The 115343-nt window shown below is 44.2% G+C and carries 109 protein-coding genes and 1 tRNA gene (2 of these 110 running past the window's edge); 66 read left to right on the top strand and 44 right to left on the bottom strand.

Annotated features, from left to right (window positions below):
• The 4 genes from LDX50_RS28300 to LDX50_RS28315 all read left to right on the top strand — a co-directional run.
• A protein-coding gene (locus LDX50_RS28300) for a DUF819 family protein (RefSeq protein WP_225699669.1) crosses the window boundary here: on the top strand, window positions 1–829 show its 3' portion. It extends 422 nt beyond the left edge of the window; the window shows 829 of its 1251 coding nt (coding positions 423–1251); the start codon falls outside the window, past its left edge; it ends in the stop codon at window positions 827–829.
• A 186-nt stretch (window positions 830–1015) separates the two neighbouring features.
• Window positions 1016–1225, top strand: coding sequence for a hypothetical protein (locus LDX50_RS28305; protein WP_225699670.1), 210 nt, complete (start codon window positions 1016–1018; stop codon window positions 1223–1225).
• 113 nt (window positions 1226–1338) lie between these two features.
• Window positions 1339–1412 (top strand) — tRNA-Asp (locus tag LDX50_RS28310).
• Window positions 1413–1586: 174 nt separating this feature from the next.
• A complete protein-coding gene (locus tag LDX50_RS28315) occupies window positions 1587–1838 on the top strand; it encodes a hypothetical protein (RefSeq protein ID WP_225699671.1) in 252 nt (83 codons plus the stop codon).
• A 484-nt stretch (window positions 1839–2322) separates the two neighbouring features.
• On the opposite strand, the gene LDX50_RS28320 is transcribed toward LDX50_RS28315, so the two are convergent.
• Window positions 2323–2775, bottom strand: a complete 453-nt coding sequence (locus LDX50_RS28320) for a hypothetical protein (protein ID WP_225699672.1) — start codon at window positions 2773–2775, stop codon at window positions 2323–2325.
• Between the two features lie 171 nt (window positions 2776–2946).
• Between LDX50_RS28320 and LDX50_RS28325 the strand changes: the two genes are divergently transcribed.
• Window positions 2947–4206: a right-handed parallel beta-helix repeat-containing protein gene (locus tag LDX50_RS28325; protein ID WP_225699673.1), complete on the top strand. Its 1260-nt coding sequence runs from the start codon at window positions 2947–2949 to the stop codon at window positions 4204–4206.
• 245 nt (window positions 4207–4451) lie between these two features.
• Here the strand turns inward: LDX50_RS28325 and LDX50_RS28330 are convergent, their stop codons facing one another.
• Complete coding sequence (locus LDX50_RS28330; protein WP_225699674.1) at window positions 4452–5615, bottom strand: phage major capsid protein; 1164 nt, start codon at window positions 5613–5615, stop codon at window positions 4452–4454.
• Window positions 5616–5821: 206 nt separating this feature from the next.
• On the opposite strand from LDX50_RS28330, the gene LDX50_RS28335 reads away from it, so the two are divergent.
• Complete coding sequence (locus LDX50_RS28335) at window positions 5822–6517, top strand: phage minor head protein (RefSeq protein WP_225699675.1); 696 nt, start codon at window positions 5822–5824, stop codon at window positions 6515–6517.
• Between the two features lie 328 nt (window positions 6518–6845).
• Here the strand turns inward: LDX50_RS28335 and LDX50_RS28340 are convergent, their stop codons facing one another.
• From LDX50_RS28340 to LDX50_RS28360, 5 genes are all read right to left on the bottom strand, one after another.
• Window positions 6846–7730: an Abi family protein gene (locus LDX50_RS28340; RefSeq protein WP_225699676.1), complete on the bottom strand. Its 885-nt coding sequence runs from the start codon at window positions 7728–7730 to the stop codon at window positions 6846–6848.
• Window positions 7731–8364: 634 nt separating this feature from the next.
• Window positions 8365–9228 (bottom strand): hypothetical protein, encoded by an 864-nt coding sequence (locus LDX50_RS28345; RefSeq protein ID WP_225699677.1) that lies wholly within the window; start codon window positions 9226–9228, stop codon window positions 8365–8367.
• Between the two features lie 127 nt (window positions 9229–9355).
• Window positions 9356–9517: a helix-turn-helix transcriptional regulator gene (locus LDX50_RS31125; RefSeq protein WP_225699678.1), complete on the bottom strand. Its 162-nt coding sequence runs from the start codon at window positions 9515–9517 to the stop codon at window positions 9356–9358.
• Between the two features lie 87 nt (window positions 9518–9604).
• Entirely contained in the window at window positions 9605–10180 is a 576-nt protein-coding gene (locus LDX50_RS28355; RefSeq protein WP_225699679.1) for a hypothetical protein, read from the bottom strand.
• Window positions 10177–11445: a tyrosine-type recombinase/integrase gene (locus LDX50_RS28360; protein WP_225699680.1), complete on the bottom strand. Its 1269-nt coding sequence runs from the start codon at window positions 11443–11445 to the stop codon at window positions 10177–10179. Before LDX50_RS28360 ends, LDX50_RS28355 begins: the two co-directional genes overlap by 4 nt.
• A 451-nt stretch (window positions 11446–11896) precedes the next feature.
• On the opposite strand from LDX50_RS28360, the gene LDX50_RS28365 reads away from it, so the two are divergent.
• Complete coding sequence (locus LDX50_RS28365) at window positions 11897–12601, top strand: energy transducer TonB (RefSeq protein WP_225699681.1); 705 nt, start codon at window positions 11897–11899, stop codon at window positions 12599–12601.
• A gap of 243 nt (window positions 12602–12844) precedes the next feature.
• Here the strand turns inward: LDX50_RS28365 and LDX50_RS28370 are convergent, their stop codons facing one another.
• A complete protein-coding gene (locus tag LDX50_RS28370; protein WP_225699682.1) occupies window positions 12845–13201 on the bottom strand; it encodes a hypothetical protein in 357 nt (118 codons plus the stop codon).
• A gap of 303 nt (window positions 13202–13504) precedes the next feature.
• On the opposite strand from LDX50_RS28370, the gene LDX50_RS28375 reads away from it, so the two are divergent.
• A complete protein-coding gene (locus LDX50_RS28375) occupies window positions 13505–14419 on the top strand; it encodes a DnaJ C-terminal domain-containing protein (protein WP_225699683.1) in 915 nt (304 codons plus the stop codon).
• Window positions 14416–14712 (top strand): chaperone modulator CbpM, encoded by a 297-nt coding sequence (locus LDX50_RS28380; protein WP_225699684.1) that lies wholly within the window; start codon window positions 14416–14418, stop codon window positions 14710–14712. The genes LDX50_RS28375 and LDX50_RS28380 overlap by 4 nt, the downstream gene beginning before the upstream one ends.
• 38 nt (window positions 14713–14750) lie before the next feature.
• On the opposite strand, the gene LDX50_RS28385 is transcribed toward LDX50_RS28380, so the two are convergent.
• Both LDX50_RS28385 and LDX50_RS28390 read right to left on the bottom strand, forming a co-directional pair.
• Window positions 14751–15620: a DUF808 domain-containing protein gene (locus tag LDX50_RS28385; protein WP_225699685.1), complete on the bottom strand. Its 870-nt coding sequence runs from the start codon at window positions 15618–15620 to the stop codon at window positions 14751–14753.
• Window positions 15621–15749: 129 nt separating this feature from the next.
• Window positions 15750–16175, bottom strand: coding sequence for an ester cyclase (locus LDX50_RS28390; RefSeq protein ID WP_225699686.1), 426 nt, complete (start codon window positions 16173–16175; stop codon window positions 15750–15752).
• Between the two features lie 57 nt (window positions 16176–16232).
• On the opposite strand from LDX50_RS28390, the gene LDX50_RS28395 reads away from it, so the two are divergent.
• Window positions 16233–16391: a hypothetical protein gene (locus LDX50_RS28395; protein ID WP_225699687.1), complete on the top strand. Its 159-nt coding sequence runs from the start codon at window positions 16233–16235 to the stop codon at window positions 16389–16391.
• Between the two features lie 120 nt (window positions 16392–16511).
• The gene (locus LDX50_RS28400) at window positions 16512–17057 is read left to right on the top strand and encodes a 3-keto-disaccharide hydrolase (RefSeq protein ID WP_225699688.1); all 546 of its coding nucleotides are present in this window, start codon (window positions 16512–16514) and stop codon (window positions 17055–17057) included.
• A gap of 23 nt (window positions 17058–17080) precedes the next feature.
• Here the strand turns inward: LDX50_RS28400 and LDX50_RS28405 are convergent, their stop codons facing one another.
• Window positions 17081–17596 carry a GNAT family N-acetyltransferase gene (locus LDX50_RS28405; RefSeq protein WP_225699689.1) on the bottom strand — a complete coding sequence of 172 codons (516 nt, stop codon included), beginning with the start codon at window positions 17594–17596 and terminating at the stop codon, window positions 17081–17083.
• A gap of 45 nt (window positions 17597–17641) precedes the next feature.
• Between LDX50_RS28405 and LDX50_RS28410 the strand changes: the two genes are divergently transcribed.
• The gene (locus tag LDX50_RS28410) at window positions 17642–18064 is read left to right on the top strand and encodes a hypothetical protein (RefSeq protein WP_225699690.1); all 423 of its coding nucleotides are present in this window, start codon (window positions 17642–17644) and stop codon (window positions 18062–18064) included.
• A 92-nt stretch (window positions 18065–18156) separates the two neighbouring features.
• Window positions 18157–18519, top strand: a complete 363-nt coding sequence (trxA, locus tag LDX50_RS28415; protein WP_225699691.1) for a thioredoxin — start codon at window positions 18157–18159, stop codon at window positions 18517–18519.
• Between the two features lie 155 nt (window positions 18520–18674).
• Here the strand turns inward: trxA and LDX50_RS28420 are convergent, their stop codons facing one another.
• Window positions 18675–19031, bottom strand: a complete 357-nt coding sequence (locus tag LDX50_RS28420; protein ID WP_225699692.1) for a hypothetical protein — start codon at window positions 19029–19031, stop codon at window positions 18675–18677.
• A gap of 222 nt (window positions 19032–19253) precedes the next feature.
• On the opposite strand from LDX50_RS28420, the gene LDX50_RS28425 reads away from it, so the two are divergent.
• Together LDX50_RS28425 and LDX50_RS28430 are read left to right on the top strand one after the other, a co-directional pair.
• A complete protein-coding gene (locus LDX50_RS28425; RefSeq protein ID WP_225699693.1) occupies window positions 19254–20345 on the top strand; it encodes an aldose epimerase family protein in 1092 nt (363 codons plus the stop codon).
• Between the two features lie 26 nt (window positions 20346–20371).
• Complete coding sequence (locus LDX50_RS28430; protein WP_225699694.1) at window positions 20372–21208, top strand: sugar phosphate isomerase/epimerase family protein; 837 nt, start codon at window positions 20372–20374, stop codon at window positions 21206–21208.
• On the opposite strand, the gene LDX50_RS28435 is transcribed toward LDX50_RS28430, so the two are convergent.
• The 5 genes from LDX50_RS28435 to LDX50_RS28455 form a co-directional block, all read right to left on the bottom strand.
• The gene (locus LDX50_RS28435; protein WP_225699695.1) at window positions 21205–22065 is read right to left on the bottom strand and encodes a sugar phosphate isomerase/epimerase family protein; all 861 of its coding nucleotides are present in this window, start codon (window positions 22063–22065) and stop codon (window positions 21205–21207) included. The genes LDX50_RS28430 and LDX50_RS28435 overlap by 4 nt on opposite strands.
• Entirely contained in the window at window positions 22062–23771 is a 1710-nt protein-coding gene (locus LDX50_RS28440) for a GMC oxidoreductase (protein ID WP_225699696.1), read from the bottom strand. The genes LDX50_RS28435 and LDX50_RS28440 overlap by 4 nt, the downstream gene beginning before the upstream one ends.
• The gene (locus tag LDX50_RS28445; protein WP_225699697.1) at window positions 23752–24291 is read right to left on the bottom strand and encodes a gluconate 2-dehydrogenase subunit 3 family protein; all 540 of its coding nucleotides are present in this window, start codon (window positions 24289–24291) and stop codon (window positions 23752–23754) included. The genes LDX50_RS28440 and LDX50_RS28445 overlap by 20 nt, the downstream gene beginning before the upstream one ends.
• Entirely contained in the window at window positions 24292–25230 is a 939-nt protein-coding gene (locus tag LDX50_RS28450; RefSeq protein WP_225699698.1) for a sugar phosphate isomerase/epimerase family protein, read from the bottom strand.
• An 81-nt stretch (window positions 25231–25311) separates the two neighbouring features.
• Window positions 25312–26268 (bottom strand): polysaccharide deacetylase family protein, encoded by a 957-nt coding sequence (locus LDX50_RS28455; RefSeq protein WP_225699699.1) that lies wholly within the window; start codon window positions 26266–26268, stop codon window positions 25312–25314.
• A 55-nt stretch (window positions 26269–26323) separates the two neighbouring features.
• Between LDX50_RS28455 and LDX50_RS28460 the strand changes: the two genes are divergently transcribed.
• Entirely contained in the window at window positions 26324–26776 is a 453-nt protein-coding gene (locus LDX50_RS28460; RefSeq protein ID WP_225699700.1) for a YybH family protein, read from the top strand.
• A gap of 5 nt (window positions 26777–26781) precedes the next feature.
• On the opposite strand, the gene LDX50_RS28465 is transcribed toward LDX50_RS28460, so the two are convergent.
• From LDX50_RS28465 to LDX50_RS28480, 4 genes are all read right to left on the bottom strand, one after another.
• Complete coding sequence (locus LDX50_RS28465) at window positions 26782–27888, bottom strand: TolB family protein (protein ID WP_225699701.1); 1107 nt, start codon at window positions 27886–27888, stop codon at window positions 26782–26784.
• A gap of 89 nt (window positions 27889–27977) precedes the next feature.
• Window positions 27978–28634, bottom strand: coding sequence for a porin family protein (locus LDX50_RS28470; protein WP_225699702.1), 657 nt, complete (start codon window positions 28632–28634; stop codon window positions 27978–27980).
• 155 nt (window positions 28635–28789) lie between these two features.
• A complete protein-coding gene (locus LDX50_RS28475; protein ID WP_225699703.1) occupies window positions 28790–29368 on the bottom strand; it encodes a hypothetical protein in 579 nt (192 codons plus the stop codon).
• Between the two features lie 5 nt (window positions 29369–29373).
• Window positions 29374–30096, bottom strand: coding sequence for an MIP/aquaporin family protein (locus tag LDX50_RS28480; RefSeq protein ID WP_225699704.1), 723 nt, complete (start codon window positions 30094–30096; stop codon window positions 29374–29376).
• Between the two features lie 132 nt (window positions 30097–30228).
• Here LDX50_RS28480 and LDX50_RS28485 point away from each other — a divergent pair, with 132 nt between their 5' ends.
• From LDX50_RS28485 to LDX50_RS28525, 9 genes are all read left to right on the top strand, one after another.
• The gene (locus LDX50_RS28485; RefSeq protein WP_225699705.1) at window positions 30229–30672 is read left to right on the top strand and encodes an ABA4-like family protein; all 444 of its coding nucleotides are present in this window, start codon (window positions 30229–30231) and stop codon (window positions 30670–30672) included.
• Between the two features lie 69 nt (window positions 30673–30741).
• Window positions 30742–31131, top strand: a complete 390-nt coding sequence (locus LDX50_RS28490; RefSeq protein ID WP_225699706.1) for a hypothetical protein — start codon at window positions 30742–30744, stop codon at window positions 31129–31131.
• A gap of 143 nt (window positions 31132–31274) precedes the next feature.
• On the top strand, window positions 31275–33254 hold the full coding sequence (gene pulA, locus LDX50_RS28495; protein ID WP_225699707.1) for a type I pullulanase: 1980 nt from the start codon (window positions 31275–31277) through the stop codon (window positions 33252–33254).
• 79 nt (window positions 33255–33333) lie between these two features.
• Window positions 33334–34281: an acetyl-CoA carboxylase carboxyltransferase subunit alpha gene (locus LDX50_RS28500; protein WP_225699708.1), complete on the top strand. Its 948-nt coding sequence runs from the start codon at window positions 33334–33336 to the stop codon at window positions 34279–34281.
• A 74-nt stretch (window positions 34282–34355) separates the two neighbouring features.
• On the top strand, window positions 34356–35192 hold the full coding sequence (locus LDX50_RS28505) for an MBL fold metallo-hydrolase (RefSeq protein ID WP_225699709.1): 837 nt from the start codon (window positions 34356–34358) through the stop codon (window positions 35190–35192).
• The gene (locus LDX50_RS28510; protein ID WP_225699710.1) at window positions 35189–35947 is read left to right on the top strand and encodes a patatin-like phospholipase family protein; all 759 of its coding nucleotides are present in this window, start codon (window positions 35189–35191) and stop codon (window positions 35945–35947) included. Before LDX50_RS28505 ends, LDX50_RS28510 begins: the two co-directional genes overlap by 4 nt.
• Window positions 35948–36052: 105 nt before the next feature.
• Window positions 36053–36631, top strand: coding sequence for a porin family protein (locus LDX50_RS28515; protein WP_225699711.1), 579 nt, complete (start codon window positions 36053–36055; stop codon window positions 36629–36631).
• Between the two features lie 151 nt (window positions 36632–36782).
• Complete coding sequence (locus LDX50_RS28520) at window positions 36783–37391, top strand: porin family protein (protein ID WP_225699712.1); 609 nt, start codon at window positions 36783–36785, stop codon at window positions 37389–37391.
• Window positions 37392–37425: 34 nt separating this feature from the next.
• Window positions 37426–37905, top strand: coding sequence for a porin family protein (locus LDX50_RS28525; RefSeq protein ID WP_225699713.1), 480 nt, complete (start codon window positions 37426–37428; stop codon window positions 37903–37905).
• Window positions 37906–38050: 145 nt separating this feature from the next.
• Here LDX50_RS28525 and LDX50_RS28530 read toward each other — a convergent pair whose 3' ends face one another.
• Window positions 38051–38614: a hypothetical protein gene (locus LDX50_RS28530; RefSeq protein ID WP_225699714.1), complete on the bottom strand. Its 564-nt coding sequence runs from the start codon at window positions 38612–38614 to the stop codon at window positions 38051–38053.
• 222 nt (window positions 38615–38836) lie between these two features.
• Here LDX50_RS28530 and LDX50_RS28535 point away from each other — a divergent pair, with 222 nt between their 5' ends.
• Window positions 38837–39388 (top strand): porin family protein, encoded by a 552-nt coding sequence (locus LDX50_RS28535; RefSeq protein ID WP_225699715.1) that lies wholly within the window; start codon window positions 38837–38839, stop codon window positions 39386–39388.
• Between the two features lie 147 nt (window positions 39389–39535).
• Window positions 39536–40120: a porin family protein gene (locus LDX50_RS28540; protein WP_225699716.1), complete on the top strand. Its 585-nt coding sequence runs from the start codon at window positions 39536–39538 to the stop codon at window positions 40118–40120.
• On the opposite strand, the gene tyrS is transcribed toward LDX50_RS28540, so the two are convergent.
• The gene (gene tyrS, locus LDX50_RS28545; protein WP_225699717.1) at window positions 40117–41400 is read right to left on the bottom strand and encodes a tyrosine--tRNA ligase; all 1284 of its coding nucleotides are present in this window, start codon (window positions 41398–41400) and stop codon (window positions 40117–40119) included. The genes LDX50_RS28540 and tyrS overlap by 4 nt on opposite strands.
• 172 nt (window positions 41401–41572) lie before the next feature.
• Between tyrS and LDX50_RS28550 the strand changes: the two genes are divergently transcribed.
• Window positions 41573–42040, top strand: coding sequence for a nucleoside triphosphate pyrophosphohydrolase family protein (locus LDX50_RS28550; RefSeq protein WP_225699823.1), 468 nt, complete (start codon window positions 41573–41575; stop codon window positions 42038–42040).
• A gap of 105 nt (window positions 42041–42145) precedes the next feature.
• Here LDX50_RS28550 and LDX50_RS28555 read toward each other — a convergent pair whose 3' ends face one another.
• Both LDX50_RS28555 and LDX50_RS28560 read right to left on the bottom strand, forming a co-directional pair.
• Window positions 42146–42388 carry a hypothetical protein gene (locus LDX50_RS28555; protein ID WP_225699718.1) on the bottom strand — a complete coding sequence of 81 codons (243 nt, stop codon included), beginning with the start codon at window positions 42386–42388 and terminating at the stop codon, window positions 42146–42148.
• Between the two features lie 4 nt (window positions 42389–42392).
• Window positions 42393–42632: a hypothetical protein gene (locus tag LDX50_RS28560; RefSeq protein ID WP_225699719.1), complete on the bottom strand. Its 240-nt coding sequence runs from the start codon at window positions 42630–42632 to the stop codon at window positions 42393–42395.
• Between the two features lie 245 nt (window positions 42633–42877).
• Between LDX50_RS28560 and LDX50_RS28565 the strand changes: the two genes are divergently transcribed.
• The 3 genes from LDX50_RS28565 to LDX50_RS28575 all read left to right on the top strand — a co-directional run bounded on the left by LDX50_RS28565 (window position 42878) and on the right by LDX50_RS28575 (window position 46537).
• Window positions 42878–43762: a hypothetical protein gene (locus tag LDX50_RS28565; protein WP_225699720.1), complete on the top strand. Its 885-nt coding sequence runs from the start codon at window positions 42878–42880 to the stop codon at window positions 43760–43762.
• Window positions 43763–43879: 117 nt separating this feature from the next.
• On the top strand, window positions 43880–45919 hold the full coding sequence (locus tag LDX50_RS28570) for a carboxy terminal-processing peptidase (protein ID WP_225699721.1): 2040 nt from the start codon (window positions 43880–43882) through the stop codon (window positions 45917–45919).
• Window positions 45920–46126: 207 nt separating this feature from the next.
• Window positions 46127–46537: an OmpA family protein gene (locus LDX50_RS28575; protein WP_225699722.1), complete on the top strand. Its 411-nt coding sequence runs from the start codon at window positions 46127–46129 to the stop codon at window positions 46535–46537.
• Here the strand turns inward: LDX50_RS28575 and LDX50_RS28580 are convergent.
• The 6 genes from LDX50_RS28580 to LDX50_RS28605 all read right to left on the bottom strand — a co-directional run bounded on the left by LDX50_RS28580 (window position 46534) and on the right by LDX50_RS28605 (window position 51343).
• The gene (locus LDX50_RS28580; RefSeq protein WP_225699723.1) at window positions 46534–47046 is read right to left on the bottom strand and encodes a glutathione peroxidase; all 513 of its coding nucleotides are present in this window, start codon (window positions 47044–47046) and stop codon (window positions 46534–46536) included. The two genes, LDX50_RS28575 and LDX50_RS28580, sit on opposite strands and share 4 nt — an antisense overlap.
• A gap of 59 nt (window positions 47047–47105) precedes the next feature.
• Window positions 47106–47822, bottom strand: coding sequence for an SDR family oxidoreductase (locus LDX50_RS28585; RefSeq protein WP_225699724.1), 717 nt, complete (start codon window positions 47820–47822; stop codon window positions 47106–47108).
• A gap of 31 nt (window positions 47823–47853) precedes the next feature.
• Window positions 47854–48285 (bottom strand): LIC_13387 family protein, encoded by a 432-nt coding sequence (locus tag LDX50_RS28590; RefSeq protein WP_225699725.1) that lies wholly within the window; start codon window positions 48283–48285, stop codon window positions 47854–47856.
• A 92-nt stretch (window positions 48286–48377) separates the two neighbouring features.
• Entirely contained in the window at window positions 48378–49583 is a 1206-nt protein-coding gene (locus LDX50_RS28595) for a DUF763 domain-containing protein (RefSeq protein WP_225699726.1), read from the bottom strand.
• A gap of 42 nt (window positions 49584–49625) precedes the next feature.
• Window positions 49626–50537, bottom strand: a complete 912-nt coding sequence (gene miaA / locus LDX50_RS28600; protein WP_225699727.1) for a tRNA (adenosine(37)-N6)-dimethylallyltransferase MiaA — start codon at window positions 50535–50537, stop codon at window positions 49626–49628.
• On the bottom strand, window positions 50534–51343 hold the full coding sequence (locus LDX50_RS28605) for a hypothetical protein (RefSeq protein ID WP_225699728.1): 810 nt from the start codon (window positions 51341–51343) through the stop codon (window positions 50534–50536). The genes miaA and LDX50_RS28605 overlap by 4 nt, the downstream gene beginning before the upstream one ends.
• 32 nt (window positions 51344–51375) lie before the next feature.
• Here LDX50_RS28605 and LDX50_RS28610 point away from each other — a divergent pair, with 32 nt between their 5' ends.
• From LDX50_RS28610 to LDX50_RS28620, 3 genes are all read left to right on the top strand, one after another.
• A complete protein-coding gene (locus tag LDX50_RS28610; RefSeq protein ID WP_225699729.1) occupies window positions 51376–51966 on the top strand; it encodes a sigma-70 family RNA polymerase sigma factor in 591 nt (196 codons plus the stop codon).
• Between the two features lie 80 nt (window positions 51967–52046).
• Entirely contained in the window at window positions 52047–52820 is a 774-nt protein-coding gene (locus LDX50_RS28615; RefSeq protein ID WP_225699730.1) for an acyl-CoA desaturase, read from the top strand.
• 44 nt (window positions 52821–52864) lie between these two features.
• Entirely contained in the window at window positions 52865–54520 is a 1656-nt protein-coding gene (locus tag LDX50_RS28620; RefSeq protein WP_225699731.1) for an alpha-amylase family glycosyl hydrolase, read from the top strand.
• A 1-nt stretch (window position 54521) separates the two neighbouring features.
• Here LDX50_RS28620 and LDX50_RS28625 read toward each other — a convergent pair whose 3' ends face one another.
• Window positions 54522–54839, bottom strand: coding sequence for a rhodanese-like domain-containing protein (locus LDX50_RS28625; protein ID WP_225699732.1), 318 nt, complete (start codon window positions 54837–54839; stop codon window positions 54522–54524).
• A 45-nt stretch (window positions 54840–54884) separates the two neighbouring features.
• Window positions 54885–56120, bottom strand: coding sequence for an L-2-hydroxyglutarate oxidase (gene lhgO, locus LDX50_RS28630; protein ID WP_225699824.1), 1236 nt, complete (start codon window positions 56118–56120; stop codon window positions 54885–54887).
• 31 nt (window positions 56121–56151) lie between these two features.
• Between lhgO and LDX50_RS28635 the strand changes: the two genes are divergently transcribed.
• On the top strand, window positions 56152–56994 hold the full coding sequence (locus LDX50_RS28635) for a glucosaminidase domain-containing protein (RefSeq protein WP_225699733.1): 843 nt from the start codon (window positions 56152–56154) through the stop codon (window positions 56992–56994).
• On the opposite strand, the gene msrB is transcribed toward LDX50_RS28635, so the two are convergent.
• On the bottom strand, window positions 56991–57479 hold the full coding sequence (msrB, locus tag LDX50_RS28640; protein WP_225699734.1) for a peptide-methionine (R)-S-oxide reductase MsrB: 489 nt from the start codon (window positions 57477–57479) through the stop codon (window positions 56991–56993). The genes LDX50_RS28635 and msrB overlap by 4 nt on opposite strands.
• A 172-nt stretch (window positions 57480–57651) precedes the next feature.
• Here msrB and LDX50_RS28645 point away from each other — a divergent pair, with 172 nt between their 5' ends.
• From LDX50_RS28645 to LDX50_RS28655, 3 genes are all read left to right on the top strand, one after another.
• A complete protein-coding gene (locus tag LDX50_RS28645) occupies window positions 57652–58191 on the top strand; it encodes a YfiR family protein (RefSeq protein WP_225699735.1) in 540 nt (179 codons plus the stop codon).
• Between the two features lie 16 nt (window positions 58192–58207).
• Complete coding sequence (locus LDX50_RS28650; protein WP_225699736.1) at window positions 58208–60163, top strand: GAF domain-containing protein; 1956 nt, start codon at window positions 58208–58210, stop codon at window positions 60161–60163.
• A 103-nt stretch (window positions 60164–60266) separates the two neighbouring features.
• Window positions 60267–61493: a DEAD/DEAH box helicase gene (locus LDX50_RS28655; protein WP_225699737.1), complete on the top strand. Its 1227-nt coding sequence runs from the start codon at window positions 60267–60269 to the stop codon at window positions 61491–61493.
• Window positions 61494–61523: 30 nt separating this feature from the next.
• Here LDX50_RS28655 and LDX50_RS28660 read toward each other — a convergent pair whose 3' ends face one another.
• From LDX50_RS28660 to LDX50_RS28675, 4 genes are all read right to left on the bottom strand, one after another.
• Window positions 61524–62093, bottom strand: a complete 570-nt coding sequence (locus LDX50_RS28660) for a DsrE family protein (RefSeq protein WP_225699738.1) — start codon at window positions 62091–62093, stop codon at window positions 61524–61526.
• Between the two features lie 105 nt (window positions 62094–62198).
• On the bottom strand, window positions 62199–63350 hold the full coding sequence (locus LDX50_RS28665) for a hypothetical protein (protein ID WP_225699739.1): 1152 nt from the start codon (window positions 63348–63350) through the stop codon (window positions 62199–62201).
• Between the two features lie 157 nt (window positions 63351–63507).
• Window positions 63508–65904 (bottom strand): glycoside hydrolase family 31 protein, encoded by a 2397-nt coding sequence (locus LDX50_RS28670; RefSeq protein WP_225699740.1) that lies wholly within the window; start codon window positions 65902–65904, stop codon window positions 63508–63510.
• A 102-nt stretch (window positions 65905–66006) separates the two neighbouring features.
• Entirely contained in the window at window positions 66007–66564 is a 558-nt protein-coding gene (locus LDX50_RS28675; RefSeq protein WP_225699741.1) for a hypothetical protein, read from the bottom strand.
• A gap of 46 nt (window positions 66565–66610) precedes the next feature.
• Here LDX50_RS28675 and LDX50_RS28680 point away from each other — a divergent pair, with 46 nt between their 5' ends.
• The 6 genes from LDX50_RS28680 to LDX50_RS28705 all read left to right on the top strand — a co-directional run bounded on the left by LDX50_RS28680 (window position 66611) and on the right by LDX50_RS28705 (window position 72987).
• On the top strand, window positions 66611–67513 hold the full coding sequence (locus tag LDX50_RS28680; protein ID WP_225699742.1) for a histone deacetylase family protein: 903 nt from the start codon (window positions 66611–66613) through the stop codon (window positions 67511–67513).
• 47 nt (window positions 67514–67560) lie between these two features.
• The gene (gene ligD / locus LDX50_RS28685; RefSeq protein ID WP_225699743.1) at window positions 67561–69840 is read left to right on the top strand and encodes a non-homologous end-joining DNA ligase; all 2280 of its coding nucleotides are present in this window, start codon (window positions 67561–67563) and stop codon (window positions 69838–69840) included.
• A gap of 91 nt (window positions 69841–69931) precedes the next feature.
• A complete protein-coding gene (gene ku, locus LDX50_RS28690) occupies window positions 69932–70774 on the top strand; it encodes a non-homologous end joining protein Ku (RefSeq protein WP_225699744.1) in 843 nt (280 codons plus the stop codon).
• A 3-nt stretch (window positions 70775–70777) separates the two neighbouring features.
• Entirely contained in the window at window positions 70778–71404 is a 627-nt protein-coding gene (locus LDX50_RS28695; RefSeq protein WP_225699745.1) for a tetratricopeptide repeat protein, read from the top strand.
• A complete protein-coding gene (locus tag LDX50_RS28700) occupies window positions 71397–71672 on the top strand; it encodes a hypothetical protein (protein WP_225699746.1) in 276 nt (91 codons plus the stop codon). Before LDX50_RS28695 ends, LDX50_RS28700 begins: the two co-directional genes overlap by 8 nt.
• A gap of 298 nt (window positions 71673–71970) precedes the next feature.
• On the top strand, window positions 71971–72987 hold the full coding sequence (locus tag LDX50_RS28705) for a DUF697 domain-containing protein (RefSeq protein ID WP_225699747.1): 1017 nt from the start codon (window positions 71971–71973) through the stop codon (window positions 72985–72987).
• Here the strand turns inward: LDX50_RS28705 and LDX50_RS28710 are convergent, their stop codons facing one another.
• From LDX50_RS28710 to LDX50_RS28725, 4 genes are all read right to left on the bottom strand, one after another.
• Entirely contained in the window at window positions 72988–73929 is a 942-nt protein-coding gene (locus LDX50_RS28710; protein ID WP_225699748.1) for a PorP/SprF family type IX secretion system membrane protein, read from the bottom strand.
• A gap of 12 nt (window positions 73930–73941) precedes the next feature.
• Window positions 73942–80076 (bottom strand): T9SS type B sorting domain-containing protein, encoded by a 6135-nt coding sequence (locus LDX50_RS28715; protein ID WP_225699749.1) that lies wholly within the window; start codon window positions 80074–80076, stop codon window positions 73942–73944.
• Window positions 80077–80164: 88 nt separating this feature from the next.
• Window positions 80165–83332 carry an FG-GAP-like repeat-containing protein gene (locus tag LDX50_RS28720; protein ID WP_275951761.1) on the bottom strand — a complete coding sequence of 1056 codons (3168 nt, stop codon included), beginning with the start codon at window positions 83330–83332 and terminating at the stop codon, window positions 80165–80167.
• A gap of 16 nt (window positions 83333–83348) precedes the next feature.
• On the bottom strand, window positions 83349–84662 hold the full coding sequence (locus LDX50_RS28725; protein ID WP_225699750.1) for a PorP/SprF family type IX secretion system membrane protein: 1314 nt from the start codon (window positions 84660–84662) through the stop codon (window positions 83349–83351).
• A 157-nt stretch (window positions 84663–84819) separates the two neighbouring features.
• Here LDX50_RS28725 and LDX50_RS28730 point away from each other — a divergent pair, with 157 nt between their 5' ends.
• Window positions 84820–85632 (top strand): porin family protein, encoded by an 813-nt coding sequence (locus LDX50_RS28730; protein WP_225699751.1) that lies wholly within the window; start codon window positions 84820–84822, stop codon window positions 85630–85632.
• Here the strand turns inward: LDX50_RS28730 and trpF are convergent, their stop codons facing one another.
• Window positions 85633–86226, bottom strand: coding sequence for a phosphoribosylanthranilate isomerase (trpF, locus tag LDX50_RS28735; protein ID WP_225699752.1), 594 nt, complete (start codon window positions 86224–86226; stop codon window positions 85633–85635).
• 143 nt (window positions 86227–86369) lie between these two features.
• On the opposite strand from trpF, the gene LDX50_RS28740 reads away from it, so the two are divergent.
• From LDX50_RS28740 to LDX50_RS28805, 14 genes are all read left to right on the top strand, one after another.
• Entirely contained in the window at window positions 86370–87065 is a 696-nt protein-coding gene (locus LDX50_RS28740; protein WP_225699753.1) for a hypothetical protein, read from the top strand.
• The gene (locus tag LDX50_RS28745) at window positions 87049–88626 is read left to right on the top strand and encodes a S8 family peptidase (protein WP_225699754.1); all 1578 of its coding nucleotides are present in this window, start codon (window positions 87049–87051) and stop codon (window positions 88624–88626) included. The genes LDX50_RS28740 and LDX50_RS28745 overlap by 17 nt, the downstream gene beginning before the upstream one ends.
• 18 nt (window positions 88627–88644) lie before the next feature.
• Window positions 88645–89298, top strand: coding sequence for a ribulose-phosphate 3-epimerase (rpe, locus tag LDX50_RS28750; protein WP_225699755.1), 654 nt, complete (start codon window positions 88645–88647; stop codon window positions 89296–89298).
• Window positions 89299–89307: 9 nt separating this feature from the next.
• Complete coding sequence (locus LDX50_RS28755; RefSeq protein ID WP_225699756.1) at window positions 89308–91674, top strand: TonB-dependent receptor; 2367 nt, start codon at window positions 89308–89310, stop codon at window positions 91672–91674.
• A 97-nt stretch (window positions 91675–91771) separates the two neighbouring features.
• On the top strand, window positions 91772–92242 hold the full coding sequence (locus LDX50_RS28760) for a hypothetical protein (RefSeq protein WP_225699757.1): 471 nt from the start codon (window positions 91772–91774) through the stop codon (window positions 92240–92242).
• A 140-nt stretch (window positions 92243–92382) separates the two neighbouring features.
• On the top strand, window positions 92383–92994 hold the full coding sequence (locus LDX50_RS28765; protein ID WP_225699758.1) for a hypothetical protein: 612 nt from the start codon (window positions 92383–92385) through the stop codon (window positions 92992–92994).
• A 60-nt stretch (window positions 92995–93054) separates the two neighbouring features.
• A complete protein-coding gene (locus tag LDX50_RS28770; protein ID WP_225699759.1) occupies window positions 93055–94119 on the top strand; it encodes a hypothetical protein in 1065 nt (354 codons plus the stop codon).
• A gap of 124 nt (window positions 94120–94243) precedes the next feature.
• Entirely contained in the window at window positions 94244–96829 is a 2586-nt protein-coding gene (gene gyrA / locus LDX50_RS28775) for a DNA gyrase subunit A (RefSeq protein ID WP_225699760.1), read from the top strand.
• 33 nt (window positions 96830–96862) lie between these two features.
• The gene (locus tag LDX50_RS28780; protein WP_225699761.1) at window positions 96863–98044 is read left to right on the top strand and encodes a tetratricopeptide repeat protein; all 1182 of its coding nucleotides are present in this window, start codon (window positions 96863–96865) and stop codon (window positions 98042–98044) included.
• 276 nt (window positions 98045–98320) lie between these two features.
• Window positions 98321–100342 (top strand): sensor histidine kinase, encoded by a 2022-nt coding sequence (locus LDX50_RS28785; RefSeq protein WP_225699762.1) that lies wholly within the window; start codon window positions 98321–98323, stop codon window positions 100340–100342.
• 122 nt (window positions 100343–100464) lie between these two features.
• Window positions 100465–101631 carry a lactonase family protein gene (locus LDX50_RS28790; protein ID WP_225699763.1) on the top strand — a complete coding sequence of 389 codons (1167 nt, stop codon included), beginning with the start codon at window positions 100465–100467 and terminating at the stop codon, window positions 101629–101631.
• Window positions 101632–101704: 73 nt separating this feature from the next.
• Window positions 101705–102592 carry a carbon-nitrogen hydrolase gene (locus LDX50_RS28795; RefSeq protein WP_225699764.1) on the top strand — a complete coding sequence of 296 codons (888 nt, stop codon included), beginning with the start codon at window positions 101705–101707 and terminating at the stop codon, window positions 102590–102592.
• A gap of 1 nt (window position 102593) precedes the next feature.
• Window positions 102594–103631: an agmatine deiminase family protein gene (locus LDX50_RS28800; RefSeq protein ID WP_225699765.1), complete on the top strand. Its 1038-nt coding sequence runs from the start codon at window positions 102594–102596 to the stop codon at window positions 103629–103631.
• Window positions 103632–103760: 129 nt separating this feature from the next.
• Entirely contained in the window at window positions 103761–105374 is a 1614-nt protein-coding gene (locus LDX50_RS28805) for a DUF7133 domain-containing protein (protein ID WP_225699766.1), read from the top strand.
• A 22-nt stretch (window positions 105375–105396) separates the two neighbouring features.
• Here the strand turns inward: LDX50_RS28805 and LDX50_RS28810 are convergent, their stop codons facing one another.
• Window positions 105397–107133 (bottom strand): glycoside hydrolase family 13 protein, encoded by a 1737-nt coding sequence (locus LDX50_RS28810; protein WP_225699767.1) that lies wholly within the window; start codon window positions 107131–107133, stop codon window positions 105397–105399.
• 196 nt (window positions 107134–107329) lie between these two features.
• On the opposite strand from LDX50_RS28810, the gene LDX50_RS28815 reads away from it, so the two are divergent.
• The 7 genes from LDX50_RS28815 to LDX50_RS28845 all read left to right on the top strand — a co-directional run.
• Window positions 107330–109036 (top strand): GMC oxidoreductase, encoded by a 1707-nt coding sequence (locus tag LDX50_RS28815; protein WP_225699768.1) that lies wholly within the window; start codon window positions 107330–107332, stop codon window positions 109034–109036.
• Between the two features lie 3 nt (window positions 109037–109039).
• Window positions 109040–109633, top strand: coding sequence for a gluconate 2-dehydrogenase subunit 3 family protein (locus LDX50_RS28820; RefSeq protein ID WP_225699769.1), 594 nt, complete (start codon window positions 109040–109042; stop codon window positions 109631–109633).
• A 9-nt stretch (window positions 109634–109642) separates the two neighbouring features.
• Window positions 109643–112054: a beta-N-acetylhexosaminidase gene (locus LDX50_RS28825; protein ID WP_225699770.1), complete on the top strand. Its 2412-nt coding sequence runs from the start codon at window positions 109643–109645 to the stop codon at window positions 112052–112054.
• Window positions 112055–112066: 12 nt separating this feature from the next.
• Window positions 112067–113143: an adenylate/guanylate cyclase domain-containing protein gene (locus LDX50_RS28830; RefSeq protein WP_225699771.1), complete on the top strand. Its 1077-nt coding sequence runs from the start codon at window positions 112067–112069 to the stop codon at window positions 113141–113143.
• The gene (locus tag LDX50_RS28835; RefSeq protein WP_225699772.1) at window positions 113133–113693 is read left to right on the top strand and encodes a pyridoxamine 5'-phosphate oxidase family protein; all 561 of its coding nucleotides are present in this window, start codon (window positions 113133–113135) and stop codon (window positions 113691–113693) included. Before LDX50_RS28830 ends, LDX50_RS28835 begins: the two co-directional genes overlap by 11 nt.
• Window positions 113694–113727: 34 nt before the next feature.
• A complete protein-coding gene (locus tag LDX50_RS28840; protein ID WP_225699773.1) occupies window positions 113728–114123 on the top strand; it encodes a DoxX family protein in 396 nt (131 codons plus the stop codon).
• 66 nt (window positions 114124–114189) lie between these two features.
• A protein-coding gene (locus tag LDX50_RS28845) for an FG-GAP repeat domain-containing protein (protein WP_225699774.1) crosses the window boundary here: on the top strand, window positions 114190–115343 show its 5' portion. 352 nt of this gene lie beyond the right edge of the window; 1154 of the gene's 1506 nt are visible here — the first part of the coding sequence; its start codon is at window positions 114190–114192; its stop codon lies off the right edge, out of view.

Below are 115343 nucleotides of genomic sequence, written 5' to 3' on the forward strand. Positions count from 1 at the left end.
CACCATTGCCGGAAGCTGGATAGGCGGGGGCGCCAACCAGGCAGCGATGCTGCGGGTTTTTGAGCCCGACATGAACCTGTTCGGACAAATGATTGCCGTGGACATCATTGTTGCCAATATCTGGATGGGGTTTTTGCTTTACTGGTCACGTAAGCCCGAAGTGATCGACCGGCTGCTGAAGGCAGATTCCAGCAGTATCAAAGGGGTTCAGGAGCGGATTGAGGCTTATCAACTCAGTATTGCACGCATTCCCTCGTTAACTGACTTTATGAAAATATTGGGTGTAGGCTTTGGAGTCACAGCGGTGGCACATTTCATGGCCGACAGGATTGCTCCGTGGCTTTCCGAGAATTATCCTGCACTGGAGGAGTACTCGCTTACGAGCGGATTTTTCTGGATTGTGGTGATTGCTACCACCATTGGGATTATACTATCCTTTACAAAGGCACGTAACCTGGAAGGGGCGGGGGCATCGAAATTCGGCAGCGCGTTCCTGTACGTGCTCATTGCAACGATTGGTATGAACATGGATATCACTCAGGTTCTTGATAATCCGGGTTTCTTTGTGATTGGGATTGTCTGGATCCTGTTTCACATCATTCTGATGTTACTGGTGGCATGGATCATAAAGGCACCATTCTTTTTTGTGGCTGTGGGAAGTCAGGCGAATATTGGCGGTGCTGCCTCGGCGCCGGTGGTTGCATCGGCTTTTCATCCTTCCCTGGCCACAGTGGGGGTATTGCTGGCTGTGCTGGGCTATGCGCTGGGAACCTACGGGGCTTATGCCTGCGGTTTGCTGATGCAATGGGTAACCGAATCATTTCTGTAAATACCAAAAAGTAGTGATGCATAGAGGCTATCTGCGTGCTACTTTGAAAATGGTAATCGACAACCAAGTCTGTTGGCTTTATACCACCCCATTCCGGGGTGGTTTTTTGTTGTAAGGATTTTGAGAGATTTGAATTTTTAATTCAGGTATAAATAAATATATTGCTGACAATCAACAGGTAAAATTATGTATCCAGAATACTTTTCAGCATTAAGTTCTATTACCCACAGTCCGGCTGAGTGGGAATACCAGGAATATGTCGCCCATCAGCTTTCACCTTCGGTTCACGTCGAGGAACGACGTGATGCATCTGTAAATACGCCGGAGCGTAAGGGGATGCAACGTGCAGGCAGGCAGGACGATAGCGCTGAAGGCCGCACGTACAGAGCCTCATAGATTGTACAGGGCTCAATTTTCTTTGAATAATTTTCGAGTAAGGTGTTGTTTTTAAAAATGAAGCCCTATACATTTGCACCACCTTACAAAACAGTTCGCTGTTTTATATAGTAGGTCCGGTAGTTCAGTTGGTTAGAATGCCTGCCTGTCACGCAGGAGGTCGCGGGTTCGAGTCCCGTCCGGACCGCTCTCATGAATCTAAAACCCTTAATTGTCAAACAGTTAGGGGTTTTTTTATTGCTAAGGATAAGTAGGAGGATAAGTAGATATTCACGCCAAATCCCCTTTTCAGCCTGATTTCACGAAACATCCTATTCCACATAATTTGCCTAACTTTATTTAGGATCAATAAAATAAGCAGATGAGTAATGTGAAGGACACCTATAAAATAGGGCAGGGGTATAGTCTCCAGGAACTACAAACAACGTTGGAACTAAGCGAAAAAAGTAGTCAGCACGCATTTGACACACTTTACAAGATGATAATGGAAAATAGCCAGGATATTGGTGAAATGGAGTTCCTGGAACAAGTGTTATCAGAAAGCGTCTTATCGGTAGCCGTTCTGAAGATGCTCTTAGTAGAAAAGGAACGGGATTTTGTTAAAAACAATTAAGATGAAGGAAGAGGCGACAATAGATAAATTCATACGGCTTTACAAAGCACCGATAATGATGTTACCGGATGTGATTAAAATGAGCTTGGAAACCCCTGATTTTCATTCAGCTATGAATCGGATCGAGAAACTGAGAAAAACCAAAGGTGTTAATCTTACTTTCGTGGAAATAGTCAAACTTCAAGCGGGTAATTTTTCGGTGAATGTTGAATATGAGTATTGATAGGAGTAATTTTATTTGATACGAAAACTTATCGTCTTGGGAGTAGTAAGGATCATTGATACTAATAAGGTTGTTCATTTCATTGATATAGAAAATATCACAGGTCTGAACACAGTTGATGATTTTCATGAGATTTACATAAAGGGATTCGGCACAATACAGATAAGTAAAACTGAGAACAGAGATGCTTTCATTGAAATTAATGATTGGTTGATTGGAAGGGATTACTTGTCGAGAAATTGAGCCTAACTCAAACGTTACTTAAAGAGTTTCCCACTCTTCAGCTGTAATTCTTTCAATTACTACGATTGCTCCGCCTGACTCTGAACAACCACTTGTGCCTGTATCACGACAAAACGCGTAAGTTAGCTTGATTGTATTTACATCAATAAACTCCACTGTGAAATATTGAATTAAATTATCAGGGCTACAAGCTGATGGGTTTATTTCACACCCCACATATCTAAACTCAGTTTCACTAAACCAGTTTAATCTGTGGTACGTGTATGACCTCAACCCGTAGTTATTGACACTATATCCATCTGATGGGAATCGAAATATGAAACCTACTATGGGAAAATTTCCAGTATCATATTCCACTCTTACAACCTTCCAAAAGCCATAAGTATCTTCTTGTTCTGGCTCTGGGAGAGGCTCTTTGTCGGATCCACAGGCAATTAAAAAGAATAGTAAGAAGATATAGAAGGGCTTCATATTCACATGAAATTACAAATTTATTATCTGAATCGTGAGTGTCCGTGAGGTGAAATAACTTGATTATTCAGATAATCCAAGGGGTCAGCTCAGAAATGGGCTGGCTTTTTTTATTCTACATTTCAATCTGACAATTATCATTTTTCTCCAACAACATAATAGTTATCTTATATGGATAAAAAACAAAACTATGCTGTCATGAAAACCATCTCCTTTAAACTTAGCATTTTAGCTATTCTGCTAATAGTGTTTGCAAATAGTTGTCAAGATGAAATCGAAACAGATTTGCAAATCGCCAATGAGCGAGAAAACATCATATTGGACGCTTTAATTCCAGATATCAAGTATATCAATACCGAAAAAATCTTGACAGAACAATTTCCCGAACTACATAAAGCTGCCAAAGCTGATTTTCAGAAGCAATTAAATAGCGCTCAAGGAAGGATGTATAATTATACTGTTTACCCTGTGGGCAGCTTCCCTGAAGACTGGGTTAATTTGCAGACGTTAGCTAACGAAATAGGTGAACTTGGTTTGGATGCAAGGATAAAATTAATGGCGACAGATATAAACGGAGACCCGAAGCCATTTGTAGTTAGAGATGACATTTTAACTGATTTTGGACTTTACTTTGATGGAACTAATGGCAATAATGGTTCGATAACACTGGTTGGTGAAACAAACAACACTGCTTCAGCAACAATATTCGGAGGCAATGTTTATTTCTCAAGTAGACCTGATAATAATTTTGAAGCCCGGAAGGTGAGATTAGAAAATTCAATTTTAGTAGTTGGGCGTGCCAAAAGTTTCAAGGCAAGTCAAATCATCACAGAAAAAAGCTCTATATATTTTTTCTTAATTAGTGACAATGTAAGTATAACGAATTGTGTACTCACTGGCACTGAAGATGGATCGACTGTTTTACAAGGAGCAAGAAGTGCGGCAAGAGCAATAATCCGAAATAACTATATCAGCGGGCCTGTTGGTCTAATAAATAGTAGTAATGTTTTAATCGAAAATAATGAAATATTGGCATCTGGTCCTACACCTGGTCCATTTTACGTTACTGGAATTAACCCTGTGGGCTTATTCGAGACATCAGTCAATAATTGTATAATAAACAATGAAATCAAAGGTGAAAGCCGCTATTTAATTTCAGTTTATACTGGTTCTACCGAGCCATGGGAATTGAATTTCTTCAATAATGATATTTCAGAGTGGACATCTGTCTGCAAGGGTGGAGATATATATGATTGCGCATCTCCTTTAAATATTTTTTGGATTGAAGATTTAACATTTAACTACTGTGGAGATGAATTAATTGGAAGGGACAATGATTATAATCCCATAGTAACACCAGTTGATTATGATTATGGAAATAATACGATAAATATTGACTATAGCAAAAGCTGTGGAAGTTGTAAGAATTAAACAGTCAGTTTTATAAAAAAACCCCGCCAACACGTGACAGGGTCGTTTTTAGAAAATATTAAAATTAATCACACTTTGGAGTGAGAAAACAACAAGTGTCTAAAGTAAACCCGCCAGATTTTACCCCGAGCGGGTCAGGATTGCTTCGGTAGAACGGGGGTTCATTCCTTCACTTATCCTTTAATAAAGATAGGAAAAAAGGGGGAGAAACACGGTTTCCCGCCCCTTGATCACTACTATGGCTCTTATGCCTGCAAGGAAGTTACAAAAGCTGCCAGACCTTCGATTTTACGAAGTTTTCCGGCCTCAGGTGTAACAATTGCAGCCCGTTCTTCCACACGGATTGTTACCTTGTTTTCAACAAAATTATCACCATCTGAATTGCTAAATTCTACCCGGATACCATCTCTTACAAAAAAGCGGGTTCCTGAAGGATCGAATATTAAAACATCGTCCGCATCTACTGCCGTTGTTGAATAAATCCGGCTTCCCAGGATTTGAGGCATTCCATCAAAGATTGATTCGGTTAAGAATCTAGCCTGATCATCCCGTAATGTTGCCAGCTTGAATATATCAGTAGGATGCATCAAAATAATTGGCATTTCTTCATAATCCGCTGATTTCAGTTCTGTAATACCCAGTGCCAGAGCATCCCAAATGGTTGCATCAACATTGGCGACTGTATCAGTTACGGCTGTAGCCTTGCTGAATAATCCGTCCATTTCATCCGGTGTAGCTGCGACACCACCACCGTAAAGAATCTGTCGATCTTCCAGTTTGAGCAAATTCACTACCATCTGACTGGAAATGAAATCAGCCAGGGCAGGTGTATCCATCAAATATTCATCCGACATAACCGCATGAGTGGCAATCTTACGATAAGGCACAACTACTTGCGTAGCTGCCATACTTGATTTAGGCTTCAGCCCACCTTCAGCCACCACAGCCGTATTATCCTCGGTTGCAATGTCCATCGTAAAGTAACTTGCTGAATCTCCGGTGCCGGATTGTGATGGCAACAGGCTTCGGATATGGGTGGAACGGGATCCGCTTTCAGGGGCAATAATGCCCGTGCGCATGTCAAAGGTTCCCCCGCTTACACCACTTACTAAGTGATCAACCGCTGCTTTAACTTCAAAACCTGCCTTACCTGTATTTCCAGCCTGGAAAGATTGAAAACGTTCTGTGTCAAATATTTGAGCCTTCAGGACTTTATTCCCGTCAACCTTTGACTTACCAACGATATTAAAATTACCTTCATTAAGGCGTGCTTTAACTTCGCTTAGTTCCTGCTTAAATTTCTGCTTATCGGCGTGCCATTCGTCCTCTTTTTCTTCAATCTGCGATACCTTATCGCCAAAGTATTTGTTCAGCGCTTCAAGTTTTTGCGCTAACTCTATTTCATTCATTTTCCTTGAAACTAAAATTGATACCCCTGAGTGGCGGGTGCCGGCTCAGTTCGCGATTTGCGCGGGTTATCTCAGTTTCAAAGTGGTCGCTTCCTTCTACAAGGGATGTAGATCATCCGGCTTTGAGTACCGTATAACTGCTTAAGGCGAATATACTAAAAATTTAGCGAAAAGGCTGTTTCCGTGCTTTATGGCTATCTTGTAGCATGGAAATAGTAAAGGAAATAGACATGTTCAGCCAGCAAGAAGCAACTTATTACAGGCAGTATGCACCCAAGATTCAGGCAGCTCTTCTACGGGATGCACAAGCCATTGTAAGCCACTTTAAACGGACAGGAAGGGCTGAACTATACCAGACTTATACAAAGCCTGTATTGCGGAATTTATACATGGATATTATGGGAAATGCCTCCCTGAATGACTTCAAAAGAAAGGATACTATTCCCGAAGGTTTGTCTGAAGATGAAATACTCCTCTGGTTGATGGAAAACAAAGAGGGGCAGTTTCAGGATAGTATTGATACGTTTGTTTCCAGGCTCGCCAAATATCTCCTTTCCGCATCAGCTGGACTTACCATAGCTGAGCTGCTCGGAAATTATCGGGGAGTCATAAACAACTATACCCAATACCTGGCTGAAAATGCCATTGTGGAAGCGATGAACAGCGGGAATTTCCTGTTAGCCCAAAAGATTGCCGACAATTCCAATATTATAGTATCTCTTCAGTGGATCAGTGTCATTGACAAAGCTACACGCGCAAACCACAGGCGGTTAAACGGTATGTTTACCAGTCCGGGAGAGCCTTTCCTAAACGGGCTCAGGTACCCTCACGATCCCCAGGGGGAGGCATCCGAAGTAGTGAATTGCAGGTGCCGATTGGAAGTCACGATTGAAAGAATCTGAAATGATAAATATATGGAGTGTTTTTAGCCCAAAATTCTGAGTCTTACCGCCGCAGACAAAAATACATGTTGCAACTTCTAAAAGGTCAGGGGGTGGGGTTCGGAAGACAAAAAACAGAGTGACGGAAAGTTGTAATTATCTGATATTCAATTGGATTCCTCTATTTAACATAATCCTAGTTCCGTAACAACGTGAAAATATCATTGTACTTTATCAAGAATAAATTGTTTGGGATCATTCTCCTGGAGAGGTAAAAATAGGTTAAAAAATCTGGTGTATTTTGAGGAGAAAATTGAGGGTTTTGGTGAGCTTGCTTTGAGAAATTAGATTAACTCCAAATTGTTTCGTCTTGCCAATTTTCAGGAAATCCCATCCAATCTTGGGGGACAAAGCTATTTTTATCTAGAAGGTCTTTTAATCTATGTGAGAATTTTGTTGATGGATTAATCTTTACTATTAAAAATTGAATAGTACATAGTACATGATATAAACGATGTTCTCCTTCTTTATTAATATTATTCAAGAACTTGTAAATTCTATTCTTTGGAATGACTGGAGTATAAAATATTTTTCTATTCCACAATCTGCCATGATGGGCACAAATATTTCTGACGAATCTATAGCTACTGAACCATGAGACTAAGTTCTTATGATTCATGCCATAAACCTTTGAGATTTTTATCCTAAGACCTGTATCTAATTTTTCATAAAGGCTAGCTAATTGACCTATTGTAAGTATTTCAAAAACCATCCAAGAAGGTGGAAGGTCATCATTATATTTTAGATAGAAAGCTTCTAAAAATTGTTCAGAGGATCTTTTACACGTAGTTTCCAATATTTCGATAAATTCGGCATGCCATTTTTTATCTTTAAAATACTTGTCCTTTCTATACCAAAATACATCCTTAGTTTCGAGTGTGATTTCATTGTTTATAACTGATCGCAACGAAACCTCAATTCTTTCAAATATATCTAACAAAAGATACCTTAAGTTCTTGTCGAAGATGTAGTATTCGATTATTCGATTGAAGTCTAATTTTTCTTTGAAATTATGATCATTATCTTGAAATGGATACATGTATCCAGTCAAACGATAATAGCCTATATGGGTTAAATAGTGTAAGGAGCTATCCTTGTTTGTAAATGTCAACCCACGCTGTTCTAACTTCTCGATTAAATCGTAATTAGATAATGCTGGTTTGTCAAAATTCAAAGTGAGAACTCAAAGGGGAAAAAAAAACCCGACATCTTGAGCATTGTTAAGAGGCCTGCCGGGTATTATTATCTTTAAATCAAGTATTTAACTTGAATAACATTCTTTATTATATAACAAAGGAACTGAATTTCAAATTCAAAAACAAATGAAAATAAATAATCATTGAAAATCTCCGGATATTTAAAATAAATAATCATTGAAAATCTCCAAATATTTATAATCAGCAATTATTTTAATCTCCTTAATAATAAACTACTGCATAAAAGATTTTAGCCACCCGGCGTTGAGGGTTCAGTGAACGAAGTGAACGTTGCCAGCGAAAATATTATTGAAACGCTTCGTTAGGGATTCAATGCAGTAGGAATATGAACTAATTCACTTTCCGTTAAAGCCAATAGCAAGCGATAGCGCAGCGCATATGTCTGTATGTGTAAAAAAAGAAAGTCGGGTGAAAGCCTCAAGCGATAACCCGACGTTAAGTTTTAATTCTAAAAAATACTTCTAATTTTTCTCTATTTTTTTCTTTCTATTTCAAGTCTTTCTCTAGTCTTTCTCTAATCTTTCTCTGGTATATCTCTAGTATATCTCTTATTGTGATCAAAGTTTACCATTATAGTAATATAAATTAGGTTTAAATGACTTGTTGACTCTTCCAGTTCCAGGCTAATTTCATGGGCTGGGCTTTGTAACCTTCGGTCGAATAGGTTTGCTTCTTTTTATCCGCTTTATCAAAATAGGTTTGATCTTTGGTTAAGCATCCTTTGTGAATAAGTTTATCCTTCTGACAATATAGAAGGTCATTCTTTTCAGTTACGTTCAAGTAGGGGATACCGTCATGAATTTCATACGTAATGTAGCTTAAATCCATTAACGCTTGCGATACACGCATAGAGGGCGCACTACTACCTAACATCGTGCTAAGCCTCACTAAATGGCCTGTATTGTATCCTTCACGTATGGCATGCCTAAGCATCATCAAAAATTGAAAATATCCGAAAACACAATTAAAGATTAGTTCAGGATCATCCAGCTTTGTAAAAAGATCATTTTCAGACCTTACCTCATAAAAGGTTAAGCACGTTTTCGCCTTATTCCGTTTAGCATTTGTGTAAAATGTTTCATTCGCTTCATATCCATTTATGAATTTCTCATTTTCACATTTTGCCTTTGGGTTGGTATATTTTTTCTCCAAAATAATAACAGGTATTGATCCCGAAGCTATTCTACGATTTATACTTTCCCGATTAGTGGTTAACCCGAAATGGGTTAATGTATTGGCAATTGTTTCCTGGCTAAAAGGTTTATCCAAAACAGCCATATCAAAAGCACAGGCATCAATAATATCATTAAAACGGTATTGATAAATCTTAAAGAATTTCCGGTTGATATGTGCTTGAGGTTTAATTAATTCGCTCAATTGTTGTATATTCATGTTATAATAATTTTCTCCCAAAAACATCAAGCCCTGCACCCACAGGGCTTTTTTAATTCGCACAAATGAATGCGCTTCTAATTATATAGTCATTACTTAATATCTCGCTTACCATACGATAGGGGTTTACCCTGGATTGCTGAATTTCTTTATCTTTTATCATTGGATTTAGAGGTTTAATGTTTAGAAATTACTTCAGGTATTCAATTATGTCCTCAAGTAGGTAATAAGTTCTCTTTCCTAATTTTTTTGGTTTAAGAACTCCCTGCTTCTGAAGATTAATTATATGTTGTCTTGAGCATGTTAGGTACTCTGCAAGTTCCTGCTGTGAAAGAATTGATTTTGTCTCCATTGTATATTGCGTTAGATACAATACAAATAGAGTAATAAGCTGTAAAAATTATAGGGATAGGTTTATGGCTAAATGAAGGATAGCATTCTACCTGCGGATACCTCCAGCGCCAGAAATTGTAGGAAGTAAAAATGATAAATCATCGAAGAGTTTGGTATAGGTTTTAGAGGTTACTCTTTTTTTAATTGTTTCTTGGTCATACTCTTCAATAATTTCACCTATTAAACGATAGCATTGATTCTTAGAATCACATTGATCTATAAATAGGTTAAAAAGCGTCCTAACAAATAGAGTTTTTTCTATCTCGTCTTGTCTTAAGCCATTATTCTGGATGGTGTTGAATTTTTTGGCCAGAGCAATTATTCCTGGGCCAAAGCGTGTTTCCATATAGGCATTCAATGCCCTCTTTAATGCTGATTTATCAGTAAGGACAATCCTCGAGTTGTTAGACGTTTTAACAGCTAAATCAATAGGGGATGAGTGAAGTAATTTTTGGCATTCTATAATGTCATTCAGTAAAAAACGGATTGGTGCAATTGATATGGTTCTTGCTCTTTCAAGATTATGATATAATAATTCATATGGAAGATTTGGTACATCATCTCCCTGCAAATTAGTTATCCGCTTGGCAATAGCCTGCAATTCCTCATCAGAATAATTCATATTGTTAATTTTTTGAAGGCAGAATCAAATGCATTCATCTCTCTTTGCAAGGTCTTATCTGAAGTACCAAGGTAATTCTCAAGAATAACTTTTACCGTTTTGCCCGTGATTGTTGCAATAACCTTGGGGGTCATACCAAGTTCAGCAGCGAGGGTTATGAAGGTTCTGACATTACTATGACTTGAGGCCAATTCGTAAAAGGGAGCAGGAACTGTTTCCGAATCAGGTAGCGCAAAATAACCTTGTTCCTTCTGCCAATTCAGAACTCTCTTTTTTCTTGTTTCATTTAGTTTCTCGAATTGGTGTCTTGGCATATCCACCTTTCTATCAATTCCTACCTTCATTAAAAGCGATTTCATGTATTCGTTAAATTTCTGGTCGGATATTTTTGGTGCTTGATTATTATACTTTTCAAGTATTTCTTTCGCCTTAGAAGTTAATGGGACCTGAATAATCTCATTAGTCTTTTTAGTCTTCATTCTAATTGTGTCACCACTTCGAGTAATGGTCTTTAAATCGCTAATTCTCAATCCAGTATTAGATTGAAGGATTAATAAATCTTTGGCTTTCTTCAAGTAGTTGGATTTAGGCTGATAGTCAATTACTTTTTGTAGTTCGTCTAACTCTAGGTAGTGTATATTCTGAGGCTTTTGCTTTTTCGTTTTCCAAAGAGTTAGGTTTATTGTTCCTAATGTTTCAGCGTCTAAATATCCTCTCTCATTTGCCCAATTCAAACAAGCTTTAATGTCCTTAATAGTCTTGCCAACGGTAGCAGGTGCAAATTCCTTAAGTAGAAATGATCGCAGCTTGTCATATATGGCAGGTGTCAATTCTTTTACTTTGTACTGTTTACTTTTGCTAAAATCCTTCCAATGCAAAAGAGCGGAATTTTTTGCCGTGTAAGTGCTTTCCTTCTTACCTGGAAGATTATTTAAGTATTCGGAATATAGTTCTTCAAAGAGCATTTCTGTAGCCTCTTTTGAATTATCAGAGCCATCAACCTTTTCCCTTAATTCTGAGCAGGAAGCACCGATGTTTTTGGAAAGGATATCATCGATCTGGGAGTACTTATCCTTAATTGTTTTATTCCTTGACTGAGAACCTGCAAAAGCGGACTTAATCCATTGGCCGTGTTTTTTCTGAAAATACATGTTTGGAACGGAAACGCCTGTGTAGAACTGTGTACCCTTTGAGCCATCCCAATAGTAAATAAAAGCTTGGGTGATTTTACCCTTTTTTCTTCCGACAACTGAGAGTGTAGCCATTGCTAATTTTGTTAATAGGATAAGTAGGAGGATAAGTAAATTGTAGTAAATCCTATATAAAGGTAATAAAAAACCCTCTTAAAAACCGCTATAGAGGATAATTAAAGTAAATAATTGTAAATATTAAGAAGTCCCGTCCGGACCGCTTCCGCCCACCATAGCTCGAAGAGCGTCGGTGGGCTTTTTTTATATATACCCTCTTTAGTTCTATTAAATTTGATTTTCGGCTACGGCGGACTGAAACCGTGTTAACCTATAATAATCAAACAATTAGGGGTTTTTTTATTGCCAAGGATAAGTAGGAGGATAAGTAAATATTCGCCCCAAATCCCTTTTTCTGCCTGATTTCACGAAACAGCCTATTCTCAATACTGGGTCAGTTTCTGAAATGAAGCTGGCCTTTTTTTATTAAATTACTTTTTCAATAGTCACCATTTAAATTTCAATTCTTATGAAGCTGGTAGTTATAATTTTAATCCTAATTACTGCAAAAGGATACAGTCAATCTATAGAACAGCTTGAAGAAATTAAAAAGGGTCTGAAGCAAAAAATCTATGTTTATCAGGATTCTATCAAGAAAATAGAAGATAGGATTGATCGAATGCTAAAAGAGCAACTATCACAAGGGTTTGAATTAAACATTGATATTTATGTATCCGAGGCATGGATATATGAAGGACCTGATAATTCGTCAGAACTATTGGTAACTGTTAAAGAAGATACAGTTCATGTTGTTAGGCTCTATAATAAGTTTTTTTCAGAAGTGATCTATAAGGATATGCGGGGGTATGGAATTAATTTCTGGCTTAGAAAAGGAAGTCCATTGATTGGAGCTGCCATAGAAGAATATGAAAAGAAAGATTTGGAAGAAATTCAAGGCACCGGTCATGCATTAAATATAGTTGGCTGGATATGGGATGAAGTTCCAAGAAAAAAAGACTCGTTAAATGAGAATGGGACTGTCACCTTCGAGTTTACAATAGATGAAGATGGATATGTAATTGCCGTCCGAACACTGCAGCGCAGTGTAAGTCCTTCAGTCGCCAAATTTTATGAGGAACAGCTGCAGAGAACAACATTTAGCAGAACGGGAAGCAGCGCTGCCAAACCAGGCAATACAAAAGGTACAGTTACATTCAATGTGGTAAAAAGATGAAATCCCGCCAACTCGTGACAGAGGATGAAAAAGAAGGAAATATTAAAGGATGTAAGGAGAATATTTTTAGCTATACTATACTAGCCTTCCTGCTCAATTATTTTACTTAATACTTGTGCAACCTACTTTCCGTTGATTAACATTATCGGATAATTATCTTCTATTACTTCCTGCTGGACTGCAACGTAAGTGGGACTATCTATTTTAAATAAAGGTACTGAAATAGCATTATGCCCAAGGCCTTTACTCAACACGTTTAAGCCTGATGGGATTACCCGATCCATCGTAATTTGAAAGCACCATAGAGTCTTTTGATAGTATACTCACCTTTAGCGGACTCAGATTTACAGTATCCACACCATTTGGTAAATTCCTGGTTCGCTCATTTCTAACTACATACTTTGGGTAAAATATAGAGTCATTCATCCAGACCAAAATGTATTCATTTTTACTGGTATCGTTCAGTACGGTTGATTTTGAAAGATCATCACTGAAGATATATGTTTTATTATATTCAGTTATCCAGGTACCGGAGATTGTGTTGTCTGACTTGCTGCAACCAAAAAAACACAAACAAATAATAAGTATGGATCTTCTCATAACAGTCTGATTATAGGTTTGAATTCAGTAAATGATTGTTTTAACGCATAAATCACACAAAATTAAATAAATGAATGTAAAAATCATGAAGTTTCGTACTGACTCAAATTATGTCAAAAGAGATGGCCGCTCTTGAAAATGACGGACTGTTTGTGTCCCTGGTGTCCATGAAAACTGTATCATCCCTTATAACCCAATATAGCGTGATAATCACGTATTTAACTGCTTCAAATCATATTGATTTTATACGGCTTAGTCCGCGGATATCGTTAAATTTAACAGAGTAACGAACCTTCCAGGGCAATGTCATACATCGATTATTATAAGGTTCTTGGAATTAAAAAGGACGCCTCACAGGATGAGATAAAGAAGGCTTACAGAAAGCTGGCCAGGAAGTATCATCCCGATGTGAATCCCAACGATAAGGAAGCTGAGGCAAAATTCAAGGAAGTAAATGAGGCCAATGAAGTATTGAGTAATCCTGAAAACCGTAAGAAATATGACAACTACGGGAAAGACTGGAAACATGCCGAGGAATTTGAAAAAGCAAAGCGGCAGCAGCGACAATATCAAAGCGCACCGGGTGGTGGATTTGAAGGGTTTGGAGGCGGCTATACCGAGGGTGATTTTTCTGACTTTTTTGAATCCATGTTCGGAGGCCGTGCCTCTTCAAGGACTGGTGCACGCGGGGGAAGCGTAAAATTCAGGGGACAGGATTTCAACGCGGAACTCCACCTGAATCTTAAGGATGTTTACAAAACCCACAAGCAGACACTTACCGTCAATGGTAAAAATATCCGGATCACCATACCTGCCGGGGTTGAGAATGGCCAGGTGATAAAGATCAAAGGCTATGGCGGAGAAGGCATCAATGGCGGTCCGAATGGTGACCTCTTTATCACCTTCATCATCAAAAACAACACACCATTTAAACGGGACCAGAATAATCTCTATACCACAGTTGATTTGCCGTTGTATACCGCTGTGTTGGGCGGAGAACTGATTATCGATACGTTTGACGGACAGGCGAAACTGAAGGTGAAGCCGGATACGGCGAATGGCACAAAGGTGAAACTGAAAGGAAAAGGTTTCCCTGTGTATAAGAAGGACAAGGAGTACGGTGATCTGTATGTCACTTATCAGATTAAAATACCCACGAACCTTTCATCGAAAGAAAAGGAACTGTTTCAGGAATTATCTAAACTCAGATCGGCATGAAAAAGGAAAATTATATCCCGCTCCAGCAATTATGCATCAGTCATGAAGTTGAGATCTCCTTTTTTGATGGACTGGAACGCATGGGCTTGATTCATCTGGTGGTGATTGAACAAACGAGTTATATTCATCATGATGAACTTCCGGATATTGAAAAGATGATCAGGCTGCATCATGAGCTGGAAATAAACATGGAAGGTATTGATGTGGTCATTAATCTGCTCCGTAAAATTGAACACTTGCAGGATAAGCTTAATGAAACACGGAACCGGTTGCGCTTATATGAAAATGGATGAGTTTTCAGGGAGCTTCATTCCATTGACATGAGTGAGGCTTACTTTTTGATAATCTTTTTAACGACCGATACGACAGCCAGAGCAATACCACCAACGATCAGTCCGACTACAAATTCATTCAGTAGTATGGGAAGGTTTGGCATGTATTCTTCCAGAAAATGAAGATTATGCACGAAAATCCCACCGGAAACCAGCACCAATGCCAGGGTTCCAATCACAGAAAGTGCCTTGATCACCCAGGGCAGCGCACGAACAAGTAAGGCGCCCACCTTATCGGAAAAGCTGTCGTCCTGTTCATTCAGATCTATTAGTTTGATTCCGAAGTCATCCATCCGGACAATCAGGGCGACGATGCCGTAAACCCCAATGGTCGCGATCATGGCAATGATGGTCACGACAAGGATCTGCGTGCTTAATTCTTCTTCAACAACGGTACCCAGCGCGATGATAACAATCTCTATGGAAAGGATGAAGTCAGTGACAATCGCGGATCGAATTTTTTGTTTCTCCACATTCAGAATTTCTGCCTTCGTCATGTTTCCCTTGTCTTTCACTCGCTGCGTTTCATGTTTATGCGGGAAGAAGAATTCATAGATTTTTTCCGCCCCCTCATAGGCCAGGTAAATTCCACCGAAAAGTAATATCACAGTTATCGCTACAGGGACGAACGCGCTTAGCAAAAAAGCAACCGGAAGGATCATCAGCTTATTGAGCAGGGAGCCCTTGGTAATGGCCCATAGCACTGGCAATTCGCGGGATGAAACAAAACCCATCGACTTTTCCGCATTAACAGCCAGGTCGTCACCCAGTATGCCGGCGGTTTTCTTGGCAGCGACTTTGCTCATCGTTGCTACATCATCCATAAGTGTTGCTATGTCATCGAGCAGTGCAAAAAAACCTGAAGCCATTGGTGCGGTTAAATTTTATTTATATGAAGGATCCGTTTTAGGAATTTAAAAATACAAATGATTGCGGGAATGCAAATAAAAAAGTCTCCCCATTACAGGGAGACTTGAAAATTGAGTTTAACGCAACCTTCAGGCATGTTCCTTTTGAACGAATTCCATTCCCATATCCATCATGAGTCCGAATTCATCAAAAACCTCTGTTTCTGCGATGATCTTATTGTCCTTGAAGGTGATGAACGACATGAACTCGATCGTAATGTTGGCATGCGTAGCCGGAATTTCTCCGTACGGCCCGGAGTGTTTTCCTGTTAACCGTCCGTGGCATCCGATCCTGTCGCCCTCTTCCACCATTTCCAGCATGGTGAATTTTGAATCGGTTACGACCGACATATAGCTTTTGATGACTTCAAGGTAATTGGATTTACCCTCAATGGTCATACGCGGACCGTAATATGCCATCGCATCGTGATAAAACGGAGCGGCTGAATCGATATCACGTTTATTCCAGATATAGTCGAAAGCCGTGAGCAGCATTTGTTTTTTAGGTGATTCCATAATGTGGTAGGGTTTGGTGGGTTCTTTTTTTGTGGAGAATAAGTTCGATAAAATCCGGTGGATTTACAAGCTAAATTTGTCCTGTACCTTCGTCATACCCGCCTGCCGGCCGTAACTTTCTTCGATACCCAAAGCCTTGTCGAAGGGTATAGCGAAGGCGGGGATGAAGATGGGGGAAGGCAGGCCGATGTAATCACTCTTGGTGTGATGCAATAAAATCGGGAATCCTGAGACGACCCGTGCCGTGCCAACGGCATCCCTTCGGGGTAGGTACGGCGCATGTCTATGGCCATGATCAAAAAAAGTGTATCTTGAAATCAATCATTCTCGCTACCCATGAAGTACATTCTCGTTTGCCTTGTATTGCTATCCTGCAAATCTTACCAGCCGCTTTTTAATGAGACAGCAAATAACTGGAGGGAATACGGCGATGCCGAATGGACTTTCTCAAACGGTGAGATTATCGGGATCAGCAACAATACCGATGGCTTTCTGATGACGTCTGATACGTATGAAGATTTTATTCTTGAAATGGAATTTTACCCCGATGACTCCATTAACTCCGGGATTTTCATCCGTTGTAAAGAAAGTGTCCTCAGCTATACGGATTGCTATGAGATCAATATCTGGGACCTTCATCCTAACCAGGAATATCGTACCGGATCAATCGTGGCACGATTCACTCCATTAGCGACAGTTCATACGAACAATCAATGGAACAGCTATAAAATTGAAGTGCGCAAGGATCATATCAGGGTATGGGTCAATAAAAGACTCACGGCCGATCTTGTCGATGACGCGTTGTCGGAAGGTTTTATAGCTCTTCAATCGCATGGGAAAGGAAAGATTCGATTCAGAAACGTCAGATTAAAATCGCTTTAGATGTTTAGCGTTCATACTCGCGGCTATTCACGCCGTTCAATTTCATATAGAATCGTATCGGGATCGAAGCCTTCGGGCTGAATATTGCCAACTCTATGCAATCCCAGTTTGAGCAGCAGGTGTTGTGATCTTGCATTCTTTTCGCTCGTGATGGCATAGATTATTTTTAATCCCAACGACTCCCATCCATATTTTATCATCACCTGATTTGCCTCTGAAATATATCCCTGGTTTTCGTATTCAGGCAGGATCGCATACCCGATATCCGGCGAATCCAGAAAATCACGCTTTACAAATCCGCAAACCCCGATGGCTTCCAGGGTATCCTTCAGCGATACTTTGAATAGTCCGTACCCGTTCCCTTCATAGGAAGCAATAAGACGGTTCTGAATATATTCCTTCGCCTCTTTCTCTGAATGGATCCCGCGATCACCAATAAATTCGATCCAATTTGGACTATTCATCAGGCGGTGGAAGAATTCGGCATCTGCCAGTGTTGCGTGTTCGATCAGGAGCCGGGATGATTCTGTAATCTTCATGAGGCTCCAATATAGATAATAGCTCAGAGTTACTATATTTACTTCATGAGGATTTTATTTATTCTGCTTACGGTAGCATTTCTAACGGGCTGTGCTGAAGATCCGGAATTAGGCAAGGAGAACCTTTACGGCTATTGGCATGTCATGGGATATCAGGAAAATGGGTTCGACAGGGAAGAGGATACTGATATCGCCTATTATTTCAAAAGTCCGGATTTCGGCCAACGTGCCTACCTGGGAACGCGGGACGATTACACGCTCATCTGGCTGGATGATACACATTTTGAATTCGTAAAGTGTATACCGGCCGTCTGCCTGCCCATTGGCCTGAATAATTTTGAGGTTCAGGCCCAGACGAAATCCAGGCTTCAGCTTAGAAATTGGATTTATGATGAAGATGGAAATAAACTTTCAGATCAGATTTACCTGATGGAACGCATCAGCGAGAGTGATTATGATGATTATTGAAAGTCTGAGGCTGATCACATCTGCTTTGGTAACTTATGTAACACAATTCCGCGGACTGTACATGTACATTTGCATGATAAAAAACTATCGTTATGCCTACTGTTAAGCTCACAACACAGAAATTCAAAGACGAAATTTTCGATTATACAACCGGAAAGGAATGGAAATACAAGGACACCAAGCCTGCCATTATTGATTTTTATGCCGACTGGTGCGGTCCGTGCAAAATGGTTGCCCCCATCCTGGAGGAATTGAGCAACGAGAATCCTGAGATTATCATATATAAGGTGGATACCGAAGTAGAACAGGAACTGGCTGCCGTATTTCAGATCCGAAGCATTCCGAGTATCCTGTTTATTCCACTTGATAAACAACCCATGATGCAAGCCGGGGCTTTGCCCAAACATATCCTCGAAGAGATCATCCAAAAGGAATTATTGAGTTCCGCCTCTTAAAGGATTATCATCCGGAATGGTTGGGCGCATTCAAAAATTAATTTAGATATAAAACAATTGCTATGATTTTGCGTTTATCATAGCATAAAGCCAACTATAGACACGAGCCAGTACTCCCAGGGAGTCTGGCTTTTGTGTTTAAGGACCGTTTGTGCTCAGCGTTTTTCTGAAGGCTTGAGAAAGGCACCGGCTACACCAGCGATTTCCGGATACTCATGGAAAAGTCTCCTCAGCACCTGAACATTGGACATGGTAGTCTCGTACCTATCTCCTGAACTGTCGTACCAGGTGATGGTAATACGAACCTTGGTAATATTTAACGGCCGGTGCAGGCGACCGATCATCTGAAACCCGTCGAGGTACATCACTCCATATGAATCGACTTGCTGCGGCAGCTCATTGTCAATCTGGTAATATTTTTTTCCGTCTTTGATAAATACCTTCAGCAAATGCATTAAGGGAAATGGTTTCCTCCTGTCACTTATCTTGTATAGTCCGCACTCAAGTTTCATATCACAAATATTGCTAAAAATATTAGCAAAACTGGAGGTCGGCATAATTAAATTTTCACCTGACTTACTCAGGAAGAGAAGTTATTGAACATTAAGATTTATTACTATCTTGACATTGCCGGGTCGACCTCCGGCGTGAAACCGGGAAGATTGATTTTGGCATTTTGCGATAAATCTTGCTGACTTCCTGTATAATTTCCCCTGGATTAAATTGATAATAGTGTGCATGGTCAGATAGAAGAGAACGGTATAATGGTGACTGAAAAGTTATTCGGGACATTGCCAACAGGCGAGGATATACTGCTTTATACGTTGCGTAACCGAAACGGACTGGAAGTTGAAATTATGAATTATGGCGGTATCATTGTTTCGATTCGTACTCCCGACCGCCACGGAAAATTTGATGACATTGTCCTTGGCTTTGATGATCTTCAGGGATACCTTGGGTACCATCCATTTTATGGCGCCATTGTCGGGCGGTTTGCCAATCGTATTCGTAACGCTACGTTTCACCTCGACGGAAATCAATATACCTTAGCGGCCAACATTCCGCCACATCATTTACATGGTGGAAATAAGGGATTTGATAAAGTTGTATGGAAATGCAGAACAGAACAGGAAACGGACAAGGCCCGGGTTATCCTTACCTATTTCAGTCCGGACATGGAGGAAGGTTATCCCGGTAATCTGGATGTTGAGGTCATTTATTCCCTCACAGACAGCAATGAACTGGAGCTTTCCTATTCAGCTTCAACGGATAAGCCGACGATTATAAACCTTACGAATCATTCTTATTTCAACCTGAAGGGAGCGGGTGAAGGAACCGCATTGGATCATATTCTTCAGATCAATGCCGACGAGATTACCAATACCGACGAAAGTCTTATCCCAACTGGTGAACTGATCAAAGTCGAAGGAACACCCTTTGATTTCAGGAAGCCTTGCAGGATAGGTGCGCGGATTGATGCCGATAACATATTATTGAAAAACGGGGGTGGATATGATCAGAATTTCGTGATCCGGCAATCAGCCGATTCGCTTACTCTGGCCGCGCGGGTTGAAGAGCCACATTCGGGGCGGGTAATGGAAGTATTTACCACAGAGCCGGGCATGCAATTATTCACGGCCAATTTTGGAGACGGTATTACTGTGGGGAAGGGCGGGCGAAAATATCATGCTCGCGATGCCTTTTGCCTTGAAACGCAGCATTTTCCGGATGCGCCTAACCATCCGGAATTTCAGTCGACCGTGCTCAGGCCGGGTGAGCAATTCAGTTCCAAAACGGTTTTCTCCTTTTCAACCTTTGATAAATAATTTGAATAATTAAACGTAATTCCATCATGCTTACCAGAAGAGATTTTATCCACCGAGCAGCAGCTTTCACTGCTTCTTCAATGCTCCCTTACAGTCTGTTGAAAACCACACGGATTAATAACATCGGCGTTCAATTGTATTCATTCCGCGATGCGATGGCGAAGAATCCGGTAGGGACCCTGAAGATGATCGCTGATATCGGCTTTAAGGAAATCGAATCTGCACGAAGCAGGGATGGGCATTATTACGGACTTTCCCCCGCCGAAATGAAAAAAGCATGTCAGGACCTTGGAATGACGCTTCGCAGCGGTCATGTTCATCTGGACAAGCAGTGGGAGAAGACCATGGATGAAGCGGCTGAATCGGGCCAGGAATACCTGATCTGTTCGACCATGCCGAGCAACGGCCAGACAGTCGACAATTACAAACGGGTTGCAGAGGCTTTTAACAAAGCCGGGGAAGAATGTAAATCCCGCGGACTCAAATTTGGATATCACAATCATGAATATGAATTTGAATCGGAGGGAGGCCAGGTATTGTATGATGTCCTGATGGATCATACCGAGCCGGACCTTGTGCATATGGAACTTGATCTGGGTTGGGTAGTAGTGGCTGGTAAAGATCCCCTGGATTATTTCGACAGGTATACCGGCAGGTTTCCGTTATGGCACCTGAAAGACATGAACATGCAGAAGAAGGAAAGTACGGAGTTTGGAAAAGGAGGCCTGGATATAAAGACGATGCTTCAAAGCCAGAAAGCCTCCGGTGTTAAATATATTTTCGTTGAACAGGAAGAATATGCCGTATCGCCTGAACAGAGTATGAGGGATAATCTTGCATACCTGGATCGACTCAAATACTAGTACGTAAGCCCCCTCAGGTAGGCAATGCTTTTCGGAATCTGTTCCATGATCCGGTCACTTTCATCTTCAATGAAATAATATTCGATGCCAATTTCACGGGCCGCTTTCATTACACCTTCCACATCCACCTGGCCTGTTCCCAGTGTCACATCAAATGTCGGATCTGTAAGCCCGGTGTAGTTCTTCTCGATCCCTGTTTTCATGTCTTTCACATGAAGCATTTTCCATCGGTTCGGGTATTTCCGTAGCAAAGCCACCGGATCGCCTCCGCCGAAGTGTACCCAGAAAATGTCCATTTCAAATGACACATATTCAGGATTCGTATTTTCCATGATGTAGTCGAGAAGCGTACCGTCCCCGTACGGACTTAATTCATATCCATGGACGTGATAGGCGAGGGTGAGCCCGTTTTCTGCCAATTTCTTACCAATGGCGTTAAAATCGACCACGGCTTTCTTTGCATCATCAATGGAGAAACTTCCGACTTTATGTGGTATCCAGGCACACATCACATACTTGGATCCGTATATTTTGGCTCGTTCAATGACTGGCATGGGATCATCCCGCAGTTGCTCATATCCGGCGCCGCTTGAAGGGATCGACAATCCGCGTTCATCGCAAAGCTTTTTATATTCACGTGCGTCCATATCTCCACCGCCACCTTCAATTTGCGTGAAGCCCATGTTCTTTATGATATCCAGGGTAGGGGCTACACCGTGCGGAAAAACTTTTCTAAACGTATAGGGTGCGATACCGATTTCCCCGGTAAAGACGGGTGTTCCGGCCTGTTGCGCATGGTTCTCCTCAGGCAGCAGGGTGATTACTAAAATCGTAAGGATGATCAGTAAGTTTTTCATAGATTCTGTTTGTTTAATTCTTCAACTGCATAATTGGCGGCGCGTGCGGTAATGGCCATAAACGTAAGCGTTGGATTCTGAGTTCCGGTAGATGTCATACATGCTCCATCTGTAACGAATACATTTTTACATGTATGTAACTGGTTCCATTTATTAACAAGAGACGTGGCAGGATCGTTTCCCATACGTACACCGCCCATTTCATGGATATCGGAACCGGGAGGAGAATGGGTATCCACTGCCCTGATATTGGTGAATCCTGCAAGTCTGAACATTTCTTCTGATTGTTCGATGTAATCCTTCACCATCTTATCATCATTCTCAGTCCATTCACAGGATACTATTAATTGAGGTATACCGTACTTATCAGTTGCCTCCCTGGAAAGCCGGACGTGGTTGGATTCAATCGGCACAGTTTCGCCCATCATCCAGCTGCTGATGTGCCATATACCCGGTTTCGGATTAAGGAGATTGTCACGCAGCTGATCACCGATCACATCCGTTTCGGAAACCATTCCACGGCCACCACCAATCCCGATGGCATAACCACGCAGAAAGTCGGTTTCCTGGTTGTACAGATTTCTGAATCTTGGGATATAACTGTTTGTGGGAGATCTTCCGCTGGTGGTCTTATCCTGAAGACCTTCAAATTCGGCATTCGCTTTACCTCGGTAGTTATGCCAGGAAATATACTTGCCCAGCAGATCGTTGTCATTTCCCAATCCGTTGGGATACCGGGATGATACTGAATTTAAAAGAATTGAATTTGTATTTAAAGTCGATGCATTTACAAAGATGATCTTTGCGTAGTAATCGATCATTTCACCCGTAAGCCGGTCGATCACCCGAACGCCTCGGGCTTTATTTTTGAATCGTTTTTTATCCTTGTAGATGATGGAATGAACTATCGAATTGGGACGAAGGGTCATCTTCCCGGTTTTGGCAGCCCACGGAAGGGTGGAGGCATTGCTGCTGAAATAACCGCCATAAATACACCCACGGTTACACATATCCTGATTCATGCACCTGGTTCGGCCCTGCTGATAGTGAACAGGTTGCGGATCGGTGAGATGCGCACAACGTGCCTGGATAACATGTCTTTCATTGCCATAATGCTTGCGAATGCTATCCCTGAAATGCTGTTCGATACAACTGGTGTCGAAAGGTGGCTGTGAAATGCTGTCGGGCAATTCGGCTAGTCCGTCATTCGCCCCGGCAACGCCAATGAATCGTTCTACATGATCATACCAGGGCTCAAGATCTTTATATCGGATGGGCCAGTCAACGGCAAAACCGTCACGCACAGGTCCTTCGAAATCAAGGTCGCTCCAGCGTTGTGTCTGGCGGGCCCACAGAAGTGATTTCCCGCCTACGTGATATCCCCTGAACCAACGGAACGGTTTTTCCTGGATGAAAGGCTGCTCATCTTCGGGCAGAACCCATTGCCGGGTGGCCTCATTCAATGCCCATCCGTTGCGATGATTTCCCCGGAGTCTGAGGGGCACCGTACCCCGGAATTCAAAGTCATAGGGTGCTTTAGATGCAGTTGGATAGTCCTCGATGTGCCGTACATCCCTGCCGCGGTCCAGCACCAGGGTACGTAAGCCTTTCTCACAAAGTTCCTTGGCTGCCCATCCGCCACTGGCGCCGGAACCGATCACTATCGCATCGTACGTTCTCTTTTTCTTAGTTGTCTCCAGATTCATTGGTCTCTTTCACGTCAACGCACCCGATATAATGGCCGGGAGCTACTTTGTAGTTTAAATATTGGGTCATCACCTCCTTCGAAGTTCTAAAACCACGGATACACTCCCGCTTGAATAAATCGTATGAATCACGTACCGATTCATTTTCTGAAACTGCTATTGCTTCAATCAATTGTTGCCGCTGCTCCTGGCCGCACGTTGCAAACCCTGTACCGTGGATGGTGATTGCCGATTTATCGATGGTTGAAAGCAATCCCTCAATACCATTCTGTATGTCGGTTTCATAACATTCAGCAAATAGCTTCATCATGAACCGGTCAACTCCCACATCCAATGCGCCAATAGCATTTCCCGGGGGTATGAGTGTATCAGCGACTGCTCTAAGTGTTTCCTCATTATCCGCTGTAAGCCAGTGTGATATGGTAATTCCGTTTGCCGACCAGCCGTTGGCCCAGGATGGCAGCGCCGTCATCCCGGCAGACCCCAGCAGAACATTTCGTATGGCCTTCCTTCTGTCCATTTATACGCCCGCTTTTTCGATTGATACTAATGTTTTTTCAAGTCCGGTTTTAGCTACCGTGAGCAGGTCCTGTTTGTGATAATTCGGATTATACAGTTCCAGTGATACACAACGGTTGAATCCTGTAGCTTTCAGATCCTGTAAAATTTTGGACAACGGAAGAATTCCATCTCCCGGGTAAACCCGGTCTGCATCTGTCATATCGTTAATATTCATTCCGGAAGGTGCGTCGTTATATTGGAAAATTGCGAATAAATCCCCGTTAAGCTGACGCATATTTTCAAATCCTCCTTTGCTGATGTACATGTGATAAACATCCGGGATGATTTTCGCTTTTGGATGATCCGCATCGATGGCCACAGCAGTCGCCTGTCCGAGTGTTTTTAACGGAAACATCTTTACAAAAACAAGCGCCGGATTGATATTGTAATCCCCGAGGCCGATTTCAAGTATCCTGCGATAACAACTGGTCACGAAAGCCTGGTCATAATTGAGGCCGACCTCGTTGGGAATCGCCTGTACAAATTCACACCCTATTTCCGAAGCCATTCGCATTCGGTTTCGGGTAGCTGCCAGCGATGCCTGAAATTTTTCTTCCGAATCCGGAATACAGCCCCAAAGCCCGATCATGCTGGGTGCGAACAGTCCCAGATCCCTGATGCGTTGCCCCAGCTCTTTCAAATTGCCACCCGATGCTTCATATTCGGCCAGTTCCATATCCCACGGTTCAATGGCATCAAAACCGGCCTTGGCAGCAATTTCTATTTTTTCTTCCAGGGATGCCGGCCGTATAGTGGCAGTATCCAGGCAAATGGGCCATGGACTACGCCCTTTCTGATATCTTTTTTCCTGAGCGGGGCTTATTGCTTTAGTGGAGGGGATGGCTGCACTTACGGCCCCCATACCGATTCCGGCGACAAAGTTTCTGCGGTTCATCATTTGAAGTTATGGGTATGTTAGCTGTAAAAAAGCGATTCTATTAAAAAAGTGACAGTTCAATTATGTGAATGGTATAATGATTTATTCGTCGCCGCCATATACAAGCTCCTGAATTTCGCGATAAGTAACAAGGATGATATTCCTCTCCTGAAGGGCCTGTTGAAACGCCTGACTTTCGACGACCTTCAGATCCATGGAACGCCATGTTGCTCCAAAATCCGGATGATTAACAGTCACCGCCTGAAGTTCATCGTCATCATGGCCCAGGTGAACAATAATCTCATTTATTCCGGGCTGAATATTGTCGAGCATCCCGATGTAAAATTCCTGCCACTGGTCAAGATTGTTGCCGGCACCGGCCATTCCAACTGTCTGAATAGGAATAATATCATCTGTGATGGGAAAGTCATCGGTAAAAAGCGCTGTCGCTTGCTGGGGAACGAACACAGGCAGACGGTTTTTCTGGCCGGTTTCAACATAAACTCGGAAAAGAGTGGGGGATGTGAAGAGCGTACCCATGTGGCTGTCGAGATGTGTAGGCTGTATTCCCACTTTGCGAGCAAGATCAATCTGCGCCTGAAGTTCACGGCGGACTTCTTCCGGGTCACCCTCGTTCATGACCACTGTAGTGTTGTCGTAGAAATAACCTTCATCATTTAGCAACGATGAAATTTCAGATGACGGACTTACCCCGTCCCATTTGTACTGTTCCCATTCTGCGGTCAGGGTAAGATGAAGGCCCAGGTCCAGCCCCGGGGTTTCCCTGGACATTTCGGCCACCTCAAGCAGCCACGGGCAGGGGACCATGATACTGGCAGAACTTACGGCACCTGATTTAAGAGCTCTGAATGAGGCATCATTTACTGAATGTGCCACTCCCAGGTCATCCGCATGAAGGATCAGGAGTTTGGCATCCTTATCATAACCCAGCCGCTCACTGATGCTCGTGGCGTTCTGTGCCAAAACTGAAGAAGAAATTATAAGTAAGGAGAAGAGAATGGAGGCTTTCATGAATTTTTTTAAAGTAATTTCCTGCATTTTGAGAAGGTTTGCAAGGGGTTTGTTAATTTAAGATACCACCAGATTCCGCACCATGAAATATATCTTGTCCCTCGTGTTCATTATAGCAGGCTATTCAATTCACGCGCAGGAATATTACGGAAATGCTGAAGAGATCGATGAGATACTGGCAGCCATCCATGATTTTTCAGACGCCTACATGGAGGCCGATTATGATCGGCTCGCCGCACATTACACAACCGATGCCCGTATTTTACCTCCCGGTACAGATATTATTCAGGGAAGGGAATTGATCCAAAAACGCTGGATCCTGCCCGAAAATGTAAAAATCATGTTCCATAAGGCTACGCCCCATGAACTGAGGATCACGGGTGATTATGCCTATGATCTGGGCGTCTATGAAGGTAAGACCCGGCGTGCAGATGGATCTGTTTCATCCTGGAAAGGTAAGTACATAATAATCTGGCAGAAGGTCGATGGCAAATGGCTTATTTATGCTGATGCCTGGAACCGTACCGATGATTAAGAAGGTTAATCTACCCAGTCGGCAATAAACAAATTAGTATCCCGGGTGCCGTTATTATTGCGGTTGGAGGAAAATATAATCCTGGTTCCGTCTGGCGAGAACATCGGGAAGGAATCAAATACTTCATCCTGCGATATCTGTTCAAGTCCTGTCCCGTCGATATTGATCATATACAGGTTAAACTCAAACCCACGTGCTCCTGCATGATTCGATGAGAATATGATCTTTTCACCCGAGGGATGGAAAAAAGGAGCCCAGTTCGCTTTTCCCAGATTGGTAAGCTGGCGCAGGTCGCTACCGTCTACATTACAGATGAAGAGTTCCATTTCCGTAGGTTTTACCAGTCCCTGAGACAGTAATTCCTTGTATTCGGAAATGGCTTCCTCAGTTTTAGGACGTGATGCACGGAAGATGAGCTTGGTTCCATCCGGACTGAAAAATGCACCCCCGTCATATCCCAGTTCATTTGTTACCTGCTGAACATCGGTTCCGTCCAGGTTCATCGTAAATAGCTCCAGGTCTCCCGTTCGGTCGCTGGTGAATACAATTTTATCGCCTTTTGGAGAAACGGTTGCTTCTGCATCATAGCCAGGCTCATTGGTCAATTGGCGAACTGTTGTTCCATTAAGATCAGTAACGAAAATGTCGTAACTGTCATAGACCGGCCAAACATATCTGCCTGCATCGCGGGCCGGCTCTTCCGGACAGCTTTCACCTCCCAGGTGAGTTGATGCGTAAACTACAGTGGAGTCTCCAGGTAGAAAGTAGGCGCAAGTAGTCCGGCCCATACCGGTAGAGATCATCGGCGGCTTCTCATTTCCGAGATTTGCCGTCGCAACATTGGCATAAAATATCTGGTCACATTCTACGCCCCATTCGGTGAAATTCGACTGGAACACAATTTTATTCCCGTCGAAGCTCCAGTATGCTTCTGCATTGTCGCCCCCGAAGGTGAGTTGTCGAATATTCCTGAAGTGCTTTTCTCCTGGATACAACAGGGAGTCAGCGGTAGCAACCGAGTCGGTTAAGGTTTCTGTGTCTTCAGATACTTGCTCAGTTCGGTTACAAGCAGAAATGAAAATGAAAAGGGCCAGAATGTATGTATATTTCATTGGATGATATTTTGCAGCCGCAAAAATATAACATTCATTCCAGCCCCATAATGATTTACAGGATTTTTATCCGTCTGTAGTGATTCGACCTAGCGTTGGAAAAGATAATAGACAGCACCAATCTCAATCTGTGCTGTTTTAACAGTTCCGTTGTATTCTGAATCCAGAATATCTGACAATCCGTGTGTATAGGTTATTCGGGCCAGCAACTCCTGGGTAATGGAATAAGCCAGGCCGAATTTAAGTCCGAAATCAACTCCCTTAAAAAAGTCTTTATAATTCTCCCCATTTCCATCCTTCGCACTGAAAATGAAGGAAGGCTGGACACCGAGCATTGCCATGAACTGGGTGTTTATCCAGTAGCCGACCATGAGTGGAATCATTAAACTCGTCATTTTTATTCTGAAGTTGTCTTCATAATCCGATCCGTTAAATGCGAGTAAAAGTCCGGTGAGAAATACGACTTGATTAGTAAAGTAGTACATTCCTTCCCCTCCGAAATAGAATCCTAAGCGGAATTTTGTATCCGAGTCACTATCTCTGAATTTCGAGAGTAAAAAACCAGCAGCCACGCCGGCTTTAAAAGTTCCGGCATCATTCTTCGCGTAAATAGATCCCGGATCAAATTGCTGCTTTGCAAACTGGTATTTCTCGTGCGAGGATTTATACTTGCTGCTTGCAAACTGACTCATGGCCGGAATGGAGAGCAAACATAAACTTACAATCAGGTACATAAATTTTTTCATGGGTTTATTGGTTTAGTTGGTTAAAAAAAAATCCCATCGCCTCCATTCTGCAGATGAAGTTTAATGTACGTAAAAATAGTCTAAGATTCAATTTAATACACTGGCGATCAATTTATTGAAGAATGAATCCCAGTACTAGTTCCGTCACGGCTCCTCTAATTTTGCGGCGTTACCATGATATGCGCGCGGTGTGTTCCCGGATCCATTAGCCAGGGCGTACCGGGTCCGGAAGGCTTCAGGGGTAGTCCGGTTGATTCAGCGGTTGCAAAAGGGATGTAAATAACCCACCGCATTTTAGCGCCGGTCAATTCTCCTGTTTCTGCATTAAAGATATCATCCGTGCCATACAGAATATGCAATGTGGTGGCTTTGGCGGGCATTGACAATGTTCCTGCCTTTACTTCTTCCTCACGCATGTTGAAAATGTCCATTCTTCCTTTTCCTTCAGCCCGTAATTCACGACCCCTGGCCATAAAGGGCTCAAGGTCCTTGTGGTAGCAGGCGATGTTTATGCCCTCGGCAGAAGGGTCATCTGCAACGCATATGAGTTCATTCATGCCTTCCCTCAAAACTACCAGCTGCCCGTTGGCATCATATCCCATTACAGCGGCACTGTCACGTGCTTCTTCAGGGGCGGCCATTACGGCTGTTTTGATTTGGATTTCTACAGGTACCTGCTGGGCTTTAGAGGTACAGGAAAATAAAATGACAACGAAAGTAAGATAGAGTTTCATAATGGTCAGGGGTTAATGAGAGAGTTATCTGGTGATCCCAGTAATATATAGAGGCCAGCTGCAATTATGGCCCCGGCGATAGGTCCGAATACCGGAATCCATGCATACTGCCAATTGCTGTTTTTACCAACAAAGAGTTGATGAAATATTCTTGGTGAAAGGTCGCGCGCAGGATTGATCGCATACCCGGTTGTACCGCCCAGCGACATACCGATTGCAAAGACGAGAAATCCGACAGGGAATGCGCTCACGGAACCAAGGCCGTCACCTTCAACCAAAAAAAAGATGGCAAAGATGAGTGCGAAGGTTCCGATCAATTCCGAAAGGAAGTTGTCGAAGGTGCGGGGTATGGCGGGTCCTGTTGAGAATACGCCAAGCCTGACTCCAGGATCCTCCGTGAGCTTAAAGTGATTCCGGTAGAGGATGAAAGCAAGCCCCGAGCCGATAAATGCACCGATCATTTGGGCCGCCAGATACATGGGAACATCTGCCCATGGAAATTTGCCCGCGGTGGCTAATCCAATGGTTACAGCCGGATTAATATGTGCACCGCTAATAGGTCCCGAGACAAACACGGCAACAAATACTGCGAGTCCCCATCCGAATGCGATTGTAAGCCAGCCTGCATTATTTCCGTATGTGCCCTTAAGGGATACATTCGCATTTACGCCGGTTCCAAAAAGCATCAGCACACCTGTGCCAATCAGTTCTCCTAGAAATGTGGTCATAAACCTTTGTGTTCAGTCGTATTTCAAAATACAAGTTTCCTGCCTGACAAGATACAGGATTTTTCAATTTATCAACTTCTGAGAATAAAGTATAAAAGATGCTATATTAAGTCGGGACAAAAAAACAATCATATGAGTTCAGACACCATTTTCAGTATTGTTAATGCCTGGGTTTTGCCCGGATGGCTTTTGATCGCCCTGGCACCATCCTGGCGATATACTTCAAGGCTGGTTTTCTATCTTGCCATTATTCCGCTTACCGTTACCTATGCCTATCTTCTTATTTCCGGATTAGATAACATGTCTGCCGATGCATTCAGCACGCTCGACAGTGTCGTTGCCCTGTTTAGTTCACCTGAAGCGGTATTAACCGGATGGGTCCATTACCTGGCGTTTGACCTGTTCACCGGACTTATGATCGCCAAAGACGCGCGGAAGTTGAAAATTAATCAATGGATCGTGATCATTCCCCTGTTTTTTACTCTGATGTTCGGGCCATTCGGACTTCTGCTGTATGCCATCATACGTTTAATTCGGGTAAAACAGGCAGGTGTGCCGATGCTTAGTAATATCTGAAGCCGGCCGGGCCTGTGGTTACCAAAACCGGATGCATCAGGATTAATAAGCTGAACCAACTTTAAACGTATGAGAATGCTTAAAACAGGGTTTTTCCTGACAATCGTATTCATTTTTCTGGCGGTATTTACCAATTCAAATGAGCTGTATGCCCAGGGAAAGGGAAAAGGTAATAAACAGGAAGTAAAAGCGGGCGGACCTCCGCCATGGGCTCCGGCACATGGATACAGGGCTAAAACGCGTTATGTATACTTTAAAGATTATGATGTTTATTACGATCATGACAGGTCTGTATACATAAGCCTGGCGGGAACCAACTGGCAGGTATCGGCAAATATTCCCGTTAACCTTAGAGGTATTGATTTGAATGCGGCGGTGAAGATAGATCTTGACACCGATGTAGATGACCCTCAACGGGATTATTCACAGCATAAACAGAAATATCCTAAACGAAAATAAAATATTTAAGCCCGGCTCTGCCGGGTTTTTTTTATACATCACCAGTTGCCGTGGCAATGAATTTAATCAGGTATTTGTAAATTGCCTGAAACCATTCAAACCACACAATGTTTAAACTCCGGCATCTTATTTACTCTTTATTGATGGGTTTCACTTTTTTCATTTATTCGTGTACCACCACCACAGAAGTACGCACGTTTAACTCCCTTGATGAATATCCTGTTTATGAGAATTCTGATCTGGGAGTTACTTATACACCGGCAGCTACTTCTGTAAGAATATGGTCACCCGCAGCAGAGCAGGTGCGTTTTCATTTGTATGCAGAAGGGGTTGGAGATAACCGGCTCGAAACACATGATCTGAGACCAGACGTGGATGGAACCTGGATAGCTGAACTCGAAGGTGATCAGCAAAACAGATTTTATACGATACAGGTGATGCAGGAAGGTGCCTGGCTGGAAGAAAAGCCTGATATTCATGCGCGTGCTGTGGGAGTGAATGGAAACCGGGGGATGATTATAGATCTGGAGGAAACCAATCCCGAGGGTTGGGAAACAGATGTGCGACCGCCGCTCGGGAATTATACAGACATCATTATTTATGAGTTGCACGTCCGGGATATTTCCAATCATCCTTCATCCAATATTCAACATGCAGGAAAGTACCTGGGGCTTACTGAAACCGGTACAAAAAACCAGCAGGGGGATGCTACCGGACTTGACCACATAAGCGAACTGGGAGTAACGCACGTTCATCTCCTGCCAGCATTCGATCATCGTTCAATTGATGAGACCCGACTGGATGAGCCGCAATACAATTGGGGCTATGATCCTCAGAATTATAATGTTCCCGAAGGAAGCTTTTCTACCAATCCTTATGATGGACGGGTACGTATCCGTGAGTTTAAAGAAATGGTTCAGGCCCTGCATAAACAGGGACTTCGCGTAATTCTGGATGTGGTCTATAACCATACCGGCCAGACCCTGGAGTCTAATTTCAGTCAGCTGGTTCCCGGATATTTCTACAGGCAGAATCCTGATGGTACTTTTTCTGATGCTTCGGCATGTGGAAATGAAACAGCCTCTGACCGTGAGATGATGCGGAAATTCATGATTGAATCTGTAAAATACTGGGCCAATGAATATCATTTGGATGGGTTTCGGTTCGACCTGATGGGTATTCACGACATCGAGACCATGAATGAAATCAGCTATGAGCTGCGGAGGATAGACCCGAGTATATTTGTCTATGGAGAAGGCTGGACTGCTGGAAACAGCCCGCTGCCCGAACCGCAGCGCGCTTTAAAAAAACACACCTATCAGATGCCCCATGTGGCGGCGTTCAGCGATGATATTCGTGATGGGCTGAAAGGAAGTGTATTTGAGCATGAAGATACAGGCTTTGCCAGCGGAAAGCCCGGCATGAAGGAAAGTGTAAAATTCGGTATTGTGGCTTCTACCCAGCATCCGCAGGTGGATTATGAGCAGGTTAATTATTCAGATGAGCCCTGGGCTGCACAACCTTCACAGACGATCAATTATGTTTCATGTCATGATAACCATACACTTTTCGACAGGCTTACCATTTCCCGTCCCGATGCCTCGCCCGATGAGATCGCCCAAATGCATAAACTCGCCAATACGGTGGTGTTAACTTCACAGGGCGTTCCGTTTCTTCATGCGGGAGTGGATTTTATGCGGACCAAATTTGGTGTGGAGAATTCCTATAATTCTCCGGATTCCATCAATGTGATCAACTGGGACCGAAAAACGCAATACCGGGATCATTTCGAATACTATCAGGCGCTCATCGCACTCAGGAAAGCCCATCCGGCGTTTCGCATGGATGAGCAAAGTAAGATCGCAGAGAATCTTAAATTCATATCCATTGAAGATCCTCATGTCCTGTCCTATGTTTTAAATGGCCAGGCAAGTGGTGACAGCTGGAATACGATCCTGCTCGTCTTCAACGGCAGCGGTGACAACAAAACGTATCAATTACCGGAAGGATCCTGGACAATGGTTAATAATGGTAAAAAGATTGACCCTGCCGGTTTGGGCAAAAAATCAGGTTCAGTGCCACTTCCGGCCTATTCGGCGCTGATATTTTATTCAAATCAATAAGAGTTTACCGGTGATGTTAACTACCGGTTCGTATCAAAGAATTAATTTCCTATTTTTGTCTGACTAAACAGGAACATTCATGGAATTGGAATTTGAAAAGCCGATTGTTGCACTTGAAAAAAAACTGGCCGGGATGAAGGATATCGCCAAGGACAGCGATGTGGATGTAAGTGAAGCAATCAAGACACTTGAGTCCAAGATACGTACCCTTAAAAAAGAAACTTTCCATAATCTGACGCGCTGGCAGCGTGTTCAGCTTTCAAGACATCCTGAGCGGCCATACGCCCTGGATTATATCTATGAAATGTCGAATGATTTTGTTGAGCTTCACGGCGACCGCACTGTTGCCGATGACAAAGCGATGATCGGTGGGTTCGCTGATCTCGACGGTCAGACTTTCATGATCATCGGTCAGCAGAAAGGGCGTAATACCAAGGACCGGCAATATCGCAACTTCGGTATGGCGAACCCTGAAGGTTACAGAAAGGCGTTGCGCCTGATGAAACTGGCAGAAAAATTCAATAAACCTATTGTAACACTTATTGATACCCCGGGTGCATTTCCAGGGTTGGAGGCAGAGGAACGCGGACAGGGAGAAGCGATTGCGCGCAACCTGAAGGAAATGTTCATGCTCAAGGTTCCTGTCATATGCATAGTTATTGGAGAAGGTGCATCGGGAGGCGCACTGGGAATCGCGATAGGAGATAAGGTGCTGATGCTTGAGAATACGTGGTACTCTGTAATTTCCCCTGAATCCTGTTCATCAATTTTATGGAGAAGCTGGGATTTTAAGGAACAGGCTGCTGAAGCCCTGAGATTAACCGGGAAGGATATGACTGAGCTGGGTCTTGTGGACGGTATTATTAATGAGCCCCTTGGTGGAGCCCACACCGACATGAAGGGAATGGCGAAAATCCTGAAGAAAACCATTCTAAGCGAAACACAGACCCTTCTGAAAATGAAACCCGCCAAGCGTATTGAAAGCAGGATAGAAAAATTCTGTTCAATGGGTGTATTTAAAGGATAGGAAATAATCAAACTTACAAATGAACCGCAGCGCATACCGTTGCGGTTTTTTGTTTTAACCTGTAATTTGCTTCTATGAATTTACACGTGATACATACCGGAAACTTTAAGCTCGATGGAGGCGCCATGTTCGGAGTCGTTCCCAAAACCCTCTGGGAACGAACCAACCCGGCTGATGAAAAAAACCTGTGCTCATGGTCGATGCGTTGCTTGCTGGTAGAACAAGGTGAGCAGTTGGTGCTGATCGATAATGGAATAGGAAACAAGCAGAGCGAAAAATTCTTCAGCCATTATTATCTCCATGGAGAACAGTCCCTCATGGGCTCTCTTCAACATGCCGGATTTAAACCTGACGACATCACGGATATGTTTCACACCCACCTGCATTTTGATCATTGTGGCGGAGGAGTCCTGCAGACCGGTGACAATTCCTATGAACTTGCATTTCCAAAGGCACGGTACTGGTCTCACAGGGATCACTGGAAGTGGGCCACAGAGCCGAATGCACGTGAAAAGGCCAGTTTTCTTACGGAAAACATTCAGCCAATCGAAGATAGCGGTCATTTATTTTTTGTTGGGGAAGAATCGCCTTTCACAAACATTGACCTGATAACGGTGGATGGACATACTGATAAACAAATGCTTCCAAAAATTTCCTACAAGGAACATACAATCGTGTTTGTGGCAGATCTTCTTCCCTCAGTGGGTCATATTCCACTTCCCTATGTAATGGGATATGATACCCGGCCGTTACTTACCCTCCAGGAGAAGGCCGCATTTCTCAAGGAAGCGGCAGACCGGAAATATGTGTTGTTCCTGGAACATGATCCGGTTCATGAATGCTGTACGGTAAAGCACACAGATAAAGGTGTTCGATTGGATGAAACGTTTCCTTTAGCTGATATTCTATGATAACGGGCAAAGTCGGACTGGTGCTTTCCGGAGGTGGTGCAAGGGGTATTGCTCATCTCGGACTGATCAAAGCGATGGAGGAGCATAAAATCCCGATTGATATGATTTCAGGAACCAGTGCCGGAGCCATTATCGGTGCGCTTTATGCCAGCGGTCATTCTACAGAAACGATCCTGGGTATGATAAAATCGGTGAGCACCTACCAGCTTCTTTCTCCCGCTTACAGCCTGAAGGGCGTTTTGAAAATTGAGGTCCTGATGAAGTTTCTTCGCAAGTATATTGGGAAGGATTCGTTTGAGGCGTTGCAAATTCCGCTTACGGTGGCAGCAACGAATATTAACAGGGGTGTGACCGACTTTTTCTCAACAGGTGAAATGTATCAGGCTATCTGTGCCTCTGCGTGTATTCCTGTATTATTTCATCCTGTAGAATGGAAGGGCTACTCCTATATTGACGGCGGTATTCTGAACAACCTGCCTGTTGAACCCCTGATCTCAAAATGTGATGTGATCGTTGCATCCCATACAAATCCGATTATGGATGAATTTCAGCCCCGAAATGCCCGGCAGGTAATGGAGCGGGCATTAATGATGTCGATCGTATGTAATGTAGAGGTGAGAAAGGAGAAATGTGATCATTTTATTGAGCCGTCGGACCTGGGAGGCTACAATGTTCTGGACCTCAGAAGTGCCGATGACATTTTCGAAAAGGGCTATGCCGCAGCCAGCGAGTATTTTCAACGAATAGGATACTAATTTATTCAGTATCAGACTTTACGCATCTATGTAAGTTCAGATTCTGATTTGAATAAAATTCTTACAAAGTTCTGTCTACCTTCGCCTTGAACTAAAATATTTTTTATGAAGAAGTTATTATTCTCCTTCCTGCTGGTTGCAGGATTTTTTTCCGTTCAGGCTCAGGAGTTGGGTGTGAAAGGAGGTATTCAGCTTTCTAATTTGAAAGAGTCTTTCGATGGACAGTCAGAGACCTATGATATGGCCTTTGATTTTCATGTTGGTGTTTACGGAGAATTCTCTCTATCTGATCTGATTTCAATCCAGCCAGAAATCGTGTATTCCCGTGAAGGTGCCAAAGTAAGTGAAGAGGATGAAACAGTCAGACTTCAGACTGATTACATTCAGGTTCCTGTAATTGTAAAGTTTCACGTTGGAGAGCGTTTTAACCTGCAGGCCGGCCCTCAAATCGGGTTCCAGGTTGCAGCTAAAGCAAAATCAGACGGAAACTCGATCAATTTGAAGGATTTTATTGATTTTAAAAATCCCGTTATTGCCGGAGCTGCCGGACTGGGATATGAAGTGTCGGAAGCAATCGAAGTTGGCGGACGCTATAACTTTGGTCTTTCGAACTTGCTGGACGATGAAGAAGTTACCTGGAAAGCAAACGTCATCCAGTTTTACCTTACTTACAAGCTTCGTTAGAAAGTTAACGGAGGCATAGTGTGACTCCACTAGCGAAAGCCGGCCATTCGTGGCCGGCTTATTTTTTTGTCCTGATGTAAGGAATCACGAAACCTTTAGTGGTTAATTCAACAGAATTGAGCGTATTTTCGCCAGATTAATCATGTGTTGAGTGAAATATCCGGGAAGTTTAAATATCATATTCATCATCATTCTGATCAGCAGCCTGTCAATACCGGCTTGGAGCCAGTCCGTCGTTGGAATCAAAGGAGGCCTGAACATTTCAAATCAGCGATACAGAATAGAAGGTGAACGGGTCAGCAACGAATCTGGCCCCGGAATTTCAATTCATGCCGGATTATTATATGAACGCGAACTTAGCCGGAATGGGAGTGTAATGCTTGAATTACTTTACTCAGCAGAAGGGGCAAGTGAATCCGGAGACCAGGGTTCTTTGCGACTGAATTATCTTCAGCTTCCGGTAATGTATGCATACCGACGTAATTGGTTTAAAGTCTATGCCGGACCGGTCTTTTCCTATTTATTGAATGTAAGATCCAACTCGCACGGATTTGGCTCAGACCGCCGGGATGCATATGAAAACTTCACCCTCAGCGTGGCTGCCGGCGCGGAAGCTGAGCTTTCAGGAGGGTTGAGATTGGGAACACGGTATGTTTACGGTCTTTCCAATTTTCTGAATCAGGATTTTTATTCTTTTGACTTGCGAAGTCATACCGATACATTCCAGGTGTATGTGTCGTTTACTTTTATACCAATTTAACTTTAACAAATTTCAAACCTTAATTTTTAGTCGAATGAAGCGTATACTATTGACAGTTGCTGTTGTTTTAAGTCTTGCATTGGCAGGTCAGGCGCAAACACGCCTTGGCGCCGGTCTGGCATGGGGTAGTGAGGTAGATGACCTCGGCCTTGGAATCAATGGCGAATTTTTTGTGAAGAATAATATTTCCATTAGTCCGGGGTTTATCTTTTATTTCGAGGATAATGGTGGTTTCCAGGATCGTGATTGGTGGGAACTCAACATTAATGGTAATTTTTACTTTGCTACCGAAGGAGTCGTGGATTTCTATGGGATAGGAGGGATCAACCTGACCACCCGTTCCATTAAGTCACAGGGCGAACGCGACGGGGATACCGAATTGGGGATAAACCTGGGTATCGGAGCAAACTTCAATACAAATGGTGCCATTCTTCCATACACTGAATTAAAATATATTGCAGGGAATTATGACCAGGCGGTACTGTTCTTTGGAATTAAGTTTCCACTGAATTAACCGGGGGCCAGACTGGAATAGACTACAGACTTGTGGTAGGTTGCTGCCAACGACCCAAACCAAGTCCTATGACAGATGCCTGTTTGTGAAAATATAAAAAAAAAGGCTGCCTCTTTTGAGACAGCCTTTTTTTTTAGACTTCCTTTTAGAATTGTCCTGCACTTATGGAGGTATTTGGAGTTCTGTTGATGGCATAGTCAACCACATATGCTTGCTCAGTGGCCGGATCTACGATGATCTCTACCCATCCGTAATACGCATTACCATTTTTATTCACTTTGATTCCAACATACTGTGAACGACCTCCAGACCAGGTTCCGAACCAGTTTGTTCCTTCATTGGTAATGATCTGCTCTATGATCTGTCCGGCACCAGAAGTCCAGTGAATACTGGCATCCATATCTGTACCAATTACTTCATTATTTTCAAGAACTGCTGCATGTTCCGCTGCATTAAGGATTTCATGATTTTGAAGCGCATGGATCATGTATTTGTTATATACTGCACCTTCATTGTATATCGATGCGGTTGTAAAGCTGAAGTCACTTTTTCCATCCCTGTCAATATCAAGGAGATAATTGTCACCGAATGCAAAGTTTTCATTAACTGTGAAGTGCGCGATATTGTCGGTAGCGATGGTTGTCGAATTCTCCGCGTTGGGAGCTACTGTCATTGCTACGAAGAAGAGAATTGCTATTATAAGTTTCATGACTGTTGTTATTTAAGTTTTTGACCTGTTAAGTAAATTGCAAGGGCGGTGCCATATAATTAAATATCTGTAAATCAGTTAATTAGCAAAATTTTATTATGTTAAATTGTTCATTATCGTACACTTTGGTGAACGGTTTGCGTACAATCATATGTTTTATGATGATTGTCAGAACTATTGAATTTCCTTAACTTGGCCGGGTAACAACTCAAAATTCTGATTATGAAAAGAATACCTTTATTTTTTTTACTGCTTCTGGCAGTTTCATTCACATCATTTGGCCAGGCAGGATTTGGTGTGAAAGGCGGCGTTAATTTCGCGAATATCAATATTGATGAGGCGAGTAGCCGGACAGGCTATCATTTCGGCGTTTTCGGTGATATTCCACTGGGCGACCATTTCGCCATTCAGCCGGAAGTGTTATTTTCCACCCAGGGAGCCAAGATCGCTGATACCGAAGTTGATTTCGGGTATGTGAATATTCCTATATTACTGAGGCTGAAACTGGTAAAAATTCTCAACATTCATGTGGGACCCCAAGTCGGGTTTGTAACCAAAGCAGAGAGCGGCGGAGAGGATATTAAGGAAAATGTGAAGAATGCCGATTTCAGTATTGCGGCCGGGGCGGGAATAAGTTTGCCACTCGGGCTTGAAGCGGGCGCACGCTACAATATTGGTGTGAGCGATATTAACAATTCCGGGATTGAATTCGCTGATTCGCAGCACCGTGTTTTTCAGATTTATGTTGGATGGAGAATATTCGGACATAAATAAAAACATCATTTTCTTACCGAAAGCCCGTTCAAGAGCGGGCTTTTTTTTTGCTAACACAAGAAATTGGTGAGACACTCCGTTAACAATTCAGATACGTTTCGGCCCGATATTTGAAAAGGGATAATCCGAACCAAATCAAAAACAGTTATGAGAAAGCTCATTTTAAGTATTTTTTTCATTGCAGTGGCATGCGTTTCAGCAAGTGCACAGTTTCAGCTTGGTGTAAAGGGCGGGATGAATTTTGCTGAATTTAAAATTGATAATATCCGCTCAAACACGAAGACCGGATATCATTTCGGTGCGTTTACATCCTTCAAACTTGGTAAAATAGCCGTACAACCAGAGGTGGTTTTTTCACAGCAGGGAACTGAATTCAGATTTGATGGGCAGGACTTTCAGTCGAATTTCAACTATATCAATGTGCCGGTGATGTTTAAGTTCTACCTGGTAGGCGGACTGAATGTACAGGTTGGTCCCCAGTTTGGCTTTCTCACAGGCGCCACATCAACCTTTGATCCAATAGAGCAAATCGAAACCGGCGAATCCAGTATCCGGGATTATTACAGCGAATCTGACGTGAGTCTTGGCCTTGGGGTTGGATGGGATCTTCCGATCAATATGAACCTGGAGTTCCGTTATAACCGGGGGCTTACCGACATCAGCGATCAGAATATACCTGCAACGCGAAATCAGGTCTATCAGATCTCCCTGGGCTTTCGCCTGATCGATTAATCGATAATTATAAGGTAGTAGTTCTTCTTTCCTTTTTGTGCGAGAAGGTATTTGTTCTGAAGAAGCGGGTAATCCACTATCTCTTCGGGATCATTTACCTTCTTTTTGTTGATGCTCACACCTCCGCCCTGGATCATTCTTCGCGCCTCGCCCTTACTTCCAAAAATTATCGTATCCGTCAGTTCTGATAAAAAGGAGGTGACATCAGGAGATGTGGCAAGTACGTCCCGGCTCACAGTGATCTGAGGTACTCCTTCAAATACAGCCAGCAATGTGGCTTCATCGATGGAAGAAAGTTCTTCCGTGGTTGATTTGCCAAACAGGATAGCAGAGGCTTTTACGGCCATCTCATAATCCTCTTCGGAATGTACCCGAATGGTTACATCTTTTGCCAGGGCCTGTTGCAGCGTCCTCAGGTGGGGTGCTTTTCGGTGCTCCCCGATAATGGCCTCGATCTCCTCCTTATTCATGAGTGTAAAAATTCGGATGTAATTCTCCGCATCTTCATCCGAAGCATTTAGCCAATATTGGTAGAAATGGTAGGGAGATGTCTTGTCCTTGTCCAGCCATACGTTGCCGCCTTCAGTTTTTCCGAATTTCGTGCCGTCGGCCTTTTTGATCAGGGGTGTTGTAACGGCAAATGCCTCGCCCTGTTCTACGCGGCGAATAAGCTCGGTTCCGGTTACAATGTTTCCCCATTGGTCGGATCCACCCAACTGAACCTTGCATCCTTTGTTTCGGTAAAGCCACAGGTAATCATACCCCTGCACAAGCTGATAGCTGAATTCGGTGAAGGACATGCCAAATTCCATGCGTTTTTTAACAGAGTCTTTGGCAAGCATGTAATTGATGGTGATGTGCTTGCCCACATCCCGAATAAAATCGAGGAACGAAAATTCCTTAAACCAGTCGTAATTATTCACTACTTCGGCAGAATTGTCCCCGCAATCAAAATCAAGAAACCTTTCCAGTTGTTTTTTTACACCTTTCAAATTGTGCTCCAGCACGTCCGATGACAGCAGGTTGCGTTCGGCTGATTTGCCGGTAGGGTCGCCTACCATACCAGTTGCGCCACCAACCAGGGCAAGAGGCTTATGCCCGGCGCGCTGAAGATGTACAAGGGTCATGATTTGCACCAGGCTGCCAATATGTAGGGAGTCTGCGGTAGGATCAAAACCTATATAGGCTGTTGTGAGCTCCCTGTTCATTTGTTCTTTTACACCCGGGGTCATGTCATGTATCATTCCCCGCCATTCAAGTTCTTCAATAAAATCAGCCATCTCAAAGAATTGGTTTGGCTGCAAATATATGAATTTTCATTGCCGGTGAAACCGGTGGATGTGATTATCGAAAGGAGGGCAGACAGACCGCCGCCGTGTTTGCAGCTGGAAATATATTGGCATAACCGCACATTCTTTTTAACATTGTGTCATGACGTTAAAAACTATTTCCATGGAACAACCCGATGCACTGAACCAGGTGGCTGAATTTCACCGTACATTTAAACACCCCATCCTTGAATCACCACAGATTCCTGATGAAAAACGCTGTGCTCTCAGGGTTGCCCTGCTTGCTGAAGAATTACGTGAACTGGAAGAAGCCATCAGGGATAATGATATTGTTGAAATAGCAGATGCCTTGTGTGATCTCCAATACGTACTCAGTGGAGCAATTCTTGAATTCGGACTAGCTGAAAAATTTAAGGCGTTGTTCGATGAGGTACAGCGCAGTAACATGAGCAAGGCCTGTGATACAGAAGAGGAAGCTAAAGCCACCGTCAAATATTACAAAGAGGAGAGAGATACGGAATGCTACTACCGGGAAGCAGGGGGCAAATTCCTTGTTTTCAGGAAAGATGATGATAAAACAATCAAGTCTGTAAATTATTCTCCGGCCGACCTTAAGAAAATAATTAGTTAAAATATTGATATACAGGTGTATAAAAAAAATAGCTCAACTGTTAGTTGAGCTATTTGAGTTTAAAAAATTAGCTGTTAGCTACCTACATTCAAAAAATACCTTAACCTATACGTAAAATTCAAGTTGAATTACCGGGGCATCCTCCAGCGGAATGGGCCTTAGTCCCAGTATATTCGCATTATTAAATACTTCTATAAACTCTGAACGGCTTATCCGTTCGCGGCCGATTCCGGGCTTAGACCGGTAATACTGCATTCTTCCCGATTTATTTGCCACTGCACTATAGAGGTAGTGGTATTTAAAGGGAATGGGGGAGGGGACATATCTGAATTTTGCACTTAATGCCATCTCGTTATTTCACCTTATCAGAATGCACCATCCGATTATACAACTGTTTGTACTTCGCCAGTAACGCCAGGGCTTTTACCGGCACGTACTCATACGACTCTTTGTACTCTTCAATCTTTCGTACCAGCTCTCCCAGGTAAAAACGAACCTGGTCAATATTTCTGCAAGCAGGAGGCGCATCGAAGTGCCGCTGGTAAAAGCGATCAAATTGTAGATCAACCCGTATTTTATCTTTTGAATTCATGTGCAATATTGCACTTAATTATAGTTCAAATATAATCTTAATTTGAATTAATGCAAATAATAACAAAATTTATTTGTGTAAAATTGCACAATACTATTTTTCATGTTTGATCGTTGGATATAAAATCTGATGAATTTCTGCGAAGAGAGGTACTTGTGCAGGTTACCAGTGCGTAACCAATCATATTTACTTGTTGAAGTAATAGAAACTATTTAGATTTAGGAATAACTAACAACAATCGCCCAATGGAAGAATCTTCTGCAGAAAGTTTCCTAAGTACCTGGCATGTCATCATGTTTGCTGCCGCCATATTGTTCGGCATTCTGGCCATCGCCCAGTTTATTTATCATAAAGTTAAAGTCGGCTCGCTCTCAGATTACAAAGAGAAGTATGACTATATCCGGGAGAATGAAATACGCAATTATCAGCGTGCCTTCCTTTTTCTTGCCATTGGAATAGCCTGTATCATTAATACTTATGGTATGGGAACGATGAAGTTTCATCCCGTTTGGTTCTTTGTCCGGATATTCATGGGAATTGCGGGCGCAGTACTGGTCGGTTATATCGCTCAACTGATCCTGCAGTACTATTATCCAACGCCACTGCATAAAAAATTGAGAAAACTGCGTTATGCCCCGCGTATTAATCCGGAAAACGGAAAGAAAATGCGTCTGCTGGGAGAACATGAAGAGGATGTTCACCTGGAAGAAGGTATGCAGGCTGAAGAGAATATATTTTCGGTGGACTATGATGTATGGGTAGATGAGTCTACGGGCTATACCAAAATTGAGAAATACCCGGGTCACCTTGATGCACTTCAATGTGGAAATTGCGGGTTTTATACATTAAAAGTAATTCGTGAAGAAATCACGAAACCACCCACAGCCGATGAGGATGGCGAACTGATCAAGCATTATGAATGCGAGTACTGTAAGTCAATACGGGCTACGGCATTTCACATTGTTCGGGATGTGAACAGGGCATATGGCCCCCACGATCACTTTTACAAGTCTCCGGACGGCGTTTCGATGGTTCGGATAGAGGTAATCACCCACGATGGGGAACGAAGGATTTATGAGTTCCAGGGAGTAGAACAGGCTGAAAAATTTTTACAGGAAATAAGTGCCTGATAACCATTCCGGTAACATTTTAGTTAGTATTTCGTGAAACACATTTAAGAATTCTGCGAAGTCTGGCATTTTTTTCGCTAGAGTAACGTTAGAATTGAAATTAATCAGATGAAGAGTATGAAGATATTGATGGCGCCCCTGTTTCTGATAATCAGCCTGGTACATTCGCTGGCGGGAACGATGATGCTGGATAGTGCACACCTGCAGCCCAAATCCTATTATGGTGAAGAGGCTAAACTGGTTGTACAGATTCTGGACACCTACCACTTTAAACGAATGAAACTGGATGATTCACTCTCATCGATCATTCTGGATGGCTATCTGGAAACACTGGACAATAACAAGTCCTACTTTCTGAAATCCGACATTCAAAACTTTGAGAAATACCGTAAACAGATTGATAACCTTGTTAAAGCGGGGGATCTTTCCTTTGCCTACGATATCTACAACATTTTTGCTGAACGCTTCCATAACCGGATGAATTTCGTGAACCGCGAGCTGCTTGTTTCCTCATTTGATTATACAAAGGACGAATATTATGACACAGATCGTGAAGAACTTCCCTGGGCTCAATCAGAGGCCGAACTGGATGACCTTTGGCGTAAGATCGTTAAAAGTCAGGCACTCAACCTGAAGCTGAACGGACAGGAAGATGCCCAGATCAACCAAACGATCACCAAACGGTATGAGCGATTTGAAAAAGCTATCAATCAATATACCTCGGAAGATGTATTTGAACTTTTTATGAATACGGTTGCTGAAGCATATGATCCTCATACAAATTATTTCTCGCCCCGTACCTCAGACCGGTTTCAGCAAAGTATGAGCCTGAGTCTCGAAGGCATCGGAGCACGTCTGCAAACAGAGAATGATTATACCAAGGTGGTACAGATTGTGCCAGGAGGCCCTGCCGATAAAAGTGATCTCATTCATGAGGATGACCGAATTATTGGCGTGGCACAGGGAGAAGACGGAGAAATGGTGGATGTAATCGGATGGCGGATTGACGATGTGGTTGACCTGATCAAGGGACCGAAAGGTACCGTGGTTAGACTGCAGATTCTGCCCGCAGAATCAGGTGTAGAAGGACCGTCTGAAGAAATTCAGCTGGTTCGGGAAAAAATAACACTCGAAGACCAGAAAGCGCAGGCCCGTGTGATCAATCATGAACAAAACGGAAAGAAATTTAAGATCGGCGTAATCCAGCTTCCAAGCTTCTACATGGATTTTGATGCGTATCAGCGCCGCGAAAAGGATTATACAAGCACGACGCGTGACGTAAAGAATCTGATTGGTGAGCTCAAGGAGCAGGATATTGATGGCATTATCATGGATTTACGTGATAACGGAGGTGGGTCATTGTCTGAAGCAATTGACCTGACCGGGTTATTCATTAAAAACGGTCCCGTTGTACAGGTACGCTATCCTAATGAAAAAATCGACCTGGGAGAAGATGAGGACCCCAGTGTAATCTATGATGGTCCGATGGCAGTTATGATCAACCGGTTCAGTGCGTCGGCATCTGAAATATTTGCCGCTGCAATTCAGGATTATAAAAGAGGCGTGGTAATCGGTGAGCAGTCGTATGGAAAAGGGACCGTGCAAAGCGTGATCGACTTATCCCGCTACCTGAAAGTGCCGGAAGGTGAGCAGGTAGGGCAGCTCAAATTAACACTTCAGAAATTTTACCGCGTAACCGGTAGCAGTACACAGCACCTGGGTGTAACGCCGGATATTGATCTTCCAAGTGCCTTTGACGCCGAGGAATTCGGAGAAAGTTCCAATGCCAGTGCGTTGCCCTGGGATCAGATACGTGCAACACGATACATGTCTACAGATGATGTCTCTTCAGATGTCCTGAACAGACTGAATTCCGACTATCAGCAACGGCTCACATCAGATGTTGAGTTACGTAACCTGGTTGCAGAAACCACCGAACTCAAGAATAACCTGAATAAAACCCGGGTTTCGCTAAACTATGATGAACGTAAAAGGGAGATGGAAGAAGCTGAGAAACGACGTGCTGCTCGCAACTCCATGAAGAATACACGTATCGACCCGGAAAATCAGATTAGTGAAGAAATTGAAAGTATCAGTGATAAATATCTTCGGGAAGGAGTAATCATCCTGAGTGACTATATCGATACGATCGGATGATTTGTTCCGATTGAAAAGTAATACCCCGGATGAAAATCCGGGGTTTTTTTATGCCTTGTTAAATTTACTCAGGTAAATATAATATATTCAAGCAATTGAATATTAGGGTATTATAATAATCTAATTGAATAATCACTTTTTTTGGTATGACGAAAATGATCTTGCCGTTCATAACTGTTTGAATGCCATTTTCGTTATTTTTATTGTATGCGCTCCCTGTTCATTATACTGATCATATTTTCTTCCGGACCATTATTTTCCCAACAGGATGAAAGTCTCATACGCAAGAGTATTTATTTCGGGGGAGGCAGTTATTACATTGATCCGTATCAGATACTTGAGCTGCGCAAGTTCATGGAGAGTGTCGAAGATATACGCAATTACGAGGTCATTCTATTCAGCCATACAGATCCTATTGGTGGAAAGGAGTATAATGAATGGCTTTCACAGAAACGCAGCGAAGCAGTATATAATCAGTTATTGAATATGCAAATACCGGAAGAACTGATCAAAATACGTGATTTTGGCAGGGATAATCCTCTTTATACCAATAACAGCGGCAGAGGCCGGCAAATGAACCGCAGGGTGGATGTCATCCTCTGGCCGGTTGTATTTTAAAGTAAATCTATGATCTTTTCATCCATAGGGTTTACTCCGGAAGGAAAAAACCCGAGAACATTGCCGTTTTCATCGATCAGATATTTGCAAAAATTCCACGTAGGTTCCTTTCCTGTTTGTTCTGCAAGCCATGCATACAATGGATGCTGGTCGCTTCCCTTCACAGATATTTTTTCGAACATCTGGAAAGTAACTCCATAATTCTTTTCACAGAAGGCTGCTATTTCAAGATTCGATCCGGGTTCCTGCCCGCCAAAATTATTTGCCGGGAAGCCAAGGATCTCTACCTTATTGCCATATTGTTCGTGAAGTGCCTGCAGGTCCTCATACTGCGGAGTATACCCGCATTTTGACGCCACATTTACGATCAAAATCTTCTTTCCCTGATACTTTGAAAGGGAGATATCCTCACCATCAATCGTTTTCATGTCAAAATTATAAATATTCATGTCGGTCATATCAGATAAAATGAAACTCAGTGATAGAATTGCGAGCGTAATAATTTTCATAACGGATAATTTTATGAGAATAGAACCAAAATATTGATTAATGGTTTAGCTGTCAGCTGTTATTTTGGAGGCATGGAAGGCCGGACTTCTATTTTACTGGGCAGGGTTCTTGGATTCATTGCCAATAAATCAATTACCAGCTCACCGATATCCTCAATCTGGATCTTCCAGGAATCTGCATCGTTGGGTACATGGTCATTGAAATACGTAGCCACAGACCCGGGCATAATCGTGGAAACTTTCACACCGGATTGCCGTAAATCCAGCATTACTGCCTGAGTGAACCCGGTGAGCCCAAATTTGCTGGCATTGTATGCCGATCCACCTGCAAAGAAATTTGTGCCTGCCAGACTTGAAATCGTAATAAAGTAGCCTTGTGATTTTTTCAATTCATCTACAGAGGCCTTGATGCTGTAAAATACACCGGTCAGATTCGTTTCAATGGTAGCGTGCCAATCCTCTACAGAAATGTCCTCAATCGAGCCGAATTTGCCTACTCCCGCATTCGCGATAAGGACATCCAGTCCGCCAAAAGCATCTACCGTCTTCTGTACAGCAGCCTTAACTTCTTCGAAATCCCTCACATCCGCCTTCAAACCGATGATATTGCCCTTTCCAATTTTACGCAGATTGGATGCTGCTTCTTCGGCGGCCAATGCAGATCTGCTTGTAATGGCGACCGACATACCCTGTTGCAGCATCGCCGCAGCTATCCCATAGCCGATGCCCTTGCTTCCACCCGTTACCAATGCCGTTAAGCCAGAAAGATTTCTCATAATTTCTTTATTTTTTTCTTCAATGTTAACCTCAATCAGAAGCAGATTGTTTGCTGCTGAACTTCACCATCAAAAGTAACACCCATACCATACCTGTCAAAATAATAGGAGGCAGAAAGGTAAATAACGCCATGAGCATGAAGGCAAACCCCAGCACAATAATTTGGATTGTTACGAAACCATCAAGAATCACAGCACCCCGATTCTTATGCAGGAAGTACAGATTGCTGAGTCCTGCAAAAAGGTATAGTAGAGAAAAGCAGGCACTCAGGGCATTGAATAAATTCAGGTAGGTCGGGGAGAAGCCGCCTCCCATATTAGCCTGATAAGTGCTCATTAACTCAAATAACTGCGCTTCAGTAGGGTTACGCACTTCAAAACCTGCAAGATAGCTGCTGGCATGGATTAAAGCGGTTAGTATCTGCAGAAATGCCGTAATACGGAGTAGCCTGTGCGCAGTCATTTTATGCCTGGAATTGGATAGCTCATTTATTAATGCGGGTCAACTTTTCAGGGTCTTCCAACAGGTAGAATTTAGCCAAATAAATTGAATTTTCATCGGAATAAGCTCAATTGTCCGTCCGGTTTCACAGCAGGTCCGGCAGCAGTTCTGCCTCCCCATTGCCGGGATAATTCTTTTTCCCGTTGAATGAATTTATCAAATTTTGAAGGATCCGGTTGAATATCTTTCTCCAGGGATTTGGCCATCAGGTGAAGGCTTTTCAGTGCCCGGGATTTATCACTCTGCTGAATACGACTTTTATTAATGATCCTGTCCATCTGAGCAATGGTTTGGTCATAAACCTTTGTCGGCACAGGAAAAGGATGCCCATCCTTGCCGCCATGGGCCATAGAATACCTTGCCGGGTCATCGAAACGTGATGGCGTGCCATGTATGACTTCACTAACCAGAACAAGGGATTGAAGTGTCCTCGGACCGAGCCCCTGTGTAAGTAACAGGTCATCAAATTCCGGGACATGTTGCTCATATGCAACCGACAGAACAGCGCCGAGGCGTTTCAGGTTTACGTCAGACCTGCGTACGTCATGATGTCCGGGCATTAGTATTTTTCGGGCTTCATGCTGAATCAATTCCGGCCTTTCACGGATCAGTGAGAGGATTGCCTTCTTCGTAGGATCGGCTTCGATCGCGGTAAGATTCAGGATAGGCCCTTTTGGTATTCCCGCCACAGCCATATGCGGCATACGGGTGTAGGAGCTGATCTTACCGGAAAACCAGTGATAACGCCGGGCCATTCCTGTAGCGTTATCCATGCCCTGCTGAACTACTGCCCACATTCCAGTTTTGTCTATAACGAAAGAATGAAGGTACAGCTGAAAACCATCCTGTACTGCCGTATTGTCAACTTTGGCACTCAGACGGCTGGCTCTTGCCAATGAATTGCCATCCAGCCCGTTTTCGCCCGCATACTGCATGAGTTCGGCGGGTGTTCGGCGCGATGCATTACCACGGCCACCGCAAACCCGCAATCCCAGATGCCGTTGTTTCCTGTCGAATGCACGCCTTAATGCACCCATTACGGATGTTGTAATCCCGGAGGAGTGCCAGTCCATTCCTAAAACGCAACCGAAGGACTGAAACCACCGGGGATCGCTCAACCTGGTGAAAAAGCCCTCGCGACCGTATTCCTCAACAATAACTTCAGCAATGGCGCCCCCCAGTAATTCCATCCTGCTCGCCAGCCAATAGGGGACGCGCCCTCCATGTAAAGGCATATCCGCATGTCCTGTTCGATTCATGGAATAAAAATACTAAATAAATTAGTATTATTACTAATAAATTTAGTTATTATATTTTCTCACAATTTCATCGACAAGCTCATTCAATGGTCTTGTACCATCCAGCCAGTGTACGGTTGTGTCATTTCTTGCCATTCGGCGGAACCAGGTCATTTGACGCTTCGCGAACCGATGGATCTCAGTGGTCAGTTTTGCTGACATGTCTTCACGGGATAGTTTATCCTGCAGGTACAGGACTACATATTTATATTCAAGGCCATACCGGATGAGGGTTTCATCACTAACTTTTTTCCGAAGTCCCGTTACTTCTTCGATGAGTCCGCCGTTTAAACGATCCAGCAGCCTGGCAGTGATCCGGTTTCGCCGGATGTCCCGTGGAAGATCGATGATGAAAACCTCGTGCTCGTTGGCTTCAAATTCAGGAAATTTGAATGCGGGGTTTTTGTGAAGGAAATCCTGCATTTCAAGTGCCCGGATCAGTCGCTTTTTTGATTTAACATCAACAGGAAAAGGAAGCTGCGGCCCTGAATTATATTGATCCTTCAGTGTTTTGGTGGAAAGTTTATCCAGCATTTCCCTGAATCTGTGGTTTACAGGAATAGTGGTATGAACATGGTTCTGCAATACTGCCTCCAGGTAGAGTCCGCTTCCGCCGCAAAGTATGGGGATCTTGTTGCGATCGTTCAGATCTGAGATCACCCGGGTGAAGTCTTCCTGAAAAGCGGTCAGATGATAATCGGCTCCCGGTTCCACAATATCGATCATGTGGTACGGAACAGATCCATCGGGCAGGTTATACTCATTCAGGTCCTTTCCCGTGCCTATATTCATTGACTTGTATACCTGGCGGCTGTCGATACTAATGACTTCACCGCCCAGCCTGGCAGCAACCTGAACGGCCAGTTTGGTTTTACCGCTGGCGGTAGGGCCCGTGATGACAACCCATTTTTTCATATCGTAAGTGCCATTCTAATGTTTCCTGCATTACAAATTCTTATGCCTTCTGTAACTTTTTTGTGACGCACATAATTTCCATCTACATAGAAGCACAGGGGTTTGGTCCTGCTGATTTCCCGAAATCCGATTCTGGCGTACCCGGATCCTTCCGACCATTCACGGTCGACCGATGTGAAAATATCCTCAGGTTTCTGCATTCGTTTAAAGTGTTCGATCAATTTACTCAGACCACCGGAAACATGGTATCCCATCTTATGGCAAAAGCGAATCAGTTCGTGGCTTTGCACCTCGGTATCTTCCCGTGAAACAGGCACTGACCGGCCAAAGGTGGCCACGCTCACCAGCTCACCCTGATAAAACAAACCATACCTGTATTTGGCCGATGTGGACCCCATCAGGTGATTTTGATCCAGAAATTCATTACATCGATCATCTGATATGGATTTTACGCTACATTTCCTGCCGTGAATACGAAGCGTGTTTCCCTCAAATGAGAGGATTCTGCTTTCTGCTATGGCTTCCCGATGGTGCCAGATATCCTCCCATAGAATGACCCAGCGCTCGCTGCTGTGAGCATCAAGAAATTTCGCCAGGTAATCCTCATCGGGCTGCAGGCGGTCCCAGCTATCAAGTGCAATTAACAATATTCTCAGTCCGGATCCAGTCAGATTCAGAACCGGGAAATCAAGGTCCCGTGTAAGCTCACATGTTCCGTCAAAGATGTGCTTAAACCGGCTGTAAACAGTTGCTGCAAAATCCATATGTGCCTTTACCATCCATACAAACATGCAAACAAAACGCATGGTTAACAGAATTTCTTAGTAATTTTAAGGAAATGTCTGAGTCGCAAGCTATAGCCCTGTACCGACCCCTGTTGCATACAATTGCCTACAGGCTGACGGGCTGTGCAACCATTGCAGAAGATATCGTACAGGATACGTATCTGAAATGGCTTGTAAACGGACCTGAAAAGATTCGTAACACCAAGGCTTATCTCATAACCTCCGTGAAGAATAACTGCCTGAAATATTCCGAAACGCTGCAGGTTAGAAAGAGTGAATGGCTGGAGCAGCTTCCCGCGGGTTGGCTTGACCGGGTGCACTTTCAGTTGCCGGCAAATGTGGATGTAGAAGAGGAGATTCGCGAAGCCATCACGGCTATCCACCATAAACTTGAGCCGCTCGAAAAAGGTGTATTCATTTTAAGGGGCATTTTTCAGCTTGAATACGAAGAGTTGCAGGAGATTTTTGAAAAGAAGAAGGATCATATTCGTCAGCTTTTCAGCCGGGCCAGAAAAAAAATGCAACAAAGGCCTGTTAAAAGTGTTGCTAATGGTGATCCAGGTGCACTTTGGAGTAAAGTTGAAACTGCATTCCGGCAAGGATCATTGTCGGATTTGGTTTCGTACCTGAAAGGGAATGAATAAAATTTGATTTTTTTTGTCACAAATACGTTCCTTTCCGGTCTATCGTTGTAGATATTCTTAATCGTAACAGATAAATTTATATGACCGTTATATTAATATTTTTTGTAGCCCACTGGTACTTATCCTTATTTTTTCAAACATTCTTTCTCCACCGGTATGCAGCTCATCGCGCATTTACCATGAGTAAAACCACAGAAAAAGTATTTTATGTGCTTACATGGTTTTTTCAGGGAAGTAATTATCTGAGTCCGTATGGCTACGGGATCATGCATCGCATGCATCATGCTTATGCAGATACCCCCGAAGATCCGCATTCGCCCAAATACGATGAAAGTATCTGGAAAATGATGTGGAAGACTAAAACGATTTACAGCGACATTACGAAAAAGAAGATGATCGTGGATGAACGGTTCATGAAGGATATTCCGGACTGGCATTCATTCGACTTCTTTGCCCGTTCATGGGCTTCGAGACTTATGTGGGGTGCCATTTATGTGTTGATTTATGCAACGTTTGCCACTACCTGGTGGTTATGGCTGTTGTTGCCGTTCCATTTCCTGATGTCGCCAATTCACGGTGCGATCATCAACTGGTTTGCCCATAAATACGGTTACAGAAATTATGAAGTAGGGGATACATCGCGCAATTTTCTGCCGTTTGATTTTCTGATGATGGGGGAGAGTTATCACAACAATCATCATAAATATGGCAATCGCGCCAATTTTGGCGGAGTACGCTGGCATGAAATTGATCCTACATACCAGGTGATTAAACTGCTCAACTGGACCGGAGTTATTCGTGTCCAGAAGTCAGGAGATTCCCCGGTAAGCGAACAAATCAGGGAAGCAGCCTGACTTCTGCAGGTTTTTATTAATTTTGGTCAATAATATCGAGATATATGTTGAACAAGATCAATATCCTGCTAATCCTTTTACTTTTTTCCTGTAACCCACAGCCGGCTGAACAGGATGAAGAAACAACCTCAGAGAGACCTGCCAGGCCTCCGTTTATCTGGAGCAATGCAACGGTATATTTCCTTCTGACAGATCGTTTCAATAACGGTGATCCTTCTAATGACCGCACGCTTGAGCGAAATAACGAAGCCGCCAAACTACGGAATTTCATGGGAGGGGACATCAAGGGTATCATCCGGAAACTGCACGACGGATATTTTGATGAGCTGGGTGTTACGGCGATCTGGCTCACGCCTCCTGTAGAGCAGATTCATGGCAGCACCGATGAAGGCACCGGTGTGACCTATGGCTATCATGGGTATTGGGCCAGGGACTGGACCAGCATCGATCCTAACTTCGGGGATATGGATGATCTGAAAGAACTTGTTAAAGTAGCTCATGATCATGATATCCGCATTGTTCTTGATGTCGTATTAAATCATACCGGTCCGGTAACTCCCGAAGACAGCCAATGGCCTGACGAATGGGTGCGTACTGAACCTACCTGCACGTTTGAGAATGCCGAAACAACCATCGAGTGTACCCTTGTCAATAATCTTCCGGATATCCGTACGGAATCCGAACAGCAGGTGGAACTGCCGGAATTTTTAGTTGCCAAATGGAAGGAAGAAGGACGTTACGAAGAAGAAATGGCAGAGCTGGGGGCGTTTTTCGAATCGACAGGTCATCCGCGCGCACCCAAGTATTATATCATGAAATGGCTGACAGATTTTGTTGTTGAATGCGGAATTGACGGATTCCGTGTGGATACGGCCAAACACACCGAAGCAGACGTATGGGGTGATCTTTTTGCCCTGGTTTCCCGAGCTTTTGAAGACTGGAAAGCCGAACATCCCGAAGAAAAGATCGATGATGCACCATTTTATATGGTTGGAGAGGTCTATAATTATTCAATAGGACATGGCCGGAACTTTCCCATGGGCGGCGGTGATACAGTAGATTTCTTTGCCGAGGATTTCTCTGCCCTGATCAATTTTGCATTTAAATATGATGTGCGCAGAAACCTCGACAGCACCTATTACGCCTACAGCGATGCACTCAATAATGGTCCGATCAAAGGACACTCTGTGATGAATTACATTTCGTCCCATGATGACGGGGATCCAATGGACCTTCACAGATCGATGCCAAAGCTGGCAGGCACCATGTTATTGCTGGCCCCCGGTGCAGCCCAGATATACTATGGTGACGAACTGGCACGGCCTCTGTTTGCAGAAGGTGCAAGTGGTGATGCCAACCTGCGGACTTTCATGAACTGGGAATCACTGGAAGGGGAAGGAAAAGACATATTTGATCATTGGGCAAAGCTTGGCCGCTTCAGAAGGGACCATCCGGCTATTGGTGCCGGCGTTCACCGGCAATTGAATCCAGAACCCTATGTTTTTTCGAGAACCCTCGGTTTGGATGGATATGAAGACAAGGTAGTTGTAGCCATGAATGTTTCAGGCTCATTAGATGTATCTGAAGTATTTGAGAATGGTTTGGAATTGACCGATTATTATTCGGGAGATAAATATACCGTTTCCGAAGGCAGGATTAACCTCAACGAATCCGCTGAACTGGTTTTGTTGTCGGAATAACCTAGTATTTAGGCATGGATGGGTCAATTTGATCAGACCAGGCCAGTACTCCTCCCTTGAGGTTAAACAGATTTGTAAAACCAGACTTTCTTTCAAAATATTCGCACACTTGTCCGCTGCGTGCCCCACTTCGGCAGTGGATTACAACCGTTTTATCCCTGGCGATCCGGTCTTCCGCCTGTGGAATTTCACCCATGGGAATCAGTTCCCCATCCAGATTGCAAATGTCATATTCATGAGGTTCGCGTACATCGATGAGCTGAAAATCATCGCCGCGATCCATCATTTCCTTCAGTTCTTTCACTGTTATTTCCTTCATACTCTTTTAAACGGTTCTTTTCAATTTTGGTTTGATGGATCAGGCTTAACTTGCGACCGGATCGGGAAAGCGCTTTAGAACCCGTTCGCTCAGGATTTCACCGATCGACAGGGAAGATGTTGCAGCCGGAGAAGGGGCGTTACATACGTTGATTGCATACTTATTCTCCATAATGAGAAAATCGTCGATGAGTCCGCCCTTCTTGTCACAAGCCTGGGCCCTTACTCCGGCGCCACCGGGAATAAGGTCCGATGCCTGAATTTCAGGGATCAGTCCCTGCAGTGCCTTTGTAAATGCAGCTTTACTAAAGGATCTGTACATTTCACCCATACCGGTTTTCCAGTATTTGGCAGCTACTTTCTGAAAGCCCGGCCATGCGAGCGTTTCCTTCAATTCAGGCCAATCTACGTCGAGTTTTTTATAGCCTTCCCGCCTGAATGCCAGAACTGCATTGGGACCTGCCTCTACGCCCCCGTTGATCATGCGCGTGAAGTGAACACCCAGGAAGGGGAAATTAGGATCAGGAACAGGGTATATCAGGTTTTTAACCAGGTGCTGCTTATCTGGCACAAGATCAAAATATTCACCCCTGAACGGGATGATTTTTACATTCATTTTTTGCTCCGTAAATGCGGCAACCTTATCGGAATAGAGTCCTGCACAATTAACTACCAGTTTTGTTTCGATGGATTGCTCCGATGTTTCAATAATCGAATATTTCTCCTTGGGTATGATGGAATTCACCTTGTTACCCAGGTGAATCTCTCCACCTTTTTCTTGGAAGAGCTGAGCCATTTTACCCGCTACAACACTGTAATCGATTATGCCTGTTTGAGGTACATGAATTCCAGCCACTCCGTTTACGTGTGGTTCATATTCACGCAGCTCTTCGACAGTAAGTCTTTTCATACCCCGAAGTCCGTTCCGTACACCACGTTGAAACAGTGTTTCCATTAAGGGCACTTGCTCCTGCTTTGTGGCCACGACCACTTTCCCGCAGAGTTCAAAGGGGATTTCATTTTCCCTGGCGAAATTAACCAGCATTTGATAACCACGAATGCAATTAGTGGCTTTCAGGCTACCGGGCTTGTAATAGAGTCCGGAATGAATTACACCGCTGTTATGACCGGTCTGGTGGGTAGCGATTCCAGACTCTTTTTCCACAATGGAAATTCGCAAACCAGGATGCTTTTTCTTAAGGGTGTACGCGGTTGCCAAACCCACGATGCCTGCTCCGATGATTACAATATCATTCACAAAGTTTTTCGTTAGATCACGAATATAGGGTATGTTTCTCTAAATTCACGGAGCTATGACTTCAAAATATGGAAAGCATATGGCCACAGCGGTTTCAGCAGTAATGCTGCTTCTCCTTTCATCATGCATCGGTGGACGTCCGGGTAAACCAATCTTTGTGGTTGTTAGAGCATATGAAGACATCTTGCCAATTTCATCTTACGATTCGGTACCTGCCATTTTATATGATAATGAGATGGATTTTTCGGAATTACCGGTAGATGTAAAAAAACAGGGGTTTATTGATATGGTCCTTCCTTCCATTCTTGCTGTGAAGTATAATTATGAAATTGATTTCCTTCATGCCGATCGCATTATGAGAGAGCTGCATGAGAGGGGGTATGTGTCTGGTATCGACAGTTCTTTCATGGATCAGCAACAGGAGCGATTTAATGCGCGGAACTGGTGGGATGCAAGAAAACGCCTGATCACACATCCTACAAGTATTGTTATTGCCCAGGCTGCGGTGGAAAGTGGCTGGGGGAGTTCAAGGTTTTTCAGAGAGGCAAATAATCTGTTCGGGATCTGGTCTTACGATCCTGATGAACAGCGGATACGCTCCCTCACAGACCGTGCCTCAGGTGGTATCTATCTGCGTGCGTACAGCAATGTGGCGGCATCTATACAGGATTATTTTGAGGTGATTGCACGAGCTTCCGCGTACAGAAGATTCAGACGCGAACGTGCCCGTTCCTCAGACCCACATCGCCTCATTCATTTGCTAACAAATTATTCTGAATTGCGTGGCAGGTATATAAAAAAACTGGAGGATGTGATCGACCAAAATGACCTGACCCGGTATGATAAGGCACGTCTTGATCCTTCATTCATCCCGGACTCAGGTTACATACCCCTTTAATTCTTCTTATCGGTGAAGTCCAGCGCAGCTGAGTTGATACAATAACGCAATCCCGTAGGTGCGGGTCCGTCGGGGAAGACATGCCCCAGGTGGCCACCGCATCGTGCACACAACACCTCTTCACGAACCATTCCAAGACTCCGGTCTTCTGCGATCACAACATTGGCCTTGCTGACAGGCTTGAAAAAACTTGGCCAGCCACTGCCTGATTCAAATTTTGTATCGGAAGAAAATACCTCATTCTGACAGGCCGCACACACATATGTGCCGGGCTTCTTATTGTTCCATAAATCACCTGTAAATGCCCTTTCAGTTCCTTTCTTCCGTAGAATATAGTATTCTTCGTCTGTCAGTTCCTTCTTCCATTCGGCATCGGATTTAACAACTTCAAATTTCATTGGCTCTTTATTCTTGTTTTGCCCTGTAGTGCATCCAAATAGCCCTACAAGCAATATGGCAGTCAGTATGATATGTATATATTTCATAATCAGGGTATTTTATCTATAAACCAATCTGGCTCCGGAAAGTTCAAAGCGCCATTTGAATAAAATTTTCAAATAAACCTTACATGCATAAGCTAGCGGCTTCCAAACAACATTTCGGGATGCGTGAAAACTGTACTTTTAAACTATCAAATATTTTTTAATCTCTATTTAGGTGCGATTTTTTAAACTTGGATTCTTTTGGTGTGTATTACTGATTATAATTCTGGGTGTTGCCATGCAGGGCAATGCCCAGAATTATCAGTTACACGCAGTCTACATCTACAGCTTTACAAGGTATATCCAATGGCCGGAAAATGATAATTCGGAATTCATCATTGGCGTACTTGGTAAGGATAGCGAAGTCATTCCGCATCTTGAGAAAATGGCTGAAGTTAAGAAGGTCAACAATAAACAAATTCAAATTGAGGTTTTTGACAGTCCTTCGATGATCAGCAAGTGTGATATGCTGTTTCTGGATAAGGAGTGGTCAACCGACAATGAGTTCGTGGATGAATGGGTCGAGAAGGCACGGTCGAATCATTTTTTACTATTAACAAATGAGCAGCCTCTAACCGGGCTTAGTCATATCAATTTCACTGAAGACAATAACAAGTTAATTTTTGAATTAAACCGAAAGCGGATCGAGTCATCGGGTCTCCGCGTTTCAACCGAACTGCTGGCCCTGGCCAAAATTGTGGATTATCAAGAATAAATTAGAAAGAAGCGACATGAAGTTTAATATTGGTAAGAAGATATTCCTGGGATTCCTGGTGTTAATTGTACTTTTTGTAATTAACGCGTCGATCATTTTTTATAATGCCTATCGCATCGATAGCGCTGTGACGCTTTCATCAGAAGTCATACGACCTTCAAAGGAAGGGATCAGTGATCTGATACTGATGGTCACAAGATCGAAGATGCTGGTCACCAACTGGGTTTATCTTCAGAGTAATGTGGATGATAAAGAGGCACTTAAACAACTTCATTCCAGGGAGTACCCCGAATTAAAGGAAGAACTGACACTATTGAAGGATCAGTGGGCGAGTGACAGTCAGAAAGTATTCCTTGATTCTGCCTTCATCACCTTTGAAGGGTTGATTGATACAGAGCAGGAGATCATGGGTCAACTCGTCACATTTGAGGATTACGAAGATCCATTGATCAAATTACTGTCGGAAGATGCTATTGAAAGCCAGGTAATCCCAATGACCAACCAGGTAATTGGTATACTGGAAGAGGTTGCTTCAAGACAGCAGGACATTACTGAGGCTTCTGATGCCTCCATGATTACCGCTACTTCACAGCTTCGGTATATTACAGTTATCCTGGGTGCCATAATTGTACTGATCGGATTCCTGAGTGCGTTTGTCATGACAAGGTCGATCACAACACCGATCAACTATCTGAAGGAACTCGTAAGTAAACTGGGTCGCGGTCAGCTGCCGGATGCTAAAAGCAGAAAATTCAACAGGGATGAGATTGGCGAAATGGCAGAGGCCGTAAATACTCTGATCGATGGCCTGAAATCAACCACATTGTTTGCAGAAAATATCGGTAACGGGAACTATGATTCTGAATTTAATCCCTTAAGCGAGCATGACGTATTGGGGAACGCACTGATTGAGATGCGCAATAACCTGGCACGCGTTGCCGAGGAAGATAAAAAGCGAAACTGGTCGACAGAAGGTCTTGCCAGGTTTGGTGAGATTCTTCGTAAGAATAACAATAATATTAAGAAGCTCGCAGATGAGATCATTGCAAACCTGGTAAAGTACCTTTCAGCCAATCAGGGCGGGCTTTATATCATTGATAACAAGGATGGCGGCGATGCAGTGATGGATCTGTCTGCATGCTATGCCTGGGATAAAAAGAAATTTGTATCACAGGAAATTCTAAAGGGCGAAGGACTCGTCGGACAGGTTTGGCAGGAAATGGCTACGATCTATCTTACCGATGTTCCTGATAATTACATAAAGATCACCTCTGGATTAGGAGATTCAAATCCTACCAGCATTCTCATCGTTCCGCTGAAAGTAAATGATCAGATCTATGGTGTAGTAGAAATAGCATCCTTCAATGAATTTACCGCAAATGAGATTGAATTTGTGGAGAAGATTGCGGAGAGTATTGCTTCTACTATTTCTTCGGTAAAGATCAATGCGACCACCCAGCGACTGCTTGAAGAGTCTCAGGAAATGACGGAGCAGATGCGTTCGCAGGAGGAGGAAATGCGCCAGAACATGGAAGAACTTCAGGCTACACAGGAAGAAATGCAGCGAAGTCAGCAGGAAAGTGAAGGAACGATGGAGGCTGTCAATAATTCCGTGGCCTTCCTTGAAATGAATTCCGATGGGAAGATCCTAAAGATCAATCAAAACTTCCTGGATATTATGGGATACCGGAAGGATGACCTGATCGGGGAGCATCACAGGATTTTTGTGGCTAAGGAGGATAAGCAGGATGAAGCCTACAAGCAATTATTCCGTGAGCTGGCAAATGGTAAGAAAAGACACGGTGAGTTTCAGCGGATATCAAAACTTGGTGAGGCGCGGTTCCTCTACGAGAGTTATGCTCCGGTTTTGAAGAGCGACGGAAGTATTTCGAAAATACTCCTGTTCGCATACGATCTCACTCGATTCTATGAAAAAAGCGAAAAAGTAGCCCAGGAAGAGGGCGTTTCTTAAAAATAATTGGTTTGGTTGGGTAAGAGGCACAACGGTTTCATCCGTTGTGTCTTTTTTTTGCTTAACTTTCCCACTTTTGCAACTAAACTAAAGAAAGCACCCTTTGAAATTTTCAGAAACAGGTCTTCATCCCCAGGTCCTGGAAGGCATCGCCTCCATGGGTTTCGAAGAAACTACACCCGTTCAGGCCATTGCCATCCCCATGATCATGGACGGTAAGGATGTAATTGCCTCCGCACAAACGGGTACAGGAAAGACAGCCGCATTTTTACTTCCGGTAATACATAAGATCATTGAAGAAAACAGTGATGATGAAGAGGTGAGAGCAATGGTAATCGTTCCTACGCGCGAACTGGCTATTCAGATAGACCAGCAGATGGAGGGATTGTCATATTTTACCAATGTGAGCAGCATTGCTATTTACGGCGGAAGTGACGGCACTTCATTTGCCAGGGAAAAGAAAGCCCTGATGACCGGGGCAAAGGTTATAATAGGTACGCCCGGCCGACTGATCGCGCATCTCAACATGGGCTACACCAATCTGAAAGGACTCAAATATCTCATTCTCGATGAGGCAGATCGCATGCTGGATATGGGCTTCCATGAGGATATTCTGAAGATTATCAGCCATATGCCCAAAAAGAGGCAAAACCTGATGTTCTCGGCCACTATGCCTAAAAAGATAAGAGAACTTGCCAATACGATTCTCCACGAGCCCGAGGAGATCAGTATTGCCATTTCAAAACCTGCCGAACGAATTGTTCAGGCGGCCTTTTGCGTATATCCCAATCAGAAAATACCCCTGGTTTCGTACTTGCTGAGCGCGAAGAAATTACAAAGTGTAATCATCTTTTGCGGCACCAAACAGAGCACTAAGGAACTGGCACGTGAACTTAAAAAACTAAATTTTTCTGTAGAGGATATCCATTCAGACCTTGATCAAACGGAACGGGAAACGGTTCTTCGAAGATTTCGTAACCGCGATTTAAATATTCTTGTGGCAACCGATATTTTGTCACGCGGCATCGACGTGGAAGATATTGACCTGGTGATCAATTTTGATGTGCCGGGTGACGGAGAAGATTATATTCACAGGATCGGGCGGACCGCGAGGGCCTCATCCAAAGGAGTGGCCTTCACGCTCATAGACGAGGATGATATGTATAATTTTAACCGTATAGAAGATCTGCTTGAAAAGGAAGTTCAGAAGATCCCGTTGCCTGAGTCTATAGGAGAGGGGCCCGCTTATAATCCGAAGGGTAAAAAATCCAGCTTCCGAAATAAAGGCAAAGGAAGAGGCAAGGGAAAATCAGGTCCTCGAAAGCGTTAATTCCAGGGGCCTGATTTCAGGCTATGCCAGCTAATCTTCATTCACATTCAGATAACTGTATCCCATCTGATCCAGCGTGATCAGCGCGGTTTTCGCGGAAAGAGATACCTCGATCTGTGGTGCGAGTGATTCCCTGGGTATCTGAAGGATACCAATGCTTTGTGCGCAAACGTAGAATTTCACGCCATCTTCACTCATCCTGGCAATAAGTGGAATATTAGGATTTGGAACACCGTATTTGTCCTGGTAAGTTGCGTCATCCAGTATTGCCTGGCATGCTCCGCCATGTACGACCACGGCCATTTTTAGTTTTTCTGCGGGTACTCCATTAGCGACGTTGAGGTTATAGGTGCGCGCTGCTTCGCGCAGGGCATCATTGATCTGTGTTGAATCTTTGATTCTGTCATATACGTCAATAACAACCTTATATTCAATATCCTCATTGTAGGTGAGAGAAGTATTTTCCGTCTTGATCACACCCATGAACGGATGGAAGTTAAGGACAGGATATATGAGTTTGCCCTCAAGGTAGGGTGGCAGCTGACTGTAGAGATTTGAGCTCAGCAAGATCACAGCTACAAGGAATAGAAATTTTTTCATGAAATTGAGTTAAAGTTTTTTTAAGATACAAAAAATCCCAAATGAAATATCTCCAATAAAAAAAAGCCCGCAATTTGCGGGCTTTCAAAGTTAAGTCTTAACCGGTTAGTATCGTCGGTAGAAGTTATCCAGTGCCGGAACAAGCTGATTGTAAATTGGTCTGGTAAACTCCAGGAACAGATCCTGAGGCGGTGGAGGAAGAACTTCCGTTGTCTGGCAGATGCGCAGTTGTTCTTCATTCAGAGCGCGTTCATCACCATTGAAATTTCCCCACTGGGAGAACCATATGAATTCCCCGTCAAATTTCTGATGCGTAATCAGTGCGTTGCTGTTGGCATCAAATACCTGCAGGCTCAGCAATCCGCGTGAGCGGACTTCCTTACGCCATGTGGTAAGTTTAGCCTTGACAGTATTGTAAACATTTACTTTCGATCCATCTTCCATAGTCACCGAACCAACAACCACACTGTCTCTTGATAATGTCTCTGTATTTTGTAAAACATGAGTTTCACCAACCACGAAGTCATCAAACTGAATTCTCAGGTATTGATCCACATACTGGAGTTGCTCAGTTTCAGCCTCCTGCGGAGTATAAAACCTTACGAATGGATTTCCACCGTACTGATTATGAAGATATTCCTGTACCTTATCCTGAAAGAATCCTGCGCTCAGGTTATAGCGGGTAGGAACTGGAATCTGATCAACCACCACTTTTAAAGTTGCTTTAAAAAGGGATTCATCCAGCTTCTGAGCCACATCCCTGTAGCCCGGAATGAATTCCTGTGCATCCCTGAACATGTAGTATGCGTTTTTCGCGTCTTCACGGGTGTTTCGAGCTAATGCTACCAATCCTGCCTCATAACTTTCCTCAGCAGCCAGTTCCTTTAGCTCAGGAATTCGTGAAGAATAGTTCACAGGATTGCGTATCACAGACTTTGCACCGGGAGCACGCTGAATCTCCTCATTCAGGTAATTGATGCGCTGGTACCCCTGAAGTACAAACTTATACTTGAACGGCTCGTTGCTCGCAAGGCGGTTCTTGGTTTCCAGTTCAATGGTCTCAACCGCCAGCGGATAACTAACGCGAAGCGTTTCCCTCGATTTCTTGTGATCGGGGTTTTGGCGAAGCCTGTTGATGGCCTTCAGGCTTGCATCATAATAGTCGCCGGTTTCATATGCTTTCTTTCCAGAGGAACAAGAAGCAAGGAAGCTAACAACGGCAACAAAGAGGAATAAAAATAAGTAACGATTTTTCATCACTTCTATCAGTTTAAAAAAGCAAATAACACATATGATGCCAAAAGAACCATTCCAACTGATGATAAGTGCTACAGTTGTACCTTTTTGACAATTTTTTACATGGTTATGACACCATAAAACATGAAAAAATCCTTGTTAGAAAACAGGAAATGGACTATCCGTTGATTTTTATCGTAATCTGGTCCTTTTTGTTTTTGAAATCCACCACCTGAACGCCCTTTACAGTTAGCGAGTGATCAAGCGCTTTGTTGAGCGGATCGAAGCTGGGTACAGGGTCTACGAATGCGTAATCCTTGCTGCTGACCGACTGTTGCTTTCCGTCGATATAAACGCGGCTTTTGCCGAAACCATGCAAACAAAGGCGGAGGTTCTTGAATTTTGTGCCATACGAACCTTCCTGTTTCTGAATTGTCAGAGTTTTCTCTTTATTATTCCACTGGACCAGTCGCTTGCAGTATTTACCCTTCTCGAATTGATATGACTCTCCATCATCTTCATAAAATGTGAACTCAGCATCCTTACGGCCTTTATAAACGTGCCACTCGACTGTCGTGCCCAGTTCACCACTGTGGGATCCCGCATCAGGGCAGAATGGAATCAATGCTCCGCTCTTTACAAATACTGGAAGTTTATTGATGGTACACTCAATGAAATGAGCCTGGCCGCCTGCATATTTTTTATCAGTAAGCAAGTCATACCAGTCGGACCCGGCAGGTAGATAAACTTTGGCAATTTTTGTCTGGCTGTCGATTGGGGCAACCAAAATACTGTCACCGAAAAGGAACTGGTTTTCAAACTGAGGATCGTATACGTGATCATCATGGCTGTAATCAATTGCCAATGAACGCGAAACCGGCATACCATTGATCGTTGCTTCATAAAACATGCTGTACAGGTACATCAGGAGTTTATACCGAAGCGTGATATAATTTTTGGATACGGCTTCCACTTCCTCCCCAAATGCCCACGGTTCGGAATCCCGGCTGTTCACCATGGAATGTCCGCGGAAGAACGGGCTGAAAGCACCCGCCTGGATCCATCTGGCAAAAAGATGTTCGCTCGCATTACCAGCAAAACCGCCGACATCATATCCGGCATACGCGACACCGGTAAGGCCGAGGCTGTTAACCAGCCGTATGCCGAGCAGCATATGCTCATCGGTTGCCACGTTATCACCTGTCCAGACCGCTGCATAGCGCTGAATTCCGCTATAGGAAGAACGGGTCAGGTTAAAAGGACGTTTGCCCATCAGCTCTTTGGTAGCCTCGAAGGTACTGCGTGCCATTTGCAGACCGAAAATATTTCGTCCTTTTCGGGCCGTCGCCGGATTGCCGTCGAAATTAAATTCGATATTTTCAGGCAGTTTGTGGCCCCAGGTTGCAATTTCGTTCATGTCATTCCAGTATCCTTCCACACCGATGTTGACATACGCAGGAAGCTGATCTTTCCACCATGCCCTCGCACGCGGATTCGAAAAATCAGGGAAATGACACCAGCCTGGCCATACTTCACCCGTATAATAGGAGCCATCCGGATATTTAATGAAAATATCTTCGTCTTTGCCGCTTTCATAGGCATCATATCCTTTTTCCACCTTGATCCCGGGATCGCACATCAGTACAATGTGAAATCCCTGCTCCTTTAATTCCCTGATCATTCCTTCGGGATCGGGGAAGCGCTCCTTGTCCCAGGTATAAATCTTGTATTCATCCATATAGTGGATGTCAAGGACGATAGCATCTGCCGGAATTTCCTTGTCTCGGAACGTTTTGGCGACCGTGGTTACTTCATGATCGGGGTAATAGCTGTACCGGCATTGCTGATAACCCAGTCCCCAAAGTGGCGGCATGCTCATGCGGCCCGTTAGCCAGGTATATTCGCGCAGGATGTCACGAACACCATTCCCGTAAAAGAAATAATAATTCAGATCGCCTGCATCTGCGGCAATACTTGAAAAACGATTATTTGACGCCCCAAAGTTGATGAATGACTTATGAGAATTGTCAAGAAAGATGCCGTAGCTGAGCCCATGGTGAAGGCCGATATAAAATGGGAGGGAAGAATAGATTGGGTCTGTACCCGGACCATAGGCAAAGGTGTCGGTGTTCCAATGCTCATAACCATGGCCGCGGCGGTTCAGGGGTCCGGTTTTTTCTCCCAGTCCGATGAATCGTTCACCTTCCTGCATTGTTTTGTAATTGGTGAATTGTTCGCCGATCCAGGATATTCCAAGTCCCTTCTCATCTTCATTGATAACATTGCCGCGATTGTTGCGGAAACTTATGCGGCCATCCTTCTTTGTAATTTCAGCCACGACAGCTCCAGTGCTCAGTGTGAGCTTTGCCTTTTCATCCTTCAGCTTCCATGCACATTTCTCGGGATCGGAGATGACGGCATAGGAATGATCGTCAAACTCATCCCTTGTGAAATGAACTCGTATTATATATGGGTTGTAGACAGTAATTCTGAATTGGGCATTTTCGGTTTTGCCAGAGATACCAAATTCAGTCTGATTAAATTCCAGAATTTTGCCAATGGGTTTACTAAGCATATTGCTGTATGGTTCGGATTCAAATAAGAGGTGAAAATACTAATAATATCAGGGTTTGATGAATTCAAGGGCTAAAAAATATACCGAAAACGATTGCAGAGATTACTGATGGAGGTCTTTCAGTTCAGATTCGATTTCTTCCCGCCGATCTTTGAGGATTTCCAACGTGATCTTTTTGGCCAGTTCCATATTCATTTCCAATGGCAGGTCTGAATTGTTCATGAATGTCATCGCCGTTTGCAGCCGCTCCTGATTAAACCGTTCCTTAAATGCGTTTCTGAAAGTCTCAGGTTTATCCACCTTGTGCCCAAGGTATTGAACGATGATGTCAAAGGCCTGATCGGGGTCGGTCACATCCTTTTCCTGGAACTTCTGAATAACAGGTACAACTTCACTGGCCCTGGTATCTTTAACCAGCTCTATCAGATCATCATAGCTGAGCTGATGCTCGTTGAGAACCACGGGTAATTCCCGAATGTCATCGTCGATACGTTCCCTGACGTTTTCGAATGCAGGTTCAAGTTTTTTTGGAATGAATGACGGTAATTCACCTTTTTCAATGGAGTCTGCCACCATTCTAGGGATAAAATAGTTATATGATAGCCAAAAAAGAATGGAAAGAAAGAACACGAGGAATAGAACTGACCGGATAAATTTCATCGGATTTTATTAACAATACAGATTCAAGCTGGTTATTTGCATCGGAATGTTAAAGATAGCATGGACATCGGAGTATTGCCACCCATTACCGGCGAACCACCGGTTTCCGATGGAAAAATATGAATTGATTCCCGATCAGCTGCTTCATGAAGGCACGATCGCCTCAGCAAATATTTTTCATCCGGAGCCGCTGGATGAGCGTCATATTCTTACTACGCATGACGCCGGGTACTGGCAAAAGCTTCGAACACTTTCCTTAACGCGTTCAGAGGAGCGACGGACAGGGTTTCCGCTCTCAGCATCGTTGGTAAGGAGAGAACGGATAATTGCACAGGGTACGATTGATTGTGCCCTATTTGCACTTCAATACGGCGTTTCCATGAATATTGCCGGCGGAACACATCATGCATTTACCAACCGCGGTGAAGGATTTTGCCTGTTGAATGACATTGCCCTGGCTGCAAACTATCTTCTGATTAATGAGCTCGCCTCGAAAATTCTGGTGGTGGACCTGGATGTACATCAGGGAAACGGCACGGCCGAGATATTTCAGATTACAGAATCGGTATTTACATTCAGCATGCATGGCGCGAAAAACTATCCATATCAGAAACAGAAGAGTGATCTTGATATTGAACTGGCAGATCGAACAGGAGATGACGAATATCTAACTATTTTGAAATCGAATTTGCCCCGAATTCTGAATTCCTTTGAGCCGGATTTTATCTTCTTTCAATCCGGCGTGGATGTGCTTGCTACTGATAAATTGGGAAGGTTGGGTTTATCGATCAACGGCTGCAGGGAACGTGACCGCTATGTTCTTGAAATATGCAAAACCAATGAAGTTCCGGTAGTGGCTGTCATGGGTGGTGGGTATTCGCCTGAAATAAGGCAGATTATAGAAGCCCATGCCAATACCTTCAGGGAAGCGCAGGAGCTCTTTTTTTAGATTCCAGGCTCAGTTTACATCATGATTTTACGTAACTTCTGTCGTCTATGGCAGATAAGCAAACGTATGTGCAAGCGGGGAAACATTCGTTGCCCATTTCAAACCTGGAAAAAATTCTGTTTCCCGGATCCGGGATAACAAAAGCGGAAGTTATTGAATACTATTTTCAGGTCGCACCGTACTTTCTTCAGCATAGCAAAGGACGTCCCTTGTCGGTCATTCGTTTTCCCGATGGCATTGAAGGAGAACGTTTTTTTCAGAAGGATATTCCGAAATGGGCTCCGGAATGGATCCATACGGTAAAGTTCGGTAAGGAAAGTAAAAAAAATTATGTAGTCGCAGACGATGCCGCTACGCTCGTGTGGCTGGCAAACCTCGCCAGCCTGGAAATACACCAGATGCATTTTCGGGATCCTAAACTGGGCATACCCGATTATATCGCCTATGATCTCGACCCGGCGCCGGATACTGATTTTGAAGAGATCCGGCACCTTGCGGCTGAATTAGCCGACATGCTCAGGGAGTATGGCTATCATCCATTCCTGAAGACTTCCGGATCCCGCGGTCTCCATATTTTTACTCCCGTTCACCCGGTCTATACGACCGATCAATGTTTTGAAGCAGCAAAAGCCATTGCCACTGCCTTTATAAAGTCAAATCAAACGGCAACACTTAACCTACGCAGGGAAAGCCGGAAGGGGCGTACACTGGTGGATATTTACCGCAACAGGAACGGGCAAACAATCGTCGCGCCCTACAGTCTTCGTGCTTTAGAGGGCGCACCGGTTTCGATGCCGCTACATTGGGAAGGGCTCGATACGTTGTCTTCATCGCAGGAATTTGATATCAGTTCCGCAATTGATCACCTGAAAAAAGAGGGTGATGCATGGGAGGGAATCTTTTCGTATGCCGTACCACTTCACACGGATAAAACGGCTACCGCAGCATCAGTTCAATTACCGATTAACCGAAAAAATAAAACGGCGAGTCAATTGAAAGAATATGGACGGAAACGAAATTTTTCAGAAACACCGGAGCCATTGCCCGACCTCAAGCCGGGTAATGATCTTTCATTTGTGATCCACAGGCACAATGCCTCCCGACTGCATTACGACCTGCGTCTGGAAGAAGGCGGCGTATTGAAAAGCTGGGCGCTTCCAAAAGGCCTTCCTGAGCGCCCCGGCATCAAGCGCCTGGCCATTGCGACCGAGGATCATCCTATTGAGTATCTTAACTTTCAGGGAGATATTCCGAAGGAGGAATATGGTGGAGGGAGGATGTGGATTTTTAGCAGGGGTATGTATGAGATTTTTAAACGAAAAAAGAACGGTTTTTATTTCAGATTGCACGCCCCCCATCATAACGCAGAATACCGGATGCACCTGATGAAGGAAAACCAATGGCTCCTGGAGCGGGTGGATGAACCTTCCGGTGACTGGGTACTGAACCCTCCCTCGCCGATGCTGGCTGAACAACGTAAGACGGTGCCGGTAAACGGGGATTACATCTATGAACTCAAATGGGATGGAATCAGGGCACTCTTTTGCTGGGATGAAAATGGCATGAAAATCTACAGCCGATCCGGGAGGGAGATTACGGAAAATTTTCCGGAACTGAATATTCACCAGTTCCATGGCTATAACGGTGTTTTCGATGCGGAGATCGTATGCCTTGACCAGGAAGGAAAACCGGACTTCAGGAAGGTAATATCCCGGATGCATAGCAGGCGCAGGCAGAAAAACGCCTATGCCTATGTTTTTGACCTTATTTACCTGGATGGGCGGCAGATTCATAAGGAACCGCTATGGAAACGCAGGGCCTGGCTGAAGGAAACACTCCTGAAAAGCGATCCGCACTTCCGTTACAGCGAGGATGAAGAGGATGGAAAGGCCTTTTTCAAAGCCGTAAAAGAACAACAACTGGAAGGAATTATAGCGAAGGTGAGGCATAGTGAATATAGCCCGGGCAAGCGATCTGCCAACTGGCTGAAGATCAAGGTGAGGGACACCTCTGAGGTGTTTGTTATTGGCTACACGAAAGTGGATGACAAAGCCATTTTCGGGGCACTGCATATTGCCGAATGGGTAGACGGATCGTACATATACCGGGGAAAAGTGGGAACGGGATTCACCCATAAGATAATGAAGGAAGTCCGCTCACAGTTGCATGAAGTAAATGAACCTGAGGCTGACAATATTGAAAACCTCCCGAAAAGCAGGCCGGACGATGTATGGGTGAAGCCTGAAATAATGGTAGAGATCCGCTATGCATCAATCACCGGGAAAGGTATTTTCAGAGAGCCTGTATACGTAGGAAAAAATAAATAACAACTTGAAATATAGTTATTTACCGAATTTTTATAATTTGTCACTTTAAGTTTAAACGCGGTACCATTTTTTTGCGTAAATTATAATTATTATGCGGGCAATCTGGAAAGGACACATTCGGTTTTCATTGGTTACGATCCCCATTCGGATATACAGTGCCATTGATACTGAAAAGACAATCAGCTTCAATCAGCTTTCTAAGGAGCATCATAACCCGGTGAAATATGATAAGCAGGACAAGGTGACGGGAGAATCCTTGTCGACAAATGACATTGTTAAGGGCTATCAATATGAACCAGGGCACTACGTGATCATAGAGCAGGAGGATCTGGATAACATCAAGATTAAAAGCTCCAAGGTGATTGAAATTGAGGGGTTTGTTGAGGAAAGTGAGATCCATCCCATGCTTTATGATCAGCCTTATTTTATTGGACCAGATGGTGATGTTGCGGCAAAAACTTACGGACTCCTCATGAAGACCCTTGAGAAATCAAAAAAGATCGGTGTGGGCCGGGTTGTTCTGCGTGATCGGGAGAGCCTTGTTCTTTTACGTCCGTACCAGGAAGGAATGGTTCTGTATAAGCTGCGAAATCCACGGGAGATTCGGGACATTTCTGATGTTCCTAAAATCGATGAGGTAGATTCATCCGACAAGGATCAGTTGAAAATGGCAATGACGCTGGTAGATTCAATGACCAAAAAATTTGCCGATATTAACACGACCGATCATTATTACGAAGCATTGCGATCCATGATCGACGCTAAGATTGAAGGAAAGGAGATTGTCACCTACAATGAAGAGGAGCCTGAAGTTGTGGATATCATGACTGCATTAAAAGAGAGCATTGCCAGGGCGAAGTCGGAAAAGAAACCTATGAGAAAGGCAGGTTCGAAGACAGCCGCAGAAAAAACAAAAAGAAAGACAGGAAGTTAATACATGCCAGCCAGAATCATACAGTTTCCGGGACAGTCCCCCAATAAGCACGGCTTCAGGAAAGCCCGGCGGAAAAAGCGGGTGAACCTGGAGGATTTTGGTCAGCTGAACATGTTTAATACTGCTCGCGAGGCAAGAATCATTGCGTTCGATGACGAGGTTAAACCCTTCGAAAAAGCAATGATGCTCGAAGAGGCTGGAGACATTAAGGAGGCGTTGCGGTATTATGAGAAGGCATTGAAGATCGCTCAGCACACGGCCGATGCCTATTGTAATATGGGTATACTTTCTACAGAATTGGAAAAAACGCGGGAAGCATTGAATTATTTCACCCTTGCGCTTGCAGATCAGCCTCGTCACCTGGAGGCGCATTATAATATTGCCAACCTCTATGCCGATCTGGGTAATCTTGATTTGGCAAGGCTGCATTATGAGATGGCCATTCAGATTGAACCGTCGTTTGCCAGCACGTATTATAACTTGGCGCTACTGTTCATGGATATGGGAGATATGAACGCTGCCGAACAGCGATTAATGGAATTCAGGTCCATCGCCGATACCGAAGATAAAGTGAGAGCAGGTGAATTGCTTGAAGAAATTCGAAAACTTAATATTGGAAATTATGAGTAATGATGAGAAAAACTGGTCAGATGCTTTACTGCAAGCACATTTTAAGTCATTGAATCAGGCGTGGAGCGACCGGAATTCCGTCATGCTTTTGCTGTCTGAAATTCGCGACTATCTCAATAGCGGGCCACTCAAGAATGACACGAATGCGCAGGAGCTGGTCCTCAGGATTGAAACTTTTACCAAGAGCGCAGCCACTCGTGTTGATCGCCAGCCTATGAAAACTGCCGGTAAAAAGCCAGGTACCGATCAGCAGCGTAATGCGGTCTGATTAGTTATTAAGGCGGAATGAAGTTGGTTTCAACGTGCTGCTAACAGGATGCAGGGGTCGCTGGATTTATTTAATCATCGGCTGCATCTATTTGTGGTTGCTGGATTCTCCATACCGCTCTATCTTCTGATTCCCGCTTCCCGCTTCGGTTTTGACCACCTTACTTTCTGTTTCCCTAACCTTCCAGGTTTTTCGACGACTTGCCCAAACCACGGGAAATTCTGATTTCCGATTAATTTAATCCTGATTATAAGTAAATTAAAAGGAACTAAAATCGCCAAAAATTGGTCCTTTTGATATGATGAAGACGCTAAAAAAGTTTGCCTGGACGTTGGGGCTGGGAATTTTCATTGTGTTTATCCTGCTGGCTGTTAACCAGCTGATCGCACTGTATGCAAACCTAAGTTCGATAAATCCGGTATTAGCCGGAGTTGTAACAGGACTCATTTCCGTTATTTTACTGGCGGCATTCATCACGCCGGTAATTATTCTTATCCGGCTTCCTGCCGCGGTGGATTTTCCGGATAATCCGGGTGAGGTTGAGGCTTATCGTAATGAGCTAAGAAAACGACTTTCCAAAAATAAGCACGTGAAGGAGGCAGGTTTTGATGTCAGAAAGGACGAAGATTATGCGAAGGCGCTGGTGATGCTGGATGGTAAAGCGCGTGATGTCATTAAAAATACGGCAGGAAGTGTTTTTCTAACCACTGCCATTTCTCAAAACGGAAAACTGGATGCGCTTACCGTTATGGTAACTCAGACACGGATGGTGTGGCAGGTGGCTCATATTTACTGGCAGCGGCCGTCATTGCGGGATATGGCCACATTGTACGGTAATGTAGGAGCCACAGCACTGCTGGCATCCGAAATTGAGGATATGGATATTTCTCGTCAGATCGAGCCCATTGTGAGTTCCCTTGTGAATAGTCCGGGCCGCTCCATTCCCATCGTGGGTCATGCTGCCCATATCATCACAGATTCCTTGCTGGAGGGGTCAACGAATGCTTTCTTAACACTGCGTGTGGGAATTGTCGCCATGAAATATTGCGGCAAGGCCGAGGTAATGGATCGGAAATTTTTACGCCGCAACTCCTTCGTTGAGGCGTCGATCATGCTGCGGTCCCTGGTGGTATCCTCCAGTGGAAAGGTAATCGCGGGCGTTATGAAGGCAATGAAGGATGCAGGAAAACGAAGTGTTCTTTCCGGTATAGGAGCCATAGGAAAGGCTACTGATAAGTTAACCTCTGGTGTGGCAGATGCTGTAAAGTCTGTAACAGGAAAGAGAAAGGCACAAAAGCCTCCTGCAATCGAATAGTTAGTGCTCGTAGAAAGACGGACATTCCACGTTACCATGGAATTTTCGAATTCTAAACCTGTAATTCAGCATGAATTCATGACTTCCTTTTGAGAATTGATTCAGATCAGATTGAGTCCAGTCATATGAATATCCGAAGTGGAACTGATCACTCAGTTTCAGGCTCATGTAGGTGATGATGGCATCAATGTTTCGATAGGAGGCACCGATACTGAATACTTCATTCAGAATAAAATCCAGATTCATGTCCATACTCAGGGGCTGGCCTTCCTGTGCCCGTACAAGTACAGAGGGATGTATAATGGCAGTGCCCTGTGGGTTAAGATTTATAAAAGCACCTCCGTGCAGGTAATAGTATCTTGCCTCGCGGAGTTCAGTAATGAAACTTTCCAGGTTGCTGGAAATGCTTGTATTAAGAATGAATGGAACCGAGAATCCGGCATAAAACTTTTTGCTGTCATAATACATACCCGCGCCAAAATTCGGACGGATCTTATTACTGAAGCTGATGAATGATGCATCGTTCAGGTCATTCAGGTTCAGATCACTGTAATCTGCAGATACCAGGTTAAATCCGGCCTGTAGGCCCATTGAAAGCGTACCTGTAGGCATCCTCAGCCGGTAGGCATAATGACCATACATACTTGTATTGCTGTAACTTCCGATCTTGTCATTGGTAATAATCGCCCCAATGCCCACCGAAGGTATTCCAAGCGTGCTATGCATCGTCAGTGAAGTCGTTCTGGGTGCGCCGTCGAGGTTAACCCATTGATTCCGGTACATAACAGTGGCACTGAATTGCACATGACTGCCTGCATACGCCGGGTTAATCACCAGCGGATTGAACAGGTACTGGGAGTATACCGGGTACTGCTGTGCTTCTGTTCTGAACGAAGTAAAAAATAAGAACAGACCAATCAAAAAAATGAGTATACGTTTCATGTTAATTCTTCATCACTGTACAATTTCCAGATAGCCGGCAATAGGCTTGCTACCGTCACGCTTATCAATCACATAATAATATGTACCGTCGGGCAGGCTCAGACCCATCAGGCTTATTCCCCTGTTCGAGGTGCCATCGAAATACTTGGTCGCATTATCATAGCCTTCCATTTCATAAACCAGCGTTCCCGCGCGGTTAAAGATTTTCACAAGGTTCTGCGGATAATCTGTAATACATCCGATCCTGAAGAAATCGTTGCGGTTATCTCCGTTTCTGGAAACACCGTTGAATGCTTCAATTTCGGGAACCAGCTCAATGGTAGTCGTCGTTGAACATCCAAGATGTGATGTTACTGTGACTTCATAGATTCCGGCAGGTACCTCACTCAGGTTTGGACCATAGTATACGGTTCCATTTTCCGCAGTCCAGGTAATTTCGCGGATCTCCACATCATTGAGCATGATGAGTTTGGCAAAACCATTGTCGTTATCGCACGTTGGCGATGTAATTTCAAAATCAATTTCAGGATATGACAGAAGTTCCAGCACTTCTACAGTTGCGGGTCCGACAATACAACCGGTATTCCGGTTGATGGCACGAACCGTGTAGAAACCTGCATCCACGCCGGCCCAGATTTCTCCGGTGAAATCAGGAGTAGGTTTGATATCCTGTCCCATATACCACTCGAAGATATAATCCTGCGTGTTCCCTTCAACAGATGCCACCACGATTCCATTGGGTTCCTCACAACTGGTGGCATGCGCCAGAACGACAGGAGTAGGATCCGGAAGGTTGGCAATGTTTTCTTCGATTTGAAGGGTTCCTTCCGTGGTACAACCTGTTATATTATCAATAACGCGTACTGTATATAACAAGGCCTTCATGCCGAAGAACTCACTACCTGTATAAACTGGTGCGGCAGTCAGGTCTGTGCCTTCATACCATTCAAAAGTATAGCCTACAAATTCACCGTTTACGGTGGCACGTCCAACGCCATCAGCTAGAGAATCCACGCAGGCCGTATTCGGGGCAAGTGCTTCCAGCATCAGTTCAGGATAAATAAGCTCTTCCATTACAGATACCAGTGTATCTGCAGAACAAAACGCATCCAGATTGTCTACCGCAGTTACGGTATAGTCTCCCATGGGTACTCCGGCAACGTCTCTTCCCGTGCCGGTGAAACCATTCGGACCAGTCCAGTTATAGGTGTAATTGTTAAAACCTCCGCTGGTGATGGTTGCGAAAAGTGTTCCGTCAGGATTTGCTGGATCACATATGGTAACAGGCGTAGCAGTGGCGGTGATGTTCACAGGTACCACTTCACGCTCCATGGCATAGATTACATTATCCCGACACTGGTTATCCCTGTTGATCACCTCCACGAAGTAGGATTTAGTGTCCGTAATGAAGTTCGCATTAACCGATAAGTCATTCAGACGTGTCTGATTTGCACCTGCGGCGATTATAGCGCCAGTGGCACCATCTTCACGCCAGGTGATATCGTACCCGGAAGCACTGTTTCCATCGATTGTGATTTCAAGGAAACCTGTGAGGTTGGCCGTTTGAAGACACCTCGTAGGGTTTTCAAAATCAGCAATCTGGATTGTAGGATTGTTGATCGTAAGATCTTCTATTATGAACTCAGCAGTTGTTCCGCAATTCGTCGCGGCGTCAGCTGCGGTAACATAATAGGTGCCGGGAGCAAGGTTGTTCACGGAAGGGCCGGATCCCACGACGGACCCATTGATGTCGGTCCAGGTTAACGTGTATCCGCCAACAGGAACTCCTTCGTCCATAACCTGTGCTGTAGCACTGCCGTCTGTCAGGTTGCCCATCATATCACATGAAGTGATATTCACTGGTGTAACATCGATCGAAAGGATCGGCGCGTCATCTATGATGTTCACGGCGATCAGTGTGGTACATCCCTGTGCATTCGTAACTTCAGCTGTATAAACACCGCCTTTAAGCTGGTTTGCACGTTCGCCGTTGTTTGCCACAACTCCTACATTGGTGCCCAGCACCGGAGCCGTAGTAATGTTTTGTCCCTCATACCAGGTAATCGTATAATTGGCCGGATTTGCGCCTCCATCTATATCGATTTCAGCAAAACCGTTAAACGTACCACCGGTACATGCGGTGTTGTTACCTTGCGCATTGATAGCCAGGACGGGTCCTGTGGCAACATTCATGATTTCCACGGTAACCGGAATTGAACGACAGTCGTTGAAACCGGGCAGTGAATTGATTGCTACTACGGTATATTCTCCACCAGCAAGTGTGTTAACACTCGAGTAATTGGTTTGTCCGCTTACACCATTAATCGTTGCGATAGGGGTGCCTGTTGAATTGGAACCCTCATATATTTCAAGGAAGAAGCCGGCCTCATCAAGGCCTTTAGTATCAAGTACAATGTCAAGACTTCCGTTTTCCGGTGTACAATTAGTATTGTCATTCGGTGTTACCGCTACAGTGTGCAGGTCGACAAATTCAAGAATAAAACTTTCTACGGATGAACATCCTGACGCCGGATCTGTCGCTACAACGGAATAAACACCGGCTCCGATTCCGTCTAATACATCAGAAAATGCATTATTTACAGTTTTGATCGGAGGATTGGCAAAAGGAGCCCTTCCAACATACCATTCAAGGGTGAATCCCTGGGTATTTCCGGGTTGATTTACCTGTACTTCAAGACTTCCTGTACTGTTACAATCTGAAGGAGGCACTTCGTTCACCTTTACCTGAGATATGGAAATTGCAGGTGTATTGTTGTTAATGGTGACAGTCTGTGCAGCAGCCACTTCACAACCAGTGATCTGGTTGATGGCAAAGACCGTATATACACCAGGTCCGACACCTGTAAGGATATTTCCCTGCTCGGCGTAGTCGGGGCTGGCTTTTACCTGGTTCCCATCATACCAGAAAAAGATGAAGTCGGAAATATTTCCAGCACTTACAGAAGCGGTCACGGAGCCGTTATCCGGCACACATGTCGTCGCGTCGGTCGCAGCCGCAGCAAGCGTGGGAATAACCACGTTGTTCACCACGGTCGTTTGAGCCGTGGCAAAACAGCCTGTAGCAATGTCAGTTAATTTTACAGTATAAACTCCCTGGGCCAGACCGCTCAGTGTTTGACCTTCGCCCGCTTTGTTAGCGGCAAGGGTATTCTGACCGCTAAACCATTCAACGAGGTAATCAGCCGGGTCACCAGCAAAGGTCACTGTAACTGAACCATTATTATTGTTCGGATCGCATGATGTCTGAGCTGTCGCCGCAACCCCGTCAATTACCGGAGGAACGGTCTGTTCGATAACAAAAGTTGAATCGAATGTACATTTCTTGCTTTTATCTGTAACACGAACCGTGTAGGTGCCTGCTGCCAGATTATTCACCGTGCTGCCGGTAAAATCAGCGCTGGGTTTCACCCCGGGGCCAATATACCAATCAAAGAAATAGTTATTAGTATTGCCCATGACGTCGGCAGAAACACTGCCTGAATTCGCATCAGAACAAACGATATCCGTGATGGCAAGATTAGGTTCAGGGCGGACAGAAAGATCCGGAACTTCTTCTGAGACAACGAAGGTACAGCCGGTTTGCTTATCTGTTACCAGTACGGTGTAAACGATAGGCTCAAGATCTGCTGCCACATGGGATTTACTGATGATTATACCGCCCCCCACAGTATTACCCACATACCATTCATAGGTGAATTTACCGACGGGCTCTCCTCCGTTAACAACAACGCGTAATTTACCATTTGGCTTTTTACAGTCGTCGTATGGCTTTTCAATTACGATTTCAGCATTTAAATCTGCGATTTGCTGACCTACTGTAACTTCAGCAGGGTCAGACGAACAGTTGGCAGTCTTGTGCGTGGCAATCACCGTATAGGTTCCTGCTTCCAGACCGGAATATACCGCACCCGTGAAGTTGGCCGGTCCGCTTGTATCCGTTCCGTTCCACCATTCGAAAATATAATCCGTGGTTTCTTCCTGGTTTCCTACAAGTCTGTATGCCCGGGCCGAACCGTTCGCCGGCACGGCATTCCCCACACAGGTAAAGTTATCCGTAGATTCTACTTCAACCTGGAAAGGACCCGGAGTAATCGTGGCATTCACCACATTATTTGCATAGTCACATTCCGAAAAATTCGTGTTTGGAAGCGCAATTGGAGTAGGGATGGATGAACCATCGTCATTTAAAACAATAAACAATTCAAAATTCGAACCAGGTCCTGTTACCATCAGATCCGTAACATCAAAAACATCTCCCGGATCGAAGTTATTGAGTGTAAAATATTGTGTACCAAGCCATATGGCATTTGCCGCCAGGGGGTCACCGTTATAGAATGAAACAGGCAGGTTTCCGGAAAGACTGGCATCACCGATATTTTGAATCTGGAATGAAACGTTGAAATCACGTTCCGGGCAGATCGGATTAGATACAGCCAGTGATCCGTCTACGAATGCCAGGTCAGGAGCTACGTAAGTAGGACATCCTTCTGAATTGAGGAAAGGTGACTGATTCAGGAAAGTATTTAACGGACGATTCGGACCTTGCGTACAGCTACCCACTGACCATACCAGGTGATGCTTCTGCATTTCCTGCGGAATAGTGAGGTCGTCATTAACGTTGACGTTAAAGTAACCGTGCTGGTTCCAAACCCGGCGAGCAGGTACCCATGGCTGTGAATTGGATTTAAAAATCCTGATGTGAGAGTATTGTGAATAATTAAGACTACAGAAATTATTCCATGCATCTGCATCATCAAACCCGCAAGGAACGCATATTTCCGTTGATCCGTCTGCATCCACATCGGCTACGATAGGATATTCACGGTTTGTTCGTGAAATACAACGTTGCTGGTTATAGATCGATCCATTTTCACCGTTGATGATGTAGATGTATTGCTCATCCCGGTAAACCACTTCCGATTTTCCATCACCATTAAAGTCAAAAAGCGTACAGCCGGTGTAGCCCGACGTTTCTTCGTTGATAATAACCCGCCAGAATAAATTGAAATTCTCATCCAGTGCGTACAGATAACGCCCGGATACAAAGGACGCGTTGAGGTTGCCATCGCCATCAAGGTCGGCAATGTTTACCCGTCCGGTTCCGTTTACCCATCCATTCGTATAATAATTTTGCGGACCGCCACCCTGACAGGAAAGGCTTAGATTCAGGTTGGGAATCGGGTCAATAAAGGTACGCACCTGGTTATTTTGTACATCCCAGAAAAATACGGTGGTATTCTGGTTTCTGCCATTTTCAGATCCTACCGCAATTACATCCAGGAATCCGTCCTGGTTATAATCGGCAATACTGGTAGCGTCATTGTTGCTTCTGCGGAAGTAGTTGGGTATCCGGTCTATTTCTGTGAGTGTGCCGCCGGCAAGATTCACATCATAGAGAATTCCTCCCAGAACCAGTTCGAGGTCGCCATCGCCGGTTAAATCGGCTGCTACAGGTCCGGCATTTACATCACCCCAGTTATTGCCGGCAATCAGAACAGCGCCGGTTGCAGCATCACGTATTTCATTTCGCAGGTATAGTTCAACCTGACCATCCCGGTTAAAATCAGCCAGTCCGTAGTTTCCGGGATCACCCTGTACCTCGACTCTCCAGAGCTCATTCAGCTGACAGTCATAGGAGATGATCCAGTTTCGGTTATTTTTATAGCCCCAGAAGAAAATTTCAGCACAATTGTCATCATTTATGTTGGCAATTGCAGCTTCCCAGCGAGGATCGTAATCTACATTTCTTTGGAATTTGACCGTACCGTCATTTCCATTTAATATATAGATTCGGTCATTATATCGGTTATTACTGATTATTTCAGGTATTCCATCACGATCAAGATCTCCAATCGCAATACGCCCCAAATGGTTTGTTGTCTCATTTGGGGTTGAAAAATCCAGCGTCATAGTAAAGTCTGGAAACTCAGTAGGAGGGGCCTCGCAATTCGCATCGTTACCCACATAGCTGCCGTCACACAAGGAATTTAGTGCACAATCCGGATCAAAACAATCAATAAATCCGTCACCGTCATCATCAATTCCATTGTCACAAATTTCCTGCGCCTGTGCGAACAAAGACACAGAAAAAAACAGCACAAAGAGGAAATATTTCAGCTTAAACATAGAATACGAATTTATGGTCTGGTCTTGTTCTTAATACAGGTAATAATATTGATGTAACATTAGATGTAAGATATGAATGGTGATTTGGTCAATTACGAAGCATTGTGACGGTCCCTGACTTTACAATGTTGTTTCCATTGCACCGGATGATGTAATAATAGGCGCCGTCCGGTAATATTTTTCCACCTGAAGTTCCATCCCAATTATTTTGGTACGGCATGGCTTCGAAAACCCGGTTTCCAGTCTGGTCATATATTTCAACAGCACATTCGGGATAGTCCAGAATTCCCTCTATTTCCCATGTCGGATTAATCATATCTCCATCATTTGGTGAGAAAAAGTTTTTAGGCCGCAAACTTTCGCCGATCAAATCTCCATTTACACGTACCAGGATTTCGGCGGAGGCCTGGCAACCGGTGTCAGTCTGTCCTGTAACCTGGAAGAGGGTAGAGGTCTCTACAATTGCGACAGGATTTGCGATAGTGGCGTCATCCAGAAACTCAGCAGGTGTCCAGCTGTACGTTGTCAAACCCGTAACAGAGAGATTAACCGGTTCTCCGGGAGGTACTGCAGGCGGATCTGCAGAGATCACCACATTCGGTAGACCGTTTACTGTCACCGTCGTGCTGGCCGTTCCCTGGCACCCGGAATTATCCCTGACGGTTACAGAATAGGTTCCGGTTGTGGTTACTTCACGCGTTGGATTGGTTGATCCGTCATCCCAGAGATAAAAATTGAAAGTGCCAATGGGCTGCAGCACTACACTTTCACCCTCGCAGATGACTACATCTGTCTGATTCATTAAAACATCGAGACCGTCGGCAACGGTAACCTGTTTGCTGATGATGTCCTGGCAGGTTGCAGTTCCATAATTAACTGTCAGCGTTACGGTATAGGTATTCTGAGACGAATATGCGTGCTGAGGAGATGCCAGGGTTGAGGTGTTTCCATCCCCAAAGTCCCATAAATATGAAGCAGTTCCGGTGATGGTGGAATTGTCGGTGAAGGTAATCTGACTTCCAACGCAAACAGTGGAAGGGGCGAGGAAGTCTGCTACCGGAGGCGCCACAAAATTAAGTCGGATTGTTTCAGTTGAAATGGTCGGACAGCCACTTACAATATCATTGATTTCTGCATAATAATTTCCGCTTGCTGTAGCATTCAGCGTTGACGAGGTGGCGCCTGCAATCGGACCATTGTCATCAAACCACTGGTAGTTAAAGCCAGCGGCTGCGGGTGAGATTTCGATCACAGCCGTTTCTCCCTGGCAGAAGCTCGTATTTCCCGACTGCGTCGATGCAAAGAAGGCGGGGGCGGGCGTTACTTCTACAACTACACTGGTGGACTGCAAAAGACAATCACCTGAATAGATATCAAGGTTATATTTACCGGCATTGATATTTCTGAAATCCGGAATGTTCACATTAATGCCACTTGCCGTGAATCCGTTGGGTCCCGACCAAACATATTCTGTGGCTCCAATATCATTGGAAGACAGGTTCAGGGTCTGGCCTGCACAGATTGGTGAATTTGCCGTAATAATGGCAGTTGGCAGGGCAGCGCCGTTTTTTACGGTTACAGGTACGGCTGCCGAAGTACTTGTACATCCGTCGGCTTCCGTTACTGCAACGGTGTAATCTCCTGTTGCATCTGCATCTATGACATTGCTGTTGGCTCCCGCGATGGGTGATCCGTCAAGAAGCCATTGGTAGGTTGCGCCCGGAATACACTGAACTTGCAGGGCCTGTGTATTTCCTGTACACAACGTGAACGGTCCGACCGGATCAATTACCGGCTGGTAGCAGCGCCTGTTAAGCATGATGGATATGCGCGAAGCTGGAATAGCGTTTGCCTGATCGTCTACACTTGAAAAAATCAGGTCTGGCTTACCATCCCCGTTGATATCCCCGATTTGAATGTTACGGTTAATAAAGGTTGCATTTATGGGACGATGGTTAAATGATCCATTACCCTGCCCCTGCATGACGGAGACGGCTAACGAACTGCCTGTTGAAGCAATGGCAAAATCAACATCACCGTTTCCGTCTAGATCACCGCCGGCAATTCCCCATGGTCGGAGCGAGGTGGAGACCAGGCCCCCATTAGCAAAGGACGGGGTGGCGCCAACGGTTGTGTTGGCAAATCGAGACATGGAGTTTTCGGTAAACTGGGTGCCGGCAAAGTCTGTTTTGCCATCTTTATTAATATCAGCGGAAACCACGTTAAACAAAGCACCAGCGGCTGTATAGGAATTGAAAAATGAAAAGTTAAAATTATTTGGAGAACTGGTATTGGTGGCTACAAAATAACCGCCATTTCCGTTGAGAAACTGGGTTACCAGGATATCCGGCCGGCGATCGTCATTGAAATCATCCAGAATTAAGCCTGATGTACTGGTCGCACCGGATACATTAAGTGTTCTGAATGCAGGATCAAGTGAAACGGCTCCGTTGCTTGTATTACGAACAATGTAGACGCTTGGCTTACTCTGGTCGGTCACTACAATATCAGGGCGGCCGTCAAAATCCATGTCCCTTATTCCAACGCGTTTGGTTGCACTGCCTGTGATGGTATAATTAAGAGGTGTGAAGCTAAGCGAACCGAGGGTACTGTTATTCTGAAGGATAAACAAGCGCGAGCCATCATCACCTTCGGAAAAGACGATCTCAGGTTTCGCGTCACCATTAAGGTCGCCGCACGCAATGTTCAATGTGCGGGCATTTAAATTCACGGTGATGCGTGTGAAACTTAAAGCGCCAACGGTACTATTATTTTTCAGGATATCAACGGTATTGGCCCCGGAGCTTGATCCGATAATTTCTGAGCGCCCGTCACCATCAAGGTCACACAGGCATACATCAAACAGCCCCGAACTTACCTGCAGGTCGGTCTGAGGTGAAAAATCAGCGGCTGAAATCCCCGTATTACCTCCAAAGCTTGGCAGGAATTTTTTCGGTGAATAGCCAATTTTTCGACCTGTGGGGTTGATTACTGAAATATGATCGAAGGTTGCGCCTGTCGGGACTTCCACTTCAATAAGCTGATCACTGGCACTGATGACACTGCCTTGTACGGCTCCGAAAAATACTTTGGCGCCGGATTCGAAGTTATAACCTGTGATACTGATAGTCTGACAGGCATATCCCTGCAAGGGATCAACATTGCTGATAAAAGGAACCAGCTGTGCGTTGAGGTTTGCAGACAGGGAAACCATCCAGACTATGCCGATAAATGCCAACTTGTTAATATATGTCATACATGTTTTCATTTCGCTATTCCAGGTCAATGGTAAGTATCATTACACTTCGGTACTTTGTGAGCTTATAAACAGCCTGTTCCTGTTCTTTTGCTTCTTTCTGTTTCAGGGTTTCATATGTATATACATAGTAGTTCTTGTCGGCCTTATTATAGAAGATGTTCGTATAGAGCTCCTTTTCTGCCAGGCGCCGCACGAAATTGTCAGCTGAGTTGAAATCCTTGAATGACTTCACCACTACATAGTATTTCTTTTTACTGGCCACTTTTCCTTCCATGCTGTCTTTACCCTCATCAATATCTTCTGAAGAGAAGCGGGCCGAACGTTCCTGAGGCTTGCTAACCGTCTTGATGACCGGTTCGGCAATCACATGTTCCTTGCGTTCACCAAAACGAATCCTGAGGTTGACTTCATGGGTGCCGTTGGTAAATCCGGATACCTGCTGCGAAGCAGGTTCATAAGCGTAACCAAGTGAAAGATTGCCGAAATTAAATCCCACCATCCCCGTGAGTCCGTAATTGAGCCTGTAGGAGCCACCCACCCACATGTGCTCACCCAGGTCAAGCTTGAGCATGGCCTCAATGCGTTCGTCAATGAGCTGGGAATAGCGGTAAATCAGGTAAAACTGTAAAGGAGCATAGGTGCCTTCAATGTTCACGCGTTTCTGTGCGCCCTTCACCTTTTTTGTCACAATCTTTTTACCATATTGCTTACGGTAATAGGCAGTAACAAAAATTTCCTCGAAGGGGGAGAACTGTGTATTCTTGAAATTCTGATCAAATGTAAATTCCTGGTTGAACAGCCGCGGAAGACTTACACCCAGGTTAAACCCGCTGCCTGAGTTCAGCACAAAGCCTGCATTCGCGGCAGGCTGCATGTTATTGTTCAGAAAGTCTACAAGTACGGGATCATCAGGATCGTCAATGGCATTCATATCCACCCCATTGGTGGTGACCCCTGCCGATATCCCGAAGCTGAAGGTTGTCGTTTTGGTAAGGTACAAGCGGTAGGCAAAAGTAGCCATGATGTCCTGGGTTGTGATCAGGCCCCGATCGTAACTTCTGAGATAGATTCCGAGGTTTCCTGAACGACTGTTGAATGGCAGCTCAAATGTGAGGGTCGAAACCACAGGAGCACCGTCAATTCCACGCCACTGCTGCCGGTGGTTCAGATGCAGCGTTGTATAGCCTTCACTGCCTGCCTCAGCCGGATTGTAGAGGTATGGATTGATGAAATAATGGTTATAAACCGGTACCTGCTGACACAGGGCAACCGGTCCGATAGCCATCATTAGCACAAGGGTTACTATTCGTGTTAAAAAATTATCCATGGTGGATATTGCCATTCAGTGGCAAAAAATTATTATACTGCAACCGTAACGAGGTTTCAATATACAAACCGCTTATATAATAAGGCCGACGATGTAATAGAATCGTTCTTCTTTCATTTTATAAGCCTATTTTTTCAAAATTTGAAATTTTTTACATATGTGCTGTTCACGTATATTTTTTGGTATAATTTTCACGCTTCTGATGGGTATCGGTTGTCGTTTAGCTGAAGCCCAAATCCTGGTAGGACCCAAGGTTGGAGTGCAATACGGCTGGATAGGTTTGGATAATGACGTAGATAAGTCTTTTCTGAATACGTCTCCGGCCATCGGCATGCACGCAGGTGGTGTGGCTATTTTCCGTGTAAGGGAAAGGTTCTATTTACACACAGAATTGCTTTATGAATTCAGACAGCAGGTAATTACCGGTGAATTAGATGAATTACTGCGGAGTAATACAACAGCGCATTATATACAATTACCTATAAGCTTTAAAATAAATTTCAAAAGTTCAATCAGTAATCTGAAGTATCAGTGGTTCGCAGGAGCCGGACCGAATCTTAACTACTGGATAGGTGGTAGTACGAAGCTGGAGTCGAGTGAGCTGGATGAAATTGACCAGTCTCCATCGCGTTACAAAATAGCCTTTAAGGCCATTCCCGACGAGAATACGGATCCGGAAAAGCTTTATATTGAAGACGCCAACAGAATGCAGCTGGGTGTAAATGCCGTTGGCGGTCTCATGTTTGAACCGCAGACTGGAACTGCTTTTATTGTTGATATTCGGTTTGACTATGGCCATTCCTTTTTTGCGCGAAAGGATTACGGCTATTTTCCCGGGTTGCTGGACTATTCTGAACCGACACGTGCCCGCTATATGGCCATTAAATTAGGTCTTACCTATGTATTTGACACCAAGGTTTCGGAAAGCCGCAAAGGCAAGAGTACAGTCAAAGATCGAAAAAGAAAATAATCAATCTTCTTCCAGCAATTCGAGGATATCAGCGAGTTCATCATAATCCTTGTAACCTGCTCTTATTTCATCCCCGCCTTTAAGCGCAATTCCGGCCAGAGGCAGCTCCTCAAAGAGACTTTCAACATTTGATGCTGAAATACCCGCACCGAGCAGTATAGGGTAATCCGCGCTTAGCGACTTAATTTTTTCTTTTTGGGCTGTGCTCAGATTATCTGACTGGTCGTCCTCAAGAAGCAAATAGGAAACCCCTGTATGCTGAGGAACCGTTTGAATTTTATTCAATTGCCATTTCAGAATTATAGGAATGTCGATATGTGACAGTTCCTTTAGAAATTGAGCATTTGTAATCTGGATATAATCCGGTTTACAGAGGGATATAATCTCCAGAATGCGGTTTGTTTCCGGATGTTCAAATTCAGCCACAAATTCCGGCCCGGAAACCCAGGAAGTAATTTCAGCATATTTTTCTGTAGAAAGCGGGCTGTCGCTGTCGAGATGAAATCCCATAAGTGCAACACCCATACCTGCTCCGTAGCGGGCATCCGACAGGTTGTTTACATTACTTAATTTAACCGTATGTTTCAGTGCCATGATTTCCTTTAATTATGGCAAAGATGGCCCTTTTTAGGAAAAATTATGAGTGAATCAATCGAAATGTACTGATAATTGATACTGTGAATTTGCTATATTTAATCCCGAAAGAGAACCTGAACGGTTCTTTTAGATTTTTTGCCATGAAGAAATATGCTTTTTATTTCGCTCTTATAGTAATCCTGGGGTCCTGTTCCTCATCTATTGATCCGGACCCCCAATTTACCGGGCAGGATTTCTTTCCTCTTGAAATTGGACGTTTTGTGGAGTATAATGTAACACACACCATATATCCGGTGAACGGGGCGCCCGTTACAGATCAATTCGTGCTCCGACAGGAAATAGTTGATACGATCAATAATCAGGCGGGCGGTTTAACCTATGTTCTTTATCGATGGAGAAGAGATCAGGAAAGCGATCCCTGGCAGTTTGTGGCCACGTGGTCGGCGCGCCTCGAGAATAACAGAATTGTGATTAATGAAGGCAACACGCCCTTCATTAAAATTTCCCTTCCAGCCCGTAATGAGCTGATGTGGAACGGAAATGCGCTGAACTCAATGCAGGAAGATAATTATGTGCTTACCGGTCTGGATTTACCGTATTCATTACCTGACCAGTCGGCAATACCCTCGATGACTGTAATTCAGGAGGAGTTTGATGATCTTGTAATTGGAGAACGAGATATCCGCCGGGAAATTTATGGCAGGAATGTTGGGTTACTGAAAAGGGAAATTATAAGCCTTGCTCTTTGTCCCATTGGTGAATGCCCGAATGAAGAAGTAATCGAAGGAGGATTTGAGTACACAGAAACCATACGATCATATGGATTGTCGCAATAACATACTGGTTCTAATTTTACTGATGATGGTTACCGGTGTATCGGCACAGGACCGTTATGTGGTATACTTTACGGATAAAGCTAATAATACATATTCACTGGAATCCCCGGAAGAATTTCTGTCGGATCGTTCATTGTCAAGGCGTTCACGTCAGGGAATCAATTTGGTTGAAGCCGATCTGCCTGTTACTGAAAGTTATTTGAATACCCTCAGGGGGCTGGGTATCAGGCCGTATTATGCGAGTAAATGGCTCAATGCCGCATTAATCCAGGTTTTCCCGGAAGAATTAACGGCCGTGGAATCGTTGCCGTTTGTATCCGGTATTGAATTGGTTGCGAATGATCCCCAATTACCAACCGGAGGGAGGGTTGCTACACCTGATGATGTCACGGGAACTACTGACCGGGGTAATATTGCGCATGAATGGCACGGAATAAACCGGATCCATGAGAACAGGAATTTTGGGGCTGCCATGCGGATTGCGGTAATGGATGCAAATTTCTTCAATGTAAATATATTGCCTGAGTTTGCCCATTTGTTCAACAACCAGCAACTGATCATGGCAGAAAATATTGTGAATGGTAACAACGACGTTTATCAGGGCCCTTACAATCATGGAACCCGCGTATTGTCCATTCTGGCAGGCATGAAAGGTGAGGAGTTCATTGGTATTGCACCGGAAAGTGAGTACATGCTGTTTCAAACTGAAGATGGGCCCACGGAAAATCGTGTGGAAGAATTTAACTGGACGGTGGCTGCAGAAAAGGCAGACAGCGCTGGTGCAGATGTCATAACCTCTTCTCTGGGATATAGTTACGGTTATTCAGACCCTTCCATGAATTATACCTATGAGGATATGGATGGTCAGACCACCATGATCAGCAGGGCGGCTAAGCGAGCTGTTGAGACCGGGATGGTCGTAGTTTCAAGCGCCGGGAATGAAGGGAACTCTGGCTGGAGATTTATCACAGCTCCGGCAGATGTCGAAAATGTACTCGCGGTGGGGGCAGTGGCAAGCGATTCGATGAGGGCCTCGTTTAGCTCCTTCGGTCCGACGTTTGATGGACGGACAAAACCTGATATTGTTTCTTTGGGTGTTCAGACACCTCAGATCAATCACCTGGGTCAGGTTATCGGGGGAAACGGCACATCCTTTTCAGCCCCTGTTATTGCGGGGTTTGCGGCATTACTTTGGCAGGAATATCCTGACCTTACCAATTTAGAACTCCTGGACCTGATCAGAAATTCAGGACATTTGTCGGGCTCCCCATCCAATGAATACGGATATGGAATTCCTAATATTCAGATAGTGCTTGGCAATGAAGAGTTGCATGACAATCAGCCGGTGATTTATCCAAATCCAGCAACGGATATTATTTTCTGGCGCGGTGAGATCCGGTATGATGAGATTAGTATACATAATCTTCAGGGCCAGCGTTTGGAAACCAGGATAAACATTTCCGACAATTCAATTCAGGTTGATCATCTCCCGGACGGTGTTTATATACTTACGTTGGTGTCTGGAAGTTCAGTAGAACAGATTCGTTTTGTTAAAAAATAGGTGCTTATATTTGATCGTATGAAGATTCCAATGATTGCCCCATCCGTTTTGGCTTCAGATTTTGCCAATATCCAGAAAGAAGTGGAAATGCTCAATCAAAGTGAGGCCGACTGGATTCATGTGGATGTAATGGACGGGAGATTTGTTCCGAATATTTCATTTGGTATACCTGTAACCGAAGCGATCAGACGACATGCCCATAAACCTTTGGACGTTCACCTGATGATTGAGGAGCCTGAGCGGTACGTTGAGGATTTTTTTGAGGCCGGGGCAGCGGTAATTACCGTTCATTATGAGGCTTGCCGACATCTTCATCGAAATATTCAGCAGATCAAGGCACTGGATTGCAAAGCGGGAGTCGCTCTTAATCCGCATACACCGGTCGCTTTGCTGGAAGATATAATCGGTGATCTTGATCTGGTATTGATCATGTCGGTTAATCCGGGGTTTGGCGGACAGACGTTCATTCCAAATACCTTAAAAAAGATTGAGCAAATGCGCGAGATCATTGTAGATGCCAATGCAACGGCACTGATCGAAGTGGATGGCGGTGTTAATCTTGAAAATGCCCGGGATCTGATTGAGGCTGGTGCGGATGTTTTGGTTGCCGGCAGCTTTGTGTTCAAATCTGAAAATCCCATGGAAACCATCTGGTCACTTAAAAGCGTTTAACTACGACTCATGCGTTCTTTCTTTGTGACCCTGGGTTTTATCTTATTTTTAGCTTTAGATAGTCAGTCACAAGTATCTGTAATACAAGGTATTGTAACGGATAGTTCTGGAATAGAACTTTCGGATGTAACGATCAGGATCTTAAATACAGACCGGGGTACAATTTCAGATGACGCAGGCAGGTACAGGCTCACAGTTCCCGCTGATTCCCTTATAGATCTTGAGTTCCGCTATGTTGGGTATTCTGTAGTAGTTGAAAAGATTCGGCTTGCAGATCGCCAGGTTATGGAATTGAATATTACGCTGTTTAAATCAACGGCGGTTTTATCGGATGTGGTAATCAAGGATGATGAACTTCGCAATGAGACAAGCCTGACAGTTATTGATCCGAAAACAATACAGGCATTACCCAGTGCATTTGGGGATTTCAACCGGATTCTTGTAACACTGCCGGGTGTAGTAAGCAATAATGAGCTCTCATCTTCCTATTCGGTACGGGGCGGTAGTTTTGATGAGAATCTTGTTTATGTGAACGACATTCCAATCTACAGGCCTTTTCTTATCAGCAACGGTCAGCAGGAAGGTCTGAGTTTTATAAATCCAGACCTTGTGAGTGCTGTACGTTTTTCTTCGGGAGGGTGGCAGCCTAAATACGGGGACAAGCTCTCCTCGGTGCTCAATGTTCAATATAAGCAGCCTGAATCATTCGGAGCTTCCGCGAGTTTGAGTTTACTCGGAGGATCGGCCCACGTAGAGGGTGCGACTGGTCGGGTGACCTATGTTGCCGGAGCCCGGCACAAATCTTCCCGATATTTGTTGAATACGCTTGAGACGGCAGCCGGTTACCGACCCAGATTTACAGATTTGCAGGCATATGTAACCATCAGGATGGACAAGAAACCGCGTATTAAATCTCCTGTTCTCGGGATTCTTGCTTCCTACGGCCGAAACAGGTACCAGGTGAGGCCTGAGACGCGTACTTCAGAATTTGGCACCTTCAATCAGCCATTACGGTTTACAGTGGCATTTGTGGGACGGGAGTTACTGGAATATGATACGTACCAGGCTGGGTTGAAATATTCCTCCTGGATCCGCGACAATTGGAAGTCTGATGTCATTGTGTCTGGGGTGAAGGCCTTCGAGCGGGAATACACAAATATTGAAGGCGGTTATCGTTTGTGTGATGTTGACAACCAGATTGGCAGCCCTTCCTTTAACGAATGTGTAACAACACGTGGTATAGGAACCCAGTTTGATTATGGCCGCAACACATTGACGGCCAATCTTTTTTCACTGGAAACCCGACAATCAATTTTACTTGACAACCGGGATGAACTTAATTTTGGTGCGGGTGGCGCCTATCAGTATTTTGACGATTATCTGAATGAATATGAATTCACCGATTCGTCCGGATATGTGGTGGGAGTTGAGCAGCGGTTTTCAGATAATATCCTTGAAAACGGTCAATTATTTGGGTTTGTCCAATATGCCTGGAATCCAGATCCAAATTTCTCAATGACCGGCGGGATTCGGCTCACGTATACTACCCTGAATAAACAGTTTCTGGTAAGTCCGAGAATCCAATTTTCCTATGCACCTGACTGGGAACGTGATGTGGTTTTTAAACTTGCAACGGGCATGTATCAGCAACCGCCTTTTTATCGCGAATTTCGTGCCCTGGATGGATCTATCAATTCGCAGGTGGAGGCACAGTCTTCATTGCATCTGATTGGTGGAATGGACTACAGTTTTCAATGGTGGGGCAGGCCCTTTTCCTTTATTGCCGAAGCCTATTACAAGCACCTGTGGAATGTGAATCCATATGATGTCGATAATGTAAAGACGCGCTATTATGCTACCAATGATGCCAGGGCATTTGCGACGGGAGTTGATTTGCGCGTCAGTGGTGAATTCATTCCCGGAACCCAATCCTGGTTCAGTTTGGGGATATTGAAAACGATGGAAGATGTGGCCGGCGACGGTCGCGGGTATATTCGAAGACCAACGGATCAGCGAATCAATGTGGCCATACAGTTTGAAGATCACATACCCAATGATCCGAGGACACGCGTTAACCTGAATTTGTTTTTTGGATCTGGTTTACCATTCGGCCCGCCAGGAAATATTGAGTACAGAAATGTTTTTGATGGTGAGAGTTACCGTCGTATTGATATTGGTTTTACACGTCTGATTTATCTAAAAAAAGGCAGGGAGGACGAACAACTGCAGATTTCAGTTGAGGTGCTGAATTTGCTGGGAAGTGATAACCCGATTAGCTATCTATTTATTTCTGATTACGATGGAAATCAGTTTGCCGTACCTAATTCCCTGTCAGCCAGGTTCCTGAATTTGAGGTTAAGTTTGCGCCTGTTTTAACCTTTTTTACGTTTTTCTTGTTAAAAATGAGGTGTCTGCCTTAAATTTAAGGTTTGAACAAATTTAATCAGTAACTCTAATCCTAAATCAGCAAGAAATGAAGAAAGTAAGTTTAATGGTAGCAGTGATGTCGGTGCTGCTCGCAGGCGTGGTAAATGCTCAGGAAATCAGTAACGAGAACCTCCGAAGATATGCGATCATGATGGAAACTGTGGATGCGATGAAGCAGGAAATAAGTGATCTCACCAATGAGATGATCAAAAACCAGGAAGGCATGGATGGAAAGCGCTATCTGGAACTTGCCAAGGCCGGAGGAGACGAAGCAAAGCTTGAAGCTGCTGGTGCCAAGGATTATGAAAAGAAATTTATGGAATTGGTTACCAACATGCAGGATGAGCGGAAACAGGCTATCTCAGATGTAGTGTCGATCATGGCAACTAAGATGCTTCCTGATGGTGGTAAGGTATACAAAGAGATCAAATCTGCTGTTGACTCTGATCCAGAGGTGAAGGCCCGATATGAGGCTATTCAGAAGGCGATCAATTCTGCAGCGGATGCAGGAGCATAATTCCTGATTGCTTAAAGAAATACGTAAGAAAGGCGCCCAATGATGGCGCCTTTTTTTTATGGTGTTCTCTGTGGTTGAATTTATTTCAACAGGGTAAATTGAAGTTTTAATTTCCCAGTGTATATTGTCAAAAAAAAATTATGTTTTCTGAATACGAAGTAGGTACACTCATAGAAATTCCGGAGATCTCGGTTGCTCTTACGCCTTTGAAAGAAGAGTTTATCAGGCATGAAGCTTCGATGCTTGAGATCTCGGATCACGATTTTTTGGCGTTGGTACTTATGACTCCTTCTGTAGGGGTTGCCCTGGCAAATGGCAGCATCAGCTTATTTGAAGAGCTTGCATTGAATAAGATGTGCCGGCGCATGTCGCAGGGCGGCTTCTTTCTGAAAACAGATCCGGTTGTTCACGCAATGAAATATCTGATCAAGGCATTTGACCGCTGGGAAGACCCGTTTTTTGATATGATCCGGTTAACCATGGATGTTTCCTTTGATCGGAATGTGCTTCAGAATGAAAGCCGCCGTGATTTTGCGGATCCTTTAAAAATCTTCATCCAGGACCTGATGAACGTTCCGCATATCTTTGTGAATTTTCTGAGCTCCTTTGTACTGACAGATGAATCACTCACCGTAGGTGAACGCAGTATATCCGGGGTTGAGTTTGAGAAGCTGAAAGATATTGGAAATAGGCTTGAATTAACGCAGTACCCGGTATTTCAGTCTTTTTTAGGTACATTTACTGTGAAATAGGTACATTGTAGCAAATTCTGGACATAATAATTTTTACTTTTGGCTGTTGTAACATCAGCTATGCATACTAGACGGGGTACCATACCAATTTTTTTCCGTACCATGCTGATGGTGGTTTTTGTATTTTCAGCCACCCATCTTTCGGCACAGGACGACCGGGATGTTTCCATTCCGCTGGATCACTTTTATGCCAAACCGGTAAATGGCGGACTGCGTAATTTTCTCAGCAAATTTCACTTCAGCCTCTCGACTGGTTATGGGCAGACATTCTATAAACAGGATCTGTCTGATTTTGCAGTATTGCAACAGCCTGATTCCATGCCGGTCATTTTTGAGGGGGGAGGCCAGTCTGTTCCCGCATCCATAAACGGATACCGATACTGGTTCAACAGGGCAGATCCCTCAGGAAGCAGGAACTATAATGCAGCCAATGACTTTATTGTACAGGGTGACAGTGCCGGTCTCGCATTTCAGGGTCGTGGCTGGAGCATTCCTCTAAATGTTTCAGTGCATTTTGAGTTTAACCGCTATAAAGTTGGCGGAGGTTTCATCATGGAATATCATCGGCCAGGTGAAATGGCTCCAAATCGTTTTGGTGATCGTATCAATTCCTACAGTCCGGATTTTAATTCTACCTTCTATAAAAAGTATTATTTTCTATTTGGTGCCAAGCTGTATCGTTATCAGTATTTCGTTCTCAGCGCAGATGCCCATATTGGTGGATTCAGCCTCTCCAGGAAGTTTGATAAAACACAAGTGACCAAGGGGGTGTATATGAATGTCGGGCTTACTGTGGAACGGGAATTATCAGAGTACGTTCGTTTATTTGCAAGGCCCAGTTATGACCTGAAGTCATTTACACTGAATATGCCGGAAAGCGGTCTCTCCCTGAAGACCAATATGAATGCATGGTTTCTCAATGTGGGGATCACCTACAGAATCCCCGAATTAAAGCGGTGCTTTATCAAGGAATGCCGCACGCAGGTCAACCACCAGCATGGTAACATGGAATACAGAAGTCGGGTGCATCCCTGGTATAAAAAACAAAATCCACACCATGGGGAGAACTATCCAAGCCTGATCAAATACAAGCGCAAGAACAAGAAAAAAATGAATCCATATTGATGGATGACAGGCCGGACAATTAGCCCGGCTAAATATGATTTTTGCTCCTCATAAATAATGGATGCTTGCCAAAATTTGCGTAAGTTTGCGGTTGATTTAATCATACAAGTTGTAACTCAAATTTATGGCGGACGAAACGCAAGATGACAGCCTGGAAAACCAGGATGAAAGGCCCAAAGGAAGACAAGGAATCATACCCATAAATATCGAAGATGAGATGCGCGGAGCGTACATAGATTATTCTATGTCGGTCATCATCTCACGAGCTCTCCCGGATGTCAGAGACGGACTAAAACCTGTTCACAGGCGAATCCTGTACGGAATGCTTGAGCTGGGTGTTAATTACAACAAGTCCTATAAAAAATCTGCCCGTATTGTTGGGGAAGTACTTGGTAAGTATCACCCGCATGGTGATGGCGCTGTTTACGATTCAATGGTGCGAATGGCCCAGGATTGGTCACTTCGCTATACACTAGTAGACGGCCAGGGTAACTTTGGTAGTATTGACGGGGATTCCCCGGCAGCGATGCGTTACACAGAGGCCCGATTGAAAAGGATAGCCGAAGAATTGCTTTCGGATATCAATAAGGAAACGGTTGACTATCAGCCTAACTTTGATGATTCACTAAAGGAACCAACAGTACTTCCCGGAAAAATCCCCAACTTGTTGCTCAACGGTGCTTCAGGGATCGCTGTAGGTATGGCCACCAATATGCCGCCTCACAACCTGCGTGAAGTTTGTGCAGGTATTCAGGCCTACATTGATAACAATGACATTACAATTGCCGAATTGATGCAGTTCGTAACCGCTCCAGATTTTCCTACTGGCGGAACGATCTACGGATACAAAGGTGTAAAGGATGCGTTTGAAACCGGACGTGGTCGCATTGTGATGCGCGCTAAATCGGAGATTGTAACGACAAAAACAGGGAAGGAGCAGATCATCATCAACGAGATTCCATACATGGTTAATAAAGCCAGTATGATCGAAAAAACCGCTGCGTTGGTGAATGATAAGCGTATAGAAGGGATTTCTGCCATCAGGGATGAATCTGACAGGTCGGGCCTGAGGATCGTTTATGATCTTAAAAAGGATGCTATTCCGAATATTGTTTTAAATCACCTTTATAAATATACTCAGCTGCAGTCTTCTTTCGGAGTGAACAATATTGCTCTTGTGAAGGGACGTCCGCAGACACTGAATCTCAAAGACCTGATCCGTCATTTTGTGGATCATCGCCACGAGGTTGTAATTCGACGTACACAATATGACCTGAATGAAGCGGAACGTCGTGCGCACATTCTTCAGGGGTACCTCATTGCGCTGGATAATCTGGATGCAGTTATAAAACTCATCCGTGAATCAAGGGATCCCGAGATTGCGAAGGCAGGCCTGATGGAGAATTTTGACCTGAGTGATATACAGGCCAAGGCAATCCTTGAAATGCGTCTTCAGCGATTAACGGGTCTGGAACGTGAAAAGATTCAGAAAGAGTACGAAGAGGTAATGGAACTTATCGATCGGCTGAAGTTCATTCTGGAAAATGAAAGCGAACGGATGAAGATCATTAAGGATGAATTAACGGAGCTTTCTGATCGTTATGGTGATGATCGCAGAACAGATATTGTACATAGCGCTGATGACCTGACCGTTGAGGATATGATCCCGAACGATGATATGGTGATCACCATTTCCCACGAGGGCTATATTAAACGTACACCACTCATCGAATACAGAACGCAGTCGAGGGGCGGAGTGGGTTCGCGCGGTGTAACAACAAAGCAGGATGATTTTACTGAACACCTGTTTGTGGCCCAGGCACATAATTATTTGCTCATCTTCACTGAATTCGGTAAAGTTTTCTGGAAGAAAGTATACGGAATTCCTGAAGGAGGGAAGACTTCAAAAGGTCGTGCTATTCAGAACCTGATCAATATTGAACCGGGTGATAAGGTGCGTACTGTTATAAATGTACAGGACCTCAATGATGAGGAGTATATCAATAACAATTATCTTGTTATGTGTACCGAAAATGGTACCATCAAGAAGACGACACTGGAAGCATATTCAAGGCCGAGATCAAATGGAATCAATGCGATCACTGTTCGCGAAGGGGATAAGCTCCTTGAGGTAAAACTGACAAATGGTGATAATCATATCATCATTGCGAAGAGCGGAGGCAAGGCCATCCATTTCCATGAATCCGATGCACGTCCGATGGGACGTACTGCAGCGGGTGTCCGTGGTGTTACTCTCGAAGGAGACGAAAAGGTAATCGGCATGGTTTGTGTTTCCAGAGAGGATGCAAACTTGCTGGTTGTTTCTGAAAAAGGATATGGCAAACGTTCACTTATCGATGACTACAGGATCACCCGTCGTGGTGGTAAGGGAGTCAAAACCCTGAACGTTACTGAAAAAACTGGCAAACTTGTTGCTATTAAGGAAGTAGTCGATTCTGATGATCTGATGATTATAAATAAATCGGGCATCACGATTCGACTCGAAGTTGCTTCATTACGTGTGATGGGACGTGCTACGCAAGGCGTACGACTTATCAAGCTTAATAATGATGATGAGATTTCTTCTGTCGAAAAAATCGAGAATATCGAGGGTGACGAGGATATTGAAGATCAGGAAAATGGTGAATCACCGGATAATAATGGGGATTCAACGGAAGGAAGTGACACAAATGTTCAAAATGAAGAATAAAAAATTAAATTAGTAATTAGAATTAAGTACGTTATGAAAAGACTCCTTATAATGTTGGCAGTGATCGTCGTAGCTGGCGTATCCTACGGACAGAAAAAGCCAAAGGTTAATCAGGCAATTAAGGCGATGCAGGATGGTAACCTGGGAGAAGCCAAAGAAATCATTGATGCAGCCGCAGAATATGAAAAACTGAAAGATGACGGCAAAACCTGGTATTATCGTGCACTTATCTATGCATCGTTGGATACCACTTCAAATGCTGAATACCAGAACCTGGTGAATGATCCGTTGGCCGTTGCAATGGCTTCGTTTAATAAAGCCGATGAATTGAATACAGGTAACAGCGATTACTTCCTTTCTGACCCCTTAACGGGTTTTCCTACACCCAGATCACAACAAGTTGAGATGTTATGGGCTTATTACCTGAATAAAGGTGTGGAAGCTTATCAGAATGATGATATCGAAGGCGCTGTATATAACTTTGAGCGAACAACCCTTGTTCAGCCTGAAGATACAACCGGATATATATATGCTGCCAGTGCTGCTCAGGCGATGCAGGATTATGATCGCGCATTACAGCACTATTACACCCTGATAAATGATCTGAACTACAAAACTGCAGACATCTATAATGCCTTACTTTACATTGAAATCCAGGTAAACAAGGACAATGAAAAAGCGTTGGAACTGGCTCGTGAAGCCAAGGAAGAATTTCCTGAAGACAGCCGTTTCGCCAAGACAGAGATCAATCTGTTGATCCAGATGGGTAAGGCTGACGAGGCACGTGCAGGACTTGAATCAGCAATTGCTGCAGAACCGGACAATCCGGACCTTTATTTCTCATTGGGTGTGATGAATGAAGAACTCGGTGATAAGGATGCTGCGTTAAATGCTTACCAGAAATCTGTTGAGGTAGATCCGAACTACTTTAACGGAAATTACAATATGGCAGTATTGAAATATAACCAGGCGGTTGAACTGGTCAAAGCCCGTAATAATCTTGGCATCTCTTCTGCAGATCAGAAAAAGGCCCGGGAAATGGATTCAGAGATCAACACCCGACTTAAAGAGGCTTTGCCTGTTTGGGAAAAAGTGAATGAATTGGAACCAAACAACAGAAAAACACTGGAAACGCTTCAGTACCTTTATGTTCAGCTGAAAATGAACGACAAAGCTGTCGCCATTGCTGAACAGCTGGATGCCCTTCCTGAATAAAATAATACATTTGAATCGTATGAGAAAACCGCCCGCAAGGCGGTTTTTTTTATGTCATAGTATTCAAATCAGCGCAATCCATTTACTTAAAGTAATATTTCATAATACGATACATAAACCACAATAAATGAGGACCTTCTATTAATTTTTTAATTATCTTATCCCCCAATCGTGTCATTTCACCGAATTCTCAGGAATAAAGTAGAAAATGTGAAAAGATTCAGGAGTACTATACCCAGGTAAAAGTATATATCTAATGGACAATATTCTGTAACGATGGGGCGAAGTGGGCTGGCAATTATTTTAATCTTACTGAGCATCGCCGGATGTTCTGTTTACTCGGTGAATACCGGGGAAGCGGAAGAGTCTGTTTATAAGATAAATGAATGGGTGTTTGTTAAGGGCTCCTGGCAGATCGGGGAAGAAGCAGGAATTCTGGTTGATGTACCTCATAAGTGGCCAAATAAGACCATGAGTACATTTGGTCATGGAATGTATCAAACAACAGTTAACGTTCCGGACAACATCCGGGAACTTGCCGTTTTATTGCCAAACATCTTATCAGCCTACACAATACTGATTAATGATAATGTACTCATTTCAGGCGGGAAGCCCTCCATAAGTGCTGAAGAAGAGAAAGTAAGAATTCCGCGGGGAGTGATCCATATTCCGGATCAATACTATCGTAAAGGAGAAGCGACGGAAATTAAAATTCTGGTGAGTAATCACAGCTATCATGTTGGTGGATTTATAGGCCCATTCATTTATGGCGAGCACAGTTTTCTAATTCAGAAAAGTGTAAGAAAAACACTCTTTGCGGGGATCCAGTGTGGTGCTCTTGCCCTGATGAGTATATTTCTATTTGTTTATTACATATTTCGGAAAAAGGATTCGTACATCCTGTTCTTTTCAGTATTGAGTTTCGGCTTAATGCTTCGGATTCTGTTTTCAGGAGAACAGCTGATTGCCGGTTATCTCCCGTCTGTGGACGGAGTGAATTTACTGAAGATCACCCTCATTACTTTTTACCTGGGTATCACCCTCAACTACGCAGTTTTAGCAGGCCTTTTCCCGCGCTTAATTCCACGGTGGTCGCAGCGTATCGTTTGGATGATAGGACTGTTGAGTGTTGCGCTCGTAGTTCTTTTGCCGCTTCGAATCAGTAGTTTTTCAGTTCCGTTCTTCCAATTATTCTCGGTAGTAGCAGGTGTCTTTCTGATTTATTTCACTTTTAAGGCAGCTATGCAGCACCGGGAGGGCGCTAAAACGGTTTTGGTGGGGGGTATGGTTGCTTTCCTGTTTCTAATTAATGATATCCTGTTTAATGCGAGGATCATCGACACAGGGGACTGGAGTGGATGGGGTGTGGTAATATACTTGTTTCTGATTGTTGTAGTGATTTCCAGACGCTTTTCAAGTGCTATGGAAAATGAGGAAGGTCTGTTGCAACGACTGAATTACCTTAATAAAAGCCTGGAACAGCGCGTTAAGGAGCGGACCAGGAAGATTGAAGAATATCAGCGTCAAATTGAAGAAGAAGCCCGAACGTTCCGGATGTCGAATGATGAGCTAAAGAAGTCACATGAGGAAGAGCAATCCATGATCAGGGTGATGATACACGACCTGCAGTCTCCGTTTAATAAGATAAAGGGTCTGGCCCAGATCATGCGAATGAACACACAATTTAAGGGGCAGGAGGAAAGTGAGTTAAATGACATGATTCTTAAGATTGCTGAAGAGGGAAAGCATCTTATCGATGACCTCAATGTACTTACCATGTATGAGTCCCACCTGAACGATGTTGAAAGCTTTGTACAGACAAGTATAAATGACTTGCTGGAAGATTGTGTCAAGGCTCATGCCGCCTATGCAAGTAGTAAGAATATATCTGTCCGTTATCATGGTCATCACCAGGTCTATTCATGGATTAACCCCAATATGCTGAGCCGGATCATTGATAATCTCCTTTCCAATGCGATCAAATTTTCACCTCAGGAATCAAAAGTGGATGTGGAACTTATTCGGAGAGCACAGGAATATGAGATTGTTGTGAAGGATGAGGGGCCCGGATTTACCGAAGCTGATAGGAAGAAAATCTTTGGTAAATTTCAAAAGCTGTCAGCCCGTCCTACACAGGGCGAGTCCAGTACCGGTCTGGGCTTGAGTATTGTTAAAAACCTCACTGAGCTTATGGGAGGCAGGATCAGCGTGAAGTCTGCCCGGGGTGAAGGTGCAACCTTTACACTTATATTTCCTGTCAGGCATGCTGAAGAAAGAATTGATGTGTCAGGCAATTGATCCTTTGCGCTTGTAGACACATTCCATCAGGCAAATTGAAGTTTTATGGATTAAAGTTGTAGGAACACTGGCTTATATCTTCACCGGCTTTTACGGTTAGATTGAAACTGCTATATTCCGGAATGAAATTGAATATAATTGTAATCCTGTTTAGCATTTGCCTGATAACTGCATGTTCCGGAAATCAGTCTACTCAGGAAGAGGCCCCACCTGAAGTGGAAGAAATGACATCAAACCAACCAGCCGGTTTTTATATCGGGACTTATACCAATGGGATAAGTGAAGGAATCTATTATGCGACCTTTGATCCGGGCGACGGAAGCATGCGAGATTTAAAACTGGCAGTGGAAGCTGGAAATCCATCCTTTTTAACCCTGAGTTCCAACGGATCATACCTTTATTCAGTAAATGAGAGCTTATCTGAATCTGGTGAATCAGCACTTATGGCCTATGAAGTCCAAAGCCCTGGTAAACTGCTCCCCATCGACACAACATCGAGCAAGGGTACATATGCCTGTTATATTGCAACAGATAATGCTGGTCAGTTTGTGCTCTCGGCAAATTACGGATCCGGAAATGTTATTTCAGCCGCGATATCGTCCGGGGGAGGCTTCCTCGAAAAGTCATGGGTGAAACAACATGAGGGCTCTGGTCCGAACGCTTCCCGGCAGGAAGGCCCGCATGCGCACAGCATCATATTAGATCCGGCCGAAAGGTATGCCCTGGCAGCCGATCTGGGGACCGATAAAATCATGATATATGCTGTTGGATCAGATGGCGCCCTGGTGGAGAATTCACCTGCGTTTGCTGAAGCGGCGCCGGGTGCAGGGCCAAGGCATATCGCTTTCCATCCGAATGGAAATGTGGTGTACGTGATCAATGAACTGAATGCGACCATTACGGCGTATGACTACGATGCAGAAAGCGGTCTCATGAGTGAGCGTCAAACGGTTAATACATTGCCTGAAGGATTCTCCGGGGATAATAAATGTGCCGACATTCATGTACATCCGAATGGCCGGCTTCTTTTCGGATCAAACCGTGGTCACGACAGTATCGTAAGCTTCGTGATTGAAGATGATGGCAGCCTGAGTCTGGCCGATTTCTTCACCGATGGAGTAAAATGGCCCAGAAATTTTGCAATTAGTCCGGACGGCGGATACCTTCTGATCGCTAATGAACAAGGAAACTCCATTGTTAGCGCAAAGGTTGATCAGGAAACCGGTATGATGGAAGCAACAGGTAAACGAATCGAGGTGGGCGCACCGGTTTGTATCGAATTCGAATAAAATTTGAATGTAAGGAGTGAATTGTGGGATATTTAATTCACTGACGGTATTTTTGCACCAGAAATAAACCCAAATGCCGAAATCAAACTATACAATTGCTGTTATTCAGCTAAACCTGAATAATACGCCGGAAAATAATCTGAAAAAGTGCCTTCAGTGGGTCAGGGATGCTGCCACACAAGGAGCAGAGGTTATTCTGATCCCCGAACTTTATAGCAGCCATTATTTCTGTCAGAGTGAAAATGTCGAAAACTTTAAATACGCAGAAACGCTCGACGGACCATCCTTTGAGGCCTTTAGCAAATTGGCCAAAGATCTTGGGGTAGTAATTATTGTGCCGTTCTTTGAAAAGCGCATGGCGGGAATATATCACAACAGTGCATATATCATTGATACTGATGGAAGTCGGGCGGGGCTTTATCGTAAAATGCATATTCCGGACGACCCGCATTTCTATGAAAAATTTTACTTTACACCCGGCGATTTGGGTTTTCAGGCTATTGAAACCCGGAAAGGAAAAGTGGGGACGTTGATCTGCTGGGATCAGTGGTATCCGGAAGCCGCCCGAATCACCACCCTGAAAGGCGCTGAGGTCTTATTCTATCCAACAGCGATCGGCTGGCACCCTTCTGAAAAGGAGGAATTTGGGGTTAATCAGCATGGTGCCTGGATGAATGTAATGAAAGGTCATGCTGTAGCCAACGGGGTATATGTGGCCGCTGCCAACAGGATCGGATTGGAGAAATATGTGCCCGGAACCGATGGTATCGAATTCTGGGGGAGTTCGTTCATTGCGGGGCCTCAGGGTGAAATCCTGGCGCAGGCTTCCCATGATATGGAAGAAATATTACTGGCAGAAGTTGATCTCTCATTACAGGAGAATGTTCGCCAGAACTGGCCCTTTTTCCGGGACCGCCGCATCGATGCGTTTGGAGATTTAACAAAGCGGGCCATCGACTGATATGAGTGACTATCGTTTTCCGGCGGAATGGGAGCACCAGGAAGGAGTATTATTATGCTTTCCGCACAATGGTAATGACTGGCCCGGTAAATACGAAGCCGTTAAATGGGATTTTGTAGAATTTATCAAGAAGGTAGCCCGTGTCGAGATTGTCTTTCTGGTTGTTATAGATGCAGCTTTCGAAGCCCGTGTAAATGAGTGGCTCTCAATAGCTGATGTAAACCTGAAAAATATTCGGTATATCCATCAAAAGACCAACCGGAGCTGGATGCGCGACAGCGGACCGATCATTGTAAAAAAAGGCAAGCAGCGCGTTGCTCTGAATTTTAATTTCAACGGTTGGGCGAAATATTCTAATTACCGGCTGGATAAGCATGTTCCTTCGGGAATTGCCGACATACTTGGTTTGCCCCTTGAAACAGTTCATTACAGGAATAAGCCTTTTGTGCTGGAAGGCGGTGCCATAGACTCCAACGGCAAGGGAACGCTGCTCACTTCCGAAGAATGTCTGCTGCATCCCAAAATACAGGTTCGTAACTCCGGGTTTAACAGGGAAATGTATGAAGAAGTTTTTGAACATTATCTGGGTATCAGGCAGGTTATTTGGCTTGGCGATGGAATAGAAGGCGATGATACGCACGGTCATATTGATGACCTATGCCGTTTTGTAAATGAAAATACTATCGTAACCGTTGTGGAAAAATCCACCAAAGACCGCAATCATGCTCCTTTGAAGGATAACCTTGCAAGGCTTCGGAAAGCCCGTCTCGCCGATGGGAAACAACCGGATATTGCTGAATTGCCCATGCCAAACAAGTTGATATTCGACGGGCTTAGACTACCTGCCAGTTATGCCAATTTCTTGATCATTAATTCAACAGTGCTGGTACCCGTATTCAACGACCCCAACGATCGCCTGGCCCTTGATACCCTTTCAGTATGTTTTCCCAAACGGGAAATTATTCCCATCAGCGCTATCAATCTGATCTGGGGATTTGGGACATTGCACTGTCTGAGTCAGCAGATACCCGCTAAATAACCTGGGGTAAGGAATTTTTTGACACTTCATCACTTTGACTTTCAGTCAATTAAGTTTGAAGGTGAATTGATTGGGTTGACCTGAGTTAATAATTGTAATATATTCTCTTCCCAATCAACCAACCAGCGAATGAATTATTTTGCCTCAAACCGCAGGATCATGCTGTTTTGCGCGCTTTTAATTTCAGCATGCTCCAATCCACCAGAACAAGAAAATGCAACTTTTAGTGAAGCCAGCCTTCGCCCCCTAATCGATCCTGATGTCCATGTATTTGAGAAATATGCGGTCGTTAAATTGAACCTGGTCGGAGATGTGACAATCTGGAATCCTGTACAGATTGTTCGGGGGCCTGAAAATGTAATGTATGTATCGAACAATACCGGTGAAATTTATTCGATCAGGGATACAGATAATGACGGATTGGAAGATCAGGCGTTTTTATTTTGCGATGTCAGCGAAGATGGCCTTCGTGCCCCGGCGAGCATGACGTTCAGGGACAATGCGCTTTATGTGGGTGCTTCAGATCAGATTCGCGTTTACCTGGATCAGGATAAAGATGGCCGGGCCGATTCCAGCTATGTATATTTTAGTGATATTCCCTACAGTGAACATCCGTATGAATGGACTTCAGGATTGACATTTGAGGAGAATGGTGATCTATATTTTGTTCTTACCACAGATTCATGGAATGCCAGTCCGGCGAAAGATCCTGATGGCCTGAGGGGGTCATTGTTACGATTCGACGGAAGTGAACTGGAGCAATATGCGACCGGATTGCGATCAGTGCCCAGCATGTCATTCGACGCCAGTGGGAAGCTCTTTTTTATTGATAATGAGGGGGGAGGGAACCCAACTGAAGAGTTAAATATTGCAGTTCAGAATGCGTATTACGGTCACAATCCTGAAAAGTATAAGAACCATCCTGACAAAGTTGACCCTGTGATTGATTTAACCTATGATGTGGCGCCATCAGGGATTGAATTTGCCACTCCGGATGAAACAGGACAGGATTTATTTATATCCTACTACGGACCAGGAGAACGTTGGAAGCGTGGATCCATCGGTAAAGTAAGGGTTACACGAGACGCAGACGGTAATTATACATTTGAGGAAAGGCCACTTGTAACAGATCTCCCTAAATTGTCTGACCTTGCATTGGGTGAAGATGGTAGTATTTACGTCACACAGGTTGGCCAGACAGATTACTGGTATCAGGCGCTGGATCAGCCGGATGGAGCAATTTACAGATTAATACCGGCAGAGTGGGTTGAAACGGAAGTATATGACCCTCAAAGAATTGCCCAGGAGGATGCAGATGAGTCGGTACTTGCTCTTGGCGAAAAACTATTCACTGACCGAGTATGCTTCGCCTGTCACGCGACAGACGGTAAGACTGAATTACTTGGACCCAACCTCAAGGATATTGCCAGGGTATACAATCGGGAAGAACTGTTGGAAGAGATTCTTTATCCCAATAAACGTATTAAACCCAGTATGGCCCCAACCCGCCTTGTATTGAGCAATGGTGATGTACTCGTCGGCAGAGTTGTAAATGCCGATGAAAATCAGCTTAAAATTATGGTTGTCGGAAACAAAATTTTGGATGTTTCAAGGGAAGACATTGCGGAAGAAAAGGTTGTCATGCAATCCCTTATGTACGAGGGATTACTTAACGACGCAACTGAAGAAGAAAGAAATGCGCTTCTGGATTATCTTCTCAGCTTATCGAATTCAAACAACTGATTCATTCTTAACCCATTGTTAATCAATTCAATTGGAATATGATTGCCTGATAGGGTTGGAGATTTAATTTGTTGCCTTCTGCGTTAATTTCATGGTAATTATTGATCATTATTTCTCCGGTTTCCAAACCGTTGGGAATATTGATTAACTGCCCCGTTGATGAGAAGTTAAGAATGACCAGCATAGCCTCCCCGTCCAGTTCCCTTGTGTAGGCATAGACATCCGGATGCTTGGGAGCCACCACGGTGTAATCTCCGTAAACTAGTAACGGATTGTCCTTGCGTAACTGTACCATTTTTCTGAAGTAATTCAGGCAGCTGTTAGGGTCTGAAGATTCGTTAGCGACATTGATCTCGGTAAAGTTGTCATTCACCGGAAGCCATGGTATACCGGTTGTAAAGCCGGCATGAGGGGAATCATCCCACTGCATGGGCGTTCTGCCGTTATCGCGTGAAAGAAAGTTGAGTCGTTCCATGAACGCATCCATATCAGCTCCTTCAGATAACGCTTTCTGGTAGCCGTTGATAGCTGCAATATCCCTGTACTGGGAAATGCTGTCGAAATCGATATTGGTCATTCCCAGTTCATCTCCATAATAGCAATAGGGGGTACCGCGCATTGAAAGTATGAATGTATTCAGCATCTTGGAAGAAGGCGCCCGGAATTCGGGGGAATCATTTCCATATCGGCTCACCAGGCGGGCATTATCATGATTGGCAAGGAATATGGAAATCCAGCCTTCATTTGCAAATGCGCTGTCCCATTTGGAAAATGAGTTTCGCAGTTCATCAAGGGTATAGCCATCAAGATCATTCACCAGGTCGACGCCTTCGAAGTGGTAGGCCATCTGCAGTTCATTCCTGTCGGCATCCACAAGGTCATGGGCATCCTCAAATGTACTACCGGCACCCTCCGCTACAGCGAATACATCATATTTACTGAAAACCTCATCGTACATTTCCCTCAGGTAGTCGTGCAGATAAGGGCCCATTCCATAATATTTGATTACCTCTTTTTCATAGCCTTTCGGGAACTCCGGAAAGGTTGTATCCTTTGAGGCAAACTGAAATGCATCCAGGCGAAATCCATCCACACCCTTTTCAGCCCAGAATTTCATGATGTCATATACTTCCTGGCGGACTTTCGGGTTTTCCCAGTTCAGGTCTGGTTGTTTTCTGGAGAAGTAATGGAGGTAGTAGGCATCGGTAAGTGAATCATATCGCCATGCATTTCCTTCGGGGTCAAAGAAGCTCCATCGGTAGGGGGGTGTTCCTTTTTCCGCTGGCCACCAGTGATAATAATCCCGGTAAGGATTATCGCGCGAACTCCTGGATTGGACGAACCATTCATGCTCATCGCTGCTGTGGTTCACAACTACATCCATCACGAATTTGATCCCGCGATCATGCATGCCCTGCAGCATTTCATCAAAATCTTCCATGGTGCCGAATTCAGCCATGATATCGCGGTAATCAGAAATATCATATCCGTTATCGTCGTTGGGTGAGCTGTAGATGGGATTTACCCAGACCATGGTAATGCCCAGGCTTTGGAGATAATCAAGTTTCTCAATAATGCCGCGAAGATCACCTACGCCATCACCATCTGAATCCTTGAAACTTCTTGGGTAAAGCTGGTAAATAACGGCTTCTTTCCACCAGGTTTGATCAGAAGTTTGCTTTTCAGTATTTGGTTTGTCACCGGATGAACAACCCACAAAAAGGTATACAGCCAGGACGAAAACAGAGATGGATTTCATGACGAGTCTTTTTTCTAAAGATAAAGGAATTCTGAAGGATGATCGATAGACGTATCAGCATACCGGCTTCATCGAATGATTGTTCCATTATTCAGGTACGAAATATATATACCACGCTTGTGAGAGCCAATAGTATCCACAAGTTCAAAATATTGCATTTTTTCCCTAACTTCCTGTTCAACGTAAAGCGTAATGAATGGCAAACTTCAATATTGATGCAAAGCAGCAGGTGACCTATGACGCTATTGTTATAGGATCAGGTATCAGCGGTGGATGGGCGGCAAAGGAATTGTGTGAAAACGGGTTGAAAACCCTTGTTTTGGAAAGGGGTAGAATGGTCGAGCATATCAAGGATTATACCACGATGAATGATGATCCCTGGGATTATGAATTACGTGGTGCGCTCACACCCGAGGAGCGTCAAAAGCATAATGTGGGCATCCGAACAGGGTTTATCGGAAAGGATACGGAGCATTTTTATGCCAACGATGAAGAAAATCCCTATACAGAGGTTAAGCCATTCCTGTGGGTGCGGGGTCATCAGACCGGAGGGCGCTCATTGCTGTGGGGTAAACAGACTTACAGGTGGAGCGATCTGGATTTCGAAGCCAATGCCCGCGACGGATATGGTGTGGACTGGCCAATTCGCTACAAGGATATCGAGTCGTGGTACACATATGTGGAAAAGTTTGCGGGTATCAGCGGGGAAGCCCTGGGATTGCCGCAATTGCCTGATAGCCATTTTCTCCCTCCAATGGAGTTAAATTGTGTTGAAAAACATGTAAAAGGCAGAATTGAAAAGGAATTTCCAGGGCGCAATATGATCATTGGCAGGGTGGCACATCTCACTGAGCCATTGAATGGACGCGGAAAATGCCAGTACCGGAACAGGTGCGGCAGGGGCTGTCCGTATGGCGCCTATTTCAGCAGCAATGCGGTGACATTACCGGCTGCCAATGCGACCGGGAATCTTACAATACGGCCTTATTCCATCGTGCAATCCATAATTTATGATGAGGAAAAAGGCAAGGCCACGGGGGTGAGGATCATTGATGCCGAGACCAATGAAGTGATTGAATATTCTGCACGGATCATATTTTGCAATGCTTCTACGCTCAGTACCACTCAAATTTTGTTGAATTCGGTCTCGAACCGCTTCGAGAACGGTCTTGGTAATGACAGCGGAGAACTTGGCCATAATTTAATGGATCATACCTACCGGGTTGGCGCCATGGGAATTGTCGACGGATTTGAGGACAAGTATTATAAAGGAAGAAGGCCCAATGGTATTTATATTCCCCGTTACTGGAATATCGATGAAAACACAAAATCGGATAAATTCCTCAGGGGATTTGGCTACCAGGGAGGTGGATATCGAAAGGGCTGGAGTGCCGGTGCCAATGAGACAGATTTTGGCGCCGATTATAAGGATCGTATGATGAAGCCTGGCCCATGGGAATTTTTTATCACCGGATTCGCCGAGTGCCTTCCGTATCATGAAAATCAGGTTTCTCTTGATAAAACGAATTTAGACAAATGGGGGCAGCCTACACTTGCTATCGATTGTGAATTCAAAGCGAATGAAAAGGCCCTGAACCGACAGATTCAGGAAGATGCCGTTGAGATGCTTGAGACGGCCGGACTGAAGAATGTGATCGGATTTGATAATGAGCATGAACCCGGTTTTGGAATTCATGAAATGGGTACCGCGCGGATGGGACGGGATCCCAAAACATCTGTTCTGAACGCGAACAATCAAATCCATGCCTGCAAAAATGTCTTTGTCACAGATGGAGCATGTATGACTTCCTCATCTTGCGTGAACCCTTCACTTACCTATATGGCATTAACTGCCCGTGCAGCCAATCATGCGGTTGCTGAATTGAGAAAAAATAACCTGTAAGCCATGAAACGTAGAGAAGCACTGCAAAAAACATTATTGATGACGGGTACGGCCGCTTCTGCGTCCACACTGTTTTCATTGCTGCAGTCCTGCCAACAGCAGCCCCGCATCAATTGGAAGCCCTTGTTCCTGAATGAAGACCAGGCAGTATTTATTAGCACGATCGTCGATACATGGCTGCCAAAGACGGATACACCGGGAGCGCTGGATGTGAAAGTTGATATGTTCCTGGATATGGTATTCTCAAGACTTTATGATGAAAATGGCAAATCTCAGGTGATTCAGTTCATCGATCAGACCAACGAGGAAAGTCGGCAGAAGTTCGGAAAGAGTTTTGCCGATCTTGCCTCTAAGGATCGGGCAGAGATTCTAAGCCGTAAGGAATCTGAGGCAGGAACTTTCAACCCAGGTGTTTGGGGGACAGCGGTTGGTAAGCAACAACCCGTAGGTTTTTACAGATCTCTGAAATCGACAGCCATGTGGGGATATTTTTCTTCTGAAGAAATTGGAAAAAACGTGCTTAACTATGATCCCATTCCGGGTGGCTACAATGGCTGTATACCACTTTCTGATGTCGGGAACAGCTGGAGTTTGTAAGAGTTTGGTATGGCCGGTAAAATAATATTAAAAAAGCTTCTTTACACAATTCTGATTGTCATCGTAGTCCTTGCTGCAGGAGGATATGCCTATTATCGGCTCGTGTTATATACCCCTCCGCTAATTAGTGAGGAAGATCGGGCGGCAATTGATCTTATGCCTCTTCCTTCGAAGCTGGAATTAGCAGGGGATGAGATCAATGCCGATAAGCTTTCCATTACGGGTGCAAATACGGAAATGATTTCGGCTGCTGCTAAGCGCTATTTTGCGTTCACCGGGACTTCGGAAAGCAAAGATGCTTTACCCATGATCATTGAATATGACAGTGCAGTTGATTTGCCTTTCATGGGCATGAACGAGTCCTACGATTTAATCATTTCCAAAAGTGATATCCGGTTATCGGCACCTACCAGCATCGGAATTGTCAGAGGATTTGAAACGCTCAAGCAACTCATCATCAAAAGAGAAGGAGAAGCTTTCCTTCCCACTGTTGAAATAAGTGATCATCCTCGTTTTCCATGGCGGGGGTTAATGATTGATGTTTGCCGCCACTGGATTCCCAAAGAGGTTATTCTTCGAAATCTTGATGCGATGTCTGCCATGAAGATGAATGTTCTGCATCTACATCTATCAGAAGATCAGGGCTTTCGTGTCGAAAGTAAGCGCTATCCAAAACTTCATGAAGTGGGTTCCAATGGGCATTATTACACGCAGGATGATATTAGGGAAATTATCGCCTATGCTTCAGAACGTGGTATTCGGATTGTTCCTGAATTTGATATGCCTGGTCATTCCAAAAGCTGGCAGATTGCGTACCCCTCGCTTTCCAGTTCGGATGATTCCCTGCAGTTTGGATCCGGGAAGGGGGCGCTGTTCGGACCACCCCTGGACCCGACCCGCGACGAAGTTTATGAGTTTCTTACGGGACTGATTGCTGAAATGTCGGCGCTTTTTCCGGATATGTATTTTCATATCGGAGGCGATGAAGTAAATCCCGATTATTGGGAGAATAACGAACGCATCATGGCTTTCATGGCTGAAAATTCTATTTCAGATGCGCATGAATTACAGACGTATTTTAACAGGAGGATACACAAAATTGTATCGGATCAGGGAAAGATCATGGTAGGCTGGGATGAGATCAGTTCGCCGGAATTATCAACGGACATCGTCGTGCAATCGTGGACCAGTCATAAATCTCTATTCATGGCGGTCCAAAATGGAGGATCCGGAATTCTTTCGGCCGGATTGTACATGGATCATGTTTTGCCTGCCGGGAAGCATTATGAAGTTGACCCGTTGATTCTGCCCGGTGCGGTGGATATCGAACCGGATACCGCCTTTTGGAAAATGTATGATCAGCAGATGGAAATCGGTGGGAATATCATTGAGAGCCAGCTGGTGATTTTTGATCGTGATCCGGATAATGTATTTGGCTTCTTTGCCATGATGTCTGATCGTATGGCATTTAAAGGGGCTACCATAAAAGATAATGTACTTTCCTGTTCAATGATGGGGCCGGTGGGTGAATTGGATTATGAAGCGGCCCTGACAGGGGATAGTTTGAGGGGCAACATTTCGTTTGGGCTTTTAAGTTTTGAGAGCAGTGGTATCCGAAGCGGCGGATCTGATATGGCAGGTACTGAGCTTCCGGAGATTGAAGTTATTAGACCTCTCACAGCGGAAGAGCAGCAAAGAATTCTTGGGGGTGAAGCCTGTCAGTGGTCGGAGTTTGCAGATGCAGAAAATATCGAATCAAGGATCTGGCCGCGAACCGCTGCCATTGCGGAGAAGCTGTGGAGCCCCGTATCGCTTACGGCAGATATCGATGACATGTACCGCAGGCTGGAAACAGTAAACGAAGACCTCGTTACACTGGGAGTTCACCATGACCAAAATTACTATCAGCGTCTTAAAAAACTTGTTTCAACGGAATCCTATCCGTCATTGCTGATGCTGATGGATGCCATGGAAGAAGTTAAGTACCATGGTCGTATGCCCTCGTTGCTCGAAGCGGATTTCATCTATCTGCCTGATTTTGAATTGAATCACCTGGTGGATATCGTACGCCCGGAAAGTCCGCAAGCACGGAAATTCAATAATCAGGTAAATTCCTATATCACAGAACCTTCAGACTCAAATAAAATGCATATAACCCGTCAGTTGGATAATTGGGTGAAAGCAGCTGAGAACATAATGCCATTGATGCCGGAATCTGAGGTACTTTCTGAAGGAGCCGGTTTATTTACAAATCTATCTGAGGTTTCCACGGAGATCAGGAATCGTCTTGTGAGCGGTTCTGTAGCGTTGCCGGATAGCATGCTCTCTGAGAAGATCACATGGCTGGAAGCTGGCGAAAATGGCTTAATAGTGGCGGTGGCACCCGGACTTCGACAATTATCTGATCATTTGAAAAATTGAATTAAAGCTTGAATGCGTTTACGAAAGCAGCAAAAACGTAAAATAGTCAGGGATTATGCCGTTGGGTGGACGTTGGCGTTCTATTTTCTGTGTATCGTGAGGGGTGTTGGTACAATTGAAGAAGGATCGGTGCAATTCAATTTTTGGTTAAGCATCCTGTTCTCATCCATCATCGGACCGATCTTCGGATCAATATCCGCCCTGGCTGAAATACTCACCGAAGAGCGCCTGTACAAAAGAGTTTCGTTGGCAAGGCTGCTGATCGTACGACTGACATATGCCTTCCTTTTCCTGACAGCATTGATTATTCTTTCCTATGGTTTATGTATTTGGCTGCTGGATATTAAAATCACGCTGGTTGAATTTGCTCTTGAACCCGGAAGTTTTGCGATTTATTTCTTCATATTATTTGTCGACCTGAGCATGACGGCCATGCGCCAGGTAAACCTTTTACTCGGGGAAGGGAAAATTGCGGATCTGTTATTGGGCAGATTCTATACACCCAGGGAAGAAGAACGGATATTTATGTTTCTGGACCTGCAGTCATCTACTCAAATTGCTGAAAAGTTAGGACATGTAAAATACAGCCGGTTCATACAGGATTGTTTCAGCGATTTGGCAGTTGTTGCAGAAAATGAGGCAGAAATTTACCAGTATGTGGGGGACGAGGCTGTGCTAACCTGGAAATTAACAACCGGTATCACACGAAATAACTGCCTGGATGCATACTACAGGTACAAGTCTGAATTGACCAGCCGTCATTCTCATTATGAAAAAGAATATGGGGTGGTTCCTTTCTTTAAAGCAGGGGTGAATGCGGGATTAGTGACGGTAACAGAAGTGGGAAGGTTTAAAAAGGAAATTGCCTATCACGGTGATGCGATTAACACAGCCGCACGCATCCAGGGACAATGTAATCCGTTAGGTAAGGAATTGCTGATTTCGAAGTACCTGAAGGATCTTTTAAAAGCTGAACGCTATTGTTTTGAAGAACAGGGAAGTATTGAACTAAAGGGTAAGGGGCAGGAGGTAGGCATATTTGCCGTTCATAAGTCAGAAAGAGTTGATAAAAAGAAATATGCTGATTAATACGAATACTACGTTACCAGAAGTTTTAGAGTGCATCCATGCCGAATTGGATAAGGCCGCGAACAATGCCGCCCACCCGTTCAGGTTCGTTGTACTTTCCACCATTGATCAAAATATACCCGTTTCAAGGTATGTGGTGCTTCGTAAAGTTTTAAGCGGATCTACAATTCAGATATTCACAGATTCAAGGTCTGATAAGATCAGTCAGCTGGAGAAGAATAATCATGTAAATCTGTTATTTTTCAATAGTGAGCAGGGATTACAAGTGAGCCTGTCAGGAACAGTTGCGATCGAAGGAGACCAATCAGAGCAATATTGGGCGGATGTTAAAAACAGGAGGTCATACAATTCCATATTAGCACCAGGTACCCGGATCGATAATCCGGCAGAAGCGCATCAATGGTCAGATCCGCTGATATCAGAATTCTTTGCTGTTGTGACGGTGAAACCAGTCCAAATCGATGTCCTGCAATTAAATGGTGACCATCACCTGCGGACTCGTTTTTTAAGAGGTGCGGATAATTGGACAGGAAGTTGGCTCGCTCCTTAAGCAATAATTCAATTGTGATCATGTATATTGTGTCATGATGTTCTCTCAGGCTACAGCATTCCGGATATTGGCAGTTGTACGTATATGTACAGGAGGATTGCTGGTGTATCACGGGTTGGAAATTTTCAGTACGGAGACCATGGAGATGTACATGGATTGGGAACAATTTCGCGGACGGGGACGGTATATTCTGGTGTATGCAGGAAAAGCATCAGAACTTATATCCGGAATTTTATTACTTGTGGGATTGTATACCCGAATTGCCTCAATTCTGATGATAGGAACATTTTTCTATATTACCTTTTTTGTCGGGGGCGGACGATTCTGGTATGAAGATCAACATCCTTTCTTATTTGTTTTGCTCGGTTTCATTTTCTTCTTTACCGGATCGGAAACCTGGAGTATCGATGCTAAACGCAGTCGTAAATAATGGAAATCAGTTTTCCTACCAAAGATTAACGTCTTGATTTATATCTTAGTGTCTGAGATGGAATCTATGGGTTTTTCCAAGAGCTTTAGTTTATTCTGCTTTATCGCATTGATCCTTGTTGCGGGGTGCGGCCGGGAACCGGACCGGAAAGTACAGCACCCGGGCGAGACCCTTGCTTCAACCTATTGTGCTGCATGTCATTCGGTGCCACCTCCTGATGCATTGTCAAAAGACCTGTGGCGACAAATCCTGCCCCGGATGGGCGCGCGAATGGGGATGAATTTCACGCAGGATGAAAACAGGCATTATCAGGAATTAAAGCTGGTAAATCTTGCTCCAACATCTGCGATATTATCCAAAGAAGCGTGGGATCAGATTCAGACATATTATCTGGTGGAAAGTCCGGATACCCTGCCAGCCTTCATAACCAGCATTTCAGCCGAACCAAACCGGTTATTCAAGGCAAGACCTTTGCGAATTTCGAATGATCCACCTGCCGCTTCGCTTGTTAAGTTTGGTAATAAGGGTGATGAAATCTGGTATGGTGATGCTGAACGTAATGTTGTTTATCAATTTAATCTGTTGACCGGTAGAACCAATGCTTTTCCTGTTAGCGGAGCACCTTCTGCGTTGCTGGAACATGAGGAAAATATCGAGATTCTCACCATGGGTGATATATTCCCAAATGATCTTTTTGAAGGTGAAGTTATTCGTTTTGCCGGAGAGAGCCCGACATCCATATTAACGGGATTGCCCCGTCCTGTAGATCTCAGGGAGGCAGATCTGAATAATGATGGCAGCATGGATTATGTAGTTGCGGGATTTGGCTTTCTGAAGGGTTCCTTATCTTGGTTTGAGAAGACAAATGATGGTTACCGCGAACAGGTTTTAAGGGATGAGCCCGGGGCACTCCGCACAGAAATACTTGACCTGAACGATGACGGATATTTGGATATTCTTGCGCTAATGGCACAGGGGCAGGAAGGGTTCTATGTATTTCTTGGGGACGGACAGGGTAATTTTACTGAAAAACAGGTTTCTTCCTTTCCGTCCTATTACGGTTCCTCGTATTTTGAACTGGCAGATATGAATGGTGATGGAAAGCCGGATATTGTATATGCGAATGGTGATACAGGCGATTATAATTACCCGGCACTTAAGCCATATCATGCAGTGAGAATTCTTATTCAGGAAGCGCCATTAACTTTTACAGAAAAGTA

The sequence above is a fragment of the Fulvivirga sedimenti genome, from assembly GCF_020328055.1.

What these genes read in the sequence shown, in the direction of transcription:
- LDX50_RS28305 (WP_225699670.1), top strand. Translation starts at nt 1,016, where the DNA reads ATGTATCCAGAATACTTTTCAGCATTAAGTTCTATTACCCACAGTCCG.
- LDX50_RS28315 (WP_225699671.1), top strand. Translation starts at nt 1,587, where the DNA reads ATGAGTAATGTGAAGGACACCTATAAAATAGGGCAGGGGTATAGTCTC.
- LDX50_RS28320 (WP_225699672.1), bottom strand. Translation starts at nt 2,775, where the DNA reads ATGAAGCCCTTCTATATCTTCTTACTATTCTTTTTAATTGCCTGTGGA.
- LDX50_RS28325 (WP_225699673.1), top strand. Translation starts at nt 2,947, where the DNA reads ATGGATAAAAAACAAAACTATGCTGTCATGAAAACCATCTCCTTTAAA.
- LDX50_RS28330 (WP_225699674.1), bottom strand. Translation starts at nt 5,615, where the DNA reads ATGAATGAAATAGAGTTAGCGCAAAAACTTGAAGCGCTGAACAAATAC.
- LDX50_RS28335 (WP_225699675.1), top strand. Translation starts at nt 5,822, where the DNA reads ATGGAAATAGTAAAGGAAATAGACATGTTCAGCCAGCAAGAAGCAACT.
- LDX50_RS31125 (WP_225699678.1), bottom strand. Translation starts at nt 9,517, where the DNA reads ATGGAGACAAAATCAATTCTTTCACAGCAGGAACTTGCAGAGTACCTA.
- LDX50_RS28355 (WP_225699679.1), bottom strand. Translation starts at nt 10,180, where the DNA reads ATGAATTATTCTGATGAGGAATTGCAGGCTATTGCCAAGCGGATAACT.
- LDX50_RS28360 (WP_225699680.1), bottom strand. Translation starts at nt 11,445, where the DNA reads ATGGCTACACTCTCAGTTGTCGGAAGAAAAAAGGGTAAAATCACCCAA.
- LDX50_RS28365 (WP_225699681.1), top strand. Translation starts at nt 11,897, where the DNA reads ATGAAGCTGGTAGTTATAATTTTAATCCTAATTACTGCAAAAGGATAC.
- LDX50_RS28370 (WP_225699682.1), bottom strand. Translation starts at nt 13,201, where the DNA reads ATGAGAAGATCCATACTTATTATTTGTTTGTGTTTTTTTGGTTGCAGC.
- LDX50_RS28375 (WP_225699683.1), top strand. Translation starts at nt 13,505, where the DNA reads ATGTCATACATCGATTATTATAAGGTTCTTGGAATTAAAAAGGACGCC.
- LDX50_RS28380 (WP_225699684.1), top strand. Translation starts at nt 14,416, where the DNA reads ATGAAAAAGGAAAATTATATCCCGCTCCAGCAATTATGCATCAGTCAT.
- LDX50_RS28385 (WP_225699685.1), bottom strand. Translation starts at nt 15,620, where the DNA reads ATGGCTTCAGGTTTTTTTGCACTGCTCGATGACATAGCAACACTTATG.
- LDX50_RS28390 (WP_225699686.1), bottom strand. Translation starts at nt 16,175, where the DNA reads ATGGAATCACCTAAAAAACAAATGCTGCTCACGGCTTTCGACTATATC.
- LDX50_RS28400 (WP_225699688.1), top strand. Translation starts at nt 16,512, where the DNA reads ATGAAGTACATTCTCGTTTGCCTTGTATTGCTATCCTGCAAATCTTAC.
- LDX50_RS28405 (WP_225699689.1), bottom strand. Translation starts at nt 17,596, where the DNA reads ATGAAGATTACAGAATCATCCCGGCTCCTGATCGAACACGCAACACTG.
- LDX50_RS28410 (WP_225699690.1), top strand. Translation starts at nt 17,642, where the DNA reads ATGAGGATTTTATTTATTCTGCTTACGGTAGCATTTCTAACGGGCTGT.
- trxA (WP_225699691.1), top strand. Translation starts at nt 18,157, where the DNA reads ATGCCTACTGTTAAGCTCACAACACAGAAATTCAAAGACGAAATTTTC.
- LDX50_RS28420 (WP_225699692.1), bottom strand. Translation starts at nt 19,031, where the DNA reads ATGAAACTTGAGTGCGGACTATACAAGATAAGTGACAGGAGGAAACCA.
- LDX50_RS28430 (WP_225699694.1), top strand. Translation starts at nt 20,372, where the DNA reads ATGCTTACCAGAAGAGATTTTATCCACCGAGCAGCAGCTTTCACTGCT.
- LDX50_RS28435 (WP_225699695.1), bottom strand. Translation starts at nt 22,065, where the DNA reads ATGAAAAACTTACTGATCATCCTTACGATTTTAGTAATCACCCTGCTG.
- LDX50_RS28440 (WP_225699696.1), bottom strand. Translation starts at nt 23,771, where the DNA reads ATGAATCTGGAGACAACTAAGAAAAAGAGAACGTACGATGCGATAGTG.
- LDX50_RS28445 (WP_225699697.1), bottom strand. Translation starts at nt 24,291, where the DNA reads ATGGACAGAAGGAAGGCCATACGAAATGTTCTGCTGGGGTCTGCCGGG.
- LDX50_RS28450 (WP_225699698.1), bottom strand. Translation starts at nt 25,230, where the DNA reads ATGATGAACCGCAGAAACTTTGTCGCCGGAATCGGTATGGGGGCCGTA.
- LDX50_RS28455 (WP_225699699.1), bottom strand. Translation starts at nt 26,268, where the DNA reads ATGCAGGAAATTACTTTAAAAAAATTCATGAAAGCCTCCATTCTCTTC.
- LDX50_RS28460 (WP_225699700.1), top strand. Translation starts at nt 26,324, where the DNA reads ATGAAATATATCTTGTCCCTCGTGTTCATTATAGCAGGCTATTCAATT.
- LDX50_RS28465 (WP_225699701.1), bottom strand. Translation starts at nt 27,888, where the DNA reads ATGAAATATACATACATTCTGGCCCTTTTCATTTTCATTTCTGCTTGT.
- LDX50_RS28470 (WP_225699702.1), bottom strand. Translation starts at nt 28,634, where the DNA reads ATGAAAAAATTTATGTACCTGATTGTAAGTTTATGTTTGCTCTCCATT.
- LDX50_RS28475 (WP_225699703.1), bottom strand. Translation starts at nt 29,368, where the DNA reads ATGAAACTCTATCTTACTTTCGTTGTCATTTTATTTTCCTGTACCTCT.
- LDX50_RS28480 (WP_225699704.1), bottom strand. Translation starts at nt 30,096, where the DNA reads ATGACCACATTTCTAGGAGAACTGATTGGCACAGGTGTGCTGATGCTT.
- LDX50_RS28485 (WP_225699705.1), top strand. Translation starts at nt 30,229, where the DNA reads ATGAGTTCAGACACCATTTTCAGTATTGTTAATGCCTGGGTTTTGCCC.
- LDX50_RS28490 (WP_225699706.1), top strand. Translation starts at nt 30,742, where the DNA reads ATGAGAATGCTTAAAACAGGGTTTTTCCTGACAATCGTATTCATTTTT.
- pulA (WP_225699707.1), top strand. Translation starts at nt 31,275, where the DNA reads ATGGGTTTCACTTTTTTCATTTATTCGTGTACCACCACCACAGAAGTA.
- LDX50_RS28500 (WP_225699708.1), top strand. Translation starts at nt 33,334, where the DNA reads ATGGAATTGGAATTTGAAAAGCCGATTGTTGCACTTGAAAAAAAACTG.
- LDX50_RS28505 (WP_225699709.1), top strand. Translation starts at nt 34,356, where the DNA reads ATGAATTTACACGTGATACATACCGGAAACTTTAAGCTCGATGGAGGC.
- LDX50_RS28510 (WP_225699710.1), top strand. Translation starts at nt 35,189, where the DNA reads ATGATAACGGGCAAAGTCGGACTGGTGCTTTCCGGAGGTGGTGCAAGG.
- LDX50_RS28515 (WP_225699711.1), top strand. Translation starts at nt 36,053, where the DNA reads ATGAAGAAGTTATTATTCTCCTTCCTGCTGGTTGCAGGATTTTTTTCC.
- LDX50_RS28525 (WP_225699713.1), top strand. Translation starts at nt 37,426, where the DNA reads ATGAAGCGTATACTATTGACAGTTGCTGTTGTTTTAAGTCTTGCATTG.
- LDX50_RS28530 (WP_225699714.1), bottom strand. Translation starts at nt 38,614, where the DNA reads ATGAAACTTATAATAGCAATTCTCTTCTTCGTAGCAATGACAGTAGCT.
- LDX50_RS28535 (WP_225699715.1), top strand. Translation starts at nt 38,837, where the DNA reads ATGAAAAGAATACCTTTATTTTTTTTACTGCTTCTGGCAGTTTCATTC.
- LDX50_RS28540 (WP_225699716.1), top strand. Translation starts at nt 39,536, where the DNA reads ATGAGAAAGCTCATTTTAAGTATTTTTTTCATTGCAGTGGCATGCGTT.
- tyrS (WP_225699717.1), bottom strand. Translation starts at nt 41,400, where the DNA reads ATGGCTGATTTTATTGAAGAACTTGAATGGCGGGGAATGATACATGAC.
- LDX50_RS28550 (WP_225699823.1), top strand. Translation starts at nt 41,573, where the DNA reads ATGGAACAACCCGATGCACTGAACCAGGTGGCTGAATTTCACCGTACA.
- LDX50_RS28555 (WP_225699718.1), bottom strand. Translation starts at nt 42,388, where the DNA reads ATGGCATTAAGTGCAAAATTCAGATATGTCCCCTCCCCCATTCCCTTT.
- LDX50_RS28560 (WP_225699719.1), bottom strand. Translation starts at nt 42,632, where the DNA reads ATGAATTCAAAAGATAAAATACGGGTTGATCTACAATTTGATCGCTTT.
- LDX50_RS28565 (WP_225699720.1), top strand. Translation starts at nt 42,878, where the DNA reads ATGGAAGAATCTTCTGCAGAAAGTTTCCTAAGTACCTGGCATGTCATC.
- LDX50_RS28570 (WP_225699721.1), top strand. Translation starts at nt 43,880, where the DNA reads ATGAAGATATTGATGGCGCCCCTGTTTCTGATAATCAGCCTGGTACAT.
- LDX50_RS28575 (WP_225699722.1), top strand. Translation starts at nt 46,127, where the DNA reads ATGCGCTCCCTGTTCATTATACTGATCATATTTTCTTCCGGACCATTA.
- LDX50_RS28580 (WP_225699723.1), bottom strand. Translation starts at nt 47,046, where the DNA reads ATGAAAATTATTACGCTCGCAATTCTATCACTGAGTTTCATTTTATCT.
- LDX50_RS28585 (WP_225699724.1), bottom strand. Translation starts at nt 47,822, where the DNA reads ATGAGAAATCTTTCTGGCTTAACGGCATTGGTAACGGGTGGAAGCAAG.
- LDX50_RS28590 (WP_225699725.1), bottom strand. Translation starts at nt 48,285, where the DNA reads ATGACTGCGCACAGGCTACTCCGTATTACGGCATTTCTGCAGATACTA.
- LDX50_RS28595 (WP_225699726.1), bottom strand. Translation starts at nt 49,583, where the DNA reads ATGAATCGAACAGGACATGCGGATATGCCTTTACATGGAGGGCGCGTC.
- miaA (WP_225699727.1), bottom strand. Translation starts at nt 50,537, where the DNA reads ATGAAAAAATGGGTTGTCATCACGGGCCCTACCGCCAGCGGTAAAACC.
- LDX50_RS28605 (WP_225699728.1), bottom strand. Translation starts at nt 51,343, where the DNA reads ATGCGTTTTGTTTGCATGTTTGTATGGATGGTAAAGGCACATATGGAT.
- LDX50_RS28610 (WP_225699729.1), top strand. Translation starts at nt 51,376, where the DNA reads ATGTCTGAGTCGCAAGCTATAGCCCTGTACCGACCCCTGTTGCATACA.
- LDX50_RS28615 (WP_225699730.1), top strand. Translation starts at nt 52,047, where the DNA reads ATGACCGTTATATTAATATTTTTTGTAGCCCACTGGTACTTATCCTTA.
- LDX50_RS28620 (WP_225699731.1), top strand. Translation starts at nt 52,865, where the DNA reads ATGTTGAACAAGATCAATATCCTGCTAATCCTTTTACTTTTTTCCTGT.
- LDX50_RS28625 (WP_225699732.1), bottom strand. Translation starts at nt 54,839, where the DNA reads ATGAAGGAAATAACAGTGAAAGAACTGAAGGAAATGATGGATCGCGGC.
- LDX50_RS28635 (WP_225699733.1), top strand. Translation starts at nt 56,152, where the DNA reads ATGACTTCAAAATATGGAAAGCATATGGCCACAGCGGTTTCAGCAGTA.
- msrB (WP_225699734.1), bottom strand. Translation starts at nt 57,479, where the DNA reads ATGAAATATATACATATCATACTGACTGCCATATTGCTTGTAGGGCTA.
- LDX50_RS28650 (WP_225699736.1), top strand. Translation starts at nt 58,208, where the DNA reads ATGAAGTTTAATATTGGTAAGAAGATATTCCTGGGATTCCTGGTGTTA.
- LDX50_RS28660 (WP_225699738.1), bottom strand. Translation starts at nt 62,093, where the DNA reads ATGAAAAAATTTCTATTCCTTGTAGCTGTGATCTTGCTGAGCTCAAAT.
- LDX50_RS28665 (WP_225699739.1), bottom strand. Translation starts at nt 63,350, where the DNA reads ATGAAAAATCGTTACTTATTTTTATTCCTCTTTGTTGCCGTTGTTAGC.
- LDX50_RS28670 (WP_225699740.1), bottom strand. Translation starts at nt 65,904, where the DNA reads ATGCTTAGTAAACCCATTGGCAAAATTCTGGAATTTAATCAGACTGAA.
- LDX50_RS28675 (WP_225699741.1), bottom strand. Translation starts at nt 66,564, where the DNA reads ATGAAATTTATCCGGTCAGTTCTATTCCTCGTGTTCTTTCTTTCCATT.
- LDX50_RS28680 (WP_225699742.1), top strand. Translation starts at nt 66,611, where the DNA reads ATGTTAAAGATAGCATGGACATCGGAGTATTGCCACCCATTACCGGCG.
- ligD (WP_225699743.1), top strand. Translation starts at nt 67,561, where the DNA reads ATGGCAGATAAGCAAACGTATGTGCAAGCGGGGAAACATTCGTTGCCC.
- ku (WP_225699744.1), top strand. Translation starts at nt 69,932, where the DNA reads ATGCGGGCAATCTGGAAAGGACACATTCGGTTTTCATTGGTTACGATC.
- LDX50_RS28695 (WP_225699745.1), top strand. Translation starts at nt 70,778, where the DNA reads ATGCCAGCCAGAATCATACAGTTTCCGGGACAGTCCCCCAATAAGCAC.
- LDX50_RS28700 (WP_225699746.1), top strand. Translation starts at nt 71,397, where the DNA reads ATGAGTAATGATGAGAAAAACTGGTCAGATGCTTTACTGCAAGCACAT.
- LDX50_RS28705 (WP_225699747.1), top strand. Translation starts at nt 71,971, where the DNA reads ATGATGAAGACGCTAAAAAAGTTTGCCTGGACGTTGGGGCTGGGAATT.
- LDX50_RS28710 (WP_225699748.1), bottom strand. Translation starts at nt 73,929, where the DNA reads ATGAAACGTATACTCATTTTTTTGATTGGTCTGTTCTTATTTTTTACT.
- LDX50_RS28715 (WP_225699749.1), bottom strand. Translation starts at nt 80,076, where the DNA reads ATGTTTAAGCTGAAATATTTCCTCTTTGTGCTGTTTTTTTCTGTGTCT.
- LDX50_RS28720 (WP_275951761.1), bottom strand. Translation starts at nt 83,332, where the DNA reads ATGACATATATTAACAAGTTGGCATTTATCGGCATAGTCTGGATGGTT.
- LDX50_RS28725 (WP_225699750.1), bottom strand. Translation starts at nt 84,662, where the DNA reads ATGGATAATTTTTTAACACGAATAGTAACCCTTGTGCTAATGATGGCT.
- LDX50_RS28730 (WP_225699751.1), top strand. Translation starts at nt 84,820, where the DNA reads ATGTGCTGTTCACGTATATTTTTTGGTATAATTTTCACGCTTCTGATG.
- trpF (WP_225699752.1), bottom strand. Translation starts at nt 86,226, where the DNA reads ATGGCACTGAAACATACGGTTAAATTAAGTAATGTAAACAACCTGTCG.
- LDX50_RS28740 (WP_225699753.1), top strand. Translation starts at nt 86,370, where the DNA reads ATGAAGAAATATGCTTTTTATTTCGCTCTTATAGTAATCCTGGGGTCC.
- LDX50_RS28745 (WP_225699754.1), top strand. Translation starts at nt 87,049, where the DNA reads ATGGATTGTCGCAATAACATACTGGTTCTAATTTTACTGATGATGGTT.
- rpe (WP_225699755.1), top strand. Translation starts at nt 88,645, where the DNA reads ATGAAGATTCCAATGATTGCCCCATCCGTTTTGGCTTCAGATTTTGCC.
- LDX50_RS28755 (WP_225699756.1), top strand. Translation starts at nt 89,308, where the DNA reads ATGCGTTCTTTCTTTGTGACCCTGGGTTTTATCTTATTTTTAGCTTTA.
- LDX50_RS28760 (WP_225699757.1), top strand. Translation starts at nt 91,772, where the DNA reads ATGAAGAAAGTAAGTTTAATGGTAGCAGTGATGTCGGTGCTGCTCGCA.
- LDX50_RS28765 (WP_225699758.1), top strand. Translation starts at nt 92,383, where the DNA reads ATGTTTTCTGAATACGAAGTAGGTACACTCATAGAAATTCCGGAGATC.
- LDX50_RS28770 (WP_225699759.1), top strand. Translation starts at nt 93,055, where the DNA reads ATGCATACTAGACGGGGTACCATACCAATTTTTTTCCGTACCATGCTG.
- gyrA (WP_225699760.1), top strand. Translation starts at nt 94,244, where the DNA reads ATGGCGGACGAAACGCAAGATGACAGCCTGGAAAACCAGGATGAAAGG.
- LDX50_RS28780 (WP_225699761.1), top strand. Translation starts at nt 96,863, where the DNA reads ATGAAAAGACTCCTTATAATGTTGGCAGTGATCGTCGTAGCTGGCGTA.
- LDX50_RS28785 (WP_225699762.1), top strand. Translation starts at nt 98,321, where the DNA reads ATGGGGCGAAGTGGGCTGGCAATTATTTTAATCTTACTGAGCATCGCC.
- LDX50_RS28790 (WP_225699763.1), top strand. Translation starts at nt 100,465, where the DNA reads ATGAAATTGAATATAATTGTAATCCTGTTTAGCATTTGCCTGATAACT.
- LDX50_RS28795 (WP_225699764.1), top strand. Translation starts at nt 101,705, where the DNA reads ATGCCGAAATCAAACTATACAATTGCTGTTATTCAGCTAAACCTGAAT.
- LDX50_RS28800 (WP_225699765.1), top strand. Translation starts at nt 102,594, where the DNA reads ATGAGTGACTATCGTTTTCCGGCGGAATGGGAGCACCAGGAAGGAGTA.
- LDX50_RS28805 (WP_225699766.1), top strand. Translation starts at nt 103,761, where the DNA reads ATGAATTATTTTGCCTCAAACCGCAGGATCATGCTGTTTTGCGCGCTT.
- LDX50_RS28810 (WP_225699767.1), bottom strand. Translation starts at nt 107,133, where the DNA reads ATGAAATCCATCTCTGTTTTCGTCCTGGCTGTATACCTTTTTGTGGGT.
- LDX50_RS28815 (WP_225699768.1), top strand. Translation starts at nt 107,330, where the DNA reads ATGGCAAACTTCAATATTGATGCAAAGCAGCAGGTGACCTATGACGCT.
- LDX50_RS28820 (WP_225699769.1), top strand. Translation starts at nt 109,040, where the DNA reads ATGAAACGTAGAGAAGCACTGCAAAAAACATTATTGATGACGGGTACG.
- LDX50_RS28825 (WP_225699770.1), top strand. Translation starts at nt 109,643, where the DNA reads ATGGCCGGTAAAATAATATTAAAAAAGCTTCTTTACACAATTCTGATT.
- LDX50_RS28830 (WP_225699771.1), top strand. Translation starts at nt 112,067, where the DNA reads ATGCGTTTACGAAAGCAGCAAAAACGTAAAATAGTCAGGGATTATGCC.
- LDX50_RS28835 (WP_225699772.1), top strand. Translation starts at nt 113,133, where the DNA reads ATGCTGATTAATACGAATACTACGTTACCAGAAGTTTTAGAGTGCATC.
- LDX50_RS28840 (WP_225699773.1), top strand. Translation starts at nt 113,728, where the DNA reads ATGATGTTCTCTCAGGCTACAGCATTCCGGATATTGGCAGTTGTACGT.